The sequence below is a fragment of the Cohnella cellulosilytica genome, from assembly GCF_042431195.1.
GTDB classification, from domain to species: domain Bacteria; phylum Bacillota; class Bacilli; order Paenibacillales; family Paenibacillaceae; genus Cohnella; species Cohnella cellulosilytica.
Genome location: NZ_JBHMDN010000007.1, coordinates 173,015 through 288,357 on the forward strand (window position 1 = coordinate 173,015; position 115,343 = coordinate 288,357).

Below are 115,343 nucleotides of genomic sequence, written 5' to 3' on the forward strand. Positions count from 1 at the left end.
GATACAGATCCAGGCTGTTGAAATGCGGGAACGCCGTCGCTTTGGCCCCCGGGGCCGCATAATAGCACCTCCCCATCGAGACGGGAATCTTCTCGTGGCGAATCGTCAAATCGCCCATTCCGCCGATGACGACAAACAGACCGTGAGCGCGCTCGTCCGTCAATTCGGTCTGCGATTCGCACCGCCGCAAAGAGATACTCGCCATCTCTTCCATTACGCTCGCTCCCCTCTCCGTGCTCCTCCGCGCAAATATCGATAGCTCATTATACCCGACGAGCCGTCATGCGCGCACCCGGCGGCGCGCCGAATCCGGGTTCAGATTCCGGCGGGACGTCTGGCCACATGCAGAGACAGCACGATCAGCGCCAGCGCGATGACGGGATGCATAGCGCCCGCAGCCGGAAGGTGCGCGGTCAAGTTTGTTCCAACGCCATACTAGCAGCGGAATGTTGCGGACTTGTGACGGAGCGTTGCGGGTTTCGTGAAATTTCCCCGATGCCTTGCGGCAACCTATATAATGTAGGGAACGAGACCGTCGAAAAGGAGGACGCGAACGTGACGCACACGCTGCTGCTGGTCGACGACGAGGATCAGGTCGTTGCCTTCATGAAAACCTTCCTGCTGCAGGAGGGCTATCGCATCATCGCCGCTTCCAGCGGTCCGGACGCGCTGCGCAAGGCTCGGGAAGCCAGGCCCTCGCTGGTCGTGCTGGATTGGATGCTGCCGGGAATGAGCGGAATCGAGGTGTGCCGGGAGCTGCGCAAAATCGGACGGATGGGCATCATCATGGTGACCGCGCGCGCGGAAGAAAGCGACAAAATCGTCGGCCTGGAGGTCGGAGCCGACGATTATCTCACGAAGCCTTTCTCGCTGCGCGAATTGGCCGCGAGAATTCGTTCCGTCCTGCGCCGCGTGGAAGGGAACGATCCTCCGACGGCGACGATCGAACGGGGCGAGCTGTCGCTGTCGGAAGCGCAATGCCGGGTATGGAAACGCGGAGCGGAGCTGGCTCTGACGCCGACGGAATTCAAGCTGCTGCTGGCGCTGGCCGCCAAGCCCGGCATCGTGTACAGCCGGCTGCAGCTGCTTCAGGCCGCGCTGGAGGACGATATTTTGAACGACGAACGAACGGTCGACGCCCACATCAGCCGCCTCCGCAAAAAGATCGAAGACGATCCCGCCGATCCGCGGTACATCCAGACGGTCTACGGCTTCGGCTATCGGTTCGGAGTCGGCCCATGACGGCAACGCGCAAAATTTATCTCGCAATCGTCTCGTTCATCGTCGCCATCGCCATCATTTTCGTGCTGCTTACCTATTTCGTCACCAAGCAATCGTTCGAGGCGATGATCGGCAGCAGCCGGGGAGATACCCTCGATGAACTGTCGGAGCGGTTCGTCGGTTATTACGTTCAAAACGGAAATTCGTGGGACGGCGTGAGGGAGCTTCGGCTCGATGAAAATTTGCTGGAGGGCAAACGGGAGGTCGGCATTTCGTTAACGGACAGCGACGGAACGGAGCTTTACATCTTGGGCTCGACGTACCCGAAAGCGCTGAAAAACCTGGGAATCGCGCGAAAGCTGCGGCTGGACGACCGGACGATCGCTTACTTGCGCTATTACGATTCCGAGATCGCCGACCTGTCCAAACTGCGAATCGGCATTCCGACCTCAGCCGCCATCCTGTTGCTGGCGGCAACCGTTCTGGTCGTGCTCCTGTCGCTGCCGGCCGCGTACTGGATCGCGAAGAGGATTACGGCTCCGCTAAGGAAGCTGCTGCCGGCCATCGACCGTCTGGGACGGGGCGAGCTCGGAACCCAAGCGCCTGTCGTCTCGGAGGACGAGTACGGTCAAGTCGCTCGCGCCTTTAACACGATGTCCGCCCAACTGCGGGAAAACGAGGAGGTCCGCCGCAATCTCGTAGCCGACGCGGCGCACGAGCTGAGAACGCCGCTGACGATCGTGCGGGGCAGGCTGGAGCTGATCCAGCAGACCGGAGTAGCTATCGCACCGGAAAGTCTGCTGCCGCTCCAGGACGAGTTGATTCGTCTGTCGCGCCTCGTGGAGGACCTTCATCTGCTGTCGCTAGCGGAAGCCCGCAAGCTGCCGCTGGAGAAGAAGCCGACGGATATGGCCGAGCTGGCGCGAAGGGTCGTCCGGCATCTGGAGCCGGATGCCGAACGAAAGAATGTTCGGATCTCGCTGGAGCTTGAAGAGGCGGTTCGACCAATCCGCGTCGATCCGAACCGGATAACCCAGGTGCTGCTCAACCTGACGGTCAACGCCATTCGCTACACGCCGGAGGGCGGGAGCGTAACGATAAGCGTACGGGAGACGCCGGCCCACGGGGAAAACGGTCCGGCGCTCAGAGTCGCGATCGCCGATACCGGCGTAGGCTTGACCCCCGAACAGCTTAAGCGGATTTTTAACCGCTTCTACCGGACGGACGAAGCCCGCGCGCGGAACAGCGGCGGCATGGGGCTCGGTCTTGCGATCGCCAGGGAACTGACGCTCGCCCACGAAGGAACGCTCGAGGCCGAGAGCAGCCCGGGCCGAGGGACGACCTTCGTGCTGGAGCTGCCTCGCTCGGAGGCTGCGGATTAACGCCGTCGGGGTCTGGTCTCTGTCAGCGCCGTCCCCTCGACTGATTCGGGCTTGTATTCTCCAACAGGGCAAGCATCTTTTCGCCTCTGACCATCTCGGAATTGCATTCGGGGCATACGGGGATAAGGGAAAACGTGAAATTATCTCTCATCCATCGCTTGCAGTTCTCCCCGGAGCAAATCCAAACGGCGGTCATCTCTTCCGGCAACTCTTCGAACGGTTTTTTTCGAGAATAATACACGTACATTCCCTCTTTCTATTATGGAGTGGATGTCGCGAATAAAAAGCCCCAAACGGCTGGTTCGGGGCGTCCAGAGCTCTATAACCGCCAACAACGCTTGCGCTCTTGGTTAGTATTGACATGATCGTCCCAATCGATTAAAAATAAAAATCACATCGCGTACAGGCTACCGAATAAAAGAATAACCTCTACGTTATGTGAACGAGATCATGCGTCTATATCTCCATTGTACCTTATCCGGCCCGAAATAGCGAATGTTTCGGCGGCCTCCCGCGAGCGAGCCCTTGTTTGTCGGCGAATCCCGCGCCTGACCGCCGTATCCTTCCTGTTATTTTTCGAGCGCCGACAGCACCTTCGCCACGCTGTCCGAAATCGCATAATCGGCCGCGCCGTCCATCGGGGTCGCGCTTTTGTTGATCAGTATAAACTTGTTCCCTTCGTACAGTCTGACCAGCCCGGCCGCCGGCTGGACGGTCAGCGACGTGCCCGCGACGATCAGAACGTCCGCCTGACGGATATCATTCGCGGCCCGCTGCAGCAGGTCCGTATCCAGACTTTCCTGGTACAGGACGACGTCCGGCTTGATCATGCCGCCGCACCGCGCGCAGCGGGGGCACTCCTCTTTCGACGCCAGCACGTCTTCCAAGGAGTAAGCCTCGCGGCAATCCATGCAGAAGTTGCGGTGAACCGAGCCGTGCAGCTCCAGCACGTTGCGGCTTCCGGCCTTCTGATGGAGCCCGTCGATATTCTGGGTAATGACCGTGGCAAGCCGCCCCTGCGCCTCCATTCGGGCAAGCGCATGGTGGGCCGCGTTGGGCCGGGCGTCCGGATAGAGCATTTTGCTTCTATAGAAGGCGTAGAAGTCGGCCGGACGAGCCATGAAAAAGTCACGGCTCAAAATCTCTTCCGGAGCGATCCGGCCCCCGCCCGCCGCTTGGTACAATCCGTCCGCCGACCGAAAGTCCGGAATTCCGCTTTCCGTCGAAGTGCCCGCCCCGCCGAAAAACACGATATTCCGGCTCTCGGCCACGATTTCCTTCAACCGCTCGAACTCCATCCCGTTCCCTCCGCATCTCTCGTTTTAGGCAAATCCCATTTTACGCGAGCGATCCTCGGTCATCCACTCTTTGCTGCGATCCTTGGCGTAGTCCGACTTCATCCCGGCGATGAGCCGCTCGAGATCGACCTTATCCTCGTAATGCATCTGCAGCGCAGCCGAAGCGTACAGCTCGCTGAGCTGGGCCAGCGTAAATCCGTCCGTTCCGCGGGCGGCCAGCTCCAGCTCCTCCTCGCTCGCGAGTCGCCGCAGGCCGATATGCGTCAAATAGGCGAGACGCATCGCCTCGTCCGGAGATTTCACCTCGTACGCCCGGTCAAAGCGCCCGGCCCGGTTCATCAGCGCCGGATCGATCTTCTCCGGATAATTCGTCGTGCCGATCAGGTAGATGCCTTCCTTCGACGTCGCCCCGTCCAGCGTGTTAAGGAAATAGGAGCGGCAGGAATCGGGCATCGAGTCGATGTCTTCGATGACCAGCACCATCGGCGCCAGCTGCGAAGCGGTGTCGAATACTTCCTTGATCGAGCCGCTGCTCGTATACTCCGTAATCTGCCAGTAGGCGACCGGAGCGCCCGTCGTGGACGAAATCGACTTCACCAACGTCGTCTTGCCGTTGCCCGGCTTGCCGTACAGCAGAATGCCCCGCTTGTAGGGAAGGCCGTAGGTTTGGAAAAACGCGCGATCCTTGGAGAAAAACTCGTCGATCGAACGGTAAACCTGCGTCTTCAGCTCATCCTCCATAAACACGTCGTCTCGTCCGACCGCGTACCCGACCGCTTGTCTTTCCTGCTCCAGCCCGTCCCGCGTATCGGTGAAGACGATGATCTTCGGATCGGCTAGCCTGCGCGCCCTCAACGCCTCCAGAAAGCGGACAAGCTCCTCGTTCGAGCGGCAGAAAATAAGATCCTCGTAGCCGAGGCCGTGCTGGGTCACTCTCGGAATTCGGGCCAGCGCGACGAGCTGCTCGCGGTACACGAACAGATTGTTGCGCACGGCCGGACGAACCGTATAGACCGCCTGCCGCGAATCGGAGTCGGCAGCATACTCGAACACCTCGGTCTCGACCAGATCGAACAGGCTCGCGGCGTGTTCCACTCCTTCGTACCCGTCGCGAAGATCCTCCTCCAACCCGTTCCACACTTCGTTGCCGTCATCCTGATAATAGAGACGGAAGCCGTCCCCATACCGTTCGCCCAGAAAATCGACGATGGCTTGCACGACAGCGATATAGTTAAAATAGCTTTCGGCATCCAGCGGCTCGCCGGCTTCGGTCGACTTGACCAGAAAATGAGGTTTGGCGGCGAGATGGGCAGTTGTTATCGTCATCCTCGGTTCACACTCCTTTTACCGCCGCCAGGGGACGGCATTTGGCCACCACGGAGGCCAGCCGCGCCTGAACGACGCTGTCTATGATTTGATCTACATCTTTGTAGGCCTGCGGCGATTCGTCGACCAGCGCCTCGAGCGCGCGGTGATTCAGCACGACCTCGTCGTCTTGGCCGACCCGCAGGGAGGAAGCGAACTCGTCCACCGTGACGAGCTGCTTCGTCGCGTTGCGAGAGCGGACCCGGCCCGCTCCGTGACAAATCGAATAGTAATTGCGCGAGCCCTCCGGGGCTCCGACCATCAAATAGGAGGCCGTGCCCATCGAGCCGGGAATGAGCGCGGGATGGCCCGTCTCGCGATAAGGCTCGGGATTGCCGGCGTGTCCTGCGGGCAGCGCGCGCGTCGTGCCTTTGCGGTGAACGAGCAGCGGCCCGTCCTCATGGCTCTCCTCGCAGGCGTAGTTGTGCATCAGGTCGTAGAGCGTGGTCATTTCCGCCCGGGAGCCGAATGTTTCCTTGAACGCATCGCGAACGGCGAACGCCATCAGATGGCGATTCGCTACCGCGAAGTTCAGCGCCGAATACATCAAATTCGCGTACGTCCGGCCCGCCTCGCTGTCCAGCGGCGCGTAGGCCAGCTTCGGATCGGCCGTGCCGAGCCCGAGCCGGCTCATCGTCTTGGCGACCTGCGAGCCGCAATACTGGTTGACCGCGCCGCCCCAGGACCTGGAGCCGGAATGGATCATGACCGCGACCTGGCCGTCCCGAAGGCCCCACCGCTCCGCTATGGCGCGGTTGCCCTCGGGAATGCTCAAGGCCTGAATCTCGATAAAATGATTGCCGTTGCCCAGCGTGCCGAGCTGACGATGCGACCTGTGCCATACCGGCATCGGGATGCGATCCAGCTCGCTCTCGTCGAACCGGAAGCGGCTGCACTCGACATGGGTCAGCGAAGTCGCCTTTCTCGGCGTGTAGGCGTCCGGCACGTATTTGCCCGGCAGGCCGTGAAGCCCTTTGCGCAGCACGTCCTCCAGCCACACGTCGGAGAAATATCCCCGCGCGTGATTTTCCACCGGAATCCGCTTCTCGATCGCCTTGACCAGCTTCCGGCGAAGCTTGACATCCTGCAGGTCTTCCGCCTGCAAATTCGTCAGATGCACCCGCATCCCGCAGCCGATGTCGCTGCCGACGATGGAAGGAGAGACGAAGCCGTCCTCCGCGCCCCACACCGCCGTCGTGCCGATGCAGGTGCCGACCCCGACATGGGCGTCGGGCGTATAGCTCATATAGCGGATATTCGGGATCTGCAGGTTGTTGTTCGCCATTTCGAACACCTTGGCTCCCATGGCATAAAACAGATCGTCGTGGGCGAATACGTGAAGATCCCCGGCCGGGAGATCGATTCGCCGATAATAAAGCCCGTTAACATTTTGTTCCATAAACCATTCAAATTCCTTTCTATGTTCCATTATTCATGAATTAATCAAAAAAAGAAAATGCAAAAAACCGCAAGCCTCATCGCTTACGGTCTTCTGCGCACATGAAACGAAAGACTGACGTCCCTCCCGAACCGTTACCGGCGGGGGCGTTAGCTTTCTCCTTCCTTGGCTTGGGCCCGTAGAGGCCGATGGACAATGAACGAAATATTCGGTTGCGGCTTGACGTCGTTGCGGCGAATGTCCATTGCGGTCATGTCCTTCGGCCTCCTTTCTTAATAAGATAGTGACTATCATATACGGAGCAGGGAAGTTTTGTCAATATCCCTTTAGCTCAGTCTTTATACGGATCAAACTCGTCGGCGCCGGCCATGCAAACGCCGATCGGCCTCAGCACGTGCAGAACCTCGATTGTGTCGGCATGAGCATCCAGTACCTCCTGCAGCTTCCGGTAGACGAACGGGCTTTCGTCCGTACCGGCTCCGCGCAGCTCCACTCCGAAGTCGCGAATGGCCTGCTTCATTTGTTCGGAAGTGATCTGGCCTCCGCTGCGCTTGCGGGTTTTCCAGTTCATCTTGCCCGCGGCCTGCGTACGGCTCATGATCCGGCCCGCTCCATGCACCGTGCTGTAGAAGGAATCGCGGTTCTCGTCCGTGTCCTTCCCTCTTACGATCACGGAAATGTCGCCCATGCTGCCGCCGATGAAGCCGAGCTGGCCCGGAGCGGACGGCGTTGCGCCCTTTCGGACGACGATCGCCGTCCTGCCGGCATGGGTTTCCTTCCAGGCGTAATTGTGGTGATTGTGTACCTCGAAATCGGCACTTGCGCTCAACAGCGACAACACCTGCGCAATGACATAATCGCGGCCGGCGTAAGCGTAACGGCCGGCCAGCTTCATCGCCCGGTAGTACATATCGCCGAGCTCGCTGTCCAGATCGAGCAGTACGGGCGGCTGATCCATCTTCTCTCCCGGCGCGTTCGCCAGAAAATCGCGTCCGGCGGCCAGATTCAGAAATCCGCTTGCCGTCTTGTGGCCGAAGCCCCGGCTCCCGAAATGATTGCCGATCCAGAGGCGGCCCGTCTCCGGTTCCTCGAACAGATCGACATAGTGGTTGCCGCTGCCGACCGTGCCGAGCTGATCCCGGGCCAGCGCCTTCAGCTTGTCGTGCTCCTGCTTCCCGATCGACGCATACACGCTCCAGTCGGGATCGTCGAACAGCTCGTGATCCGCCTTTTCGCTGTTGACGCGCCCGACGCCGAACGATATTTTTCTTGCGATCTGATCCATCACGGCCGGCAGAATCGGTTTGATGTCCGCAGCGAGCAGATTCGTCCGCACCACCTTGTTGCCGCAGGCGATGTCGTAGCCGACGCCGGAGGGCGAGATTTGGCCCTCGTACGCGACAACGCCGCCGATGGGCTGGCTGTAGCCTTTGTGATGATCGGCCATCAGCAGCGCTTGCACGACGTTGCCGTGCTCGGCGCAGGTTTTCGCTTGGGACAGCGCGCCGGGATCGGGAACCCCCCACACCCGCACGCCGTCTATGATTTGGTATGTCATTGGTCTATCTCTCCTATCAAGGCCGAGCGGAACAAATCGTCCAGCTGTTCTCCCAGCTTCGCGTCGGCCGTTTTCATCTCGAGGGCCGAGTTTTCCAGCTCTTGCAGCCTTTTCTCCAAGTAATCGTTGATCGGGGCAAGCCTTGGCTCGATGTCCAGCTCGTCGCCCGCTTTTTTGCGCGCCAGCAGCTCCGCCACCGCCTCCCCCAAGCTTCCCGACCGCGGGATCAGTCTTTCAACGAGCGTATCGAACTCCATCGGCGGCATTTCGCCGTATCGCTCGATCCATTCGCAGGCCAGAACGGGCCGCAGGACGTAAAAATACTTCTTGATTCGCACCCGCTCCCCCTGCAAATACTCCCGGTAGTTGCCTCGCGCCATGTTGAGGTAGTGGTACATGCAGGATTTCGGGGAGAAGATCAGCGGAGAAATCCGGCGAAGCCGCTCTGCGACCCCGGATGTCTCGGCATACCGGATTGGCGATTGCAGCCATTCGAGCAGCGGCGGGTTCGACTTGCGGAACAGGTTCAGCGCTTTGCGCAAATCCCAGCCGCTGATGTCGAGCTTGTCGCTGATCGGGCGCTCGATGACGTCCCGCCTGTCGAAGATCGACAAATACCATTCCGGTTTGCGAATGTAGACGAACCGCACGTCGTAGTCGCTGTCCCGGGAAGGGAAGCCCCACGCCCGGCTGCCCGATTCGCAGGCGTACAGAATACGAACTTGCTCCTCGCTCTCCAGACGCTCCAACTGTTCGGTTATCGTGTGACGTATAGCTTCCATTTGTATCACCTCTATGAATAACGAATCTTTTTTGAATGAAAATTTTCAGAGAATTAGTCGCAATCCCCTTCCCCGCCCTCGTCTCCCCTGGCCAATCAGCGCGCGGTCGTCACATTAAGCGGTACGTTTTACTTCCATGCTTAGGCGCATTCTTGTTACATTTCTGGGCTCATTCATGAAGGGATAGACATGGCCCGGCGTCTATTCAGGAAGGTCCAACTTGCCCGTTGGCGGGTTGCGCTCGCCTTCGCCTGGAGAGACTACCTTCGCGGCTAATCCTCGAACAGATCGGTCCGCCAGTTCAGCTCCTGTATGCGAAAATCGTACTCGCGATAGGCTTTCGACAGGGTATCGACCTGAGCCTGGATCTGAACGACGTCGACCGTCCGTTCATACTTCACCTCGGAGCGGCTGAAACGATCCTGCTTGATCGAAGCTTGCTCAAGCACGTCGCCTAACAGCTTGCGATACTGCATCAATCGATCCCGCTCCGCTAGAGCGTCCGAAATGCTGAGCCCCTCGTCGAAAGCAGTTAATGCGTTCGTTCGATTGATTTTGCGAATCCATGCGGTTTGTTCGTCCAGCGTTTGCTCCAAATCTCGAAGCAGGAACGACGGGTCCTCCGCAGGACTTTCTCCCTCTTGAACCTTCACGACTCTCTCCAGCCGCTGTCTCAACTGCGCAACTTTCTTCTGGGTATCGGCGCGCAGGACGAGCGCTTCCGCCAATTTCATCTTGGATCGTGCTCCTTTTTCGCAAATTTAGAGTTCAAGCTTTTCAATGGTTTTCACCAGGGAATCGAAGCCCTTCGCGGTCTGAGCGATGTAGCTCAGCACCGTGTCGCTCCAGCCGTAGATGTAAAACGTATTCGGGTCTTGCGGCGGAACCATGGCGCTGCGGTACGGCGCGACGTCGACGATAAACGCCTTGACCTGCGGGTTCACTCTGGCGCGATAGTTCGTCAGTTCGCGGTAAAACGGACTGCCGCTGTTTTGCTGCTCGTCGGTGATGATGACGATCCGATCGACCTTGCGGCGCTCGGCGAGCAGCTTGCGAACCGGAGCTCCGGTATCCGTGCCGCCGCGGGTTTGAATCCGCTCCGCCTGCGACAGAATGCTGTCCCGGCGCGACGGGTAGGCATCCTCCGCTTCCGTGTCGAACAGCCAGAACAGCGAGTTGCCCTGTGTCTTCTTGTACAACGCCAGCGCGAACACCGAGCCGATCTGCAAGAATTCGCCGCTCATCGAGCCCGAGATGTCCAGGAAGATCGCCGTGCGGTCTTCCAGGTCGGGCAGGTTGGCGAACGTGAGCTCCACCGCATCCCGCAGCGCGTCGCGCAGCTCCGGATGCTTCACTTGGCGGAACGCTCTCGCGAACCGGAAAGGTAGAATCTTCGCCTTGCTCAGAGCCGCGGGATCGGTCAGACGCGAGATCACGGCATCAAGGTTGCGGCGGTCTTCCAGTACGCCCTCGCGCTCCAGCGTATTCAAGTGGCGGAGCAGGGCAAATGTCGGCATTTGCCCAAGCAGCGCTTCCCAGATTGCCTTCGTCGGCTTCACCGCACCGGTCACAACTTCGTGCGGCAGCTTGCCGGTTGCGATCCAGCGCAGCTTTTCCGCTTCGGTCGCGGCCCGCTTCAACTGCTCCAGCGCCTCTACTTGCGGCAGGAGAGTCAGGTTCGCTTCCTGGCTCCGCAAGTAACGAAACAGCGCTTGCTGCTTCAGATCCGCAGGCTTCGGGTGAGCCGTCGCGATGGCGTCGCCCAGGCTGTAGCCCCGGCCGCGACCGTTGTACTTAAGCGCCCAATATTCGGACACCCCGGCCAAAAACCGGTTCACTTGACGCTTAACCGCACGGCCGCCTTCGCCTCTCCCCATTCCCTTCAGAATCGTCAGAAAGTCGGACAGATCGGAAGGAATTCGAACCACTTGCGGGAACGCCTTGGCGAACAAATCCGGACGGTATTGCGACAGAATCGCCAGACCGTACAGCGGCTGAAGCCGCATGTAGCCTTCGTTGCGGGCGTAGACGAGCGCCTGCGCCATGAATTGCGGACGGCTCTGCGCCATTTCGCGATGAAGCTCGTCGGCCTCGCTCAGCAGCGTCTGCTGATCCGCGTAAAACGTATTGCCGAACGTATTGGTCACCAGCGTCTGTACATACTGCTCCTCTACGGAACGGGCGTATGCCGGATAACCTTCTCTATTGCTTATTGTAGGTCGGATGACCGAAAACAGCTTTTTTGCGAAGCTCATGGTTATAACCTCCTTAAGTACGGGCCGGCGAGGAAAAGGCGGGAAAGGCGGACTGCAGGACTCGAACCTGCCGTAAAGCCCGGGCAAATCGAATGGTGCGCGCTAAGTGGCGAAGTAGCCCTCCCCGGCGCCTCGCCGGTCATCTGTGTTTTCCAAGCGCCTCAACTGCGCTTGGTTGATCTGCCGTGCTCACGGCCGCTGTTTCATGTTCCTATCTTCGCTTATTTCCGACTGATCGAACATGGCGTAAGTATGACGACGGGAAGATTTGTTGGTTTCCCACCGACAGTATACTTGCTGTTAACGCACCCTAAATCAGGTCGCGGCGGCAGACTTCTTTCCCCGATAGGGAGTCTTCGTATATCGATTCGATACGGAAGAAGCAGCGATCGCTTCCGGTTTCACCCGAGCCGACAATCCCATTGCCTCGATCCGTCCGACCAAATCCGCGACGAGCGCCGAGGTCCGGTTGCGCTTGGCATCCATACCCGCGTCAATGTCGATGAACAGCTTCAGCTCCGTGCCCTGATAAACGTATGGCAGGAGAATATCCTCCAACTCGGCGCGTTTGCTCTCGTCGAAATACGAGGCAATTTCCTGGCTGAACGTCGTCTCCAGACTGAGCTTCTCCTGGAGCGAACGGATTTCCCGCGGCAAAATGATCTGCCGATAGCAGAACCAAGCGCCTCTGCCCGGCCGGAAAATAACGACGGACGTCACAAACTTCGTATGTCCGGCGTGAACCTGAGCGTCCGTGCCTATCATCAGTTGATAGGCGGCGCGAGGATCGGCCAGCATAAAGCTGCGAATACGGGCGAACACATCATCCATCGTCAGCTCTTTTTCGGAGACGTTGCGGAACGTTGTTTCGTGGATCATAGGGATTTGTCTTCTCTGCATGAGGGTCACCTGTGACGCAAGTCGGCTTCTTCCTTTCCATATAAAAGTGGAGACGTGGACGGGACTCGAACCCGCACATCCGGACGTGAAAGGCCCGTGTGTTATTCCTTTTCACCACCACGCCGTGGAGGACAGGAGCGGGTCTTCCCCGCCGATCTGTCGGCCGCCGAATCGCGGCAGCCTATCTGATAACGCCTATCCATGTATGGATGCCCGGGCAGGAATCGAACCTGCGATCGATGATTCAAAGTCATCTGCCTTGCCGCTTGGCTACCGAGCAATAATTGGGGAGACCAACCAGACTCGAACTGGTACTAACGGAGTCACAAACCGCCGCGTTCGCCCTTTCGCCATAGTCTCCAAAATAAAAAGCTATCCGTTGTCCCCCGCCTCGCTCCCCCGTTGAAACCGGGAAAGAAGGATTCGGAAACCGGATAGCTCGAATCGCGCCGCGAGATTGCTCCCGCTTAGGAGAAGCTGCGACATCTCTGCCGGAAATCCGGCCATCGATGCCCTTCTCTCGCGAATCGGCTATCCTCTGTTTCGATCTCATGATCCTGCTGACGCCAATTCCGTTCGTATGGATACAAATTGTTTTTCATGGGACTCGCCTCTCTTTCAAACTGAGTTTTTGTTGCGATATGTACTTTGGAGGGATCAAGTATAAAAAAAGACCCCTGTCGCCGCCGTCTTCTCCTATGCTTAGGCTTGTGCCCCATAGAAAAAGACTGCCAGCCTCGGCAGTCTTTACAAGAACGCTATGTATGCGATCGCGAACGGAGTCAGGCTGTAGCATACAGCCGGCCAGCCGCAACGGATCCTCTGCGCTTGTAAAGAAGGCCTCTATGAAATGGAATGCGGAATTCATGCGTCTCCAGCCACTGCTCATGGAGCTGTTCGGCATAGACTGCCGGCTGGTTAATCCAATCGAGTCGATTCATCTCTTGCATGGTCCCGCACTCCTTTCCAGATTCAAGATTTGTTGGTAATCCTAACATCTCATCTTTAACCATGTCAACCATTTTTTTCTTAAATCGCAGAGGGAAAAGGTTGGAAAGGTTTTTGAAGCACACGATCCGCCGCATGTTTATGCGATGACCGCGGATTGGATTCGAACCAATTTACACCGCCGAAGTAACCCTTCCGAGCGCCTCTGCAACTCTGCGAATCCGCCGCCTTGCGGCCTCGGCTTCACCACCTGATTTTCCCTGATAATCGGGGTCTCGAACAGGGCGGAAGTATGGCAAATCTGGAAAATGACCGATTTTTTCACCATTGGAGAAAATGCAAAAACAGCCGCGACCCGACAAAATGCCGAATCGAGGCTGCTTCGTTTGTGCTGCGATTTGTGCTAGGGCGTGTATGCATACTCCGAGGACAGCAGATTATGCCGAATTTTCGTTCCATGCAAGGAACTTTTGCGAAGGCGTACCGGGGGTACGTCAAGCAAAAGTGACGCAGCAGGGGGCGAAAAGGCGGTGAAAAATGCCCCTGAGCGGGTTTGCATACACGCCCTAGTAGGCAAGCGTGAACAGTCCGTTAATGTGGCTCAAATAGCGGGCGTTGCTCGCTTTTTTCATCAGGGACGCCGGAAGTCCGCGCAGCTCGATGCCCGTCTCGCCGACGGAGCCGATGCCGTCTTTCCGTCCAAGACTGGCCAGCGTACCGGAGAATACCGGTTGGAAGCTGTCCATTGTCATGCCCTTGAAAGCCGCGGCGATATTGGCGCCGACAAGCTCGCCCATCTGCCAAGCCAATTGTGCGGTCGGCGGATAAGGCCGGCCCTCCGGCCCGAAAACGACCGCGCAGTCGCCCGCCAGAAAGACGTCGGGATGGGACGTGGATTGCAGCGCTTCGGTGACGGTTGCGCGGCCGCGATTAACTTCGATGCCGCAATTGGCGACGAGCGAGTTGCCTTGTACGCCGCCGGTCCAGACCAGCGTGTTCGTGTCGATCGTGCGGCCGTCCTTCAAGGTAACCGTTTGGCCTTTCACTTCGGTGATCGGAAGGCTCGTCAAGAATTCCACGCCGCGTTTCTCCAGGCTGGTCACGGCCCGTTGAATGAGCTCCGGCGAGAACATCGGCAGAATGGTCGGCATCGCTTCGACCAGATAAAGCGAAATATCCGTGAAATCAACGCCGTTCTGGCGGCAGATAGCCGGCAGCTCGTCGGCCAGTTCGCCTACCAGCTCCACGCCGGTCAGACCGCCTCCTCCGATGACGAACGTCGCGTCCGCTTTATTTTTCGATTGGGCATAGGCTTTGATCCGTTCCTTCACATGGGCGAAAATACGGTTCGCATCCGACACCGATTTCAGGATCAGACTATTCTCTTGCAGTCCCGGAATGCCGAAATAGTTCGTTTCGCTTCCCATCGCAAGCACCAGCGCGTCGTAGCGGTAAGAGGTTCCGTTGGTCAACGCCACCTTCTTGCCTTCGACATCGATCGCTTGCACTTCCCCTACCGCGATATTGACCTGTTTGCCCTTTAACAATTTCTCCAGGGGCAGAGCTACCGCTTTCTCCGACACGTTGCCCGCGGCCAGCCGATGCAGCTCCGTAATAATCTGATGCGTGCCCGCGCGGTTAACGACCGTAATGTTCGCCTCGCCAACCGTCAAATGCGCTCTTGCGGACAGGGCGCTAAGCAAGCCGCCGTAACCGCCCCCGAGAATCAAAATTTCTTTGCTCATCTATAGTCCTCCGTTCTCGCCTGTGTATGGGTCTCTTCTTAGTTCTGGCTTTGCTTTCTCTCGCCCAGGATGTTCAGATAAGCCTGGCTGAAACGAAGCATCTTTTGCAATTCCGGATCCTTCAGCAGCTTCAGCATGCCGAATACGCCAATCGTTTCGCTGCTGCTCTCCGCCCGGTCGCTCGCTTCGATTGCCGCGGACGCGTATTCCTTCACTTTCTCTCCCAGCGGCTTGGCGACTTCCTGAATGCCGCCGACGATATCCTGAATCAGCACGCGATCCGCGGCCACCTTCTGGGCGACATCGTAAATATTCGTCAGCACGGACATCATCTCGGCCAACTTCGGCAGTTGATCCACCAAGACGGTAATCGCCTGCTGCACTTCCGGTTTCATTAATTGATCCAGTACATCCAACTTGGCAGCCGCTTCGGATACGGCCGTCTCCCGCTCGACACTCGCTACAGTTGCTTCGGACATTCTGTTTCCTCCCCTAGGTGATGTCATAAATCCTGATTTAAGCATAAATTGTGAATTAAATCACATTGATACCTATATTTTACCTCATTAATGACATTTCGTATAGGTAATCCGGTGGAATCTTTCGCTATATTTTATATTTTTTTTCGTATGGGGGCCGTTTCATTGGAAATCGTCCCAAAGAAGCCGGGGAATTAAAGCATTTCATCTCCCTGATCATTGAAAAATTTTTGATAAGCTTACTTTCCACCCGTGTTTAACTTCGCTAAGTTAATAACCTTCAGTTTTATGTTTCAGCAGCTGCTTCTGCGCCCTCTCCGATACTGGAATATTCACATCTCCCTCAGATACCGCTACTTTGATCACACGCAAGCCCCTATCCAAGGATATAATTTTCCGCATGTTCACGACCGTACCTCGATCCATTTGCAAAAAACCTTTCTCCCGCAATAATTCGGACCACTCCCCAAGTCGAGTTATCGCCCGATACTTGCCATCAAAAGTGTAAAACAGCACTTCTCCGTAACCGTCGGTTTGCAAGTATACTATGTCCGCTACATCCAACATCCGATGCTCTCCGTTTGAGGCGATTACTTGTAGGATCATGGGCTGGCCTCATTTCTAATTTCCAAAATGAAGATTACGCAATTGCGTACCGGAACAAAATTCATTATATGGTACGTTTTTGCGTATAGTCAATATTAAAGTTGGAGTGAGGTCCATGGCCAAAAAAGTAATCGTCAAAATACATGCTTTGATCCGACAACGCGAGATATCCCTAAGAGAGCTTTCACGCTTATCTGATGTTCGACACGCCGCCTTAAGCGAGCTAGCCACCGGCAAACGCGCTAACATCAACTTCTCTCATATCGAAAAAATCGCCGATGCCCTGGGCATCAACGATATCCGGGAGATTATCGATTTTGTTGAAGTGGAGGATTTTGAATAGTAAGCGAACAGTTGCGCTTCACAACTCCGCTCCCTTATACCCCATTTTGCGATAACCTTTAATTCGTTTCTTGTACATGCTCATTAACATCGGTACCTGAAGGTCAATATAATCGTAAATCTTGACCTCACGCTTATTCGCATGGGAACGATGCAGCCGACCGGCATATTGCTGCAAGGTTCCGGTCCACGAAATCGGATGAACGAGAAACAATGTGTCCAACCGGGAATCATCAAAACCTTCACCAATTAGCTTCCCGGTCGCAATAAATACTCTCTCTTCATCATCTGAAATACTGGCTATCTTCGCACGAATAGCGTCTCTTTGCTTCTTCCCCATTCCGCCTTGCAATACGATCACGTTCTTCGCAAATGGACGCAAGCGTTCTGCGAAATATTCCGCATGTGCTCTTCGCTCTACTAGCAGCAACGGCGATCTTTTCTCCTCCAAGCAATGAAGAAGATCATCGAAAATCATCGTATTGCGCGCTTCATCCTCTACAAGAAATTGGTACACTTCCTGTATCGACGGATTTAATACGTTGGACGGCAGACGGAAATCGGTATAACGCGGCACTACAGATAATGCAAATCTTCGCGATCCCGTCAACATTTTCGCATCCACACGAATACGAACAGGCCCTAACTGCATCATGACGATGGCCTCTTGTCCGTCTTGACGTTTTGGCGTAGCCGTCAGCCCAAACACATATCGCGCTTTTGACTTCAATAAAACTTGCTCGAAGCTAAACGCGGATAAATGATGGCATTCGTCGACGATAACCTGTCCATACTCCTCTATCAGCGAGTTTACTTCTCCTTTTCGGTTCAAACTTTGAATGACGGCGATATCTACAATATTCGTCCGCTTATTTTTCCCGCCGCCAATCCACCCAATAGCATCCTTAGGCATACTCAAAAAGGTTTGCAGCCGCTCTTTCCACTGTTCCATAAGCTCCCGCCTATGCACCAAAATCAGCGTATTTACTTTGCGACTGGCGATAATATTGGAAGCGACAACCGTTTGCCGAAGCCTGTAGCTGCAGACAATATCCCAATATCATGCGCGAGTATGGCCTTCGCCGCCGTATCTTGCAGCATCGTTAACTCTCCGTCAAATCGAACGTGAATGGCACAGCCGGAAAACCGTTTATCCTCAACAACAACCTGTGATCCATTTTGCTCAAAAAGATCCAAAACCGCACTTAAACAACCTCTAGGAAGCGCGATATGTTGGGGCAAATCCTCTGCACAGCTTATCACTCTCGGTTTACCGTATGTGGACAATCTCATGGCCTGAGTTTTATAAAAATCAGGGTTCGAGAATGAAGCAAGCCTCATAAGGCGATTAATTGCGGAAGTAGGCAAATCTGCTTTTTCTACGTATACTCGATCAGCCAACACAATTTTTAGTGTGCTTGGCAAAGAACACGTTAACAGGTCGTTATCGCGTTGAGAACTGGTATACATCATCTCTCCCCCGAAAGTAGCTCCGATACAAAGCAAGCTTCTTTCCTACCGTCGAACATTGAGTGACTTTAGCATCAGTGTTCGAGACGTTGAGTAATGAGGGCGAATGTTCCGAAGGGGTTTCCTCTTCAATACGTTCTTCGGTTAGAGGTTTTAGCTGGCGATTTTCTTCTCTCAATCGGTCGATTTCGCGCAAAGCCGCTTCATGCTTTTGATAGATATCGTCCACGATGTCACACGTATCCTTTCGGTACGTCTAAGTTCGATATCTATAGTTTACCTTATAATTCAGTGTAATATGGACTGGCATGTACAGGAACTATCGGAAATCCCATTGAAACCTACTGTTCGCTTCTTCCGGCTCCTCAGAAGGCGCCGTTGCAAACAGACTGAAATCATTATTTATCCGCTCGTTTTCCTCCCACGTAATACCGTATGGGAATCCCCATCCCGTGTAACCCGCGATATAATAATAAGTTTCATCCTGCCATGGCGTTTCAATTCTATCTGCAAGCTTTTTGTTTCTTCGGGCTTTTCTCTTTTCATTTCTACCTCGAGCACTCGCGCCTTTTCTTCCATCGGCGATCTCTTCTTTCGTCAAGGGAACCTGCAGCAACCGAAGCTCCTGAATCGCACATTCCGACGATATCCCAAAATGTTTGCGATAACTGCGAATCCACTTTTTCCCCTTATACTGTCTGATCCACTGCTTGGCCACTTCCAGACGTTGGTCTCGTTTTAAGTTCTTGTGCAATCGTGCTTTCTCCCTTTCTACCTTACTTCTTGCTGAATAATCTGCTGCACAAAAAAAAGAATAGCCGACGCCTTCAACACATTGGCATCAGTAATACGTTAGAGGAACTGCGAATAAAAGGGTTCAACCTTACGCTGCGGCCCCGTGCAAACTAATTGTATTGCAGGACTAGTTGCGGTTTATATAAGTTTATTTCCTTTCACAAATTCATCAAAATCATTACTTTCATCCACTGCAAGTCGCATCTGATTAAACTTCTCATACTCTCTAGTCGCCAACTTCTCTGCAACCTCTTGCGAAATATTACCTGCATTGGTTAGAATCTCACGTTCGTTGAATCGTAAGAAAGAATTTAACTTCTCAATCCAATCTTTCATATACATTGGGGATTGGCGTTCAGCTTGATCCTCTGCGTAGTCCAAATACATGGTTACAATACGATTCAATGCTTGTATTTCTTTGTCGTTCAAGTAGTTCTTGGCTATGATGACATCGTTCTTCCTAACTTTATCGCTTTTCCAGCTTGTCAATCCCATATTATCTTTGCTCGCATTTGCCCGCTCGGCAATAAGTTCTGCCGCAGTATGGCCATGAACGGCAAAATGAAGTTTGTTTTGTACAGTAGCAAAGAATTCTTTTGATATGGTGGCACTCGGATCGTAGTCAACGGATAAGGAATAGATATCAGTAATTTTACGATAGAATCTTTTTTCCGATGCTCGGATATCGCGAATGCGCTGAAGCAACTCATCAAAGTAATCTTGCCCGAAATTACGCATATCTTTCAAGCGTTCATCGTCCATCGTGAAGCCTTTAACGAGGTATTCATTAAGTCGTTCAGTCGCCCACCGTCTGAACTGCGTACCTCTATGGGAACGAACACGATAACCGACAGCGATAACCATTTCCAAATTGTAATGCATCGTTTTGTACTTTTTACCGTCTTCGGCAGTTGTAAAGTAAAACTTGACTACTGAATCTTCTTCAAGTTCATTCTCTGCCAGAATATTGCGAACATGCAAACTAATGTTTTGCTTAGTCGTCTGATATAATTCTGCAATTGCCTTTTGAGTCATCCAAACCGTGCCGTTGTCCAGTTTCACGTCAATCTTGGTATGCCCATCTTCCGTCTGATATATTAAGATATCTGAATCATTGTTCACTTTTATCAACTCCTTCATCTTTTCTGTCAAAAGAGATGAATGTTTAGTCATATTTTATGCCAAAAATGTTCCAAAAGGAAATCTCTCGTTTTTGCAGGTGTTGGATTGCGGATCGATTAACATCACTTCAAGGCTCCTTCTCTTCCTCCTCCAGCATCCTCCGAGCCCTAGCAGAAAGCACAAACTTTAAATATCCCCGTAGATCCGGCGGCAGGCGATTGCGATGTATTTCTTTAGACTTCTCGGGTTGTGGACAATTTAGACTCAAATTCAAGGTGTTCCCGGATCAAGGTCTGCAGCCGCCAGCCTTCGTACATAAAGGCGCGCTCGCTTTATAGACAATACGGCGAGCCGGGGCCCTTGAGCGGATAATCGACCTTCAAATCGCCGAAGTCAAAGTTCGAAATCGCTCCCCACACATGCTCCTCCTGAACTCCGGAACGACAAAAAGCACCGCGCATGCAGAATAAAACTGCATACGCGGTGCTTCCGCGTCCGAACTTGTAATTTGTTATCCAGTATACCACTCTCTCGGACAAACGTGTAGTCCTTTCCCCCAATTGGTTATTCAGTAAATATTTTAGTGAATATTTAATAAAATATATTTACTCCAAACTCCATTACAGGTATGCTTGATACTGGAGGGATTTTCGTGAACAACTCAGGCAAACGAAACAAAAAACCGACCATTAAAGAAATCGCTGCTTTAACCGGCTTCTCTCCGGCAACGGTGTCGCTTGTCTTGAATAACAAGGGATCCTTTCCGGACGAAACCCGCAGCGCCATTTTACAGGCATTCGGCGAGAGCGAGCCGAAGCGCGGCTCGTCCCAAGAGCTGCGCTACATTCGCCTGATGATGGAAGAATCGACTTCTTCGCGAGTCACGGACGCTTACAATTCGGACATTATCGCAGGGATCGAAAGCGAATGTCAGGCGCTTGGCTTCGAGATTATTCTCTCGATCGTCAGGTCGGACCATAATGTCGAGCAATGGACCGACGGAGTCGCCGGCATCATCATGCTGGGAGGCGGGGGAATTACCGACGCATTGATCGAACGGGTGCGCAGCGAACGACTGCCGATCCTGCTCGTCGACAACTACGTTCACCAAGGCGACGTATCGTCCGTCCATGCGGACCATTACGGAGCCGGCTTTCTGGCTGCGCAATATTTGATTGATCAAGGACATCGGAGCATCGGCTTCATTAGCGGCCCGGCCAAATATAAACCGCTTGTCGACCGCTATGCCGGATACTGCGCAGCGTTGATGGAGAACGGCTTGCCCCTGAATCCCCATTACGTCGCGCCGAACGAAGACCGCATGTTCGTGAAGGGCTTCATGGAAATGAAGTATTTGATGGAGTTGGCCGATCGCCCGACGGCGGTATTTGCCGTAAGCGACCGCGCCGCGCTAGGAGCCGTTCAGGCGCTCGAGGAGCTTGGGCTCGTTCAGGGCAAGGATGTCGAATTGATCGGCTGCGACGACATTCCCGACATCCGTTCGCTGCAACCGCCAATTCCGACCATACGCGTCCCGCGAATTGAAGTCGGACAAATGGCTGTGCGTTTCCTGTCCGCGACAATCGGCGGAAACCGGCTGCCGGGCAAAATCGTGCTTCCGGCCAGACTTGTGAGGCCCGAAGCGGCACCGGATGCGAACTAGCAAACCTTCGAATAACATTAAAGCTCGCCTATTAATGGAGGGATTGTCCATGTCCAGCAAAAGGTATAACGCGATTTACGAAGACGAACGGAACGCGCGAATCGCCTTTCCGCTCGGCGGCATCGGCGCCGGCATGATTGCGCTGGAAGGAAGAGGCGCGCTCTCCCATGTATCGCTGCGTCACGCCCCACATCTCGCTCATGAACCGCTTATGTTCTCCGCGATTACGCTCAGGAGCGAATCGGGCAATACTTCCCGCGTCTTGGAAGGGCAAGTTCCGGAATGGAAAATATTCGCGCCCGGCAACGGGAGCGGGTTCGGCTTCCCCGGCAAAACGTACGGCTTGCCGCGTTATCGGACGAGCTCCTTCGAGGCCCGTTTTCCGTTCGGCATCGTGCGGCTGCAAGACGAGTCGTTGCCGGTCGAAACGACGATCCGCGGCTGGAGTCCGTTCACGCCGCTGGATGCGGACAATTCCAGCCTGCCGGCAGCGGCGCTTGAATATACGTTTCGCAATACTTCCGATCAACCGGTGGAAATCATCTATTCGTTCCATGCCGCCAACTTTATGCAAAGCGAGCCGGATAAGGGCAATGTGCTGTCGATCGATAACGGATTCGTCTTGAATCAGCCGATTTTGGACAATAAGCCGTGGACGCAAGGCGCATTCTGCGCCGTAACGGATCATCCGCAGACTGCCGTTAATTACGCCTGGTTTCGCGGGGGCTGGTTCGATTCGCTTACGACGGTTTGGAACGCCGTAGAGGCGGGCGAGTGCGAAGGCGCTCCGCCAATCGCCGAGGGACAGCCCAGTCCGGGAGCGAGCTTGTACGTTCCGCTCACTCTCGCTGCCCATGCCAGCCAAACCGTCCGTCTGCGACTCTCCTGGTATGTTCCGGAATCGAACCTGACTGTCGGGGTCCCCGCTCCCGCGAACGGAGCAGAGGCGACTGAAAAATCTTATTTCAAGCCTTGGTATGCCGGTCGATTCCGGGATATCGAGGACGTGGCCCGCTATTTTGCCGATGCCTACGATACGCTGCGGGCCGACAGCAGCCGATTCAGCGACAGCTTCTACGATACGACGCTGCCCGAGGAAGTCGTGGAGGCCGCGGCGGCAAACCTTACCATTCTGAAATCGCCGACCGTTTTGCGTCAAATCGACGGCCGGCTCTGGGGATGGGAAGGTTCAGGCGACAGAGAAGGCTCCTGCCACGGTTCATGCACGCATGTTTGGAACTACGCGCAAGCGCTTCCCCATCTGTTTCCGGAACTGGAACGCAGCCTGCGATGGACTGAATTTAACGATAGCCAGGACGAGCAAGGACATCAACATTTCCGCTCCTCCCTGCCGATCGGTCCGACCGACCATGACTTCCATGCGGCTGCGGACGGCCAATTGGGCGGAATTATGAAGACGTACCGGGAATGGCGAATATCCGGCGATACCCCATGGCTTGCAACGTTGTGGCCCAAAATAAAAGATAGCCTCGACTACTGCATTCGCGAATGGGACCCCGATCATCGGGGCGTGCTGCTCGAGCCGCACCACAATACGTACGATATCGAATTTTGGGGAGCGAACGGCATGTGCTCCTCGTTCTATCTCGGCGCTTTGAAAGCGGCCGGCCTAATGGCGCAGGCGCTTGGCGAACCGAACGAGCTGTATGACGAATTGCTTCGCGATGGACGGAGATATTCGGAAGATATACTGTTTAACGGCGAATATTTCGAACAGCATATCGTCTGGGAAGGATTGCGCACGCCGTCCCCGACAAGCGGCCAGCTCGCCTGGAACATCGACTATTCCCCGGAAGCGATTCGTTTGCTGCAAGCGGAAGGACCGAAATACCAATACGGCAAAGGCTGCTTGTCCGACGGAATGATCGGCGCGTGGTTGGCGGAAATGTGCGGTCTCGGCGAAATCGTCGCTCGCGACAAAGTGATCAGCCATCTTCTCAGCGTGCATAAATACAATCTGAAGAGGGATTTGTCCCACCATGCGAATCCGCAGCGTCCCGGCTACGCGGTCGGCCATGAAGGCGGGCTGCTGCTCTGTACCTGGCCGCGGGGAGAGAAGCTTTCGCTTCCGTTCGTCTACAGCGATGAAGTATGGACCGGAATCGAATACCAGGTCGCTTCGCACCTGATGTCGACCGGCAACGTCGAAGAAGGGCTCGAGATCGTCAGAACGTGCCGGGACCGTTACGACGGACGGACGCGCAACCCGTTTAATGAATACGAATGCGGGAACTGGTATGCCCGGGCAATGGCATCCTATGGCCTCATTCAAGGGTTGAGCGGCATCCGTTACGATGCCGTAGAACGAACGCTGTTCGTCTCGCCGCGCAGAGCCGGCGATTTCCGCAGCTTCTTATGCACCGCAAGCGGTTATGGCACGGCGGGGATCAAGGACGGCAAACCTTACTTCACGGTTGTCGCGGGCGATGTCCCGATCGATCGAATTCAGGTCGAATAGCGCAAACCAACATCCACCGCAAGCCAAAGCGGCTTCGGCGTCTATTTTGAAATGGAGGCAGCGGCAAAAAAATGCCCCGAACCGTGGTTCGGGGCACTTTTTATTTACAGCTTGACGACATTCTCGGCTTGCGGGCCGCGGTTGCCTTGAACGATGTTAAATTCGACTCGTTGACCTTCGTCCAAAGCTTTGTAGCCGTCGCCGACGATTGCGCTGAAATGAACGAATACGTCGTTGCCGCCCTCAACTTCGATAAAGCCGAAGCCCTTGTCCGCGTTAAACCATTTTACTGTTCCTGATTCCATACTGATTACCACCTTATTAGGATTTACATGACCTTCTTATTCGATTAAAAATAAAAAATTCACATAGCGTACAAGGTTATTAACATAAAAGAATAACCCTCTACGTTATGTGAATTAGGTCATACGTTCTATAAAGTCATTATACCCCATTTCCTTACGAATAGCCAGCACCTAGAAAAAATTCCATTTTCCCCACCCTCCGTAATTGCTACAATGGTACTTATATGGAAAACGGAGAACGGAGGTAACGAGATGGCTCGGGAAAGCTTCGACAAAGAAGTGCAGTTTCTTAGGCTGCTGGCGCTTGCCGGGGGCGCGTATAACAGGCAGCAGTTCGCCTCCCGTCTGGGGATTTCCGTACATACCTACGATAAAACGCTGCGCTATCTCAAGGACATGAGAACGTCCCTGCAGCCTCTCTCCGAAAAACAGGAGTCCGATCTGGCGGAAGGGCTTCGCTACAATTATTACGAATCGGCGGACCCGCTGCTGCTGTTCCTGTTCCGCGCCAAATCGCTCAAAGAGTCGGAAAGCGTGCGCCTCTCCTTAACGATCACCCTTTTGCAGGATCGGGAGCTGACGGCGAAAGAGCTTCTGGACGCCTGCAGCGAAAGCATGCCCGCCGACTTCCCGTGCCCCGACGAGAAGACGATTCGAGGAGACCTGAAGTATTTGGAGGCGGCCGGCGTCATTAAACGCGGCGAGGGCGGCCGTCCTTATCGCTACCGAGCGGCCAACGACTTGATCGACGGCCTGTCCGACGACGAGCTGCTCGACCTGTACGATTACGTCGACGTCATGGCGAACACGCAGGTCCCGGCGGTGCAGGGCTACCTCTTGCGCGATACGCTCAAGAAGGCGCTGGCCCAACGCGGCTTCGCCCCCGAGGTCTCGGATATTCACTTATACAAGTACCATTACCATTCGCGCATTCTCGACGAAGCGCATTTGCATGCGATTTTCCAAGCCATTCGGGAACGGAGACGCCTGCATTTTCTCTATCTGTCCCCCAAGAAGGGGAAAAATTACGCCTCGAAAAATACGAATCCGCTGTTCGAGCGGGAATCGGAGGGCAGCGAGGAAAAGACCCTTCCGCTGCTGGTCATCTACGACCATCAATACGGACGCTGGTACCTGATCGGGCATCACGCCAAGCTCGGCATGATGAAATACCGCATGGAAGGAATCACTCAGCTTGAAGCCGGAGAAGCGGTAGAGGAAGCCGTGTTCTCCGCCCGCCTTGATCGCGCTCGGGAGCAGCTTAAACAAAGCTGGGTTACGGATACGCTGCGTCCGGTGAAGGTCGTAGCCCGGTTCTACAACCCCGATCGCGCGGGAGCCAACTTCATTCGCGAACGCGTCGAAGCTCAGGGCCAATGGGGCACGGTTCGCGAGGAGAGCGAGTCGACCTTTCTGTTCGAGATTACGGTTAACGGTATTTATGAGATCAAGCCTTGGCTCCGAAGCTTCGGGTCGAGCTGCGAGATACTGGAGCCGGCTTGGCTTTGCAAGGAGCTGATCGCGGAATGGGAGGAGATTCGAGGCTATTATGAATCCGTTCGAGAAAATTTTTAACTACCAGATCCTCTCCCGCCTGGACGAGTCGAACGCCATCGCCTTGACGTCGCAGGAACGAACGTGGCTCCGCACCGCGCTGGCTCACGATTGTGCGGCCGACGCCTTTACCCCGGAGACGTTGGGAAAGCTGCAACAGCTCCTGCAGGACGAATCCGAGCTCGGCCATCGCGGCATGATCGTCGAAAAGGCCAAAAACGACGAGCGCCAAGTCTACCATCCTCTGCTTCGCACGCTTCGACGTCTGATCATGCAGGACAAGGGTATGCTGCTTACCTCGCGAGTCAAGCATGGAGGAACAAAGGCGAATCAGCCCGGCCTTCCCGTCAAGCTGGAATACAGCATGGTCAAGAGAGAATGGTACTTGCTCTGGTACAGCACGCGCGGCCGTTCCTTCATGTCGACCAAGCTGCAGAGCATCGTTGCGATCGAGGAGACCGCCCTGTCTCCCGAGCGGGTGGAAGAATTGAAGCTGCGGGTAGCGGCGCATCTGGAGAAGCGCAAGGAGCATGCCGTCGTCGAGGTCGTCCGGACCTACAACGCCGAGCTGTCGCGAATTTTATACGCGTTCTCCTGCTTCGATAAGTCCGTGAGCTACGATGAGGAAGAGAATTTGTATCGTATTCATGTGACCTATTTGGCCGACGAAAGCGAGTTTCTGCTGTCCAAAATCCGTTTTCTGGGGCTGCGAGTCAAAATCCTTGAAGGCGACGGGCTCCGCAAGCGAATGCTGGAATCGGCGGAAAAAGCTTTGGGAAGGTACCGGGACGATACGCGAAATAAGGAATCGACAGAGAAGCCGGCCCCTTGAGGCCGGCTTTTTAAGCGAAAGCAGGATAAATTGGCCGAATTCAAGCAAAAATGCCTTCGGCGTCTTTATCGTTGTAAAAATCGGGTTTCGCATGACCGTTTCTCGTTTAAGAATACAGTAGCATTTTGAGACGATCCGACTGCATACATTACTTAGTGCCCACAACGATGTAAAACATTTATCCTATCCCTTCCCGCGCTAAAATTGGACTTTGAACTTATGGAAATGGCTGCCTTTCACTATTAAGATATAGGGATAATTTGGAGAAAAAAGGGACCGAAGAGGTTTAATCAACAAGTGTCCGAAAAGGAGAGCTATTGCATAATGAGGAAAAAAACGTGGATTTATATCGGACTGTCGCTGATTCTAGCCGCTGCATTGAGCGCCTGCCAATCCTCCGACAATTCGCCGGCATCGTCGAACGCCGAAGCTGCACAGAGCGGCTCGCCCGAATCGGCCGTCAATAAAAGGCCCGAATATTTGCCCGCGGATTTCCCGCTTCCGGCAGACGCTCAGATCAGCACCTCTCACTCCGGTCTGGCCGACGGCAAAAAATCCTCCTTGCTCATTTTCACAACCAAAGAGAGCATGTCCGCGGTCACAGAGATGTACACGGAATATTTCAAAAAACAAAACTTGGACGAATCCGCGCAAACCATCGATGACAAAAACATAATTATTCAAGGCGATAATCTGGACAAAAACGAAAGCTGGTCCTTAATCGGCGGAGCTCTCGCTTCTTCCGAGGGCGTGGTTGAATTGAACGTCACATGGGCGGAGCTGTAAGGGGTATGAATCAATCCACTCCGGCTGGGATGGCCTTGTTAGCTTTTCAGCCTAGTGGATGGCACCCCGTATTCCTCATCTATATGCAAAAAAGCGTTTAGAAGTTAAAAAGCCGGCCTCGGGCCGGCTTTCGCCATTTCGATTAAGCGCTTACAGAAGAGGGCTGCGTAGATTCCTTTTTCGCGGCGCTAACCATCAACATAATGCCGGAAATGATGTGCAGGATCATGCCAACAAATGGGATCCATGCGACGAGAGATGTTACGATTCCTAAGATGGACCCGTATTTCACTTCGTTATTTCTCGACGAAAGAATTAACGTGATGATGTGCAAAACGAGCATAACGACAAGCGGAGTGTAATAGGTTCCGATAATAATCAAACCGCCCAGCACCGGAATTCCCAAAAAGATTTCAAAAGCTCCCGTTACCCATTTCATAACCTTCGAATTTGTCATGAAAATCCTCCATATCTGTTAGATGTTAGGATTAATATAACAAAAGTATTAGGCGAAATCTACTAATTTTTTTGCAGGTTTTTCCTTTCCTTTATCGGGCTTTGTCGATTCCGGGCCGAGTATGTCGTCTAACGGTCTCGGATCGTGCATATCGTCTACTCTTTTGTCGGCAGCGTTACGAACCAGGTCAATTCCAAGAGAGGGAAATGGAAACTGCCCGCCTAATGGCGGGCAGCGAGCAAGAAGGGACAGGTCCTTCGATCCGATTTGAGAACAGAAGTCCCGGGGCGGTTTTTCGTTTATTTCTGCACGATGCGGGCTTGCAGCTCCGCTTCGATTTCGGCGAACGTTTTCCGATCCAGACCGTCCACAAAAATATCGGCCTGTCCGAAATCCATCTGCGCCGTTACCGGGTTCGGGACGGCCAGTCCCCACAGTCCCGCGGCTTTGGCGGCGCGCAGTCCGTTCATCGAATCTTCGACGGCAAGCGCCTCCTCCGGCGCGACTCCCAGCGCTTCAGCGGCAAGGACGTACAGCTCCGGGTCCGGCTTGACCCGCTTCACGTCGTCGGAGGAGCGAATGACCTCGAAATAATCTCTAATTCCCTGCCTGCTAAGATGATCCTCTATCCATGCGCGGTCCGAGCTGGATGCCAGACCGATTTTCCACCCCAACCGACGCGCTTCCTCCAGCCTGTCCAGAACGCCGGGGCGAAGGGACGCGCTTTGCAGCCGCTCGACGTGTCTATTCCGAAACAGCTCCCGAAGCTCCGCCTTGTCCAACGTTTTCCCCGTTCTCTGCTCAAGATCGACATAGGGATCGAACCCTCCGTGCGTTCCGATGCAGACGGACCAGGCCTCCAAGGCAAGCTCCTGCCCATGCTCGGCATAGATGCTGCAGATCGCCTCGTAAGCGCCGGTTTCCGTATCCACCAACGTTCCGTCAAAATCGAACACGACCGCTTTTAATGCCACTTTCTCCCACGCTCCCAGCTCTCTATTTTAGTCATCGCTTCTATTGTACTTGAAGACGGGGCCTCATTTCCGAATCGTTTAAAATTCTCTCTGTGCCGATCCGTGGACTGCATCCGGAAAATCCAATAAGAAGCCAGGCTTCCAAGCCGGGGGCGCGGTCAAGAAAAAGAGCGGCGAGGAAATGCCTCGCCGCTCTTTCGTTGTTCGGTTTTATCTATTTGGCCAACGCTTCTTCGCCGGTTGTCGGGTTCTTCGGCTTGCGGTGGAAGAGGCGGTCGGTGCCTTTATGAAGCAGCGGGAGCACGTAACGGTCAAGTCCGAAGCGCCCTGCGTTCGTTCCGGCGACGACGACCAGCAGTCCCAGCAGCAGGAGCCAAGGGTTCGTGCTTACCGTTCCGGTGAACAGGAACATGAAGTTCATCAGGAGCCCGAAGAAGGCGGCGGTCAGCGTCAAGGTGCCAAGGATAAGTCCAAGTCCGACAAGGAATTCGCCCCATGGGATCATCACGTTGATGATCTTCACGTTAGGCAGTGCGAAGTGTTCCAGGAACGCCAGGTAAGTCGGGTAGACCGCTTCGCCCGTCGCTTTGTCGACGATCGGGTTGTTGATGGCGTTGTTCAGGAAACCTCCGGCGTCGAACGGCGTTGCTCCGGTCAGCTTGTGCCAGCCTGCGGTTAACCAGGCATATCCGACGACGAATCTGACGATCGTTACGATCAAGGCCGCTATGCGGTGTTCTCTCCAAAGTTTCATCATGACACTCACTCCTAATGTTGTTTTTGTTTTTGCGAAGCCTTTGCTTGAAATCCGCTTATCTGTCCGCCTGTATCCTCTTATTCGCCGATGTGCGAGATCGCTTGCCTGACATCGGGATCACCGTCCTCGTTTGCTGGTCTGTCTTTCATGTCTTTATTGTAAGGCCACTTGATCAAAGAGATTGTGATTATAATCACAAAGTTCGGCATGTTCATGAAACCGACACAAAGATCATCGGGCGCGATGGCTCTTCTATGTAAAAATTACGCGGGTAACGGATGGGCTTTTTCGGCCCGGCTCACGGCCAAACAGGGGCTGTCTCCTAAGTAAAGGCGTACAAGATTATCGGTGAAAAGAGAAGTGCATCTATCTCCTGGAGACTGCCTCATACGGTCCTGAAATCACCTTGTCACGGGTTTACCGTTCCCATTTCAGGATCGTATAGCAGCGGAAGGAGATAGATGCACGTTTAATCATCCATCGATAACCGTTCAGTACGACTTTGTTTCTTAGGAGACAGCCCCTAAAATAAGGCCTTGCCGCCAGAGTAGCCAGCCACCCGCCGAAGCGGCCCGAACTCCTTAGACGGTCATCACGACCGGATGAATCGTGCCGCCGCCAATCCGCATCCGATCGATGCACAGCCGGCGATGGCCCGGCTCGGTGTCGCCGATGATTCTGCGATGGTAGACGATCAGCCATTCGTCGTTCTCCGGCAGGTGCAGGTACCCGTGATGACCGGGTCCGTCCGCGATCGGCTCCTGCTTTTCCAGAATGGTGCCCTTGTTCTCGAAAGGACCGAACGGACTGTCGCTTACGCCGTAAGCGACGCAATAGGTGCCGTTCGTCCAGCCGCCCATGGACCACATGAAGTAATAAAGTCCGTCCTTCTTCAGCATGCACGGGCCTTCCACATACCCTTCGGGCGTGATGGAGCGGAAGATTTCATCGCTGTCGGCCGACAACGGGACGAAGCCGTTCATCTCGTCATTCATGCGCGCAACGTTGCAATGCCCCCATCCTCCGTAATACAGGTAGATCGTTCCGTCGTCGTCCTTGAAGAGATGCGGATCGATCGGCTGCGCCCGGTGAATGAAGCGACCCACCAACGGCTTCCCCAGATAACCTCTATACGGCCCTTCCGGGCGATCCGCGACCGCGATTTCCAGGCCGCCGATCTCATCGTCCGCTTGAATATCGTTCGAGGCGAATACGAGATAATATTTCCCGTTGTGCTCGATATGAGTCGGCGCCCACACCGCTCTCCAGATCCACGGGAAATCCGTCATCTCGATAATGCCTTCGTGTCGGTCCCAATGAACCAAATCGTCGGAGCTGAAGGCGTCCAGGTTCATCTGCATCGTATACTCCGTGATGGATCGCGTCGCATAAATCCAATGCTTGCCCTCGTACGTTCTCGCTTCGGGGTCCGCATACCAGCCGGGTACGATCGGATTGTTGATTTTCAATTGCAGACGCTCCTTCCTGTGCCTGCTAACGGCGGCTAATAGCTGTAAAGTCGTTCCTCCTCCGGCTCCCGGATCCAGACCTGCATAAAGCCCGGCTCCCGATTATCCCAGGCGTAATAAGGAATAAATCGACACGGTCTTCCCTTCCCGTCCTTGCCTTGGAGCGTCACGACGCCGCCCAGCAGCTCGTTCCGGTATTCCCTCAGCAGCCTATCGCGAGCCGAGAACGTCATTTCGTCGTAATCGAGCTCCGCATGGTCGGCCTGCTCCACGCAATAGACGATCGGTCCGCGCTGCAAGGCGATTCGTCCTTCGTTCTCCTGCACTTCCTGCCGGGAACGAACGACCTCGACGGGCATATCCAGCTCGAGCAGAATCGTATCGCCAGCCGACCAATGCCGCTCGATCGAGAGATAGCCGCGTTCTACCGAAGCTTCCGCGCCGGACAGCACTTCTCCGCACACTTGAACCCGATAGCCTCTGCACCATTCGGGCACGCGCAACCGGATAGCGAACGCGCCGCTCGTCTCGGGAGACACTTCCAGCTCGATTGTACCACTCCACGGGAAGGCTGTCGCCTGTTTCAGCTTCACGCCGATGCCGTTCTCCAGCGTGATCTCGGCTTCTCCGCGCACGTATTGATTCACGACAATTCCTTCGGGAGTCCGGGCATAGACGTATTGTCCGATGGAGGGCAGGAAACGAGCGAGATTCGTCGGGCAGCAGGAGGTGTCGAACCACGGTACCCGATGATGCTCTCCTTGCGAGGCGAGCGGATTAACGTAGAAAAACCGATCGCCGGACAGAGAGATGCCCGCCAGCGCCCCGTTGTACATTTCACGCTCGACCACGTCGGCGAATTTGCCGTCCCCGAACAGCAGGTTCATCCGATGATTCCAGAACACCATCGCAATGGCCGCGCAGGTTTCGCAATAAGCGGATTCGTTCGGCAGGTCGTAATCGTGCGTAAATCCTTCGTTGTGGCGGGAAGGTCCGATCCCTCCGGTCACATACATATTGCGCTCGACCGTATGGGCCCAAACGCGATGCAGCGCGTCGACATATGCCGGATCTCCCGAGACGCGCACGGCGTCGGCCATCCCGGAATACAGGTACATGGCGCGAACCGCATGCCCGGTGACCTTCTCGATCTCGCGGACCGGAACGTCGTCCTGGCAGTAGGCGGGCCCCCATTCGGGCTTATCCCATATCGCGCCGACGCCGTGGCCGCGTCCCCGTTCTTCCAGCAGCCAGCAGGCCAGCTTCCAATAGCGCTCCTCCCCGGTCGTCCGGTACAGCTTGATCAGCGCCAGCTCGATCTCCTCGTGCCCTTCCACCCAATGGCGCTTGCCCGGTCCGAACAGGCTGTCGTAATGGTTGGCCAATCGGCAGGCAACGTCCAGAAGCTGCCGTTTGCCGGTCGCCTCGTAATAGGCGACCGCCGCTTCGATCAGGTGGCCGCCGTTATACATCTCGTGCTTCTCCATGTCCGTCCACTTGGCGTCCGGCGCGGCCAACGTGTAGTAGGTGCACAAATATCCGTCCGGCTCCTGCGCCGAAGCGATGAGCTCGATGATCCGGTCGGCCTCGGCCTCCAGCTCCGCATCCCGCTCCAGCAGCAGCGAATAGGCGACCCCTTCGAGCACCTTGTACACGTCGGAATCGTTGAAATAGATGCCTTCGAACTTCCCTTCAATCCTGCCGCCCGCCTTGGCGAAATTGGCAATCCGCCCCGTCTCCTCGCACTTCAGCAGACAGTTCGGCAAGGTTACCTTCTTCAGCACCTCCAGCCGCGGCCGCCAGAACGTATCGTCAATGGTCACTTGCGTAAAGGGTACCTCTCGCCAGTTAAGCGGCTTCGATAATGACATTGCGGATTCCTCGCTTTCTTATCCCTTCAAGCCCGTCAGCGTAATGCCTTCCAGGAAATAACGTTGTCCGATCAAAAATACGATCACGCAGGGCAGCACCACCGCCGCCGAAGCGGCCATAAGCAAATCCCACTGCGCGGTGTAAGAGCCCTGGAACATCTGCAAGCCCAAAGCCAGCGTGAACAGCTTGTCGCTCTTCAAATAAATGAGCGGCCCCATGAAGTCGTTCCAGGAGCCCAGGAAGCTGAACAGGGCGACGACGATAAGAGCCGAACGGCTGAGCGGAAAAATAATTTTCCAGTAAATCTGAAAATAACCGGCACCGTCCACGACCGCCGCTTCGTCGAAATCTCTGGGGATCGTCAAATAAAACTGTCTGAGCAGAAAAATATTAAAGATTCCCCCGCCGAAATAAGCCGGTACGATCAACGGATAAAACGTATCGTAAAAGCCGAGCATCTTCCACCCGAGAAAGCTCGGAATCATCGTCACCGCGAACGGCAGCATCATGCTCGTCATCAGAACGGCGAACACCGTGTCCCGGCCCTTCCATTTTATCCGTGAGAACCCGAACGCGGCAATACTGCTCGTCGCCACCGTCCCCAGCAGCACGCTTAACACGATAATCATCGTATTCGTAAAGAAGACGTCGAACGGAAGCACCGTAAGCGCCCGGTGAAAATTATCCCATTGAAACGGCGCCGGAATCCACTCGGGCGGCATCGTGAAAATTTGCGATAAATCCATCAGCGAGCTGCGCAGAAGCCAGACGAACGGAATAATAAACAGGATCGAAACGACGATAAGGGCGGCATACCCTCCGGCAAGCGCAAGCTTCGATTGTCTCACGGGCGCTCCCCCCCTTCGTAATGCACCCAGGACTTGGAGGTTTTAAAGACGATATAAGTGAACGCCATAATAATGACGAACAAAATCCATGCCAAGGCGGAGGCATAGCCCATCTCGGTATCCCTGAACCCGCTTCTCCACAAGTAGAACACGTAGAACAGGCTTCGGTTGTTCGGCCCGCCCTCGGTTAGAATATAAGCTTCGTTAAATACCTGGAACGAGCCGATAATCGTCATAATCGTATTGAAAAACAAGGTCGGCGTCACCATCGGAATCGTAATATGGCGCAGCTTGCTGTACCAGCCTCCCCCGTCCACTTCGATCGCCTCGTAGTAAGATTGCGGAATACCCGACAGTCCGGCGAGGAAAATAATGACGGTGCTCCCGATGCCCCACAGCGTCGTCAGCACAACGGACGGAATAACGCTGCCTTCCGCATACAGCCAGTTGCTCGGAGGCAGATTAAACCAGCCCAGCAGCGAATTCAGCAGCCCCAGATCCGGGTTCATCAGCCACATCCAGATCATCGCCGACGCCACCGCCGGCACGATGCTCGGGAGATAAATAATCGTCCGAAACATCGCCCTGCCCTTCACGTTCATATTCAGCAGCAGCGCAATGCCGAAGGAAACGATAATGACGGCGGGCACCCGCAGAACGACGAAGTAGAACGTGACGCCGAGCGATTTGTAGAACAATTCATCCTCGCCCGAGAACAGCTTGGCGTAATTGTCGAAGCCGATAAAGGAGGTTTGCTCCTTAAATACGTTATAGTCCGTTAAGCTGAGCGCCAGGCTCGCGATCATCGGACCCAAGGTGAAAATGACAAAACCGAGTATAGCCGGAGCCGTGAACAGCAGTCCGTACCAAAGTCCTCTTCGCATCCCTGCCTCCAATCCCGAAGCTGTCCGATCAAGAAGTGAGCTTCTCGCAAGCAAACGGAGCCGCGCCCAACGAGATTCGACGAACGGATAGTCACGGGCACCTCTCTCCTTCCGTGGTCTCGGGAGATAGATGCCCGTCCTTGTTCATCGATAATCTTGCACGTCTCTACTTGCGCGACAATCTCTCATCGATCTCAGCATTCGCAGTCGCCCGACGATTAGATATCCCGACGGCCCTGCACCTGCTCTTGCGCTTTCGCGGCGATGGCATCCATCGCTTCCTGCGCCGTCTGCTGGCCGAGCCATACTTTATCCAACGCGGGATTAACGATATCCATAATTTTGTTGAAGTTTTTCACGTAGCCGGTCGGCGTCTGATGCCCCTTCGTCAGGATGACCTCGACGATCGCGTCTTTGTAGCCCGAAGGCCGCGAATCCAGATTTTCGGTCCATTTCGCGAGCATGGCCGGATCGGTGTACCAGTCTTTGTATGAAGGCATCCACGTGCCCGCCGTAATCATATCGATCGAAGCCTCCGGATCGATCAGAGCCTTCATCAGCTCCCACGCCTCTTCCGGGTGCTTCGTGGACTTGAACATCGAGAACATGCCGCAGACGACGGTCGTTACCGGCTCCTTCAGAACGGGCATGACCCCGACGTTGAAGTTGAACTTCGATTGCGCCAGCCCGGTGCTGGCCCATTGGCCGTCAATCGCCATCGCGACCTTCTTCGTCTGCAGCGCGACGTTCGTCGCCGGAATATTTTTCGCCTGCACCGGAGACGGCGAGACGTGATGCACGTTCATCAGATCCGAGATTTTCTGGAGCGCCTCCACCGCGGCAGGCTCGTTCAGCGCGAAGCTCTGGCCGTCCGCGGATACGAAGTCCCCGCCGTTGGAGTAGATAAAGTTGCTGTACGCTCCCCACCACGTGCCTACGTTAACGCCGTACTGCTTAATATTTTTCGGATCGAAATCCGGATCGGCGGCCGTTCTGCCCTTCGTATCGACGGTCAGCTTCTTGGCCACCTCCACGAATTCGTCCCATGTCCACGCTTCCGCCAGCTTGCTCGGAGGAGGGGAGATGCCCGCTTCCTTGAAAATATCCTCGTTATAAAACAATCCGAAGGACTCCGGACCCGGTCCGATGCCGATCACGTTGCCGGGCTCCAGCGAATACATAATATTAGGGACAAGGCTGTCCACGTTGATGAACTGATCTTTGTCGAGAAACTCCTGAAGATTATAGAACTTCCCTTGCTCCGCAAGCGGATAGGCGATGCTGCCCGATTCCATCATCGCGATATCCGGCACGTCGTTGCCCGCCACCATCGTCGTCAGCTTCGTGTCGTAATCGGCGGCGATATGCTGCAGGTCGACTTTGATATTCGGATATTTCGTTTCGAAGCGCTGAATGGCCACCTTGTATGCCGCGACTTCCTCCGGCGCGCCCCATACGGTCATGCGGAGCGTAATGGGGTCGTTCGACTTGGACTCCCCGGCAGCCGACGGCGAGGATTGGCCGCTGTTCGAATCGGACTTCGCGCACGCGGACAGGACAGCCGAGAGCGCAAGCAGCAGAACCAGGAGAACCGCGATCGGTTTCTTTTGACGTTTCATTTTCCGAACCCCTCTCGTTTGCGTCTTTACGGATACCATAGCTGCAGTCTATGATACCTTGATTATAAATTGGGGGGTAACCGCGCATAACCCGAAAGTCTTTGGAATGGTGGACTAATATTAGGGCTTCAGCGGCAAAGTGATCACAACGCTCGTTCCCTCGTTCGGCCGAGAGTTGATCGAGATGCCGTACTGCCCGCCGTACTGCAATTGAATTCTGGCAATCGTGTTTTTGATCCCGACCGAGGAGGATTCCCGGTACAAAATCGCCTTGACCGTCTCCTCGCTCATCCCCCGGCCGTTATCGGCAATTTCGTAATACCGCGTCTCGTCCGCGATCCAGCCCCGGATACGGATAAAACCGCCCGTCTCGATCTGATCGAAGCCGTGCAGAATCGCGTTTTCGACGAAGGGCTGAAACAGCAGCCGGGGAACCTTGTATTCGTACAGCCGGGGATCGATCTCGTAGCCGATGGAGAACTTGCCCTCGAAGCGGACGGACATAATGTAAAAATAATTGTTCATCCACTCCGTCTCCTCTGACAGATGAACGGCTCCCCAGTCCTTGCGCGACGTATAGTGCAGCATGTTGGACAGGCACACGAGCATTTTGCTGAGCTCCTTCTGCCCGTTCTCGATGGCCGTCCAGTTCATGACGTTTAAGGTGTTGTATAGAAAATGGGGATTCATCTGCATGCTGAGCGCCTGAATCTCGGCCTCCTGCTCCTTCAGCTTGATTTCGTAATTTTCCGTCACGAGATGCCGGATCTGCGCGTTCATGCGATTGAAGCGCTGCAGCAAAATACCGAATTCGTCGTTCGTGCGGAACGCGATCTGCGTCTGGAAGTCGCCTTCCCCTACCGAGCGCATCGCTCCCAGCAGCTTCTTGATCGGCTTGGTGATTCTGCCGGCAATGAAGTAGGCGAATACCATCGCCACGATGCCCAGAATGACGGCCATCAGCATGCTCGACGTCCGAATGACGGGCACCAGGTTGCTCGCCAGCGCCGATTCCGGCGTCCAGACGACCGAGATCCAGCCGGTGACGGCCGAACGATCGAAGCAGACGATCATCGGCTCCCCGTCCAGCGTCATCCTCAGCGTGCCGCTATTCTCCAGCTGCAATTGCTCCAGCCACCGTTCCTTGTAGACTTGCGATATTTTGGCGGAATCGCTGCCGGCCACCACCTTGTAATCCTCGTTCATGACCAGATAGCGGGAGCTTTCGGGGAAGCTCTCCTCATAGAGGGATTTTAAGGCCTCAAGCTTAAAGCTGATCGCGAGAACGGGGCGTTCCACGTCGGCTTCCATTTTCTCCAGCGTCGTATTGTTCAAATAGGAGAAGTCCAACAGCCTCGCCGCGGTGAACAGATGGCGAAAGTCCAGCTTCCCTTCCTGCAAGTAAGGCTGCGCGAACATGTCCACGAAATCGTAGGTGGGGTACCAGACGATTTTCCCGCCGGCCTGCTGCGTCTTGCGATAAATGTCCGAGCGCGTAGGATCGCCCTGCGGCAGCATCTGCCCGAAGGTAAAATAAGACGTCCACAGCTGGTAAGCGTAGACATCTTCGTTTAAGGAGAAATATTTGCTCAGCACCGACGAGACCTGGCGGTCCGCCTCGAACAGATCCGCTTCGTCCGCGGGGTCCAGGCTGCTGAAAATGCGGAACAGATCCTTGTCCACGAACAAGGCGAGACTGTTCTGTTCGATGATGGCCAGCTTCGTGTCCATGATCGCGTTGTTTTTCTTCACGATCTCGTACACGTTCTTCTGCGCTTGCTCCGTCACTACCTGCAGACTGGTCCGATAATAAAGCACCCCAAGCACGATGAGCGGAATCGCGATCAGGAAAATATAGCTGGCCAAAATACGCGAGCGGAAAGTCGTCTTCATTCCTTGCGTTTCCTTTCCGGGAGTGACGTGTGCTTGTAGGCTTCCGGCGATATGCCGTGATGCTTCTTGAATACCCGGCAGAAATATTTGGTATCCTGATAGCCGCACTCCGCGGAAATCTCGTAAATTCGGAGCCGGTTGTCCGCCAGCAGCGCCTTGGCGCGTCTCATTCGGGCTGCCGTCACGTGCTCGGAGAACGTCCTTCCCGTCTTGCTCTTGATGAAGGTGCTGAAATAGGAGGGATTAAAGAAGAAATGCGCCGCCGCCCGCTCCAGCGTCAGTTCCTCCTTGGCATGCTCTTCGATCCACCTCAAGCAGTTCGCGACGATAATCTCGTTCTTGTCCTGCTGCGCCTGCGTCAAAGCGCCGTAAACTTCCCGGATGCTGGTCTCCAGCAGCTCCAGCAGCCTGCCGTACGAATCGCATTCCTGCAGGAGCGAGGCGGAGGCTTGCGTGAGGAGACTGCCGACCTGCCGGTCCACGAGATCGTGTACTCGGCTTTTGACCTTCATGAGAAGCAGCGAGGCCTGCTCCTTCATCAGCGACGGCTGCGCGTAACCATCGTCCGACAGCCGTTCGAAGGCAGATCGGCACTGATCGACCGCATGCTCGACCTCGTTCCCCAACAGCGCTTCGAACAGCCTCTCCGAGTCGATCGGAACGGGACTGTCGCAGGCGGGGCGGGACTTGTCGTAATAGAACAGCCCGTCCCAGCATTCGAAAAAGTTGCGCTCGTTGGCCGTCTGGGCGGCCCGATAAGCTTGCGGCCCGCCACCGGACAGCGAGTCGCAATAAGGGCCGATTCCGTGCGTCAGCCGCCCGGCCGTCGACAGCTCCTCGGAGAGGGAAGCGGCGATCTCGCGAACGCGCCGCTCCAGTTCGGGAGCAAGCGGGGGCGTGCGAACGACCGTTACCGCGGCGCAGCTTCTGTCCTCCAGTCCGTTGTGGAGAATCGTCATCGCTTTTCCCAGCTTCGACCAGCCCCGCTCCAGGCTTTGCAGGTAGGCCAGTCCGCTTATTTTCTCTTCGTCCGGACGGCTGAATTGCAGCTCGGAATAGATCACGATCCCGCCGCCCTGCAGCCACTCCGTCTTGTCCATCTCCTCTTGCTCCGACGGCGTCAGGCTCTCGTTCAGCCAGGAGAGATACAGGCGGCTGCGGTAAGCGGAAGAGGCGAGCGTCAGCCGATGCTTCATCTCCTCCGTCTCCTTGCGCTGGAGCGACTCGGTGCTCAGCTGCAGATCGATGCGGTCCAGCAAATGCTTCACGTTCTCGATCTCTACCGGCTTCAGCAAATAATCGAACGCGCCGTGACGGACCGCCATCTGCGCATACTCAAACAGATTGTAGGCGGAGATCATGACAACCTTGGTCTCGATGCCTTCTTCCTTTAATTTCTCCAGGAAAGCCAATCCGTCCATGCGGGGCATCCGGATATCGGTCAATATCGCTTCGGGGCACATTTGCTTGACCTGCTCCAACGCCGCGGCCCCGTCCTTTGCAGCCGTCACCTGGGCATCGGGGCGCAGCTGGCGAATCAGGCTTACCATTCCTCTAAGATGTCTCGGTTCGTCATCCACGACCAGTATTTTCAAATCGCCACCCCCGTCGCCTCTCTGCGCTGCCTCTTGGGCGTGTCTGCAAACCCGCTCAGGGGCATCTATCACCGCCTTTTCGCCCCCTGCTGCGTCACTTTTGCTTGACGTACCTCCGGTACGCCTTCACAAAAGTTCCTTGCATGGAACGAAAATTCGGCAACATCTGCTGCCCTCGGAGTATGCAGACACGCCCTAGCGAAAAAAGCGCCTTCATTTTAGCAGGCGCGTAATATCCATCCGATAGGTTTACAGGGTCGCCCGAACGAATCGTCCCGCGTCATCTTCATTGCGCCGAGACTTTCGCAGAGCGAAATTTTCCTTGCCTCTCATTATATAATGCGGCCCGGGGGGATTCATAGGTCATTCCTTTTGGATAGGTGGATTAATTTTGGAAGTATGCGCGCAAGCCAAAAAAACGCCTTCGGCGTCCTCTGGGCGCAGAATGGCGTTTCAAGAGTCGTCCAAAACGATAATCGATAGAGAATGTTGTCGTGCATGTATCTTCTTACGATGCTATACGCTTCTGAAATGGGAATGGATAACCCGTTAAGCGGTGATTTCAGGACCGTATGAGGCAGTCTCCAGAAGATACATGCACTTTTTTCTTAATCGATCATCTTGTACGACCGTATGAGGCAGGCGCTTCGCTCTACAGGAGATATATCCCCATGATTACAAATCGATCATTTTTGTTGTTGCCCGCTAATGACATATGGGACAGCCTCCTGCCGCAAGAAAAATCGCGGTCGTTATCTCAGAATTTTCAGAGCGCCGCTCCAGGCGAGCACTTGGTCGAGCATAGCGTTGACGTTGGCCGGGTGCATCTCTTGCGGTTTGAACACCGAACCGTTCTCGAAGTCAGTAAACAAGGATAGCGTCGGATGCACGCGCACGTCCGCGATCATCAATTCGCCGAGAATTCCCCGCAGATGCTCGGCCGCGCGGGCTCCGCCCGTCGACCCGTAGCTTACGATGCCCGCCGCTTTGTTGTTCCATGCGTCGCGGGCAAAATCGAGCGCGTTCTTCAACGCCCCGGTGATGCTGTGGTTATATTCTTGCACGATGAACACAAAGCCGTCCAGCCCGGCCAGCTTCTGGTTCCAGGCGGCGATTCCCGGCTCCGTTCCGTCGGTGGTCCCGAGGAAGGGCAGCTTGTAATCCGCAATATCCACGATTTCATAGTTGGCGTCGCCGCGCTGCTCCGCGATCCCCTTCACCCATTCCCCGACCTGCGGACTTACCCGTCCTGCGCGCGTACTTCCCAGAATAATCCCAATATTAAGGTTTGCCATTGTATAATCCTCCTTATTGTTTAGCTGAATCGCTTGCCCGTAATCCCATGTTTTCGTATCGCCAGCCTATAGATTGCCCTGATTTGCCCGTTTTCTTCCATCGAATCGCCCTCCCTAGGGTCAAGTTCCTGTCATCCTCCCTAGACCACCATACGAATACGATTGCCGGACGGATCGGCCACCGTGAACTCCTCGCCTTCGGCGGTTACCGTCGAGCCGAGCTTGCGTACATTCGCGACGACTTGCGCTCGCGCCTCTTCGCTCGGATAAACGACGGTGAACGACTTCAGTCCGGCGCCGTTCTCCGGCGGCCGGGGCGCGCCAACGCCGTTCCAGGTATTCAGGCCGATATGGTGATGGTACTTGCCGTCGGCGATGAACAGCGCTTGCCCGCCGAATCGCAAAATCAGTTCAAATCCCAGTCCTTCCACATAAAACGCCTTGATTCTCTCCAATTCGGAGACGTGCAGATGAATATGCCCCATAACCGTATCGGGCGGCAGACCGTTCCAAGTCCGTTCGGTTACCCCCGCGAGAAGGTCTCTAAAATCCAAGGGGTCCGTAGCCATGGCTACCTGACCGTCGTTCCAGGTCCATTCCGCGGCTTCGCGGTCGCGGTAGACTTCGATTCCATTGCCGTCCGGGTCCGAAAAATACAAGGCTTCGCTGACCAAGTGATCGGCCGAGCCGATGCGGATGTGATTGTCGGACAGATGCAGCACAAATTGCGCCAGATCGGATCGGGAAGGCAGCAGCAGCGCAAAATGATACAGACCGGTCGTTCTGTCCCGCTTGGGCACAACGTCGTCCGGCTGCTCGATCGTTAGCAGGACGGTCTTCCCGTCCGCCGTCAGCTCCGCGAATTTCCCGGTCTGCTTCAATACCCGGAAGCCGACGATCCGCTTATAAAACTCCAGCGACCGGTTCAAATCCGTTACCTTTAAGTTGACTTGACCGATGTAAGTGTAAGGCTGACGATGGAACTTCATAGGTCACCTCCTATTCATAACGCTCGAAGTTCAATTTGGATCGGCAGAACTTCAATACGTATAGTTAATAACTTTATGTAAGTAATATTACTATAAAGAAAGATGCAGGTCAATACCGCAGCCATGGGCTAAGTTGTTATGCTGTAATAACGCCTCCCTATGCGAGTAAAACCAAACGGCCTTGTCCCGTGGAATTCGGGACAAAGGCCGCGTAGAGAGGCGGTTCGCCTGCGATCTGTGCCACAGGCTATAACACTGCTTTATACTGATCCTCGACGACTTCGTACAGCTTCGCCAACTCCAAATAGCGTTTCGGCGCTTGGAGGGTTACGGTGACGACGCCCGGATGGCGGCCGATCTCGATCGAGCCGGTAATCGTGGCGCGGTTCATAATCTCGGGCACCGTTACGTTGAACAGCCTTGCGGCACGGGCGAGTCCATTGTCGGTCGCTGCATTCAGGTTCGATGCCGTTCCGATGACGGACAGCGGAAGCGAGGTTTCAAGCTCCTTCAAGCCCCACTTGGCCGCGAGAGCTTCGGCAGCGCGCTTCTCCGCAGCGGATAGCGGCTTGGCCGTATAGGGCAAATCCTCCGCGTTCGGCAGCAAAATCGGGCCTTCAAGCTTCACGTTCTTCAGCACCTTGACCTGCAGGTGAACGATCCCTGCAACGTCGGCCGTGTGACCCGCGATTTCGCCGTCGCCTTGCAGCGCGTGCATGTCGCCCAGATAGACGCCGCCGCCCGGAACTTTGACCGGACAGATCAGCGTTGCGCCGGCGCGTACGCGGCTGATATCCATATGCCCGTCCGTACGGTGCTCGTCCAGCTCCTCTTGGGTGACGGCATATGCATGCGGCGCCCCGATCAGGAACGAGCCGAAATCGCCGGCATTGTGCGAGTCGGGCAGCGCCTGGGAGGGCGTCGTGCCGAGCTGCCCCAGGAACGGCCGCATGCGCGCGATGACGCCGACCAGATCATGCGGGGCGAACGTCACGATCGGGTTCTGCACCGACGCGTCCGGCGTGCGCATATAATGGCGGCCTTCATGCGCGATTCGTTGGGCCGCTTCCTTCGGCAAGGTGACTCCGACTTGGCCGTCTTCGTCAAAGGTGATGGTATAACCGTTCGTAAAAATAAAAGGAGTGATGTCGGAGTCGCAGTCGGCGCAGCGAATCGCTTCTTGACCGATGCCTCTAATGACCGTATCCGGATTCAGCGTGCCGCACTCGGGACATTGCACGGCTACGAAAGGATCTCCAAGAAATCGGCCTTCGACCGGCTTGTCCTTCCCCGAGGAAGTCGCGATAGACGTTACGTCAATGGACTTGATGCGAATCACGATCGCATCGCCTACTTCCGCTCCTTCCACGAAGACCGGCTTCGTAACCTCGTGCCCGCCTTTCAGGCAAGGCGTAATCATCGGTCCCCAACAGCCGGGCGCCGTGTTGGCCACGATATGACCGCCATCCTTGACCGGGCCAAGCATCTCTTGCTTCGGGTCCAAAATCCCATCCGTGAACGTATTGACGAACAATGTCTCGACAGCTTGCTTCATCGCAGAATACCTCCTTTTTGAAATTATAGTCATTATAAATCAAATACAGAGGGAAGAGTACCGCGACAAGCTCTACTTGTCGTTATCCGTCAGCAAATTCATGATGATATCCAATTGCTTCTCCACCGAAATCGGATCGCTGAACAGAAACTGATCGAAGTCGATATTGTAAATATTTCCGGCCTTCCCGGCCGAAGAGCCCTGAATAAACTTGTCCACGCCCTTCAAGTCTTCCTCGGCGCCTTCGTTCACGGCCAGCAGCAGATGGTCGCCTATGAAATCGGAGACGACCTCCGCGGATATTTCCCAGGTCTCGCCGTTAATAACGTCCGTCTTTACTTTGTCGGTCGGCTTCAAGCCCAAGTATTTATAAATAATGTTGCCTCCCATATTGGTGTCGCCGTAAATAAACAGCGAGCCAGGCCGCACGTTCAAGATCGAGAAGGTTTCATCGGCGCCGATCGTCGAGCCGATCTTCGCCTTGTACTCGGCAATCTTGGCGGCAAACGCCTCGTTCCACTGCCGTGCTTCCTCCTGCTTGCCGAGAATATCGCCGAACATCTCGACATCCTTAACCGGATCGTTGTACTGCTCCACGACAAGGGTCGGCGCGATTCGGCTCAGCGCTTCATACCCGCCCTCGACGACTTCGGCGAACGGCTCCGTTGTCACGATCAGGTCGGGCTCCAGCGACAGAATTTTCTCTGCGTCGGGCGGTACTCCAACATCCGCGATACCGGATATATCGTCCAGCATCGGATTGCCGAGGACGAAGGTCGTCGCGCCTACCGGCTTTACCCCGATTGCCATCAACTCTCCCAAGTGAAACAGGCTGACGACGCGCTGAGGGTTCACGGGAATTTCCGTTTCGCCTTTCAGATGCTTGTACATGCGTATTGTCGCTGTTGTGTCCTCCGTCGAAGCAGTGTTGCTCGCCGCAGCGGCGTCCGTCGAAGCGGGCTGAGAGGCCGGCGCTCCCGTATTGTCTCCTGCCTGGCATGCGCTCAGAAGCAAAGCTGTGCACAGCAGCATTTTGGCTCCGACCGCCGGTCTTGAAAATCCGAACATCGATGTTTCCCCTTCCTCTTCCTGTTGATAATAAGTCTCATTCTCATTATGGGAAGCAGGCAAGGGGGTTACAATAGACGATTTTAACCGGCGTAATGGATTATGCTGAACCATCTGCCGATGGTCTTCCCGAAACTGGAACGGGGAACTGCCGGTATGCTTCTTGAACAAGCGGCTGAAATAATAGACGTCCGCATAGCCGACGCTACCGGCGATTTCCTGGATGCGGGCCTCCGTCTTCAGCAGAAACTGCTTCGATTTATGAATGCGTACATGAATCAGGTATTCGATCGGACCGACTCCCAGTTGGTTCTTGAACAGGCGAGACAAGTAGCTCGCGCTGCAATCGTAAAGCCCGGCCAATTCCTCGGCAGTAATCGATTCCTTGTAATGCTCCTGGATATAGCGAATCGCCTCGGTGACCAGATTCGGCCGGCCGCCTTCCGCCGCCGACTTGCGAATTTGCCGCATAACCTCGAATACGAACGGAAGAAAGACGGACTGCGCCTGCAGCCTGTCCATCGGAGCGGCTTGCTGCCATAGGCGATGCATCGTCTGGCACTTGTCCTGCAGGGGCAGCAGCGCATAGGGAGCAAATGCATACGACGTATGGAAGCTCTCGCGGTCCTCCGGCGAATCGGAATCGGCTTTATAGCCCATCCAATAGCAGGCGAATTCGTCGCTAACCGACTCAAAGCCAACCTCCGTCCCCTTCCCTCCGTGCAAAAGGTAGGGCGAACGGGTGCGATAGACCGTGTCCGACAGACTCACTCCCGCCTCTCCCTGGGTAATCACTACGAAGAAGCTGCTATGCGCCGCGCAGCGATCGGGGACGGTTCCATTTTCCGCACGAAAATGTCGAATATCCAATAGCCTGACGGCGGCCCGGCTCCACCGCTCGACGTGGGTCTGCCAATCCATACGCCCTCTCCTCTCTCTGCTATCATCTTAACTTAATTCGGCCGTTGAAGACGAGCGGCAACTCGTAAAGCCCGGGAGCCTGAGCCCCCGGGCCGGTCGTATTATGGTTTTCCGACCCTGTACTCGTCCGGCTCAAGTTCGATTATGTGCCGGCTTTTTCCCAATTCATGAGTTTTTCAAGCAGGATCGATAGGTAAATCCGTTAAAGTTTCTCATGATTGGCTATCCGAATTCACTGAATCCAATTTAAATTGGGCCAAAACATTCGAGTGGTTACTTGGACTTATTGATAGCTCAAGAACTACTGACAAAAGGAAGATTAATATCCCGAAATGGGTTGGAAGCAATTCGAAGAACTCATTGGAACATTGCTTGAAAGAGAAGGGTGGAAAGTGACTGTTAACCGAGCAACGAAAGATGACGGAATCGATGTCGTCGCATTGAAGTAAGGGAATTGTCTGCCATCCGTGAAGAAAGTAAAGCTTCAAAAGCATTTATCGTTACGACCAGCCGACTAACTAGAGATGCAATCACTCGGATAAAACGCAATACTTTTCGGCTCAGAATAAGAAGGGGCTCATCTTGAAAAATGGATAAATGGCGGGGTTCTGAAATAGGCTTTCAATTGCCTAAGCTCAATTGGTGTTCTCTCTGACCATTGATACTCCCCTATCGTTTTCCCTCGAAAAAATTGTCAATTTTTCTTTGTTATTGTATATAGTAGATGAGTTAATCTTTGATTATTATACGGTGATTCAATCATGGCCTTTAGCATTTGTTCAGGAGCTATATCAGTAAAATCCATAAAACAATCGGATTCTGCGGCAATAGAGCGTATGAACTCACGTTGAGTGCGTCCATTGCCTTCTCTAAAAGGATGAAGTACGTTTAACTCAGTAAAATAATAAGCCAGTCTCTCAATAAACTTCTCAAACGGCAATTCATTCAGCAAGTTCTCATTTTTAAGTTCGGTGAGCAATTGATCAATTTGACTAGCCAAGAATCTTACATTAGCGAAGCGAAACTTACCTTTAGCGATATCTTTCTCACGGAGTTTGCCTGCGAATGGATAGATATCCTTAAAGATAAACCTATGAATATTGCATAAGTGAGTTCGGTCATACTCACCCTTTACCGGCCTCAAATTAAGTAACCTGAGTCGATCCAATGTTACTAATCTTTCAAAAGCATCTAACTGTCTCTGTTCAGTAAAACCTGGGATATTTACTAGCACATCACTGCCGGGATAACAATATTTTGAATCATTTTGATTATACATTCTTTGCGATTTCCATAGCGAGAGTTAGAAAATCCGCATTCCGCACTTCTCCATTAGCTCTTTTCAAAATCAATTGCTCTTCTCGGGCAGTAAGATACATACCTTCCATTGCAAGCGTAGCTTTGGCATACGATAATGCACGAAGCCTTTTCTCATGAGTGTATCTTTTCACACGCAACACCCGCTTTTTGTTTCGAAATACAACATGTATATTCATCCAGACTGTCCACCTTTCCTGAAAAGAATACCTGTCCATAATTATAACAAAAAAATGGTCAATGGGTTGCGAAGATAGCTTCAAAACGGAAAGTTGACAGACGATCCGTATGCCATTACTTCCCGTTCCGCTATTTTTGACGTACTACTCCCGTACCTTGAGAGAGAGCGTGACCTTAAACAAATCGCCGTCGACTTCAATCGCAAGATTGCCTTCATGAAGATCCACGATCGACTTCGCAATGGCCAGCCCCAGGCCGGAGCCTTCCGTGTGACGGGAGGAGTCCCCGCGTTTGAACCTCTCGAACAGTTCGTCCCGATTTTCGCTCATTTCATATTTGGATACATTCTTGAACGAAATCGTCACCTGATTCCCCGCCGTTTGTATCGTAATATAGACGCGCGAGTTGTCGAGCGAATACTTCAGGACGTTCCCGATCAAATTATCGAAAACGCGAAACAGCTTCTGCCCGTCCACAGAGGCGTACACCGGCATTTTCATGTTGGGCAGCCGGAACTGAAGACTGGAATTGCGGATCGCGCTATCGTATTCCGCAAGCGTCTGCTGCAAAAGCTGGACGAGATCGACCTTCTCCTTGTTCAATTCCACATTGCCGCTCGCCATTTTCGAAACCTCGAACAGATCGTCGATCAGAACCTTTAACCGCTGCGACTTCTGGTCGATAATCTCAACATAGGCAATTCTGTTCTCGTTCGAGACGTCCTCCTTCTTCAGCAGCTCGGTGTACGTAATGATGGAGGTGAGCGGCGTTCGCAGGTCATGGCTTACATTGGTAATAAGCTCGGTTTTCAGCCGTTCGCTCTTGGCCTGCTCGTTCTGCAGCGTGGTTACTCCTTGCTTTAAGACGTTGATATTTCCGGCAAGCGCGGCCAATACGGATTTTCCCGAGACTCCCAGATCTTGCCCCAGCTTCCCGACCGCGAGCTCGCTCGTCTTCAACACAATGCGGTTAAAATACCCGATTCGCTTAATCAGCACCATCAAGAGAGGGAGCCCTATTGCCGCAAGCAGCACAAAATAGGTAACAACAAAGACGGGATCCACGATTGTCATTAATGCCGCTAAACCTAAACCATATATGATCGTTAACACGATAAACAATTGGACTCCGGTGCTCGTACTGAGAAACGCGTCTGTTAAGCTGTTTTTGGCTCGAAGGATTTGCGTCTTCACGCTCTGCCAGACCTTATTTAAAAGTCCGCTCCGCCATTCTTGCTTCATATACGGCCAATCCCGGAATCGCGCCGCAATGAGCTTTCCCTGAACCAGAGTGATCACTAAACCTGCCGCTGCCGCCGCCATTCCGATGAACATCCTCCAGCCGGAGTCGAAGGGATTGTCCCAAACCTGAAGGAATCGATCTTTTATGGAAAATAGTAAATAAAGAGTGGCCCATCCTGTCAGGATGGTCGAAACGGCCCGCACGTCTATGGGAAGCTTGTTGTAATGGGGGACCCAGCTTGCGGCCGTTGCCGGCGCGCCCCCTCTCTTCCTCATGAGGAGGAAGCATGCGAAGAGAGAAACGAGACTCGCCAAACCATATGCCCATAGCGCGATTTGTTCCTGTTCGTACTTCTTGTACTTGATCCCGATGGAGCTGGACGAGGGCAAGTCTCTGGCTACCGCAATCTCTCCCTTGAACGGAAGGAGCGAATTTACTCGTCGATCATAATGGCGAAGCCAATAATAAGAGTCCGAATTATCAGTGGGGATCGAGTAGCTCGAGATATAGCTCATGTAATGGGAATTCATCTTATCCGTGATCGATTCGTCATCGGCAAGCAGGATATTCGTATAGACCCTATCGGACATGCCGCTTGTAAAATAATACTGGAGCTGTCCCTTGTAGCTTAAGAAATCCAAATAATATTCTTCTCTTCCCCGGTAATACTCTTCCACGCTCTTTTCCTTATCGGCAATAATCTTGGCTCTAGCGTAATCGTCGCTTTTGAAAATCTGAGCGATCTCTTCGATTTTCCTATCTCTTTCCGCAAGATAGATTTCCGCTGCGTCCCGGTTGTTCGCCGATTCGGCTTCATTCAGGAGCTGCTCGTACTCGTTCTTGAGAAACGTAATTTGATCCGTTACATTTCCCAATCCGTTCCGATATTCGTCGATTTCGTCCTGAGAGACCGTTAGGGACTGCTTCGCCTTCTCCAATGGAATCAGGTTAAGCTCGAACAAGTTCAGATATTGAGCAAACAGGTTGAGCTCGTTGCGAAATTGCGGCGTGTGAAAATAATCGCGATAAACGTAATTGGAGCCGTAAGTGGATACGATGAGGAACCCGCTCAGGCCAAATGTGAACAGAAACGCCCTTACGCCAAAGCCCAGTCTATTTCTCCATTTTGTAGCCAATTCCCCACACCACCTTTAAGTACATTGGATTTTTCGGATCGATCTCGATTTTCTCCCGAATGTTTCTGATGTGGACGGCCACCGTATTTTCCGCGTTAAATCCGGGCTCCTTCCATACCCATTCGTAGATTTCGCTGATTGAGAACACTCGGCCGGCGTTCGTCATCAGAAATTCAACGATTTTGTATTCGATTGGCGTAAGCTTTACCGGTTCGCCGTGAACGGTTACTTCTTTGGCCGATTTGTCCAAGGTAAGGCCCTTCAGATCGATCACTTTCTTGATGCCTTCGTAGGAGCCCAGCGTCACATACCTTCTCAGCTGAGATTTCACGCGGGCTACGAGCTCCATCGGATTAAAAGGCTTGGTCACGTAGTCGTCCGCTCCGACGTGGAGGCCCAATATTTTGTCGCTGTCCTCGCTTTTGGCGCTCAGCATCAGGATCGGAATGTTTTTCTTCTCGCGAATTCTGGACGTCGCGGCAATTCCGTCGAGACGGGGCATCATCACATCCATAATAATCAGATGAATCGGATGCTCGTTAATGAGATCCAGCGCTTCAACTCCATCCTTCGCCTTCAATACCGTAACGCCTTCATTCTTCAAATAAATCTCGATGGCGTCCCGTATTTCCTTTTCATCATCCACAACGAGCACGAAGAAATTATCCATCTTTCACTCCACTTTTCCCAAGTCGTCTTTCCATAGCTTAATAGTAAGCGGAAAATATGAACATCGGTTTATGATAATTATGAAGAAGTTCTTAATGTTTGGGGGGCATGCCCAGAAATAGCTCGGTGGATTGAATTGCATTGCTCGGACCGTTTCTCAATCTTCTGCTTGAATCGAACTCTAATACCCTCATTCGGGATCGGGGCTTTACGCCCCCTCTTTTGCTCCATAGCGAAAAAAACTCCTACCTCGTGAGGTTGGAGTTTTTTGTTTGCTTCAAGCTATAGCAACTTCATCGTTCGTATAAAATTAGTTCTGCACGGTAATCACCCGCTCAAGTATGTTCTCCTATATTAATTTTCTTAGTGCACTCTGCTTTTTTAATAACTCCTCTCTTACCTTATTTATATGAGCCAGCACTTCTCGTACATTTGTAATATCATCTACATTAAGCTGACTGAAACATACCTTCATGTTTTCAATTCTGTGTTGATAAGAGGACTTTTCTTTTTTCTCCAATAAATCTCCATTATTGGATTCTTCTATTTCCCGCAAACAATCTGACAATTTCATTCTATTATCCTGTAAAAACTTCTTCAGTTGTTCGTCATTAGATTCACGAATAAATTTTTCATTTTTCAAATCATCAATACTGACCAGCCTCTTTGTTATCTTTAGCAACATAGTAGCTCTGATCATATTAAGACTGAAGGAGGCAACTACATCTGATTTTTGATTCAGTAACTTCTCTAACCACCCAATGAGCCGGTACAACACAGTTATGTTCAAAGTCCCTTTGATAAGTCCGTCTTCAATTTCGTTATGAGGATAATACTGAAAAACCCTTACCCTTTCTGCAACCCATCTACTACTTCTTCTCATTTTATTCGCAAGCTCTTCAAAAGAACATTTGTCCCAAGCTATCCACATTTCATGGGTATGTTTCGTCCATTCATAATCGGTCCAATCTTCTTTTTCGTTTTGCGCACTTCCCAAACGTTTTAATTCTTCTTCTTCCGATTTTGGGGCTTCGACGAGTATAACTGGAACCTCATTAATCTTTAATCTCTTTGCAGCATACCATCTACGATGCCCAGAAAGAATAATATATTTTGAGTCTCGCTCATAGCATGTAATGCCTGTTTCCCAACCTTTGCTTTTAATAATATGTTGCATCTCAGTTGTTTTTATAGATAAGTTGCTCCTTGGATTCTTTGGATTAGGAACGACTTTGCTTATACTTACCCAAATCATTCGAACATTTCCCAAGTATCTCAACCTCTCTGTTAGATATTATTTTCCAACTGCGCCCTTTTCTCCTCAATGCACATCAACAAGCTATCTAGTTCTACCAAAAGCATCTTTACCTCCTTTTTTGTTTTTACTTGCAAATCTTTGATTTCAGAAATAATCGCAGAAGAATCGATCTTAGTATCTTTAATATAGATTGATTGTATCTGGAAATCTTGTAGCTTTTTGTTTATATCTATCAAGAACCCGCGGATAACTTGAGAAGTAGCATTTGTAACAAATCTATGGTCCTGTGCTATCTGGCTGTTAAAACAACGTGCCTCGTACTTTTTCAACATCAACCGTCTTATGTAATGTTCCCCCCATGTCTTCATTAGATCGGGATGATATTTAGAAAGCCGTTTGATCCATATATGAATATAATCCAACATCGTTATAGAATACATTCGATTATTAAGCTTTTCCTCGATTTCAACCTTTGGATAATATTTGTACACACGAATTCTTGACCCAGTCAAGCCTTTAGAAATACCAAGTTCTTGACCAAGATCATCAAATGATTTTTTCCCAGAAGCAATCCATCTATCGTATGTATATTTGACCTGGTCATATTGACTCCATTCCACCTGACCGCTTTGTACGGAACCAATACGATCCAGTTCCTCCGCTGCACTTTTTGGCGCCTCGACGATGAATATTGGAATCTTCGTTTGCTCTAACTGTACCGCTGCATTCCATCTTCGATGTCCTGATATAATAATGAAGTTATCTCCCGATTTATAGCAAGTGATTGGTTCTTCCCAACCAATAGATTCTATTAGACTTTGTAGATGTTTTGTATTTACATTTAGATCCAACCTCGGATTTTTCGGATTAGGCAACACTTGTTCTAAAGATACCCACCTTAATTGAGCTTTTGCCTTTTCTTCACCATCATCCAAATCAAAATGGTCGAGATTCATTAACCATCCCTCATTTCGTTTCAAGATAGCTGCGTAATCATATCCGCAACTGCTTACTATCTTTTTCAGAATGTTGTTTAAAACGTGCTGTGAAATTTTATAATGCCTCATGATATCTCCGACACTATAGCGGTCTATCAGCATTTCTATAATGCTTTGTTCACTTGCTGACAAACCATCAAGGACTTCTATTTGAAATATAACATCTCGCTCTTCTTCAGCCCCAATAAAATCAATTAACTCAGAGGTTTCTTGGATGTCATCATGCAACAATGGCTGATTAAGCGACTTGACATTGCGAAGCTTAATATACTCTAAACCTTGCATAACCATATCAATAGTACAGCCAAGACAGTTGGAAATATGCTCAGGAGTACAATTCACAAGATTCTCCTTATACATTTGAAGAACAATTGAATTCAATTTGCGACTTGGTCGGATTAGAGGCCTGTTATACAGGATGAAGTCTTTCATTCTTCCTTTTACAAAACTACAAGCATAGCTCCAAAAGCCATTAGTATTTTTACTGCTTTCATATTTTTTCTGAGCCTCCAGAAGTCCTACATACCCTTGCTGAACTAATTCTTCTTTTAAATCTTTACAATCTCTCCGCTGTCTAATAAATTTATGGGCTGTCCATTCTACTTGTTTGCAATAACGTAAAACGCAAAAATTATTTTCTGAAATACTCCATTCCTCCTTTAATTTCTTGATTTACGACCACTTTTAACACTAATTTGTTCTTAACAACCTCACTTTCACTTAATGTCCTTCACAATTACCCGATAAATTATTTTATATATTTGAATTTTCTGAATTCAGTTTACATTAATCTTCATTGAAAAATCAATATAAATAATTACTTTGAATTAATAAAAATTCATAGTATTATAAGAAAGTCAGATATAAATATATCTGCGGGTTGAAACAAAGTTATTATTTATATTCGAAGAGCTATCCTAAAATAAGATTTGTTGGGATAGCTTTTTGAATGGGGTAAACTAATACAATGGGCAGAGTCAGAGTCAATCAATCCCCATCCTCTTCCTACCTAACTGTAGACTGGAGCACACTGTGAAACAGTTCTCTCTCTTGTTCAACTGCCTACTCTAATAACTTAGTCCTCCTTCAAAATCGTGATCTATCGAATCGGGCTGTGCAAAACCACAATTCGAAGCTAGATGATGTTATTGTAACCATTCATACTTTTTCAAGAATCGGAATAAGCCAGCATTCTTACCGAATCAATAATCAGGCCTGCTGCCCGGATAAAATCAAAGCCAATGATGCCATCGAGGTTTATGCCGCCATACTCCATACTTCCAATTTCAATTTGAAAATTACCAATACAGATGCCATCGAATTCGATTGTATCAAAGTTCTTCGTATACACGTATTCAATTCCACCAACACCTCGAATGGAATCCACCACATCCTTGGATTCAGGAACAACACCGATTGCTCCCACGACATCCGCTTTGAAAATCGTTCCCGCAGAACCTGTATCCAGTAAGACTCTCTCCAGCTTCAATTTCTGGCCGCGGAACATGACTGTGACTGAAACAAAGGGAAGCCCCAGATTCACATTAAGATTCATAACGGCCCTCGCACTCCAACGTACCGTTCACGGGCTACTAATGTAGGACGGGATGTATGGAAAAAACAGTACTCGCGATACGGTTCCTGCCTATGCAATTCGCTGTATCGGCGCATCGCCGACGTTGAGTCATCAAACCGATCAATGAGAACAACTTCTTCAATATAGCGGTTGCCATCGGAGGAATAGGCCTTCGTCGCTTCAAGAACCACCCATTCGTTTGGAAATCGTTCCTTTACCTCTTCCCAACGCATCCCGTCACCCCCAGCTTTTATGATAACTATATTGTAACATATACAAATATTCATTAGACAAACCCTTGAAACTGACTCCATATAAAACAACCTCGGCGTTGGACTGGAAAAATCAAGTCCTCGACTGATGCTATTGTCTCCCGCTAGAATTCAACGACTTATATGAAAATAGGAAAAGAAGCCAAGCAAACCTTCACTTTATTGAATCTAAAACCCTTCGTATAGTTGATTTAGAGGAATCGTGCAGGGCATTTCAATAGGCAACGAGGGAAGGGAGCTTTCGGAATGTATGGAATGTTGGGTATATCCGGTCTTTCTTTTTTGCTTGTGGTCTTTTTTACACCGCTGCTCATATGGGGGCTGCGCAGCTTAAAGCTCACGCAGCCCATTCGGTCCGAGCTGCCCCCCGACCATCAAGCCAAGCAAGGAACGCCTCTGATGGCTGGCCTCATTTTGCTTATCGGCGTGGTAACCTCTCTACAATTTCACCCTGCACCCTTGATGACCCTTTTGTGCGCTACGTTTCTCTTATTCGGTTCTGATCCCTCAGGAATCTCCGGGCGAACGAAGCTTGTGTTTCAATTCGCGTTTACCGGTATTCTGCTTATCGCTTTGTTCCATTCGTTTACGTTGACGAGCGATATTTCGTTGTTCAATGGTTTTCAGCTGCACTTGCCCGTTTACGCGTACATAGCTATCATGACCCTATTTGTGGTTGGATCAGCCAATGCTATCAATTTTACGGACGGTCTGGACGGACTGTTGATCAATGCTGCGATCCCGACTTACTTTTTCTTTTTTCTAATCTCGGACAAGCAGGAAGTGCAAACCTTTTCGCTCGTAATGATTGGCTGTCTGCTCGGATTATTTCTATACAATATTTATCCTGCCAGAGCCTTTATGGGGGATACCGGATCGCTAGCGATTGGAGGCTCTCTCTCCATCTTAGCGGTAATTGAGAAGGTGGAAATATTAATCCCGATCCTGTTTTCGGTTTATCTTGCTGAACAATTTTCGGTTATCCTGCAAGTCTGGTACTACAAACGCACGAAATTACGTCTATTTAAAATGGCTCCGATTCATTATCATTTCAGCCTGAAGTATGGTTGGAGCGAAAATAAGATCGTTATGGTATTCGGTTTCATCTCTTGGGCGTCCGTTCTTATTTGTTGGTTGATTTGGAAATATGCCCTCTAGCTCATGCGGAGCCTGCTCGCCTCGATTGCCCGATTCGTCGACTCGCGCCCCCCCGCTGCGGCAGCAGCGGTCATTTCTGATCCGCGTATCGCCACCAAACGAGCGTGGCGGCAGCGCCAAGCAATCCGATCGCAAAAGGAATCGACAGGCTAACGGCATTCAGATGCATGTTTTCCACCCCTGCCGCCCCGCTAAACAGGCTCGGAATCGCCCAAGGAAAGTAGGCCGCGATTCCCAGCGCACCGCTGAATTGAGCGGTAATCATCGTCAGGACGACAAAGCCGAGAGAGGAGAGGTAACCTCGGCCCACGCTAGCGCTCCAGGCTACCGGCGCCCCTAACGAGATCACCATGCATGTCGTGGCCATATAGCGAGAAAGCCCAGTCGCGACAGCTTGGCCGGTCATCCCTTCGAATCGAAGCAATCCGGAGAAAATACAGGCAACTCCGTATGCCAAGATGGCCAGAAGGAAGCACCATACGGCGGCAACGAACAGCTTGGCCGTTACGACTCGCGCGCGGGACATCGGCAGAGCCAGCAGATCCTTCACCGTACGATCGGAATATTCCCTGCCGAACAGCCAACTGAAGACGAAACCGAAGCCAATTATCCCACCGATGGAAATTAAACTGCCAAGTACAATCAGATATTGCTCCCATTGCGTTCCCCCGATTTCGTTGGCAGGGGTTCCGATGACCCCTGCCTGAACCAGGCCCATCATCGTAGGCATCATTGCCGATGCCAATAGCGAGATCCACAGGATTCGCGAACGGCGCAGCTTCAGGACTTCCGCCCAGATTGCGGTTCTCATGACGGCTCTCCGCCTCCTTCCATTCCGATCGTTCTCAGAAAATAAGCCTCCAACTCTTCCTCTTGAACCTTAAGCAGAGTCGGCGGCAAGTTCGCTTGTACGAGCAGCTTGGCCACGTTATCCGGTCGAGCGATGGCGCCGTCGTCTGTCAGCCTCATCGCCCCGTCGTCGCCTCTTTCCACCCGATATCCGGCTCCCTTCAGCTTGATGCGTGCCGCTTCGGTATCGCGCGCGTTCACGAGCAAGCTTTTTTTGAGATTCCGCTGCAGTTCGCCGACGTCCATCTCCTTCAACAGTTGACCCCGATGCACAATGCCGATGCGCGTGGCGAGCTTCGCCACTTCCCCGAGCAGATGACTGGACAGGAAAATCGTTACGCCATGCCGGGCCGCCAGCTCCCGAAGCAGCTCGCGAACCTCGACGATTCCGGCCGGATCCAAGCCGTTGGTCGGTTCGTCCAAAATCAGGATTTCGGGTTCATGGATCAATGCTTTCGCAAGTCCCAGTCTCTGCGCGTTGCCCAGAGAGAGATTCTTCGCTTTCCGATCCCGGTAAGGCACAAGCTGCAGCTTCGCCAATATCGCGTCGATGGACCGAACATTCTCAATCCTGCGCAGCCTGCGGACAAGCTCGAGATTTTCCCGCACCGTTAATTCGGGGTACGAGTATGGCGTCTCCACCATGTAGCCTACCTTGGCCCACACATCGGTTCGTCCGGCCGACACTTTCTTTCCCAGCAAGTAAGCCGCACCCGAATCGGGACCGATCATCCCGAGCAGCATGCGGATCGTCGTTGTTTTGCCCGCGCCGTTTAGGCCAAGAAATCCGTAGATTTCTCCCTTGCCGACGGACAAAGAAACCTCGTCTACGGCCGGAATCCGAGCTTGCCCGAACCGCTTGGACAAGCGCTCCGTTCGAATGACGTCCTTCATTTTTCTCTCTCCCTCCGATTAAAACTAACCAGTTATTTATTTTATGTCAGAAAGAAGCCGCCCTTTACAGGGAAGAGGGCTCCATGACGCCGTGAATAACAAACTGAACCAGCTGCTCCATGATCTCCTTCTGCCGCTGCTCCGAATCCGCATCTCCAAGCACATTGCCGAAACGGGAAAAAGATTGAAGCGTAGCCGTCGTCAAGTTCATGATCAGGACGGGAACCAGCGCGGGATCCAGATCCTTCCGGAGAATACCGTTGTTCTTGGCGGATTGCGCCAGCTCATGCAGTTGCGTCAGATCGTCCGGACGGTACGAAATCTGGTTCCACGTCTTCCACTCTTCGGCGGCCTCCCAGTAAAGAATTTTCCGATATCGGGGGTATTCCAGAAGAAACTCGTACATGGAGCGCGTATTCGTCTCCAGGAACTTCTTGAACTTGGCTGCGTCAGAGACCAATCCCTCTTCGCTCATCAGCCCCGCGATGATCCGGCCGGTCGCCTGTTCTCCAACCTGGTCCGCGCGCTTAACGACCTCCGTATACAGCCCCAGCTTGTCTCCGAAATACTGGTAGATCAGGCTCTTATTATAGCCGGAAGCTTTAGCGATCGCATCGATCCGCGCCGCCGAGTACCCAAGCTCGGCAAAAATCTCCTCCGCCGCATCCAGAATAATCTCCTTCGTTCGTGCAGCATCATAAGTTCGGGCACGTGTTGGGGGATTTTTTGGCAATGGTCTTCACCTCTTTTTTTAACTAACTGGTTAGATTATAATCTGGAAATCGGTCTGCGTCAACTTATAACCCCTAATCCGTCGATCTTCGAAATTGGCAACGTCAAACCCAACATGGACCTTCCGCGACCCGTGTCTTAGAGCTGTTCCGTCCTGATGGCGCTTGTGTGGCAAGTCTTGATATTCATCTCTTCCTCTACTCTCGAGCCAGCAGCAGCTTTTTGATTTGCCTCTGAACCTTCTCCGCGACGGGTAGCAAGACGTTACCTTCTGAAGTGGGTACCGTTACCACTCTTAATTCCGAGTTATAAGCCGCTACTTTCTTTACATTCACAATCGTTCCTCGATCCAACTGGAGAAAACCCTTGTCTTGCAAAAAGGTTGCCCAATCCTTTGTTGCCGTTAATGCTTTGTATATGCCGTTATCCGTATAGAATTGGAGCCCCTCGCGACCGTTCATCTGCAAGTACACCATGTCCTGGATACTTACCAAACAAACGTCTCCGTTCGAATCCACCAGCGATAACATCATGACTCCCCCTTGTCCCAACGAATAAAGTGATTGCCATCGGTTAAGATGGTAAAATCACTCGCTCACGGTATTCATCTCATTAATTTTATCCATTACAAAACTAACAGTAAATATAAATAAAACAAATAGTATATTAAATCTTCGTCTTAGTTTCTCTACTGTAGGTACAGAGGAGGGTTGTCATGGATAACTCGATGTTGGGGCAAAGGATTCGAACGGAAAGAAAGAAGCTTTCTTTGACCCAAGAGCAGCTTGCCGAGAGGATAGGAGTCTCTGATGCTTATATTGGCCAAATCGAAAGAGGGGAGCGCTCTCCGACTCTTGAAACTCTTGTTAAATTAGCTAAGAGTTTGGGCGTTACGATCGATTATCTTCTTCTTGACTCCCTCGTACCGGGCGATGATAACTTTATTGATCAAATCAGGCAGCTGTTTATAAACCGTTCGGTCAAAGAGAAACAGATGGCTTTAGATGTGATAAGGGTGATGTTTGGACATTTGGAGAACAACGCGGGGAAAAAATAACTCACTCCATCAAAAAACTCTGACCTTGTGTGGTCAGAGTTTTGTTTTTATAAGGGTTATTTTATGCTCTTCGCTTCTTCCCCGGACTCCATTTTCCCCATCTTCTCAGCTTGTCTTCCAGAAGAGCTCCATGCCAGTAATCGACGCGGAATTGATCGGCTTCTTTTCTTGCCTCTACTGTTAGATCCGAAGCCGTTACGAGCAGGGATAATATGCAATCATGGTTTCTTTTAGCCGTACTTAACTCACGAATGACGCTAGGACCTACATTGTTTCGGTCCGAATAGCATTTCGCTTGCACAGCCGTTTTCTCGCCTCTTTGGTCGATGATGACCAGATCAACGCCTCCATCCTTCCCTCCAACGCCGACCTCACGTACAACATACCCATTATCACGAAAATATAAAGCAAGAAGCCGCTCAAATTCTGCCCAGCCCAATTGGTTTAACGGAAGAGAGAGAATTACTTCATCTGGACGACAAGCACTGGATTTTCTCTGGTTAGGAGTTCCACTGGCTTTCGAAACGCTTCTCTTAGCTATAGTCTTACGTTTTCTTTTTCTCTGTTTTTTCGCAGGTTGCAGCATGGCTGCTACAATCGTAAGTACGATTATGCCAATTATGAACCATTTAAGGACGGGAGGAAACGGGAATTCCAACCCTTCAAATGAGATGGCCTCAAGTCTCATGCGTCGTCTCCTCCGGTTTTAGTTTTTCAATAAAAGGAACATCCGCGGGGGCCCATTCGAACTTATCTAGCTCCGCCTTCGCAACCCACCGATAGTCATCGTGATCAACTAATCGAATGTCGCCTTGAATGTACCTGGCCTTGTAGGCGGTTAACCGAATCTGAATAGTTCCGTAGTCGTGTTCGTTCACTCCGAATCGCTCGTACGGTTCGATCCGAATGTTCATCTCCTCCTTCAGTTCCCGGATCAAACACGCCTCCGGCGACTCGCCTGGTTCCAACTTGCCTCCGGGGAATTCCCATAAGCCTTCTTGGGACTTCCCCTTCTTGCGTCTCGCGATCAGGACTTGCCCGTGCTCGTTTTCGATGATGGCCGCGATCACTTCAATCATGCTGTTCACCTTCTAAGATTAACTCGTTTAATTGGTTAGCTCTGTCCAAGTGATAGTCATCCCAAGTGACCCTGACTTTCCCCCTGCGACGCTTTTCTCTCCACTCTCGAAGCTCATCTTCCGAATCTAGCCGTAGCTCCGCGATTTCTTCGGCTCGGTTAAAGATGTGCTCCGACGTGAGTAAGGCACTTTTAATCCCATGTCCGCCGGGCAGAATTGGCTTGTTTCTGGGCAGCCACTCCTCCACGTCAAACTTGACGTAAAGCTCGGTCGTCGCTTTTCTACGGGATTGGATTTCAACGATCTGATCACGAGGAAGGACGCTCCACGCTTTAATCCGGCCGTACAGGTACACACCTGCGTTCTGACGTCCGAATTTATCAATAGATTGGTAAATCGCCACAACTTTGAGCTTCGCCAAATCCGCATGGTTCGCAAATTGACGTAGCGGTACGTGATAAAAGCGCTGCTCCCTCAGCTCATTCAGTTGATCTTTGTGGCTTAACGATCCGACGAGAACTGTTTTCCCTGCCAGTTGCTCGGTATAATAATCCTTCGTTCCGCTGGGCTGCGTGGCACGCTCGAATGCCTTTTCCGGGCTATCCAGGATCAGATCGTCCAGGAACTTCTCGACAAGCGAAGTCGCACTTGGCAAAAAGGGCAGCGCCCCAACGTTCACGAGCTCTATGCTCCGGTAAAAAGGGTGCTCCCGATATTCTTCCTCGTTCGAATAAGGGAATAGGACATACGCCCCGAACATGGTTCGTTCGAATTGCTGGCGATCGCCGTTCGATTCATATACGATGGCGTCCCTATAACGATGCATTGTGTTGATGTCTTCTTCTTGCGGACCCGGAGTACTGTAATCCCTCTTATAGGGCGTCCCTTCGTAAGCCGGATTTATTTTGTACTTCGCATCGAAAATATATTTGTATTCCAAACGGGAATCCTGCTTCTTGAGCGTAAGGACATTGTCCGGTCGTTGGGACACCGTCTGGCTCCGATCTCCGGATGGCAGAGCGTTGTAGTATAACGTGAACACCTCGCCGTTGCTCGGATTTCGATAAACCATTCGCGCGCTCTGTGTCCGATTCAACGTTACGAAGAGTCCGCCTCGGTCTAGCTTGATCGCGTTTTGCTTCACAAGCTCGTATTTTCGGCTGAGTAAATCGTGGATTTTCAAGAAGCACCAATATTCGTAAAGCTGGGCCACATCCTTTAGCGACAACTTAAACAAATTGTTTTGAATAAACAGGCCATTCAAGAGAGTCAGGTAGCTTCGATACACTTCACGATAGCCCGGAGCCATTTGTAAGACTAGCGAGATTGAGAGCTGACTCATGTCCCCTACGCGTAGAAAATCAAACTTCAACAGCCGTTGCAGCTTTGCTTGCATCCGATTAAGTTTAGCTTGTAGCACAGGGTCTGGCGCCCGGTCCTTCTTGTTAAGTAGCTGTTTCATGCTTTTCAGGCGTTGCTGGATTCGTAGAAGCACCCAACGAACGAACCGATTTTCCGGTGTATCGTAGTCCACTTGTCTCTTCGTTTCAAGTACATGCGTTGGCATATAACCTTTATTTTGTATACGAAATAGAGCCTGTCCCTCGGTCGGGGCCAGCAGGTGTGGTCGCTTCGAAAGAAAGGCGACATTAGAGCTCCCGGCTTTCTTTACCCGCGACGAGTCGACCATGCGATTTTCTACACGAAGGCGGTGATGTGGAGCATGTTCAATCCGCTCGACGTGATGAACGAGTTGTTGGAATAGTGCTTGTAGGATAACGAAAAATTCGGTTAGACTTTGGTTGGACGTCTCTTTTAATCCCGTTAAACTGTAAGTCTTACGCAAAAAATCGAACGACAGGTTATAGATCTGTTCGTTCACGTCATGCAAGATCGCTTCGTAGTCCTTCCTATAGTCCATTTTCGAAGGAAAAATCTCCAACTGCAGCCGAAAGACCGGTTCCCCATGTAACCTTAACTCCAATTCGGTATAGCCAACCTCGCTTTGAAAATTTAGCAATCCCGTTAACAGCCGCTTCCCTTTGAGCAGTACCGCATCTCGCAAAGAAACATGGTCGTGATAGAAGGTTAGCGGGATATCGGCCTCCAACTCAATGACCAGTTCGTATGTTTGCGATTCGTAGAACAACGGCGAACAAGCTTCCCCTATTTCCCAACTGATGAGCTGTCCGGTTTTGGGTGAATACCGTTCAGTGGCTTGAATCTCCAGATCCGAGGTCAGAGACTGCGGTAGCATCCGCGCCTCTACCCAAGCAGACTCTTGCCGATGAAGCTGCAAAGTCTCTACGGTTGGGAGATAAGGTTTCCCTTGCAAATAAAGCTGAAACCAGTTCGATTTAATGCGAAGTAACTCAACAGTTCGATTAGGAGAGCCAGTAGGAGGTGAAGCCATCCTCGTCTAACCTCCGTAGCATATATACGATTTTTTGCGCGCTGTGCCGATACTTGGCCGACTCGATCGTCTTGGCCACGTTGCTCCACAATTCGGAGGCATCGTCCTCCAACTCGCCTTTCGAAAGCCTCTTACCCAGCGCGATCTCCAACAACTGAAGCAGAACTCGTTTCACCGAACGGTTGCTTCCTTGGATACGCGGCAAGATCTTCTGTAGCAATTGGAAATCGAACGCTTCGTCGTTAGTCAGTAATCCGGCTTGTTCGTTATAGATCAGGTAGAAGCAAATAGCATCTCGAATTCGAAAGCCGACGTGAGAATGAATAGATTCGAGGATACCGTTGATGCGGACCAATTCGCTTGTTGTGTTTTCAATAGTAGGGATCGTTGCACCGTGGTAAGCATCGACTAATTGCAGATAATTTGAGCGCAAGAAGTCGTTAGGGGCCTGATGAGACGTAACTTCATTAGTGCTTAAAGATGGGTACTCATCCAATTTGATCTCATTAAATTCGATCGTATTGGCGCGATCCAACACCTTTTTGCTGAACGGGTGCGTGGTTTCGTCCATGTTGACGGTTCCGATCAAGTACACGTTATCCGGAATGTGGAGTCGACCGTACTTAGAGCGGTCCTCTTCACTCGCTAGTGAAGATGGGCGAATCAGTTCATCGGTAACGATGCGATCTTCTCTCCGTTTTTGGGTCTCCAGAATACTCAACATATCGCTAAAATAATGCTCTACTCGTGCCAAATTCATCTCGTCCAGACAGACGAAAAACGGCTTATCTCGATTGGCCAGTTCGGATGCCTTCACTAGCACGTCGGTAAGAGGCCCCGGTCGAAAACGATCGCTGAGGTCTTTGTAACCGATCAAGTCAGACGGGTCGCTCCAATCCGGCCTTACCGGAATCAAGGTGTATTGTCCGTTCTCGCTGGTTGCCCCGATCGCCTCGGCAAAGAGTTGAACGAGCTTGGTTTTTCCGGTCCCGGACACTCCGGCCAGAATGACGAAAGGCTTTGTTTTTAGGGAGAGGTAGAAGTTGTCAACCAAGCGATCTGGGAAAGAAAAGCCTCTTTGACGAATATAAGCTTTTACAGCCGTCAGTCGTTCGCTTGTGCTTAAATTCGGCATGTGCGGTTGAGCTTCAGCCATCGTGGAATTCTCCTGACCATCCTTGGATTGAAGTATCATATGAACATATTGCTTGTAGTTGTCGACCAAATTTTCAAGATCGGCGGCAAGCTGTTCTTCCGTCGGCAGGTTGTCCCGGTTGTACTTGTAGTAAGCTACCGTAGACACTTGATAGTCGGCACCTAATCCATCTGAGGTGAGATAAATCTCTTCGTCCTTTTGGAGATCTTCTAAGGGAATCATCGTCCGGATTTCTTGAACTTTGTTACGTAGATATTTATATGCTTCAAGTTTGCCGCTCTTTTTCGGCTCCGTGACCCCTTGTGCTAACGTCAGATATACCGCACTCATGTCCTCCGCAAATAAATACACGATATACTCGCCGTTTTGCGTAGATTCCGTTATTCTACGATCCATAATCGCTATCCATGGAACTGCTGCCCAGACGCCATTTCCAACCGATGCCTTAACCTTTAAATTCGAGTCATCGTGAATGAACGAATACCCTCGTATGCCGGTGGGGATCTGTTGTCGAACGTACATGCCTAAGGAGTTGTTTTTTAGAGGCTCACGTCTAGCTTCTGGATACTTAGTCAAAACGTTCAAGAGAGCGCCTCTGATTGTGAAGTCCGAAGCTTGACGCTGATAATATTGTTCTAATTCTTGTTCGGCATGGCCATACAACTCACTCAAAACCTCCTGATCCCACGTGCTATAGAGGCGTTCGATAAATCCGATGGTTTGCTGTTGAGGATTCACTTCCAATATGTTATTGAGTGCGGAAATTGGTGTATTAATGATTTGCGTGATTTCCGCCATTTTAACGTCGGCCCACCGAGGGATGTTATTTATTGGTTTATCAACTAGTTTCCGCTGCTCTTCCCGTCCCTGCAAGGACGCCAAAAAGCGTTCCTTCACGTTCTCCAAGGAAACCTCGCGCTGATTTGTTTGACTCATTTCCTGTAGGAGAGCGATGATCAGTACCATTTGATACGACTTCTGTTTATGAGTAAAAACACCGGACAACTCGGCTGGTAAGCTCATGAAGAAACCACCTTGTCTGGAAGATGTAGGAGAAAGACAATTTACCTACAATTTCGACAAAGTGGTATGGGGTTCCTGCAAGTAGTCAAAACCATGAGAGTCCGATAATGCGAAAATAGCTTAGTAATTCCCTTGGCCTAACAAGTACAGAAAGCTTATTGGAATCATCAGTAGAAAAATAAGAATGGGGTAACTTTTCGTCACAAGAAACTAATACAAGATTTGCAAAGCACAAAGCAATAAATATCCCGAATGATATTCTCTCGTTCAACCATTTGATAACAATATCTCTTCGACTAATCATTTGATTTTGGTTTAATTATCTATTTCGGAATGCGCTTCATTGCAATTCTCCTAATCGATATTCTTATGACGGCACATAAATCCTCTTCAAAGGTATTAACGCCTGCTTGTCCACTGGCATCTTATCGTACCATTCATTAATTAATTCAACTATTCCTGTTAAGTCTAACAATTTGACACCATTATGTTGAGCAGATGATCTTGCCGCAACAGTGAAACCCCCAGTAGATACAAATAAGCAGCTGCCCCCCTGTGGATTCGCACCCAAGAGTTGTTGCACTTCAGGCCCACCAGTAGCGGCATGTCTGTGCTTTACCTGAACTTTGATAATTGGCTTTTCAAATCCGAATGCATCTCGATGTGCCAAGATATCTACTCCACCATCAGGTCCTTTAGGACTAACTGCCACTTGATACCCCATGGCTTGAAGTAGTCCCGCAACTAAATCTTGCATCTGCCATGGATCCAGTCGGTCTACTAGGTCCTCAACCATTGTCTTAGCTTGTTCTATAAAGTCCTGATAGTTGATCTCTTGTTCCTCGTTTGCATTTGGCTGTAGAGTGCAGGTGTCTCCCAATAAACCTAAAAGTTCAGTTCCCCAATTGTCAACTCGGAATACCGTGAGAATGCCTCCTAGAGAATTCTTCGCCCCTTGGGATAGAAGATCTCTAGATATTTTCTTTGACTCCCAGAAAACCGAAATAACATTAGGATAGTAAGAGTCAACTATATCAGGACGATACTGGTGAGCTTGTGTAACCGTGCCTATAATATATTCTCTTGTTTCCTTTGAATACGTGATAACTCGGTCATTGATCTCAATCTCACGAAAAAACCTCCATACTTGGCCAACCCAAGATAAACGTGTGCCTGGTTTTTCATCTGAATATACCAAGTTGGCCTTTTCTACAAGTTTTTCTTTTGAAGCGAATTGTTTGGGATCACCAAGATCAGACCAGCCTATAGATGCTACCTGATGAGTTAACCACTTAGGAATAAGTTCGTTAGTATCCCCCGCCCGTACCATCCACCATTTATTCATAACTCTCAGCTCCTCGACTGTTATTATTCATGCATACTAAGGCGTTAGCTAGCTTGGCCAGTAGAAACATGTCATGCAAAATGAAGCCATATAACATATGCTATTTCACTTACACTTAATCCTTACTAATTTAGGTAATTAACTCAATACCTGAATAGCAATGCGGCAACATAACGATTGAATATACATTAAAATACAAATCTGGTCCGTGCTATAGAAAGAAATCAGTAACCCCCTTCTTGTAAGCATATTTCAAAGTATAAGTTTCTTCTGCTTTTCCATGGGGCATTGTGGCAATTTGTATACGGGTATAATCAAGCCTGCTCTCTCTTAAAACCTTTTTTACCAAGGCTATACTCCGTTCTTCTTCGGTAATGACGCAAAATATATTAAGCGCATATTTTTGGGGGTCGGAGATACATTTCCCCATATCAAAGCCATCAACATGGCCTAAATTAGCATCTGCTAGAGATATCTCCAAGTATTCCATGACCTTATCTCTTAACCAGTTGTCGCGTTGGCTGCCTTTTGCGCTTTTCAAAGGATACTGTACCACTAACCAAAACTTCTCGGTCATTTAGATTCACCAGCCAATTTCCAGGTAATATTCACAATACAAATGCTCTTTGAAAAAATCTTATCTCTCAAGAAATTAATATTGAACATTCATCATTGGTCAAGCGTTGCCGATGGAATAATATCGTTTTTCCCATTATAACAAAGAAACTTTGTCCAAAGGGATTGTTTACCATCCATAGCAAAAACACCATCCTCAAGCGGATGGTGCGGAAGAATAGACACGATAGCCGGCCACGACTCCAACATAATTTAAGACGAACAAAATGACTCCATTCCATTCGGATAACACCGATAAACCAGTCTCTCCGCGACACTGAAACTGGTGAGTGTCCAAGTCGCCAAACGTACGGTCACACCGAACGCGCTGTATTTGGGCAGGGGACCAGCATCCCTCCCCCTACGACAACGCCCAAAATGACCAACACGCAAAACTTGCGCACGGCTCTTCCCCACACGCGTATTACGCGAACGGTTTGCTGACCTGCTTAAATTCCATCACGAGGTCTCGAATGGCCCGCTCCGTCGCCAGGCGTTCGATGCTGGAAGCGCCGAAGAAGCCGTCGAGGCCGGGTACTTTGGATAGAATGTAGGACAGATCGGCCGGCTCGGAGATCGGGCCGCCATGGCAGATGACGAGCACTTCGGGATTGACGGCCCGTGCGGCTTCGCGGATCGCTTCGATCTTGGCTACGCATGCGTCGAGCGTCTGCACGTTCTTCGCGCCGATCGATCCCTTGGCCGTAAGGCCCATATGCGCGACGAGCATATCCGCTCCGGCGTTAGCCATCTTGGTCGCCTCGATCTCGTTATAGACATATGGCGCGGTGAACAGATCCATTTCGCGCGCCAATCCGACCATCTCGACTTCCAGGTCGTAGCTGAATCCGGTATCCTCCATATCCTGTCTCGCGGCGCCTTCGAAATAGGCAACGGTCGGATAATTCTGCACCCCGGAAAATCCCATTTCCTTAATCTGCTTAAGAAAATGGTTCATGCTGCGGAACGGGTCCGTCCCGCAAACCCCTGCCAGCACCGGCGTGTTCTTCACGACGGGCAGCACCTCTGCGCCCATCTCGACGACGATCTGATTCGCGTCGCCATAGGGCAGCATCCCGGCGACCGAGCCTCGTCCGGCCATGCGGAAGCGACCGGAATTATAGATGATGATCAGATCGATGCCTCCGGCTTCGGCGCTCTTGGCGGAAATGCCGGTTCCCGCTCCGGCTCCGATAATCGGAAGGCCGTCTTGAATTCTCGCGCGCAGACGTTCCAGGATTTGTTGTCTCGTATAAGGCATGGCGTTCCCTCCTCCAACCTCTTTATTATTTCTCGATCAGTTCGACCAGCTTGCGGGCCATCGCCAGAGCGAACGATTCGTCATTGATGTGGCAATCCATCTCGACAAGCTCAATATCCTTGCGCAGGCCGGCACGAATGGTCGAGAACAAGGCCTCGTCCTCTTCAGGCCCGTGAAACGGCTCGCCTGGGGCGTCCATAGAGGATACGCCGCGAAGCGGCAGGTAAACGGCCGTCCGGGCCGGGTACGATCCGCTGTTCAGCTTGGCGGCGATCAGCTCTCCGAGCCGCCGATTCTCTTCCGAGTTGGTCCGCATCAGCGTAATGTTTGGATTATGCCGATGCAGTAGGCGGTTTGCCCGCAGATGCGGCGGCACCGTGTCCGGCGGACCGAAATTGGCCATGTCGGCCGCGCCGACGGAGACGACTTGCGGCACTCCGCTTCGGCCCGCCATTGTGAGCCGCTCCGGGCCGGCGCCGAGCAGTCCGCCCGCCACATCGTCCGCCAGCTCGCTGGTTGTAATATCGATCACTCCGGCGAAATAACCGGTGTGAATCAGACTCTCCATCGTCGCGCCGCCAACGCCAGTCCCGTGGAACACCAGCACCTCGTAGCCGTGCTGTTCAAGGTACGCGCGCGCGGCATCCACGCATAGCGTCGTCACGCCGAACATCGAAGCGGCAATCAGCGGCTTATCCGGCAAAGCGGCACCTGCAGCGCCTGCCGCCGCCCTTTCGCGTTCCCGCCGCTCCGCCTCTCTTCTCCCCTGGACCATGCCGATAAGCGCATACACGGCATTGCCGAGCATCTCGCGAGAGATGCGGTTAAGCCCGGAAATATCGACGATCGAATTCATCATCGTAATATCCGATTGACCGACGAAAGGCCGCGTATTGCCCGATGCCATCGTCGTCACCATCACCTTCGGTATGCCCAGCGGCAGCGCGCGCATGGCCGCGGTGCCGACCGACGTCCCGGCGCTGCCGCCAAGCCCGATGATGCCGGCTACCTCCCCTTCGTCATGAAGCTTGGCGACAATCGCAGCGGCTCCCCGCATCATCGCTGCGACCGCTTCTCCGCGATCGCGGCGGGCCGCCAGCTCCGCGAGCTTGACTCCACCCGCGAAAGCCGTATCCTCGGCGGAGATATCCGGGGAGAACGCGGGCCGCCCCAACACGCCGCTGTCCAATACTCGCACATTCAGCCCGGCTTCTGCGAGCAGCGACTTCACATAAGCCGCCTCCTCGCCTTTCGTATCCAGGGCGCACACGAGCACAATTGAATCCGCGATTGTTAACGCCTCCCCAAGATAAACCGATATAAGCGGCCTCTTCCGATTCCTTCATCCTGTCTAAGAATATCTCCCCAGACTCACGCTTCCACTACCAACTTCACGGTGACGCCGGTCAGCACCGATTACAGCTCGTCCAGCCGAACCGTCCTGCCTTCGCGCGATGATTGAGCCGTTGCCAGCAGCGCCGCAAGCGTGCGCAAATTGTCTTCGCCGGAGACAGCCGGCTGCCTTCTCTCCCGGATCGATGCGGCGAATTCTGCCAGTACGCCGTGAATGCCGTCCTTGTCGCTCGCCACCGGACTCGCCTTCACGATGTTCTGCTCCGCATCGGCGACATACACGCCATATCCATCTCCCCGGTCGTCCAGATGAACCGAGCCCTTCTCGAATTGGAACCTCCAGATGCCTTCCCAAGGATCGGGAACGCCCTGCCCCAACAAGCTGCTAAGATAAAATACCGGCACGCCCGCTTCCGTGTCGTACGCCGCCTGCACGTGCGGATCGCCCTGATAACCGCTGTCGGGATCGTTCCAGGTCCGGCCGTTCACGGCAACGATATCCGTATCGAGCAGGAAACGGATCATGTCAATATGATGCACGGACATTTCCAGCAAAATGTAGTTATCCATCGCACGCTGATACGGTTTGCCGTCATGGTAGCGAAAGAAACGGGATTCGGCGAACAGCAGCTTGCCGAGCGCCCCATTCGCAAGCGTCCTCTTAAGCGTCATCACCAACGTATTAAAACGATAGTTCTGATTGATCATGATGTTGCGTTCCTGCTTCTTCGCCAGATCAACGAGATCGCGCGCATCGGCGAGCGTCAGCGTAAACGGCTTCTCGATCAGCACGTGCAGGCCGTGCTCCAGCGCGCTCTTGGCGATTTCATAATGGGCCGGCGAGTACACTTCGATCAGCACCGCATCGGCGCCCGCTTCCGCGAAAGCGGTGCGATAGTCCGTATAGAGACGATTCTCCGGAATGCCGAATTCGGCTCCGGCCGCCCGCAGCGCATCCGGGTTCAGATCGATGACGCCTGCAAATGCAAAATCAGGCGACGGATACACGAAGTGACGCGCCACGCCTTGGCCGTGTCCGCCGATGCCGGCTTGGATCAGTTTCAATTTTACGCTCACGTCGCTCACTCTCCGCTTTCTTGTGTCTGGTTTCGGTAACGGTAACCGGTCGTGCCTCCCGGAGGCATGATTCCGTAAATGTACACGGCCGCCATTTCCTCCGTCACGACGAGCGAATGCTCGTCTCCTTGCTTGGTCAGCACCAGGTCCCCGGGTCCAATCTCGTACGTATCGCCTTCTGTCGTGCAGATGCCTCTGCCACTCACGATTACCCAATATTCGTTGCAGTCGTGATAGTGCAGCGGTACCTCCTGGCCAACCTTTAAATAGTTAATCCCGTAGTGGCTGAATTCGCTCCAGTCCGGATAGTTCTCCTGATCCTTCACGCTTATAACCGGCAAGTCGGTTCACCTCTTCATAGTGTTGGAATGTCAAAATAACCGTGAAGCCCGTCCATCTGTGCGACTGCCTGCCTGGCTTGCTCGGGTTCGGCCATAGGACCGCCGTAGCACATGACGATCAGCTCGGGATTCTCCGACCGTGCGGCATCGCCAATCTCCCGAAGCGTCCGGAGGCCGTCGTCAAACGTCTGCGCCTTGCGTATGCCAATCGGTCCGTTCGTAATCAGGCCCAGATGGACGACGAGACAATCGGCCCCGGCAGCCGCCATGCTTCTGGCCTCTTCTCTGTTGAACACAAACGGACAAGTAAACAGGTCAAGCCTGCGCGCCTTGCCGATCATCTCCACTTCCAAGGCATAGCCCATACCCGCTTCCTCCAGGTTCGCCCGGAAAGCTCCGTCATACAATCCCACCGTCGGAAAGTTCTGAACGCCCGAAAAGCCTTGCTCCTTAAGCTGCTTCAGATACACATCCATGATCCGGAACGGGTCGGTACCGCATACGCCTGCGATAACGGGAGTCATTCCGGCAGCCGGCAGCACTTCGCGGCCCAAGTCTGCGACGATCCCGTTCGCATCGCCGTAGGGAAGCAGTCCTGCCAAAAGATTGCCGCCAGGCATCTTATACCCGTCGGAATTGTACACGACGATCAAGTCCGCCCCGCCGGCTTCGGCGGCCTTGGCCGAATCTCCCGTGCCCGCCGACACGCCGACAATGATTTTGCCGCCCGCCGCTTCCTGCCTCAATCGGCTCAGCACTTCTTTGCGCGTATACGGCATCTTCGTATCCTCCCGCTCCCCCCTCAATTCGTTTCTTGAGGTAATTATAATGACAGCTTGTACGGAAACAAATGTCTATATGTTCGTTTTTCATGGATAAATGTTAGGAGCGCAACCGCCTTTATCACCTGCGCTTACTCGGGGAGGGGTTCGCTCGGAAAGGTCGTGCCGGAGAGGCTGCTGCGGAATTCCTTGGGGGATAGACCCGTGATTTTTTTGAAGGTTTTGCTGAAGTGAGCATAGTCGTTAAATCCGACCAGATTGGAGATTTCCGATAGAGGGACGCGCCTCTGCTTCATGATTTCAATCGATTTGCCGATTCTGAACTTCGCCAGATACTCCGGGAACGTACAGCCGACGGTTCTCTTGAAGAGTGTGCTCAAATACGTTCTCGATACATGAGCCACCAACGCCAATTCGTGGAAGGAGATTTCGTTCATGTAATTTTCCGAGACGTATTCTTTAACGAATTCAACGTAGTCGTAATGCTTCTGCACGCCGTCCAGCATTTTCTGCAGCAATTTATCTTTTCGGGAGTCTCCCGTATCCTTGAATTCGATGATGCGATCGGTAATGAACTGCTCGGATGGAATTCTCTCCAGCGACGATCCACCCACGTATCCGACTGCAGGCGTATTATCGTACATGTATTGCAAATCGAGAGGCGTGCTGATCGGTCCTCCGGTCAGTATTTTGAGCGCATGCCGATTGGTCTCGTCGACGCGGCTGAATATTTGGTTGGCGAGCCGTACGCCCGCTTCCAGGGACAGCACTTTTTTGGCGCCGAGCTCTCCCCCTTTGGTGAGTCCGAGGTTGGCGCAGATCACGTCCGCTCCTGCCGCAGCCATCTGCTCCGCCTGTTCGCCGTCGAACACGAAAGCGATCGTAAACAGGTTTTTGCGATGCGCGATCCGAATGGCCTCGATCTCGTTCCGATACCCCAGCCCCGCTTCTTCCAACGCTTCGCGCAGCTGTCCGTCGATCACCCCTACCGAAGGATAGTTGGTAATGCCGGAAAAGCCATGACCGATAATTTTATCCATATACCGCTCCGGATGAATCGTCGGATCGCTGGCACACAGACCAAATAGGACAGGAAGTGCCCCCTCGACCAAAGGAACGATTTCCTGCACCGCGAACTGCATAACCAGCTCGTTCCCGTTCGCAAACGGAAGCATGCCCGCCAACGAGCTTCTGCCCATCTGCCTGAACCTTCCCGAGGTCAGGGCCAGAATAAAATCGGCCCCTCCTTGGATCGCATATTTCGCGACCGCCCCGTTGCCCGCAGCCACGCCAATCAGGTGTCCGGAGGTCCGGATTCGAGCCCTTAATCGATCCGCTATTTGTTCGCGCGCCAGCATGCTGACTCAACTGCCTTTCAAATCCATAATTCGCCGAAGCTTGATTTCATTTGCCAACCGATAGACTCTATAGAAAAGTATCCGATTTCGCAATCGGAATCCATACCTCCACCACAAAGTTTTCATTGTCCCTGCTGAACATCTCGAACTCCGGCCCCACAGCTTGCGTGTAGCCGGACGTTGGGAACCACTCCAGGAAAATACGCTCGCGCATGCGGCGAACAACTCTTGTGGTCAGATGACCGGGATGTTTAGCGGTAAAGAATACCGCCCATGTAAGCGACGGAACGGACAACGCGAAATATCCGGCAGGCACGCCGTCGCTTGGCGAATCGTAACAGATCATGTAGGAGAACATACTCGGCGAATAATTGAAAAGCGCCGCGTTAAGCGGCGTATTATAGTCCAGTCCGATATCGCGGTGGAATTGACCCACGACGCCGCTGTCGATATGATCCTCCCAAAACTTGGTGATCTGGGCGTGCATCCGCTCCGGATCGGCGACGATATCCGTCTTAATCCCGCATACCTCGAAAGCCGGCTTCTCCATGATCTGGTACTTGATCTCGCTTTCGCCATCAACGAACATGTGAAAGGAGAGCTTGGGATAAGCTTTGAGAGGCGTGCTTGGGTTCCGCGCCATCGTGGGCATGACGCCATGCATACTTTTGAATGCCCGAGAGAAAGCCTCCGGCGACTGATACCCGTACTTGACAGCTACGTCGATCACTTTCTCCCCGCCCTCTCGCAGCTCGAAAGCTGCCAGCGTCAGCCTCCTGCGGCGAATATATTCGGAGAGCGAGATATCCGTTATATAGGAAAACATCCGTTGAAAATGATATACCGAGCAGCACGCCCTTCTCGCGACCTGCTGCAGGTCGATTTCCTCCGTAATATGGGCTTCAACATAATCAATCGCACTATTGATTTGATCCATGGACTTCATAGGTTTCCCCCATCCCATCCATGCGGCCAGAGTTCCCTTCCGCGCGAACATGAGATCTCTCGTGCATCTATTGCAAGGCTAATCTTCTCTGGATATATCCCTTGAAAGCGATCGCACCTTTAGTGCTATTCTATATTTTTGAGCATGCATTAGCAACTGGCGCATCCCCTCCGGGAGCCCTCTTGCCGGCATGATATCTATTGTGCGCGTACTGCAAGGCAATCCCTGCATTTTTCTGATATACATAGATTATCACCAATTTTGTAAGCGATTACAGATTTGTGCCGCAAGCCTCGGCGAATGCCGGGAGGCTGCTGTATCCTATTTGGGGAGGGGAAAGTAATACGATGAAAAAGCGGTTTAAGCAGATTCTGATGTTAGGGTTTGCGGTTACGTTGTTTTTGCCGCAGTTTGGGACCGTGCAGAAGGCGAGTGCGGCTGGAGGCTCCGACAATGGGAATTATGTTTTAAAAGTTGAGACAGCAGGAGGGAAACAGTGGGACGGTCTGCAAATAAGCACAGGGGCAGACGGTTTAAACCTTGTTGCCGACTCCACCTACACCTTTTCTTATGACTTATACACCCCCGATCAAGATGTGGCGGGCATTATTTTACAAACCAGCGGGAACTACAACTGGATTAAAAACACGGATTCTTTAAGCGCCGCAAGCCCCGCTTGGACTTCCTACACAGCGACCTATACCTATTTAGCGGAAAGCGGCGAGCAGATTCAGTTTGTTAAAGCCGGCGATGGCGGAGCTACGGACACCAAGAATATCACTTACTACATCGACAATTTTGTTGTTAAAGACGAGAGCGACACGGTTGTCTACAAAGCCGACTTTGAAGATCAAACGGTTGGCGGCTTTACGCAAAGCGGAACGGCGACATTATCCGCGGTAGCGCCGGATTATTTCTTAAAGATTCAAACTACAGGCGGGAATCAATGGGACGGTCTGCAAATTGACACAGGGGCAAGCGGCTTGAACCTCGTGGCCGACTCCACCTACACCTTTTCCTATGACTTATACACCCCCGATCAAGATGTGGCGGGCATTATTTTACAAACCAGCGGGAACTACAACTGGATTAAAAACACAGAGTCTTTAAGCGCCGCTAGCCCCGCTTGGACCTCCTACACAGCGACCTATACCTATTTAGCGGAAAGCGGCGAGCAAATTCAGTTTGTTAAAGCCGGCGATGGCGGAGCTACGGACGCCAAGAATATTACTTACTACATTAACAATTTTGTGGTTAAAGACGAGGTCGGTACGGTTGTCTACGAAGCCAACTTTGACGATCAAACGGTTGGCGGCTTTACGCAAAGCGGGACGGCCGCATTAACCACTGTTCTTAGCATTAACGCTTCAACACCCCCAACGGACCCGCCCCCGGCTTCGGATAAGGTTGTTGTAGCCTACGATCTTCAAGAAGATCCCGGGCTTGTCGACATTATGACGAATGGCGGAACCGCTTATCTGCAAAAAGCCGGCGGTCCTACGCTCAGCCGAATATCAAATACCGACGGCACAATAGCGCTTGAAATCTCTAATCGTGTAAACAGTTGGGATGCCATCGATGTTAAAGCCGCCGCGTTAGGGTTGGTAGAAAATGCAGCGTATAACGTTAAATTAGCCGGGCATATCCCGGATGGCGTTACTATACCGAGCGGTGCGAAAATTGCTTTAAATCATTCAAGCGCTGGTGAAATTACATCGGTTGACGCAACCGCAAGCTTCACATTAGACTACGAAGACGAATGGGATGCAAGCGATGATCTCAGAATACAAGCCAGCGAGGGTCTGACGAGTTTTGTAATCGACAGCCTTATCATCGAAGTTAAAGGCGGAATTGAAATGCCACGCAAACCTTTATCGACCGTTCCCGGCATTCATGTATCGTCAACGACAAAGGGAGACGGATGGTCAGGCGTAAATATTATTTTAGGCTTAGACAGGACACAATGGCCATTCTCCTCCAGTACGGAGGACGATGCGGTAGCCTTCACGCCCGTTAAAGACGCGAAATATCACCTTACGTTTAACGCTACGTCAACAGGCGCAACCGGTTATCGGGTGCGTTGGATTGCAGGGAACGAAAACGGCGGTTACACCGGAGCGGATGCCGCTGTTGTAAGCGACGCGGCTTATTCGTACGCGGCCGGAACAATAGCGACGACCGTTCCGGGTTCATTCACAAGCGGCGTAAATAAGGGAGAAACGTTAGACTATGCCGTTGACTTCGTAATGAGCGGCAGCGAGCCTGCCGATGGGCTTATCGGCAACCTGGCTATTCGCGGAACGGCAGGCAGCAACGATTTTACAATCAATAGCATCAAAATTACCGATGATACCGACAATGTTCTGGTTGAATGGTCAAACACAGACGATCCGTTTATCCCTGACGATTACGTATGGCCGGAATCCAAGTGGGATTTAGCCCTTCCGTCCCTTAAAGACGCTTACAGCCAATATTTCTTGATCGGTAATATTCTTGGTTGGGGCGGCGATGCCAACGCGACGCCTTGGGGTCAAGAGAATGATCAGGCAGACCAGGCACTGAAAAAGGATACCGTTATCGAGCAAACCGAAAACATGTTTAAGGCCCAATATAACGTAGTTACGCCTGAAAACATCATGAAGCCTGAAAACATTTCCAAAGCAAAAGACACTTACGACTACACCGTAGCCGACAAGCTGATCGATTGGGCAAAGACGAACAACATAGCCGTTCACGGGCACACGCTTGTATGGCACCAGCAATCCCCTGCGTGGCTGAATAAAGGCGATGCCGCAAACCGCGAAAGCGCGAAAGCGAACCTTGAAAGCTATATCGCTAACGTAGCGGAGCATTTCAAAGGTCAGGTCATTTCATGGGATGTTGTCAACGAAGCGTTTAGCGACGCGACCCAGAACTTTGACGGCAGCGACTGGACAACAGGCTTGCGTAAAGATTCGCCTTGGTATATCGCTTATGCCAACGGCGCCGACCCGAACCAAGGCGAAAGCGGCGCGGATTATATCTACGATGCGTTTGTAGCCGCCCGCTTGGTCGACCCCGACGCGATGCTTTATTACAACGACTACAACGAAACCTACAAGTACGAGCAGATCGCGCAAATGGCTGAAAGCCTTAACGCGAAGTGGGAGACCGATTCCAGAAACACCGATCAAGCCCGTAAGCTGATCGAAGGCGTTGGCATGCAATCACACTTCTGGGTGGGTCAGGACCCTGATGTTGACATAACGGAAGTTGAAACCACAATCGAACGCTTCATTCAAGCGGGCTTAAGAATCAGTGTTTCCGAGCTTGACATTCCTTTCGCGAAAAATAACAATTATCACCTTGACGAAGCGAAACAAGAGCAGCAAGCAGAGCTGTATGGCACTTTGTTTACTATTTACAAGAAGTATGCCGATTCCATCGACCGCATTACGTTCTGGGGCAAGGCCGACATTCAAAGCTGGCGCGGTTCAGGTATGCCTGTGCTGTTCGACAACAGCTATAGGCCCAAGGAGGCATTCTGGACAGTTATAGGCTTAGGGGATCACGAGAATTCCGCAATTTCGCCAACAACAGCAACGTTCTACACGAATTCGCAATCCGACGCCAGGGTGAACGTAACCTTGAAGGGCAACGCGCTCAGAGCAATCATGAAGGGCGATGCTGCGCTGGTTGCAGACAGAGACTACAGCGCGGCAGCCGCTTCGGCGAACGGTACGCAAGTCGTGACAATCAAGAAGAGCTATCTGGCGACATTGTCGAACAACGATGTTTTGACCTTCGTATTCAGTGGCGGCAACTCTGCCGATCTGAAAATCAGGGTGACGCGCTATACCTCATCGGATTCGACACCGGCGAGCGGCTCCGGCTCAGGGACGGAATCCAGCGCTGGAACGGAATCCGGTTCTGAAGGGGATTCTGGCTCTGGAGCGGAGAATTCCGGCTCTACGGAGCAGACACCAACTCCGGAGAAGCCCTTGTTGAATAGTAAGCTTGTAGACGCGGAACAAATGAAAGCTGCCGTGCAGCAAGCGCTGCAAGCGAACCAGCCGATCAACTTCTCCGACGTACCTGCTGCGCACTGGTCTGCCAAGGCTGTACAGCTGGCTTCGCAGCTTGGTATTGTCAAAGGCGAGCCTAACAGTGAGTTCAAAGGTTCGAATCCTGTAACACGAGCTGAATTCGCCGAGATGATGGTCAATGCGTTAGGCATGGATATAACAGGAGAGGACGGTTCCTTCTCCGATACGAATGGTCACTGGGCGGATGCCTACATCAGAGCCTTGCATCGTGCAGGCATTGCCAACGGTACAAGCAAGGGCGCGTTTAATCCCGATCAAGAGATCACCCGTGCGGAGATGGCTGCAATCCTGGCTCGTATTATGAATATGAGCGCGGCTAGCGGAACGAAGTTCTCCGATATCGGAGGCAGCTGGGCAGCGGAGTATATCAACCAGCTCAGCCAAGCAGGCATCGTGAACGGTATCGGCGACGGCCAATTCGCACCGAACGCCACCGCTACCCGCGACCAGTCGGTCGTAATCATCATGCGGATGCTGAACATCGTGCTTGACCTGGGGCTTGATTTGTAAGCTATTCGGTCGAGTGTGACAAGTAATAGCCTCTAAAAATTTAACCCCCTCCCTTTGCTCCGAGTGAGCAAGAGAGGGGGTTAGTTATGGTGGCGCGTCCTTATCTAAAAACGACCCCCACACAACCTCGTCATCGTACAGATATATGGAATTGACGAATACGTTAACCAACTTGGCACGATACTTTTCATCATTTCGGGTCAGGGGATGCTTACTTCGAATAACTCTGCAACTGCAAGCTGTTTCTCCAAGTTTTCACTCTCATTTTCAAGTGCTTGAAGTTTCTCATACATGGACTTACGAACAATAAGCCTTTCTCCGTGGCACTATCGTTTCCCACTAGCGGAACAATGAAATAGCTTCGAGGGGCTCATTTGTCCACCCTACCATTCGTTAAACGTAACGTTAATCCAAATTTTTCAGCCATCCGGCAAGCGCTTCGCCAACTTCATCGGGTGCGTCTTCTTGGGGATAGTGGCGGCCTGGCACAGTAACTTCGGTCTGCGATGGCCATGTACGGCAGAAATCGATGTGGGATTGCGGCAATAAGCCGGGATCGCATTGAATGAATAGTTTGGGAACAGCGCTTTGCGCCAGCCATTCTCCATACTCAGTGACAATCTCCGTTACATCAGCCGGATCTCCGTCAAACGGAAGTTGGCGTGTCCAACTGAGCGTTGGACGGCGGCTTTCGCCCGGCTCCAGGAACGGTCGACGGTACTGTTCCATCTCTTCATCCGTCAGCTTGCGCAATATGTTGACCGGCAAGTTGAACTCAATGAACGAATTTTGCTCTAGCACCATTCGCTCCCCTTCCGGCGTCCGGAGCGTCTGGAAGATTTTTCGTCCATTCTCCGGAATTTCACTCCAACTGCGCGGCTTAATGATTGCCTCCATGTAAGCGATGCCCTTGACCGTGCCGGGATGGCGCTTACTCCAATCGAAGCCCAGTGCCGATCCCCAGTCGTGCACCACGAAAGTTACACGTTCGGTCACGCCAAGCTGATTGAGCAGCTCGTCAAGATAGTGGCGGTGATCAGCAAAGGTGTACGCGTGAGGCCCGCTGTCCGGAAGCTTTGCGGAATCGCCCATTCCAATGAGATCAGGTGCAATGCAGCGACCAAATTTCTGGGCATAAGGAATAATGTTGCGCCAGAGATAGGAGGATGCTGGATTGCCGTGCAGGAAGACGATCGGGTCACCGCATCCTTCCTCCACATAGGCCATCTCCAACCCAAATACTTGTTTGCGCTTTTTCTCATAAGGGAATGCCTCGTTATTAATCAATTTTTCATCTCACCCTTCAATTTTATTTGATCATATTTAGAACGTGCGATTTCAATGGCATAAGCGACATCTTGCTCGGTATTCAAATAAACGGATACCCAGCCAGAATCGGGATACATATGATGCGGTCTTGCCTTGCCATCTTCGATCCACCGGTCGCGTTCGGATTTCGGCAGAAGCAGGTCGAATAAGTGATTGCCGTGAAGATGTCCGATTTCTGTACCGTTCAGCTGAAATTCTACCCCTCCGAACCGATGAGGTTGCTTTGTAACGCAAGCCCAAGTTAAGAGCTCTTCCGTCAAGTCTGCTCCCTCGTACCCGCTCATCTTATGTCTCCTCCTGCTCGGTCAAATTCCGAAGCACGATTTTCAGCAGGCTTACTAACAAGTCATACTCCTCATCGGTAATACCTTTCCGGGTTTTCTTCTTAACGCGGGCCAGTGCTTCCTGTACCTTAGGCACCACCTCGCGTCCCGTGTCCGTCAAATAGAGCAGATGATAGCGGTTATCGACGGGATCGGCTTCCCTCCGTACGTAACCTTCTGCTTCCAACTTGGCAATCGCCTTGGCGGTAGTTGTTTTGTCAATGAGCAGTTTCTCGCTTAGCGCCTTCTGAGTGATTGGTTGCTGAAACGCAATCGCCATAAGAAAAATATACTGTCCGCTTCCGATTCGATACGGCGCCAGCTCGGCTGAGATCAATATCTGCATATGGCGATAGATGGCCGAAATGTATTGTCCGTGCGATTCCGTTGAGCTTTTGTCATTCGATCTCCAATGTTCGGTCAAATTATCCGCCCCCTATCCCAATAGGATGTTATTGCAACTAATTTCACGATACACCCAATAGGATGTTATTGCAACTATTTTTTAAAATATAGCCTGAGCATATTAATAAAAGGACAGCTAAGGGGCCTCTAAATCACCCTTAGCTGTCCTTTTTATTAACTAAACCAAACTGTAACTGCACATCCACCAACTATATATTGTGTTCGTTTTTAGTAAGTATGGTGGAGGCGAGGGGAGTCGAACCCCTGCTTTTGACGCTTTAACTGGTTTTACTTTTTGTTGAACAGTGCCGGGAATCCTTATTTCATACGGCTTTTCGGGTTCGGATCGTGTTAATTGATGTTAAGCTGATTTGAGCAAAATTACCCCGAATTATCCCTTTTGGCTACATGTTGGCTACAAAAAACCGAGGGGAGTTTGGGGTAATTGGAGGAAAATTTATTTTGTTTTATTTTTCAGCTCCCTGAATACGCGACACTTGGATATATACGCCAAGCTTGGATAAAGAACAACATGTAAAACTACATCATGGAATGTGGCATTTCACATTCGGCAAGAATTCCAATAAATCTTGTAGAAGATATCGTTAATCGACGTTCTTAACCCTCTTAGAATCTCTACCTGAACAGACAAACGAATTACATATCTTGCTATACGTGTATACCCTAAAATTAGATATAATTCAACTTACTAACAAGGAATATGCTGTATTTTATCCTGCGTAAGAAACGGGCTTGTAAAACTAAAAACCTGAATATCATCTTTTTTATGTTCATTTTTTTTCAAAAATAGTTTTACAAAGTCTAGGTCATGAGTAGAAAAGATAATTTGTTTATTAATTTGACCCAACACATCGCAAATTGAATACTGATTTACATCATCCATATTTTGAATTGGGTCGTCAATTGCAATGAAGTCGAGAGCATTAATATTTTGAGCTTCGTTAATCGCCAAAAAAATAGAAATCGCTAAGACGTTTAACTGCCCGGAGCTCAGTATATTTTGAGCATTACTTTCTTCAGGGCCGTTCTCAAACACGACCTTAATAGACAATTTTTCATCCGCTCCATCGAACTGAATCAGATTATTGGTTGGAAGTGGATTGAGATATCTGTAATACTTTTGTATAGGTGAATTGTTGTCGTTCAAATAATCTTTTGTGTCGGAATCGAAAAAGTCAAACAATTGCGTTTTATATTTCTTTAGAGATTCAGCAATCTTGTCAATTTCGGTTTTCCTGTTACTAAGAGCCTCGATTGTTTGCTTGACTTCTTGAATTTGATTTTGAATTTCCTGGTTGTGCTTAATAGCATATTGAACTTGGTTTATATCCGATAATCTGCTTATCTTCCGCTCATTTCTGGATATCGAATCTCTATTTTTTGAAATTAACGATTGGAGTGGAATATCGTACTGTTCCGTTCTTAAAAACGGTTGCAGCCGCTTTAAAATAATCTGGTCATCCTGAATATCGGAAGACAGTTTTTGAATACTACTCTCCATTTGAGTCCGATGCTTTGCTACCCTACCGCTCGCTTTTGTCATTCGTTCAATCGAGTTTCCTACCTCGTTCTCTGTTTTTATTTTTTTCGAAGCAGTTTCACTACCAAGATCCTTCAGTTCTTCTTTCATTTTCTCAAGAGAAATTATTAATTCAATAATTTTTTGCTGTAAAATGATTTCCTCTCTTACCTTGCCCAACTCATCTTTTAAATGTGCAGCTGAGGCTTGAATCAGTTCTTCGGAGAACAAATTGTTATTTATATAGTTATTGTACTCCTCTTTTAAACGATCTAGTTCTAAATTCATCTTTGTAACGTTATTGTTCGTTTCATTGATCTTTTCATCCGTTTTAGCCAGCATATTTGTAATCCTGCTTTTTAACGATATGGCTTTACTTACATAGGAGGTATCCCTGTCTAATTTTGTTGAATACGAAAGAATATTATGATCTATGCACGACTCCAAGTTTTCTTCAGGGGTAGAAGAACATACTGGACATTTCTCCATGTCATTTGCAACAACATAACTTTTTATATCCTTTATGTTTGCAATAAGTTGAAGAAGTAGATTATCCTTGTTATCTTGAATTATTGAAGATAACCTCTCAGCCAAAAAAAGAAGCTTTTCTTTTCTTTTTTTAAGAGTAGCCTCATTTATTATAGAAAGTTCCAGATTAGTAGGTAATTTTTTTTGTCGTTCTACATTTTGCATTATTGTAGGCTGGAAAGACAGCGTAAATTCTATGGATGAAGCTCGCTTTCTTAATACATTAAGATTTTCCGTGACTTTATTTAAGTCTAAAGAACCCCTATCATGGGAGGCTAACTCTTGTTCCTTTTCTTGAATAGTCATACGCGTCTGATTGTACTTCTGGATATTATCTCTTTCTTTTATAAGGGAATTTGTTCTCTGATTTATTCTCTTTAAGAATTCTTTTAATTGTTCCTCGCGGGCCTTTAATTTTTCATAATCTGATTCTTTCTCAGAAATTTGACTTACAATTGTGCTGACACTGTGGACATGCTCTAGATTCAGTTCCTCGTAAAGTTCTAAAAACTTTTCGGCGTTAATCTTATCAGCCAGTGCCTGCTTGTTAGTTTGAGCAATTTGAGTATCTAAATCGATAGCTAGTTCAGTAATACCTATATCGATTAATTTCTTGTTCAACTCGAAAATGTCTACCTCTTGTTTTACCTCTTCCTTTCCCTTCATTAAATTTTCATGGGAGGTAATTTGATTTCTTATAGCCTCGGATTGCTTAATTAAAGAAGTATGTACTTTCTTCATGTTATCAGACTCATTTAACAAAGCTCTGAATCCCATAATGTCCGCTAGCGCTCTAAATCTCTCAGAAGGTTCTTCTGACGTAACAAAGTCTGCGACTTGGCTTTGAGATAATATAAATGTCTGCTTTATAAGTTGTCCGTAACTACCACGCCCAAAGCTTGTCTGATCTAAAGTGCCTTCCTTCAAGAACGCTTCAATTTCCCCTTGTCCCCTATAAAAGTCTCCATGACTACTATTCAAGGTAACCTGCGTATTTCCATAGTCGTTTCCAAGATCATTTCCAGTGACACTGAACCAACGAGTTAATATGTTTCCTTCAAATTCAATAGAAACCGATAGGATCTCATTTTCTTGGAGTTTACATCGTTTATTAAAGATATCCCTTTTTATTTCTGTATCCGTTCCATTCATGCGCGAAATCTTGCTTGTAAAACACCACTCAATGGCATCAAAAAAAGAGCTTTTTCCAAACCCGTTATCTCCGTGCAAAATGGTTATTTTTCTCGATAGATCAAATGAAACTTCCCCATGGTAATTCCTGAAATTTTTAAGAGTTATTTTGTCTATTTTCATAGCGTGTCTCCACCATTTTCAGTATTTTATTCATTAGCTCATCCAACTGAGTCACGCTCAATTTATTTTGTTTCCCATCACTTTCTTGAAGAAAATGAATGATTTCTTGAAGGTATTCACTTTCATCTTCTAAAGTTACTTCGTTTTTGATCGGTTTTTTAATTACTCTAAACTCATCTAAAAAGGGAATCCGGTTCAAGTCTGTCTCATTACATATAGCATATTTGCGCAATGCCTGAGTATCCCGTTCAATCTTGTAGTTTGTTTCAAAATCAACTTCATTACCGATGCAGAACAGCAAGTAAGTATTCCAGATATTCTCTTTAAGCCCTATCAAAATAGATCTTATCTCCATTGAAAATGATTTTATCAAATTGATTTCTTCGCTATAATGCAGTTTCTTTATGACCACATTATTTACATAAGACTTATAAAATGATGCACCCAATTTCTCAATTTCTTCAATATCGTAAATGTCAAAACCATTCCCAAGTAATCTGTTGTGTGTTGCGTTAAAAATATCCATTAACTCACCTCACTACAATACTTATTCCAAATTTCTTGCATTTTATCTCGAAAACAATCTTGTTCATCCAAGGCTTCTGAAAAGTCCAACTTCATTTCCACCCCTGGAATAATGTCAACAAGATACGTTACTTTATTAAGCGGGGTGGTCTCTTCAAATCCTTCTATTTGAATTTCTGAGAAGCTTTTGATTTCATGACGAACTGTTTTCGTAAATTTTCTGTCAGTGTAATTTTGAAAAACGATTTTTAGTGTTTTATCCAGCAGGTTAAGATGATCATTTATGTCAGATTGTTGTATGATCGATTCAAGTTTTTGTAAACCAGTTGCTAAGTTATTTCTTGATTCCAAGCTTAAAAATGAAAATAAAAGATTTGAAACCGTACATTTCTTTGTTAATAGGCTATTCGAATCAGTGAATTCCAGAAAAGAGTCTTTGACAATCATCATAATAAACACAACATTGAAAAATTCGTATAATTTTTGCTGCCTGGTTAACTCATTTAAATTGACATATGCAGAGCTCTTAATAGTGCCGTCCACATATCGCTCAATCAGAGATCGAATATTCCCCCCGTTATCCACCCATTGCTTAAGATACTCGCGATAGGTATATAATTTATCTTTAAATGCAGATGCATGTGCACAGGTTTCAATATCACTGACTATAGAATCAATTATTTTAGAAACGGCAGACATATTACCATGCTTCTCAGTAGTTTGCTCGACTGAGTTTAGACATCTTGTTCTGATGTCACTCAGAATTTCTTCCAGTTTATCTCTAGTAATAAGTAGCCGTTCTGCACTATCTCTGTACGTACATCTCGTGCACAAGTGTCCAACTAATGTGTTCAAATCCGTGGGATGAACCCTTACCCTATCCCCAATATCACTGAACAACCACTCGCTAAGCCTCATGCATAAATGATCCTCAAATATCTCCAATTTTTGAAGCCCTGTACCGGTATGCAAATAAAATCTTCTTAAAAGTTCTTTTGGTTTTTCTCCGCATTTGATTTGATAATCATAATGCTCATCATTTTTATCAAATACTGTATCGCTGACTTTTAAAAGCAAGTGATCAGTATCGGTAATATTCATATCGTAATTAGAGTTGCCGGTATACACATCAAAATCGAAATCTCTAGTTTTTATAAAATGATAACTAGAATATAACTGAAACTGAGTGGTGAACCCATCTTTTTGTTGGAGTAGTTCCGCTTTAGATAATAACTTGTCAATCCAACTGTTATTTTTTCTTTCTGTTCTTCCTGCTATCGATGACCGATAGTATAAACCTGATGCGGGACTAGAAGAAGCTTCAATCTTTACTTTTTCACTAGTCTTCACTTGGATGAACCTAACCGTACTATCCTTTCCAACTACGATATCATCAAGATGCTCAATAAAAATGAAATCCCATTTCCCCTTAAGCATGTCTAATATATACTCAATCGCGACTAAAAATTGATAATAGAATCCTGAAATTGCAACAATTCCTCCCGTTTCTTCTGGTGTAACATTTGCAATTAAGGCAGCGATTTCGTTGCTAGACTTACCTATTACGTTCTCCTGTAGGAAGGTTACATTCTCAGCAATTTTTCCTTCTTGGTTTTCAATATAGTGTGCAATGATTTTCTCTATCTTATCCATAGTGAATTAAACCCCTTTAAAACATTATGTTCTTTGCTTTAACATCACAGCTACTTAACTCCAGCAGTATCAATAATTCGTATTCGACACCGTAAGACAGATACCTTCCAAAAGACTCCAGAATTTGAATACTGAAACACCTGCCTCCCCTTCTTCAGTACTAATAAATTGCACTATGAGCAGTTCGCTGATGGTACGGTGAAATGCATTGAAGATGAGATCCCTTTTGAGGTACCAGAGTCTTGGGCTTGGGCGCGGTTGGGAAGTGTTTGCTCTGATTTTCAGTACGGCACATCTCAAAAATCACAAAGGTCCGGAGATGTTGCAGTTTTGCGGATGGGAAATCTTCAAGACGGCGAGATAGACTATGATGATTTAGTATACACATCAGATGAGAATGATATAAAAAAGTATTTGTTGTACAAAGATGAGCTTCTCTTCAATCGTACTAATAGCCCTGAATGGGTAGGGAAAACAGCGATATATAGGGGAGAAATGCCTGCAATTTTTGCTGGATATCTAATAAAAGTTTCTCCGATTCTAATAAATCCTTACTTTCTCAATTATATAATGAATAGTGAATATCATCGTAATGTTTGCTTGCTTGTAAAAACGGATGGCGTTAACCAGTCAAATATTAACGCTCAAAAGTTGTCATCTTTTTTATTTGCATTCCCACCCGTTGCAGAACAGCAGCGAATTGTCAGCACTATTAAATCCGCTCTTGAACAGATATCGGAAATTGAACAGAACAAAACCGACTTGCAAGCAGCGATTATACGTGCGAAATCTAAGATCCTCGACCTTGCCATTCGAGGTAAACTCGTGCCCCAAGATCCGTCCGACGAGCCAGCCAGCACTCTTTTAGAACGTATTCGAGCGGAACGACAAGAACTCATAAAAGCGGGAAAAATTAAACGCGATAAGAATGAATCATTCATCTTCCGAGGTGATGATAACTCTTATTATGAGAAGACGGGTGAGAAAACCGCCTGCATTGATGAGCAGATATCGTTTGATGTACCGAAGGGGTGGGTGTGGGCGCGACTTAGTTCGATAGGAACATGGCAATCTGGGGCCACACCAAGTAGGAGCAAATCGGAATATTACAACGGCAATATTCCATGGTTAAAAACTGGAGACCTGAATGACCGAGTAATAGAATATATTCCTGAAACAATTACTGATTTAGCACTCCGAGAGACATCGGTAAAATTAAATCCAAGAGGTTCGATTTTAATTGCTATGTACGGTGCAACAATAGGGAAATTAGGTATTCTTTCTTTCCCGGCAACTACCAACCAGGCTTGTTGCGCCTGTTCAGAATTTAGGGGCATAAATTCGCAATATTTATTTTTCTTTCTGCTTCAAAACAGATTGGAATTTATAGAAAGAGGCGAGGGGGGAGCCCAACCGAACATTTCAAAAGAAAAAATCGTAAATACCTTGATTCCATTACCACCGCTTGCTGAACAAGCGCGTATCATTACAAACGTAGAAAGTATGAATTATCAATTTGATAGAATCATCGAAAGCTTTAACTAAAGGTTAAGGTTTCCAGATTCAGTTTTTTCAAGAATCTATATTGTCAGGGTAGCGATTGTTCTATAACATATTCCCATTGCTCTTTTTGAAATCTCTTGAGGATTGTGGCCGATAGCAGGATTCACCAACTTGAATATATGCGTGGTACCCTTTTCAGGTAGTAATTTTCACTACGAAAATTCATTATCTGGAGGTATCATGCAATGAATCGGAAAGAACAATTTGCGGCACATCTCCGCAAGAACAATCTCTCTGAAAACACACTCACATCCTACCTGTGGACGGTAAATTATTACCTTGTCCATTACAACGATGTGAGCAAGGAAAACCTGTTGGCGTACAAGGGATATTTGTTGGAGGTTTTCAAGCCCAAAACCGTCAATTTACGTATTCAAGCAATTAATAAGTATTTGGAATTTATAGGAAAAGGAAAGTTGCAATTGAAATTCGTCAAGGTGCAACAGAAAAACTTCCTGGAGAACGTCATCAGCAATGCCGACTACACCTTTTTGAAGAACTGTTTAAGGAAAGATAGCAACATGGAATGGTATTTTGTGGTCTGGTACCTAGCAGCGACAGGTGCGCGTGTAAGTGAACTCATACAGATTAAAGTTGAACATGTTGAAGCTGGCTATTTCGACCTCTATGCAAAAGGTGGAAAGCTACGACGATTGTATATTCCTAAAAAACTGCGTATAGAGACGATAGCTTGGTTAAAAGAGGTGAACATCTCTTTTGGTTTCCTTTTTCTTAATCGATTTGGAGAACGCATTACGACGCGAGGCATTTCACAGCAATTGAAGAATTATGCTGAAAAATATGGTGTTAACTCGAAGGTTGTATACCCCCATTCTTTCCGGCATCTCTATGCCAAAAATTTTCTTGAGAAGTACAACGACATCGCCCTACTGGCTGATCTTATGGGACACGAGAGTATTGAAACAACTCGGATTTATCTGCGCCGGACTGCTAGTGAACAGCAGGCATTGGTTGACAAAGTTGTGACTTGGTAAAGAATAAAGCACTCCTTTCTGCGGGAGTGCTTCATTCTTTTACATGAACGTTGCGGCAATGTTGTCTAGTGGCTCGAACGCTGCTTTAATTGCGGCAACTATTCGCTTCTGTTCGGCAACAGGTGGAAGTGGAAATAGAATGTCAGAAACATACTCTTTCCCTATCCGCTGTTGTCCGACTGCGCCAGAAAAAGCCTTAGTACCGTTCGTAATGAAGTGTTTGCTTTTGAAAAGCCATAGAACGTAATACGGTAATACGTTTTCAATATTAATTGGACGTACAATATGTAGCTCGGTTGTGCCCGCACCAATACCATTGAGCAATTCAGAGAACACAACAGATTTTCTATTTTCAAAACATGGAGTGATTTTCGCAACACCAACATCGTTATCTTGAAAGTGAGTAAATCCTGTTTTGATTTCTGTCCACGCCCTCGGTAGGTACGTGAAAGCATTCGAATAACCGTCGTTAATTAAGGTCATTGGAACGAAAGAAGCCATAACGTTTTCTTCAACTACATTTCGAGGATTTATCAGGCATAGGTTTCTCAACCGCGTCCATGCCCATGTTTCTGGTATTTGAAAAGGTATCAGATCTTGAATTTTCTTTTTGTCTTCATAATAAGAGTTATCATCACCTCGAAAGATGTAGGATTCTTTCTTATCGCGTTTAATTTTTCCTGCTTTTATGAGTTCTTCTCTTTCATCCCGGATGCGTTCGAGCAGTTCGCTGGCTGGCTCATCGGAAGGGTCCTGCGGAATGAGTTTTCCGCGAATGGCATGGTCGAGGATTTTAGATTTAGCGCGGGCAATGAGTGCAGCAAGGTTATATTTTTCGACTTCAATTATGCTAATTTGCTTGCAAACGGATTCAATAATCTCAATAATTTGCCTTTGTTCTTTGAATGGTGGTAAAGGAAATAAAAACCTTCGTAACGATTCAAGCCCTACTGTTTTTTGTGCTATACCCGTTGCACGCTCATCACATTGATGTTTAATGAACGAAGATTCGAGAAAACGACTTAAGAAATCGCTTTTAATAATACACGGACGTATTAATGCGATATGTCGCTGGAAACAAAATTTTTCTTCAATTTTTACGTTTACAGGGATGCCGTAAGATCCAGTTACTGTGAATAATACATCACCTTGTTGTGGTTTTCGCGACCAAGCTAAATTGTCATAGTATGTTTTCTCGACAAATCGTACATTTTCAAAACATATTCTACCTGCAGTGATATCAGATATAACTAAAAAGGGAACACCATCTTTAGATTGTGGTGGGGGTTGGTGATCTCCATCCGAAATTAAAATTGCTAAGCTTCCCAACCGCGCCCAAGCCCAAGACTCTGGTACCTCAAAAGGGATCTCATCTTCAATGCATTTCACCGTACCATCAGCGAACTGCTCATAGTGCAATTTATCATCACCGCGAAAGATAAAAGAAGCGTTCTTATCGCGCTTGATTTTCCCATCTCTTATTAGTTTTTGTTTTTCTGTTCGAATCTTTTCCAACAAAACAGAAGCCGGCTCGTCAGACGGGTCTTGCCGGACAAGTTTACCCCTTATTGCAAGATCGAGAATTTTTTGTCTGAGTGCCTTCGTATTCATTATTCATCAACCTCGCCGATTAGTTCTTCCAATTTCCCGACAGCCGTTACGATTGCCGTCGACTTCTCTTTGATCAAATCCAGAAGCTCAACAAGCGTGTAATCGTCAGTATCGTCGCCAGATTTGATCCACGTGATGTCAAGGCTTGTCTTATCGCGGGCAATGATCTCATCATATGTGAATTTGCGCCATCTACCATCCGGGTTTTCCATGCTGTAGGTTTCTTTGCGGACATGACGGTTTTCAGGATGATAACACCGCACAAAGTCTTCAAGGTCGCTCTCTTTCAGTGGGTTCTTCTTCAGAGTAAAATGAACTTTAGTACGGAAATCGTAAATCCACACCTCTTTTGTCTGATGGGTAGGGTTGGCTACTTTGTTTTCGAAGAAAATGACATTTGCTTTTACACCTTGCGCATAAAAAATACCTGTCGGCAAACGCAAAATGGTGTGCAGATCCGTAGTTTCAAGCAGTTTTTTACGGACGGTTTCACCTGCGCCTCCCTCAAACAAAACATTATCAGGAACGACAACTGCTGCCGTTCCGTTCGTCTTCAACAGCGTATGTATATGCTGAACGAAGTTCAGTTGTTTATTGGAACTCGTCGCCCAGAAATCTTGTCGATTGTACACAAGCTCATCTTGTTCTTGCTCGCCCTGTTCGTTCGTAAAAGTCATTGCCGATTTTTTCCCGAAAGGCGGATTGGTTAGTATATAGTCAAACCTGTCACCGGAGTCGGAAAGAAGCGAGTCAACACGGTAAATCGGTGGCACGCCGTCAAAGTCGCTAATATTGTGTAAAAACAGGTTCATTAGACAGAGTCGATAGGTACTCTGGACAATTTCCCATCCTTTAAACGTATGAAATTTCAAAAACTCTTTTTGGTCACGATCAAGCCGGAAATTCTGCTCAAGATACGACTTCACCGCAAGCAGAAACCCTCCGCTCCCGCAACAAGGGTCGGCAACCGTTCTTCCCGGTTGGGGTATGACGCATTTCACCATTGTATTAATGAGCGCGCGTGGAGTGAAGTATTGCCCGGCCCCACTTTTGGTATCTTCCGCTATTTTTTGCAAAAGTCCTTCATAAATATCACCCTTGACATCGCTCGACATGGACGACCAGTTTTCAGCGTCCACCATGCTTATGATTTTGGCAAGCTGCGCGGGATTTGAAACTTTGTTCTGGGATCCTGTGTAAATCTGTTGCAATGTACCAGACTGCCGTGCGAGCGTCTCTAGGACATATTGATAATGCCGAAAAAGCTCATCACCGCTTTTTGTTTTCAATGTATCCCATCCACAGTCTTGAGGAATGCCGATCTTGCGGTTGTAAGGCGGTTTCGAATACTCGTCCGCCATTTTGATAAACAAAAGATAGGTTAACTGTTCAAGATAGTCGCTTTTGCCAATGCCATCGTCCCGAAGAGCGTTTGCCATTGACCATATCTTTTGACCAATATTTGAATCTGCCATTTACTTTTTTTCCTCCGGTTCATTACGCCACAAGCGCATAGTTCATTTCGTTGAGTATACTTTCGTATTCGTTGCCGAAAAGCTGATAAAACCGACCCAGACCGCCCTTGCTGTCAAACGGCGTGAAATCAAGGTCATCTGCCGTAATTTGCATGGACGTAGCAATATGATCTCGGACCATTCGCAACCATTCCGTTTGCTCTTCTGTGAACTGTCCATGCCCCTTGTTTTTATTCCAAATCCAGGACTGGAACCGGACATTCACATCAGAGGAAAATAAGCTGAGCTCTGATGTCTGCCCCAACTCGAACCGAATGAGCGAGATGATATCCGCAAGCTGGTTCACGACATTCTTTTCCTTTACCTTGTCCGAGTGGCGAGTTGCATATGCCGTCCACAGTTTTTCGGTGGTCAGATAGTACGGCGCTTTTTGAAGTGTGTCGTAAAGTTCTTTGACCATCTTGAGCGTCAAAGGACGGTGTTTGTAACTCTGGCTGTAGATGATCTCCAGAGCTTCAATACTGCTTCTATTGTCTTCAATGAACTGTGAAAAGATATCGATGACTTTCCCGGCTTTTTCGGCGCGTTCAGAATCCCAGCCGCTGAATGTTATTTGGTCGATATTGACGTTGTCTACTACCTGATCATGACTCTTACGGACATTTTCAATGTGATTCCGAATCTTAGAATTATGGAAAGGCACCGAAGCGGCAGTGGCCATCTGTCCGCTTGTTTTAGCGAACTGTTCGTCCGTAGCATCTTCGTTTTCGAAGAGATTATATTTTTTACGTGCGATCTGCGACACAACATCCTCATCAAAAGCATTAAGTAGAGTTTCAGCGATCGCTTTAGGTGAAATGGTGCTTTCGTGAAAGGGAACGGTAATGCCTCCATCTATCTGCGTCCCTAGAGTGATGCCTTCTTCATCACACAAAGATATGAATTTTTGCTTCTCGGATTCCGTCATTACTTTATCTAGCTTTATCAACCGACTGGCAAGGGATGTCAGTGTATCTTCATCACGTGCTCCCATAGCCACGCTCATCATCAAGTCTTTTAGCGATACTGTTGGTTTTCTCTCCAATTGGCGAGAGGCTGTTTTCTGCGATTTGGTAACCCCTACAGCATCCACAATAACGTAACCAAGCTTCCTTTGCGTCGCGGATGGCGAAACACGACGCAGATTCTCGTAATCAAGCGTCCGTGTTGCTCGCCCAAGCATTTGCTCAAAGTAGTTTTTACTACGCACGTCCCGCATGAAAATTAAACACTCAATCGGCTTCACGTCAGTACCTGTTGCTATCATGTCAACCGTAACAGCGATTCTTGGATAAAAGTCGTTACGGAAAGCATTCAATACACTTTTCGGGTCTTCTGTAGCGGCATAGGTAATTTTTTTACAAAACTCGTTGCCCTCACCGAATTCCTCGCGAATGATATTGATGATGTCCTCAGCGTGACTGTCCGTCTTTGCGAATACAAGTGTTTTTGGGATTTCCTGACGCGTAGGGAACATCTCCGTAAGCACTGTGCTTTTAAACGACCGGATAATGCTGCGTATTTGCGACGGATTGACAACATCCTTGTCCAATTGCGATGGTCTGTAATTCAAATCTTCGTCAAGCTGTTCCCAACGTTTCTTACGTGAAAGACGATCTCTCTTTTCAACCGTTTGACGAAGAATAATGCCACCATTATTACCAATTTGAGTTTCAATCAAATATGTTCCTTCGCGACCAACGTTGACATCGTCCAGGACCGCCTGCTCGTGCGTATACTCGCTGACAATGTTTTGCTTGAAAAAGCCGAACGTTCTCTGATCCGGCGTTGCCGTAAGACCAACGAGGAATGCATCAAAATAATCAAGTACCTGCTGCCATACGTTGTATATGGAGCGATGGCACTCGTCAATGATGATAATGTCAAAAAACTCAGGAGGGTACTTGGGATTATAAGTGACCTCCCGTGGACGACTCGTAATTGTCTGTTCATTCAAAGATGTTTCCTCTGCGGACTCATCTATCTCCTCACCGCGCAAAATGGAGTACATCCGTTGAATGGTACTGATGCAGACTTTCGTGTCATTTGGAATGTAGGATGAATTCAACCGGCGTACATTGTAAAGTTCGGAAAACAATCTGCCATCGTCTGATGGTTTATAACTGAGAAATTCTCCTTCTGCTTGTTCTCCAAGATTTTTGGTGTCCACTAAAAAAAGAATACGCTTCGCTTTTGCGTGCTTCAGCAAGCGATAACACGAAGTAATCGCCGTGTAGGTCTTTCCTGCGCCTGTTGCCATTTGAATGAGCGCACGCGGCCTATTATCAGAGAATGACCTCTCGAGATTCAAGATCGCATTAACCTGACAATCACGGAATCCTTGTGTATCAAAGAGCGGAAAGGTTTTCATTCGGTTGCGCAAAGTCTCCGTATCCTTGCTCCATTCGAGCAAGGTTTCCGGACGATGGAAAGAAAACACCGACCTTGAACGAGCCTTGTCATCATGGAGATCACAAAAATTCGTCAATATGCCCGTAGACTCATAGATAAACCGAATATCGGGAATTGTCGACATATACTTCAATCCGCTTTTGGCGTACCTTATTGATTGTTCAGCAGCGGTTGCAAGAGAAACACCTTTATCCTCAGCTTTTGCTTCCACTACACCGACCGGGCTGCCATCGACAAACAGCAAATAATCGACAGGGCCGCTGTTAGTAGGAAACTCTCGAACAGCAATGCCGACAGCTGCTAAGCGGTTGAATTCCTTCATGTCCTGCAGTACATAACCGGATTCGGTTAGCATCTTATCGATGTTCAAGCGAGCCTTTGTCTCAGGAGTCACAGGTGTCCCTCCATATTCTGATAGAAAAAAACTATCGGAAGTTAAACTGCAAAAAAATATGCCTTAGCAAGCCCTCTTTCTTGCTAAAACTCTTTCAACAGCAGGGGTTCCGCTCATTTTTCCATAACAAGTTGTTTCGACACAAAAACCGCAATCCCTGCCGGAACATGTATTCCAATAGAAAGCACAGATAGACATACAAACTTTCATTCTGTGAGCTCTGCTATCTTTTCAAGCGATCCATCAAAACCTGCAATAATCAGGAGAACATCAGTAAGGCTCGCTGCCGCTGCCTTTGCACTCTCCGAACAGAAGCGTATCGTCTTCCGACCGACACAACAGGGGGAAGCTGTTCTTCTTCACGAGATCGCGGCCATTCTTGCTTGCAGCAGCATTTAGAGCCAAGCTGTCTACATGCGCTTCCGTTATCGATATCATGAGAACCCCCACAAATACAAGTATTTTACAAAGTTAATATTCTGCGCTAAAACGAAAAACACCTTCTTCGCTGTCGTGAAGAAGGTGTTCCGCTTGTTAATCTTTATACGGATCGAACTCATCCGCCCCCGCCATACACACGCCGATAGGCTTCAGTACATGCAACACGTCAATCGTCTCCGAGTGCGCGTCCAGCACCTCCTGCAGTTTGCGGTAGACGAACGGACTTTCATCCGTTCCGGCTCCGCGCAGCTCGACGCCGTAATTGCGGACGGCTTGCAGCATTTGCTCGGGAGCGATTTGTCCGCCGGTGCGGGTGCGGGTTTTCCAGTTCATCTTGCCGGCGGCTTGCGTTCGGCTCATGATCCGACCGGCTCCGTGAACGGTGCTGTAGAACGAGTCGCGGTTCTCGTCCGTATCCTTGCCCCGCACGATGACTGAAATATCGCCCATGCTGCCGCCGATGAACCCGACTTGCCCCGGGGCCGAAGGCGTTGCGCCTTTGCGGACGACGATCGTATCCTTGCCCCCGTGCGACTCCAACCACGCATAGTTGTGATGGTTATGCACTTCGAAATCCGCCGCAGCGCCGATCATCGACAGCACCTGTGCGATGACGTAGTCCCGCCCGGCATACGCATAGCGGCCCGCGAGTTTCATTGCACGGAAATACATATCGCCTAGCTCGCTGTCCAGATCGAGCAGCACAGGCGGCTGATCCATCTTCTCGCCAGGCGCATTCGCCAGAAAATCGCCGCCGCCAAGTTGATGAACCCGCTGGCTGTCTTGTGGCCGAAGCCCCGACTGCCAAAATGGTTCCCCACCCACAGCCGTCCGGTTCCCGCCTCTTCGAACAGGTCGACAAAGTGATTTCCGCTGCCGACCGTTCCGAGCTGATCGCGGGCCAACGCCTTCAGCTTGTCATGCTCCTGACGCCCGACCGCAGCATAGACGCTCCAGTCCTCCGGATCGTCGAACAACTCATGGTCAACCTTCTCGCTGTTCACACGTCCCACGCCAAAAGAAACTTTACGCGCAATTTGATCCATAATCGCGGACAGCCGCGTCTGAATGTCCGCCGCCATCACGTTCGTTCGCACCGCTTTGTTGCCGCACGCAATGTCGTAACCGACGCCCGAAGGCGAAATTTGTCCATCGTATGCCACTACGCCGCCAATCGGTTGGCTGTAGCCTTTGTGGTGATCGGCCATCAGCAGCGTCTGCACCACATTCCCGTGCTCTGCGCACGTTATGGCTTGAGACAGCGCGCCCGGGTCGGGTTTGCCCCAGACGCGCACGCCGTTTATTGCTTGGTATGCCATTGTTATCTCTGCCTTTCTTACAATCTGGGGTCAATCTCTTTTTCCTTGGCGACCTCAAACAGCAAATTCGCCGCGATTTGCTTGTAGGGTTCATTGTCCGGCGTGATGTCGTTCAGCTTCACCGCCAGCATTTGCCCGCCCAACCGATGCTCGTTCAGGGAAGTACGTAGTTTGGAAGCCGTATTTTTTTGCTTCATCAGCTTGCCGTACTTGTGCGGGAACTTATAGTCATACCCGTAAATAATCGACAAATAGCCGGGATTGCGCACCTTCAGGTAGGGCGCCACGCCTCTTTTCTCCTGCTCCGGCTTAATGACGATGCCCTCCATCCCGTTCTCCACCGTTAGCCTGGAGAAGAAGCGCTCCGCTCTCTCGTAAGCGTCCGATTCCTGCAGATCGAGCGCCAAATATTCATCATCCGTCAGAAAACGATACATATCCGACGTCCTGCCCTCTGGCATTCGTTCTTCGCCGTCCGCTAGCACTTCTTTCAGGATTGCGAAAGGTTTGTAGGCAAGCTCCGCTTCCCCAGCGTACAGTTCCAGTTGGCGCTTGTACACGCGATAGGCTTCGTCGTGCTGATCAAGCGAAACGCTCGCTTCGCGAATCTCCCGCACATATTTATAGTTCTGGTACAGATGAGCCCCGTATTTGTCGCCAAGCGCCGCCTTGGACAGATGATGCTGGTCTTTCTCGAATCCGCTGGCCTCGACGTCCTGAGCAAGCTTGCCGAATGCTTCCTCGAACCCGTGCTGCCGTAAAAAATGAAGCTCTGTCTCCAGCGCCTTGCCGATTGGCCGGAACTGTCTCTCAATGAGCCCGTCTCCAAGCGCTTTCCAAGGCAGTAGTTCTCCATCGAGCAGGAGCAGCTCGATTTCCCGCTCCGCCATATATGTTCCGAACCGTTGATGCAGTTGTTCGTAGACGGGCGTCATATCAACGGCTTGCACTTTATAGCCGTTGCGGCTAACCGCGTAACACTGAGCGATCTCCCGATGCAAGTATACGTTGCACCGCGACCCCATGTACTTCGGCTGCAGCACCACTTCGGTTACGCCGCGATCCGCGAAGTAATCGAGCCCCATGCGCAGCGACTCCAACTCTCCCGCAACCGTGTCTTTATCCGCCGGAGACATCGTCCCCGAAATAAAGTTGATCCGGTTCCGCGAGCAGTAATGCAGCCTGCGGACCGCCTCGTCATCAAGCTCCTGCAGAGACACTTTCTTCTCTTCACGGAACAGGATCGGCAATTCCTCTTGCACGGCCAACGTTTGCGACTTGTGACTTTTGAAAAATGGCCTGGATGAAATACGCACAGAAGTCAGCACGTTGCCGTGCGCGCTCCCTGTGTCGAGATGGATTTTGTTTTTGATCCGAAACGCCTGCTTGGCCGCAACATGCCCGAACAGATGGTAAGGATGATTGCCGACAGCCTCTTGCCGCAGAAAACCAAGCTGCTCCTCAAAGGAAGCTTCGCGATCAAGCCTAAAGTTGCGTTGGTGGCGGGCCGAATTTACATCCAGTTTGCCAATGTACTTATTGCGGCAAGGCGCATGCGTAACATAGAAGGAAGGTCCGTTAATGCCAATCAAGCGATAGAATGGCTTTGACTGTTCGACCAACTGCGCGAACTTCTCGAACAGTGCCGGATCGCTCTCCAGCACCTGCGTCGAATCAAAATACGTCCGCAGCAGTTCCGGATCTGCTCCGGCAATTTCACCCTTCACATACTTGTAGACGAAGTTCTCATGATTGCCGAGTACAAACAGAAAATGCTCCCGGTGCTCATACAAAAACTCGACGATTTCACGCGTCTGCTTCCCCTTGTCGATCCAGTCTCCGACCAGAACGATTTTCGTATCCCGCACTCTATCGGTCGCGTACAGTTTCCCTTCATTCATCCGGTAACCGTAGTCGCGGAGCAATCCCTGAAGCTCGCGGACGCATTCGTGTACGTCGCCAACCACAATGTAGTCTTGTCCTTGCGGAAGCACAGCAGCCAAGTAATCGCCCCAATTTTCTACCGTCACCCGATAATCCGGATTTGCCGTTCTATCCGCCGGAGAGTAGAAATTCTTGGCCCGTACCTTATGAATTTTGCCGTATCCCTCGCGGGACAACACGGGCAGAACATCCTTCCGCAGCCTGTTCAGATGGCCAGAGATCAATTTCTTCGACCGCTCCGAAGCATAATAATCATCACGCTGGCGGTAATCGAACAGAATAACCTCCACATTGTAGTTGTTCTCCTGCGCGATTTCGCGTACCTTACTGCGGAAATCTTCCGCAAGTCCGATCGTGTCCACGACAACAAATTCGGCATTAAGCGGAAAAGAAGTCACAAGCTTCAGTCTCTCAAACAACAGTTGAAACGTATGCGAGCTCGCCTCCAGCATCACCTGATCGTACTTATCGTAATCATAGCCCAGCAGCTCTTGGCGGATGCCGTCCGAAGACAAATATTGCACGTTCGTGCGCAGTCCCCGCGATGAATCCGCAAGCCGAAGCTGCGGGATCAACACTTCCTTGGCAAAAGTCGATTTGCCGCATTCCGTTGCCCCAACGAGCATGAACACGGTGTGTACTCGCGTTACAATCTCCATTCGCTATTCCTCCTTCCCCCGAACGATTACGCCTTGCGTCGTATGAATACCGTCAACGCAATCGCCTATAGTCACAAACTCATAAGTCACGCTAATCCCACGAACCATGTCCGCGAACCATTGCTGGAACGCCTCCTGACCCATCTCCCATTTGTGATCTTCATGCCGGAATCCGTCCAGTTCATAGTAACGGTTGAAGTCGGCATTCGGCGTCGTCACGATTAACCGGTCGAAATCCACCTGACTACAAATCTGACGAATAAGCGCCGCTGCGGCATCCGTATCCATATGTTCAATGACTTCCGTCAAAATCACGTCGACCTTTTCCTCGTTGTAGAACTCCAGAAAATGATCGAGCGAACGGAAAGTCGCGATATTATCAATCTGCCTCGCTGCCGCTTTTCTCGCAACAACCCCGAGCAGTTCCTCGTTGACATCAACCGCGTAATACGTACTTTCGATTTTGCCGGCGAACGGAATCGCGTAAAATCCTTCCCCGCACCCGACATCCACAATCGGCTTATTGAACGGAAGCACGCCAGAGATAAAATGGCGCCGCTGCATCGCCGTACCGCCATACTCAAGCGCTATCTCGTAACGGCTCGTTTGCTCGATGTCCGCCTTGTACTTTTTATACCTTTCCCGGGTAGACAGGAAGTTTCTCGCGAACAGGCTTCGGATGTAGAACGGCGCGTCGATTACATTCAAACTCCGGATGTATTTGTCGAGAATAGCGTCCGAAATATCGATGTGCTCGTCGCCGAACATCGATAGAAACAGGCATAGCACACTCACGACATGCAGCAGATGGTACAAGCTTTTCTGCGTAGTGACCGTCAGAGAATAGCTCTTGTGCGCCTGATGCTCCAAAGCAAATGTATACTCTTTCATATGCTTTTCGAAAAAATCGATATAACGAACCCGTTCGACATGCACCATATTGATGAAAAAAGAATGCTCGTACCCCGACTCGTCCCGATCGTCCTGTACCTTGAACGGCGCGGAGAAAAACTCATTGATCGCATTCAACGGGAACAGCGGCGTGTTGTAGCGGGAGACGTTCAAATATTCGAAACTCTCGTCTTCACGCTGTTTATAGGAAATATCATTATCCGCATCCTTGAAGTAAACATTAAAGGTAGCATCGTCCGAGTACCAACCGTACGCCATCCCTTGACGGACGGGACGAAGCTGCATGCCGGTACCCGGATTTTTCTTGATCAGAAACGTAAACTTCGGATTCGCGGACCTTACCTGTACAATAGCCAACGGAATCTTCCTCTCGCAAAATCGTCTGCACGGAGATCACGATCCCCATACTTCCTGCAAAGCCGACCGAAACAAGGCGTCCAGACGGCCGTCCAGCCTGCCATCCGTAGACTTCATCTCGGCGGCTCTTTTCTCCAGTTCCTGAAGCCGCTCCTCCAAATAATCGTTGATTGGGTTCAGCCTCGGCTCATAGTCCAGTTCCTCGCCCGACTTCTTCCGGACAAGCAACCGCTGCACGGTCTGCCAAAACGCACCATCCTTTGGAACGAGGCGTTCAACCAGAACGTCGAACTCCATCGGAGGCATTTCACCGTACCTCTCAATCCACTCACAAGCAAGGACAGGGCGCAGCACATAAAAATACTTCTTGATCCGAACCTGATCTCCCTGCAAGTACATCCGATAGTTGCCTCGTGCCATATTTAAGTAGTGGTACATGCAAGACTTGGGCGAAAAGGTCAGCGGAGAGCTCTCACGTAGTTGATCCGTCACGCTATACTTCTCGGCATACCTGATCGGCGATTGCAGCCACTCGAGCAGCGGCGGGTTCGATTTGCGATACAGGTTCAACGCTTTGCGCAAATCCCAACCGCTGATATCAAGCTTGTCGCTGATCGGGCGCTCGATGACATCCCGTTTATCGAAGATGGACAAATACCATTCCGGCTGCCGGATATAAATGAACCGTACATCGTAATCGCTGTCCTGCGACGGGAACCCCCAAGCTCGGCTGCCCGATTCGCAGGCGTACAGGATATGGACCTGCTCCTCGCTCTCCAGGCGGTCCAACTGTTCGGTTATGACTTCTTGCATAGCTTTCATTACACGCCTCACCCCTATGTAGAACAAACAGCTCTTATACACGCTAACGATAGCTGCAAAATCCCCTTCCCCACCCTCACCCATTCCAGCAAATCAGCACGCGGTCGTCACATTACGCGATACACATTACTTCCATGCTCAGGCGCATTCTTGTTACATTACTGGGCTCGTCGGTCATTGCTTTAGACATGGCCCCGCGTCTAATCAAGGAGGTCCAACTTATCCGTTGGCGGATTGTGCTCGCCTTTGCTGTACTGGGTTACCTTCGCAGCTACTCCTCGATTAAATCTGTTTGCCAATTGGACTCCTGGATGCGGAAATCAAACTCCCGATAGGTTTTGGACAGCTCATCTACCTGGGCTTGAATCCGAGCCACATCCACCGTGCGTTGGAATTTCACTTCAGAACGACTGAATCTGTCCTGCTTAATGGAGGCGTGCTCAAGCAAATCGCTTAAAAGCTTCCGATGCTGCATCAACTGATCCCGCTCGGCCAACGCATCCGAAATGCTCCACGCGTTATTAAACGGCGTCAACGCATTCGTTTTATTGATTTTTCGAATCCATGCCGTCTGTTCGTTCAGCGTCTGTTCCAGTTCGGCAATGAGCACGTTAGGATCCTCCGCCGGCGCTTCGCCTTCCTGAACCTTTACAACTCTTTCCAGTCTTTGCCTCAACTGCGCGATTTTCTTTTGGGCGTCCGCTCTGCGAACGAGCGCTTCTGCCAATTTCATTTCTTTTTCCCCTCTCGTATAGGTGCTTTGTGATTCTATCTTCGCTTATTACAAGTGAATTGAACATGGCGGAAGTATGACGACGGAGAAATTTTATCCCAATGCCGCAGTCGAAACTGTAACAGGGGATACGCGGTAAGGCGTCTTCGTAAAACGGTTCGATACAGCCGAAGCCACAATCGCCTCCGGTTTCACTCTGGCCGACAATCCCATCGCTTCGATTCTTCCGACCATATCCGCCACGAACGCCGACGTCCGGTTGCGTTTGGCATCCGTCCCCGCATCGATATCGATGAACAGCTGCAGCTCCGCACCATGGTACACATGCGGCAGGACGATGTCCTCCAGCAAAGCTCTTTTCGCAGCATCAAAGTACATCGCGATTTCCTGGCTGAACGTCGTCTCCAGACTGAGTTTCTCCTGCAGCGATACGATCTCCCGCGGGATGATAACCTGACGATAGCAGAACCATGCACCGCGTCCGGGACGAAGGATCACAACGGATGTGATGAACTTCGTATGACCGGCAAACACCTGGGCGTCCGTTCCGATAACCAGTTGATAAGTCGCGCGCGGATCGCTTTCCATGAAACGCTGAATGCGACTGAACACCTCGTCCAGCACTAACTCTTTCTCAGAAACGTTGCGGAATACTTTTTCGTGAATCGTAGGAAATTGTCGTCTTTTCATGAGTGTCACCTTTAACGCAAGGTTGGCTTCTTCCTTTCATTGTGGAGTTTGGCAAGGGCAGCAGGAGTCGAACCCGCATTGTCGGTTTTGGAAGCCGCTATTCTACCGTTGAAATATGCCCTCATGGCAGGGTTGGCAGGGCTCGAACCTGCGACGACCTGATTAACAGTCAGGCGCTCTACCGTCTGAGCTACAACCCTATGGTAGGGACAGCCGGAATCGAACCGGCGACCTCTCGAATATCAGTCGAGTGTTCTGCCTTCTGAACTATGTCCCTATATGGCGGTCCCAAGGAGGATTGAACTCCTGCCCTCCGCGCTGACAACGCGGCGTTCTCCCACTGAACTATGAGACCATTTGGAGGCGTGGACGGGGCTCGAACCCGCAAATCCGGACTTGAAAGGCCCGTGTGTTACACCATTTTCACCACCACGCCAAATGATGGTCGGAACGGCAGGATTCGAACCTGCGACCTCTTGCTTCCAAGGCAAGCGCTCCAGCCAAACTGAGCTACATCCCGATGGCGGATAGGAGCGGGTATTCCCCGCGATCTGTCGGCCGCCACAAGCGGCAGCCTATTTGATTCGCCCATCCATGTGAAGTTTTGGTGGGTCCAGAAGGGCTCGAACCTTCGGCCGACCGCTTAAAAGGCGGTTGCTCTGCCAACTGAGCTATGGACCCGTATACGAAAAGTGGATGCCCGGGCAGGAATCGAACCTGCGATCGATGATTCAAAGTCATCTGCCTTGCCGCTTAGCTACCGGACAATAATGGGGAGACCAACCAGACTCGAACTGGTACTTGCGGAGTCACAATCCGCCGCGTTTGCCCTTTCGCCATGGCCTCCAAAATAAAAAGCTATCTGTTCCGCCCCCTCCCCTGCCATCGGCAGAGAATGGAGAATCCGGATTTCAGATAGCTCGACTCACGTATGAGGGTACACCTTACCCGATGGGTAAAGATCATCCTGCCCGCTCTTTAGGCGGGCCGTCCCTCAGTTGTATGAATCGGCTATCCAAGACAATCGTCTCCGGCTTATGATCCTGACGCTGCCATTCCTGTGCATCCCTGTGTAGATTGTTTTTCATCACTTTCACCTCGCTTTCGTTCGACCGCAGTACGGCCGTTATTTTCACTACGATATGTACTTTGCAGGGGACTAAAAAAGACCCCTGTCGCCTGAGATCCTTCCCTACAGCGAATTTAGCCATAGAAAAAGACCGCTTAGCTTCAGCAGTCTTTACAAGAACGCTTATGTAAGATCAATACGAACGGCGTCAGGCTGTGGAAAACAACCGACGAACCGAAACGGATCTGCGTCTGTAAAGAATGCCCGTATGAGATTGGATGTAGAAGTCATGCGAATCGTTTCTCTCTTGCTGTTCGCTCTTAATCGGATAATCGCTGCAAGCTATTTCATTTTTCCAATCGTATCGATTCATCTCATGCATGCTCCTGTACTCCTTTCTCAAGCTGAATGTATTGCTGGTAATCCTAACATCTCACGTTTAACCATGTCAACCATAAATTTCAATTCCAATCACGGAGGAAAAGGTTTTGGAAAGGCTTTGCACGCTGCCCTCACAACTCGTATGAAGGAAGCAGATTGGATTCGAACCAATTTTACGCCACCGAAGTATCCCTTCCAGGCGCCTCTGCGATTGCGTGAATCCGATCACCTTGCGGCCTCGTCTTCACAACCTGATTATCGCCGGTAGAGTAGCCCGCGAACAGGGCGAAAGTATGGCGATAGATAAAAATTTTTCCATTTCCCCCAGCTTACGAGCTTGATACAATTAACAGCATAACGTAACTTGATACAGGCTGGAGGAACGCAAGTGGCTCGGGAAAGCTTCGATAAAGAGATCCAATTCCTTCGTATGCTGGCGCTAGCCGGCGGCGCATACAGCAGGCAGCAGTTCGCCGATCGTCTGGGCATCTCCGTCCATACCTATGACAAAACGCTCAGGTATCTCAAGGACATGCTCGGTACCCTTCAACAGGGACTCCCACAGGAACAAGGAATCGAGCTATCCGAAGGATTCCGTTACAACTATTACGAGTCCGCCGATCCGCTGCTTCTTTTCCTGTTCCGCGCCAAGTCGCTGAAGGAAACGGAAAGCGTCCGGCTTACTTTGCTATTGACCGCGCTTCAGTCTCAAGAACTGACAGCCAAAAACTTGCAGGATATGTGCAGTGAGCAGATGCCGATCGACTTTCCTATCCCTGACGAAAAAACGGTTCGCGGCGATCTGAAATATTTGGAGGAAGTCGGGGTCATCGTCCGTTTGGGTGGGGGACGCCCTTACCGGTACAAAGCTGCCAATGACTTGATTGACCAGCTTTCTAACGACGAGTTGCTGGATCTTTTCGATTATGTCGACGTTATTTCCAACATACAGGTCCCGTCCGTTCAAGGCTACCTGCTCCGGGCCACCTTGAAGAAAGCGCTACTGAAGCGGGGCTTTGATGCGGACGCAGCGGAAACTCATCGCTATGTAATTCAATATAACTTCATTGCTTGCAGCCACTATAAGATACAGGTATAATGAAATTATTAATTTATGTGGGCCTAGTCATGCGACAGATGGACCCTTACGAGCGCACAAGTAAGAGCACAATTCAGCAACGGCTGAGTTGTGCTTTTTTATTGTTTCGCATGCTGTTGCTGGCATGACACTTTGTTAGGGGGCTTATCATGATGGAAAAAACACTACTCACCGTAGACGAAGCAAGAAGTATTCTGAGGGTCGGACGAAACGTGATGTATGATTTGACGAAGAACGGGTTGCCTCATATCAAGGTTGGGAAACAGATTCGTATCCCTCGAGAAGCCTTGTACAATTGGATTAAATCGCAGACAACGTTATCATAGCTGCCTTTGAACTATTTCACTTGTTTGAAGGCTTGAAATAATGTTTTTTGAGACATTGATTATATCTTCGTTTTCTTGAAAGTGACCTTTAAAATTATTCCTAAATACTGATTTGATACAGTTTGATAGAAGTATGTAGTCCAATCTCTTTAAATTCCTAATAATAAATATCGATATTTTCCTGACTTCTCCATCGTACTCATCGTCAGGACAATCCATGGCTAATAATCGCATTGGATCCCATAAATCAATTTGTTGTTTGACTGTCAGTATTATAGGTGCGGGATCAAAATCTAAGGAATTCAGAAACTGTTTTTCCTTTGTTATATTTCTCTTCACTCTATAAAATAAAATATCAACTCTGATCTTCCTTATTAATCTCGCTAGCATTGTATAAGCTCCCAAACAAGACATCGTGATTTCAATCAAATCTTGATCTTCATAATCTATATCCAACTAACACATCCATCGCCCAACTCGGAGGGACCCCCATGCTTCTTAAGAGCTTCCCTCTTTCTATCTCGGCAACAACGACTGGCTTGTCCGTATTATCAATGATATACACTTCATCCGCAATCGACAGTGCTTGACCTAGGCTTTGAAGGGACTGACCGTACCGCCAGCGAATGTCCTTCTCTGAAATCCAGTGGCCTCCTTGCTCGACCCTCGAAGCTACACGGTCAATATGCATCTGCACATCCTGGAGGCCGATATAATAAAGCACGAGCAAATAGCTCCGTTCCTTTGCCATCTGCATGTGCCGAAGAGCAAAGCTGCCGGATAACGTTGTCTCAATAGCGAAATTTTCATTAGCTGAAATTAGGCCACGCACTCTCTTTACTGCTTCACGCCCGGCAGTAAGATCAGTACTTCTTGGATTCTCAGGGCATAGCTCCTTCGCAATCCTATCGGGATCGATAACCGTGCCCACAACATCGCCCATTTGACGACTGAGTGTACTCTTACCCGCTCCATTCGTACCGGCAAACACAGTCATCGTTGGTTGCTTATTACTCATGCAATGCCTGTTCAGTCCGATTTCCTGATTCATCGAACTGAATTTCATACTTCCGGCCTTCAGCCGTCTCTCTGATCCTTTTGGCGTTCCGGATATAGTAAATAGATGCCCCCGCCTGTTTTGCTTCAAGTCTTGCTTGGTCGGCGGCCCTATCGAGAAGCCGTTGTAATTCTTCTCCTTTTGGAAGCATGGACAAGCCCCCTTACGATTATTATTACTTACATTATACGCTGAAATGCGAAATTACGGTTAACCCTTGTATTCTACTGCGCTCAGTTCTTTTCATCTTTGGTTCTACCTAATGCCCTGCTCATCGCGCTAACCGTCTTCTTATGCGTATCGTCGAAGAGGTGTGTATAGATTTTGTTTGTCGTTCCAAGATCGGAGTGTCCCAGAGCTTCGGAAATCGCTTTAAGATCCACACCTTCATCATATAAAATGCTCGCAAACGTGTGTCTCAGATCGTGTAACCGAATCGATGGAAACCCGTTCTTCTTCAAAAACGCTTTAAATTGCTCCGTAATGGTATTCACCCGGTATGGCTTCCCACTGTCTTGAACGTAGACGTAATCCGTGTCCACGTATTCATCGCCTAAAACCCGCTTCATCTCCGTTTGATACTGCTTTGTCTTCAAAAACACTGCCTGCAGCTCGTCTGTCATATAAAGCGTTCGCCTGCTTGTTTCCGTCTTTGGAACTTTGACGACTTCAACCGCCCCAGCGCTCGTACGCACTTTGACGATTCGAATCACTCTGTCATCAAAATCGACCGCACTCCATTCTAAACCTGCAATTTCTTCCCGCCGTACTCCCAAATATCCAGCCAGAAAAATGGGCAATTCCAGTTGAGTATCCTTCGCATTATCCAAGAGCGTATTTAATTGCTCGCGTGTATAGGTCTGGCCTTTAAAACGCTTCTTCTTGGGCAAGGAAACCGCATCCGACACATTCCGGTATACAAATTGCTGCTTCAAACCGTAATCGAGCGCCTTTCGGATGCAAGCATGATGCTTATGAACAGTATTTGGGGATAACCTCTTTTCATCCATCAGGAACTTGTAGTACTGTTGAACGTGAATCGGCTGAAGCTTTTGCAGCTCAAAATGTCCAAGATACGGAACGACGTGCTTATCAATAATATTCCTGTAGCCATACACCGTCGTTTCTTCACAGTTATATTTTACGTAATTGTCCATCCAATGCGACAGGAACTCTCCGATCGTCATCTTAGTCGTCTGGACAACAAGGTTCCGTTGTTGATTATATTCAAATTCGGTTAGCAGCTTTTTAGCTTCCTCTTCGGTTGACGCGGTTACATATTTCCGCAGTCTCTTCCCGTTGCCATCAACGCCATGATCCAACGTCACCCGAAATTTCAAACCTACTTTTGTGATGCTCCCCGCCATCTGCCTCATCCCCCGATTGCCGTTATCGTAGGGGATTCCCCTACCTCACTACGATCGTAACATGGCAGGCAGACTTCGAGAAATAGATCCGACTGTAGCCAAAATGGCTACAAGGATTCACAAAAACCAGCCTTCAAAAAAGCTGTTGGCTACAATTTGGCTACATTTTTGGACATAACAAAGCCCCGTCCTAATACGGACGGGGCTTTCATGGTGGAGGCGAGGGGAGTCGAACCCCTGTCCGAAGACAACGCCACGAATGCTTCTACGGGTGTAGTGACAGATTTGATGTCACCCTGGAGACTCCCTGTCACCGGATTCCCTTCGGGTCAGCCTGATTGTCTTCTTCTGCCAGCCCCAGGCGGAGACTAGACAGCGTATCCCACTAAAGTTGAGCCCTTAGCCCGCCACATGGGCGATGGAGAGTAAGAGCCTGGTGACCGTTATTAGGCGGCCAGAGCCAGAGTTGGTTGTTTAGCTTTGCCGTTTAAATTAGGCTTCCGCGTTAGTGAAGCAGACGCAGCCCTACTACCCGCTACACACGCTCGTCCTGTCCCCGTCGAATCCATAAACGCCCCCGAAATGTGTCACCGAACGCCCAAGCGTCGGGACTACAGAAGGTCACCCGCGACAGGATGATTAAGATGAAGCAGTGTTGCAAAACCTATTATAACACGAACGGCCTGCCATTACCCAAAATGTTGATCCCAGCGCTGGCACAATGTGCTCAAGAAGGCAATGCCCCACCGCCGCTTGAGAATTCGCAACAATAAGCGTTCCATTCTAGACCTTCTGCTTCTCCCGAAGGATTCGCTGAATGTCGCGCTGAGCGTCCCGCTTGGCATCGGACTCGCGCTTGTCGTACAGCTTTTTCCCTTTGCCGAAGCCGATCAGGCATTTGGCATAGCCGTTGCGAACGTAGACTTTAAGCGGAACCAAGGTGTAGCCGTCGCGCTTCGTCAGGCCGAGAAGCTTGTGAATCTGCTCCTTATGGAGCAGCAGCTTGCGGGCCCTCGTCGGATCCGTAGGATTGTGACGGTTGCCCTGCTCGAACGGACTGATATGCATATTATGGAGGAAAATCTCGCCGTTGCGGATCGTCGCGAACGAATCGTTCAGATTCGCGCGGCCGGTGCGCAAGGATTTGATCTCCGTACCCGTCAGCACCATACCGGCTTCATAGGTGTCCTCGATGAAGTAGTCGTGGGAGGCTTTCTTATTCTGCGCCAACGGCTTGTCGTGCTGACTTTTCTTGCCCACTTCTCCTCACCTGCTCTCCCTAGAATTCCAAAACGCCGGAATTTTATTATACCACGCGGCGCACAGCACCTTCAACAACGTAACGTTCATCCTCGCCCCATCTCTGGAAACCCCAATAATAAGAAAGAGGCCATCCCAATGCAACCATCGGAACAGCCTCGTCCGCCACCGCCGTCGAACGAATATAGAAAAAGCGATCATTCCTGCTTCTCCCACGCCTTATCTTTCATATTCGTGTAAATGTAGACCGCCGCCGATACGGAGCATAGCAAGAACATGACCACAGAGAGCGCCGCAGCGTTCTCATAGTTCAAATTGTTAAATTGGGTGAAAAGGGTAATCCCGATCATCTGAGGCGAAGTGGAATCCATCAGATAAGGGGTCGTAAAGGAGCCGACATTGCCCATGAAAATAAAAGTTGCCGCTATCATGACGTCCTTCCTTGTAAGCGGGATAATCATCTTGGTGAAAAGAACCCGGCGCGAAGCCCCCGCATCCCTTGCGGAGTCGATCACGGAATCCGGGATGTTCGATAAGGCCGACAAGATCAGCATAGTCGCGAACGGAATGTTAAACCAAAGATTCATCAGAATGATGCCTTTCTCGTTAAACATCAGGCCCGGCTTGAAATCATAGCCGAACGCGAGCGCGATACGATTGAGCAGTCCCGAATCGCGAATGACCGTGATCATCGCGTTAACAGCCACCAGTCCGGGAATAAATCTCGGAATCAGATAAAGCGCGCCAATCGTTCGGCTGACCGCGGAATTCGAGAATCTCATGAACAAGGCAAGCCCATAGGCTGCAGCCAGGGAAAGAACGACCGTGATCACGACGATATACAACGTGTAGTACAAGTTGTTAAGCGCAATTGAATTCGTAAACAGGTAAATATAGTGGTCGAATCCGTACGCATCCTCGCCTTCTATCCGAAAGCTCCTGACCACTACATTCAAAATCGGGTAAGCGACCACGCCCAGGGTAATCAGAAGAGCGGGTGCTATGAACAAATAGGCCAGTACCCGCTGCTGCAGGTGATTTCTGCTTGCCATTCTCGCCAGGCCTCCCTGTATGATTGAACCTAACCGGCACTCGCTGCCGGTTAGGTTCGCGGCGGCTTCGGTTGACTTACGACCTTACTTCAACGTTCCGATTTGTTCGTCCCACTGCGTATTCAATTCCGAGCCCAGCGAGCCGATGCTGCCGATCCGGAAGCTGTCGATTTTGAGAGACGATATCGTCTTGGTCAGTTCCGGGTCCAGATCGGCGAAGTCGATTACCGGAATCGAAGCCATGCTGTCCAGCGCGATATTTTGCGCCTCCGGGCTTAGCATGTAATCGATGAATGCATACGCGCCTTCGGGATTGCGGCCCGTGGACGGGATAGCGAGCGTTACCGTAGAGCCGGTAAAAGCCGGGTCCAGCTGCGAGACTTTAATCGAATCCGGAATGGCTCCCTGTCTCACCTGAGAAATAACCATGTCCGCCCACGCCGGGATCATATCGACTTCCTTGTTGGCGAGAAGATCAATCGTGCCCTGGTTTTTGTTCGGATACACGACTTTACCGCCGGATTTATACAGATAAGGATGGAGCTCCGTCATCAAGTCGAATCCCGCTTTCCACTGCTCCTTCCACTTGGCATCCACGGAGGTCATCGATTCTGCGGGCATGGAGTTGTATACGGAAGTGAATACGAAGGAACCGCCTGCTCCGCCGGACCCCGGCGTATTATAAGCGAACCTGCCCGGGTGGTCTTTAATCCATTGATAGAGCTCCTCCGTCGTTGTCGGCGGCGCGGCAACCGTGTCCGAGTTATAGGCCAGAACAACCGTTGTGCCGCGATAAGGAACGACCAGATCGTCCCTGAAGGTCGCCGGAAACTTCAAATTTTTGATGTTGGGAATTTTGCTTTTGTCGAGCGGAGCGAAAATATCTTCGCCCCCGTCCGTCACATACTTCAGCACTTCGTCGCCGCCAAGCTCGATCAGATCGAAATCCGTTTTCTTCTCTCCGGCTTTCTTGGCCGCGATAATCCGGTCCGACAAGCTTTGGGCGCCCGTGCCGGAAGTAATAAATTCAAGCTGAACCTGATAACCTCCCGGATTGGACTTGTTGAAGTTTTCGATTTGCTTTTCGAACATCACCTTAACGTTGTCGGAGCCGCCCGCCCACAGCGTTATTTTCTTGCCGTTTCCTCCGCTTGAATTGCCGCATGCCCCCATCGTTGTCGCAGTGAATACCAATACCGCAGCGATCAAACCCATTTTCCTGAAATTCATCGACCTTAGCCTCCTAAGAATTATGAATAAAATGGAATTTTGCCCGTCTATGTCAATAGCTTGACGCTAATTATTGGTCAATACACTTGATACTTGTCGAAGCTAAGAGAGACCGGATCATTTTGGCTGAACGTATCGGAAATATGCCGCGGCTGAAAGATCTTGATCGTCTGCTCGCCTGCTTGCACGACGATTTCCGCATAGTGGCCCAGTACCATGATCGTTCGGATATAACCGCTCCATTTTCCGCCTTCGCCCGCTTTGGACAGCGTGATCGCTTCCGGGCGCACGGCAAGAATTTTACCGTCAGGTTCTTTAATGAAGTTCATGTCTCCAATGAAGGAAGCCACGTATTGGGAAGCCGGCTTGTCGTAGATTTCGGTAGGCGTGCCGATCTGTTCGAATACACCCTTGTTCATGACGACGATCCGATGAGAGATGGCCATCGCCTCTTCCTGGTCGTGGGTCACGAAGACGACGGTAATGTTCAAATCCTCTTGGATTTTCTTGAGCTCCGCCCTCATCTGCGAACGGATTTTGGCGTCCAGCGCGGAGAACGGCTCGTCCAACAGCAGCACGGACGGCTGCAGCAGCAGCGCTCGCGCGATCGCAATCCGCTGTTGTTGCCCGCCCGAGAGCTGCGCGGGATATTTTTTCTCCACGCCGCTCATCTTGACCAATTCCAGCATCTCCTGCGTTCGTCTCTGAATCTCCTTCTTGGGCACTTTGCGAATGTGCAGGCCGAAGGCCAAATTATCGAAGATCGTCATATGCGACCATAAATTATAGCTTTGGAAAACCATCGCCGTAGGCCGCTTCTCCGGCGGCAGCTGCGAGACGGAACGTTCATCGATCAGAATGTCCCCTTGGTCCACCTCCGCAAAACCGCCGATCGCACGCAATATCGTCGTCTTCCCGCAGCCGGAAGGCCCCAGCATCGTCAGAAACTCGCCTTCGTACACGGCCAGATTAACGTCTCTGACGCCGTCGCCGTTTTTAAACTGCTTGCTCATATTTCTGATCTCGAGCTTTACTGTCCGCTGACTCATTGCAGCATCCTCCCCCGGAACTTATTTCATCTTGAAGCCGTTGGCAATCGTGTCTGGAGACAAATAGCGGCGCATGAGGAACAAGACGATCACCGTTGGAATCATTAGAATAATGGAAAATACCGGACCGGCCGTCGTCGCATATTGCATAATAATGCCGTACATCTCGACGGGCATCGTCTTGAACTGCGGAAAGCCGACGAGCAGCGTTCCCTGAGCCTCCTCCAACGATCCGAGAAACGTAAACAGGGAAGCGACGATAATTCCGGGCAGCGCCAGCGGGAACGTCACCTTGATGAAGGTGCGAATCGGACCCGCGCCCGCATCCCTCGCGGACTCCTCTTGCTGCCTGTGAATGCTGCGGAAGGCGTTGGCGGGAATCCAGGTCATGAACATGATCGAATTCAGAACATGGATGATCACGACGCCAAGGAAAGTCCCGATAAGATGCAGCTTGTAGAAGATAATGCCGATTGCAATATAGAGCCCCATCTTGGGAAAAGCATCGCTTAATAGAAACGACAAGAAGAACACTTTACGTCCCGGAAAAGAAAACCGTGCAAGCGCGTATGCGGCGGGTATACAGATGCATATGGAAATAATCGTAGTCACGATCGCGATCGTAAAAGACAAAGCAATAGAGCTGACCAGACTATTCTGGCCCAGAACATAATCCCACCACTTGAAGCCCCATTGCAGAGGGAACAAGGCCGGCGCCTCGTACTTGTTGGCGAACGCCAGCATAAACAGATTGAGCAGCGGCAAATAAAAGAACAACAGGAATGCGGACAGAACGATGAATTCGATAAACTTCTTGCGCCCGACCGCAAAATAGAACCCTTTGGGCGAGAGCCATTTCATGAAGAGACACCCGCTTCCGTAACCCATCCCGTTTCGAATCGCATGTCCGACAAGTCGGGATCACTCCTCTCTTCGCGTCGATTGCCGATCGATCAGCCTGCATTCGTACTCCTTCAGCCGGGGAAGCTCCCCTTCTCTGCGTACGAGACAGTCGAGCATCGTTACCGCGTCCGTCCCCATCCGCTGCGTGTCCACTTGAACGGTCGTTAACGACGGCGAGCAAACCGCGGCATAATCGGTGCCGTCGAAGCCCATTACCGCCACTTGTCCGGGAACGTCCACGGACCGTTCGGCCAGCACACGCATCGCCCCCAGCGCCAGCATGTCGTTGGTCGCGAACACGGCGGTGCAGTCCTGACGCTTGAAAGCTTCCCAATGCTCAGCCATCAAGCGCCGTCCTAGCTCGAAATTGGATTCCGGAGAATGAACGACGGTTAATCCTTCCATGCCGCCCCGCTCCTCGAACCAGGCCAGGAAGCCTTCCAGACGCAGGTTGTGGCTCCGGTGCTCCTGGGGGCCCGCGAGAACCCAGATGCTGCGATGTCCCAGGCCGTGAAGATGGGCCGCCGCCTGCCTTCCGCCGGATTCGTCGTCGCTGACCAGATGGATGACATCCGGATCGTCCGTCGACCCGTTGACCATCAAGTAGGGTACGTCGAATTTCTTCACGTAATCGATCACGTTTTTACGCAGCCGGCTGATCAGAATGAGGCCGTCGACCCGCTTTTCCAGCATGAAATCGGTGGAACGCAGCGACATCTCCTGATCGGTCTGCAGGAATACGGAGTAGCCCAGCGACTCCGCGGCAGGCAGGATGGCGTCGATCAGCTTGCCGTACAGCGGGTGGGACACGATAGGCTGCCGTTCGCGAAACACGATGACGCCGATGCTGTTCGTGCGCTGGGACACCATGGCTCTCGCCACGGCATTTGGCTTGTATTGCATTTGTTCGATGACCGCAAGCACGCGTTCGCGCGTCTCCGAACTGGCGTACCCTTTGCCCGATATGATTCGGGACACGGTCGATCGCGATACGCCGGCGAGCTTGGCAATTCCTTCGATATTAAGACTCATCCTGGCCCTCCAGACTCCAATTCCGCTTCAACCGCGCCAGCACGTCCACATTCCGCGTCGTAATCGAGCGGACGCCCATGCCGGCGAGCATTCTCATCTGCGGCTCTTCATTCACAGTCCATACGTATACATCCAAACCGACGTCTCGCGCCGCCTCCATCAGAGAAGGCCGTACAATCTGATAGGGCAGATTGACTCCGAAGCATCCGGCGGCGAGCGCTTGCTCGCACAGCTTCTTGATCGCATCCGGATAGGGGGTATCGATAAAAGCGTTGACGTCGACATTCAGCAGCTTGCCCAGTCGCGGATTGCATTCCGATACCGCAATCGCCCGCGGAAACTGACAGCCCGACAGGAACACCCGGTCGAGGAGACCCAATCTCTCGATCAAGTCGGACAGAGGTTCGATGACGTCATCGGCCTTAACATCCAAGTTCATCCTTCTGCCGGCGTCCGCGACGGATTTCAGCACCGGTTCGAGCAGCTGCAGCGGCTTGGCCAAGCGCGCATTCAGCTCCGCCAGCGTCATGCCGGAGAGGCTGCCTTCCGTCCCGTCCGCGAACGTTATGCCGTCGTCGTGGCTTAGCACGAGCGTCCCGTCGCGGGTTGCGCGGATATCGTCCTCCACGATGTCCGCGCCGTGCGCGATCCCCGTTTCGGCGGATGCCGCCGAATTGTCGGGCGTCCCCATGCATCCGGTGTGAGCGGTAATGAGCGGAAAATCGTTCATCGAGCACGGCTCCTTAATCGAAATAGATGGCATTCGTAAAAGCGATCATCGTTCGCACGCCCCGGACTTCGCCCCACAGCTCGGCCCGAATCCAGCTCAAACCGCGATCCGGAACCGTGAACGACCAGGCCTCGACGGAGCCGCTCGGCCCCTGCAGCATTTGCTCCGCCACCGTGCCCGCGCTGCCCGTCAAGATCAGCTTGAACTTCGGAGCGGATAGCTCCCACTTCCCCGCTCTTACCGTGGAATCGACCGCGGCGCGTATCCGAAGCTGCCCGCTCCGGGCGGCCGGTATCGCGGCACCGATTCCGTAAACGAGACCGCCGCTCTCCGCTTCCAGCGTCACCAGCGGCCCGAGCGTAACGGCTGCCCGACCCTGCCTGAGCGATCGGACCGCCTCCTCGGCGACGGGAGCCGTCTCGTCCTCCAGGCCGAGATACGTGACGGATATCGGCTCGTCCGTCGCGCTCTGCTCGTGCCAATCCCGTCCGGAAGTCGCCGCGATCCGCACGCCCTCGTTCAGCCGATCCGTCCAGAAAGCAAACGCCCGCCGGTTGTCGACTTTAATCGGGGCGAACATGCCGGACCACACCTCGATATAATCGAGGTCCTGCCAATTTTCAACCTCAAACTCCCAGTGA

Annotated in this window: 98 protein-coding genes, 12 tRNA genes, 1 other RNA gene and 3 pseudogenes (2 of these 114 running past the window's edge); 16 read left to right on the top strand and 98 right to left on the bottom strand. The window is 50.8% G+C overall.

Annotated features, from left to right (window positions below; translation table 11 throughout):
- On the bottom strand, positions 1 to 214 hold the start of the coding sequence (locus tag ACFFT4_RS03805) for a helix-turn-helix domain-containing protein (RefSeq protein ID WP_378045210.1). 1,376 nt of this gene lie to the left of the window's left edge; the window shows 214 of its 1,590 coding nt (coding positions 1-214); the start codon lies at positions 212 to 214; the stop codon falls past the left edge of the window.
- A gap of 341 nt (positions 215 to 555) precedes the next feature.
- Here ACFFT4_RS03805 and ACFFT4_RS03810 point away from each other — a divergent pair, with 341 nt between their 5' ends.
- Both ACFFT4_RS03810 and ACFFT4_RS03815 read left to right on the top strand, forming a co-directional pair.
- Positions 556 to 1,242, top strand: coding sequence for a response regulator (locus tag ACFFT4_RS03810; protein ID WP_378045211.1), 687 nt, complete (start codon positions 556 to 558; stop codon positions 1,240 to 1,242).
- Complete coding sequence (locus tag ACFFT4_RS03815) at positions 1,239 to 2,603, top strand: sensor histidine kinase (protein WP_378045213.1); 1,365 nt, start codon at positions 1,239 to 1,241, stop codon at positions 2,601 to 2,603. The genes ACFFT4_RS03810 and ACFFT4_RS03815 overlap by 4 nt, the downstream gene beginning before the upstream one ends.
- Before the next feature lie 22 nt (positions 2,604 to 2,625).
- Here the strand turns inward: ACFFT4_RS03815 and ACFFT4_RS03820 are convergent, their stop codons facing one another.
- The 15 genes from ACFFT4_RS03820 to ACFFT4_RS03890 all read right to left on the bottom strand — a co-directional run bounded on the left by ACFFT4_RS03820 (position 2,626) and on the right by ACFFT4_RS03890 (position 15,899).
- Entirely contained in the window at positions 2,626 to 2,850 is a 225-nt protein-coding gene (locus ACFFT4_RS03820) for a cold-shock protein (RefSeq protein WP_378045214.1), read from the bottom strand.
- A gap of 322 nt (positions 2,851 to 3,172) precedes the next feature.
- Complete coding sequence (locus tag ACFFT4_RS03825; protein WP_378045216.1) at positions 3,173 to 3,901, bottom strand: NAD-dependent protein deacylase; 729 nt, start codon at positions 3,899 to 3,901, stop codon at positions 3,173 to 3,175.
- Between the two features lie 24 nt (positions 3,902 to 3,925).
- The gene (locus tag ACFFT4_RS03830) at positions 3,926 to 5,227 is read right to left on the bottom strand and encodes an AAA family ATPase (RefSeq protein ID WP_378045218.1); all 1,302 of its coding nucleotides are present in this window, start codon (positions 5,225 to 5,227) and stop codon (positions 3,926 to 3,928) included.
- A gap of 7 nt (positions 5,228 to 5,234) precedes the next feature.
- Positions 5,235 to 6,665, bottom strand: coding sequence for an RtcB family protein (locus ACFFT4_RS03835; RefSeq protein ID WP_378045220.1), 1,431 nt, complete (start codon positions 6,663 to 6,665; stop codon positions 5,235 to 5,237).
- Between the two features lie 331 nt (positions 6,666 to 6,996).
- The gene (locus ACFFT4_RS03840) at positions 6,997 to 8,223 is read right to left on the bottom strand and encodes an RtcB family protein (protein WP_378045222.1); all 1,227 of its coding nucleotides are present in this window, start codon (positions 8,221 to 8,223) and stop codon (positions 6,997 to 6,999) included.
- The gene (locus tag ACFFT4_RS03845) at positions 8,220 to 9,005 is read right to left on the bottom strand and encodes a nucleotidyltransferase domain-containing protein (protein WP_378045224.1); all 786 of its coding nucleotides are present in this window, start codon (positions 9,003 to 9,005) and stop codon (positions 8,220 to 8,222) included. The genes ACFFT4_RS03840 and ACFFT4_RS03845 overlap by 4 nt, the downstream gene beginning before the upstream one ends.
- A gap of 272 nt (positions 9,006 to 9,277) precedes the next feature.
- The gene (locus tag ACFFT4_RS03850) at positions 9,278 to 9,739 is read right to left on the bottom strand and encodes a DIP1984 family protein (RefSeq protein WP_378045226.1); all 462 of its coding nucleotides are present in this window, start codon (positions 9,737 to 9,739) and stop codon (positions 9,278 to 9,280) included.
- A 27-nt stretch (positions 9,740 to 9,766) separates the two neighbouring features.
- The gene (locus ACFFT4_RS03855) at positions 9,767 to 11,260 is read right to left on the bottom strand and encodes a TROVE domain-containing protein (protein WP_378045227.1); all 1,494 of its coding nucleotides are present in this window, start codon (positions 11,258 to 11,260) and stop codon (positions 9,767 to 9,769) included.
- Between the two features lie 315 nt (positions 11,261 to 11,575).
- Positions 11,576 to 12,139 carry a ribonuclease H-like YkuK family protein gene (locus ACFFT4_RS03860; RefSeq protein ID WP_378045229.1) on the bottom strand — a complete coding sequence of 188 codons (564 nt, stop codon included), beginning with the start codon at positions 12,137 to 12,139 and terminating at the stop codon, positions 11,576 to 11,578.
- Between the two features lie 68 nt (positions 12,140 to 12,207).
- Positions 12,208 to 12,284: transfer RNA gene (locus ACFFT4_RS03865), tRNA-Glu, on the bottom strand.
- Between the two features lie 82 nt (positions 12,285 to 12,366).
- A tRNA-Gln gene (locus ACFFT4_RS03870) sits at positions 12,367 to 12,440 on the bottom strand.
- 5 nt (positions 12,441 to 12,445) lie between these two features.
- Positions 12,446 to 12,520: transfer RNA gene (locus ACFFT4_RS03875), tRNA-His, on the bottom strand.
- Positions 12,521 to 13,674: 1,154 nt separating this feature from the next.
- Entirely contained in the window at positions 13,675 to 14,853 is a 1,179-nt protein-coding gene (locus ACFFT4_RS03880) for an NAD(P)/FAD-dependent oxidoreductase (RefSeq protein ID WP_378045231.1), read from the bottom strand.
- A gap of 38 nt (positions 14,854 to 14,891) precedes the next feature.
- The gene (locus tag ACFFT4_RS03885; RefSeq protein WP_378045233.1) at positions 14,892 to 15,332 is read right to left on the bottom strand and encodes a DUF1641 domain-containing protein; all 441 of its coding nucleotides are present in this window, start codon (positions 15,330 to 15,332) and stop codon (positions 14,892 to 14,894) included.
- Between the two features lie 270 nt (positions 15,333 to 15,602).
- Positions 15,603 to 15,899 (bottom strand): LytTR family DNA-binding domain-containing protein, encoded by a 297-nt coding sequence (locus ACFFT4_RS03890; protein WP_378045234.1) that lies wholly within the window; start codon positions 15,897 to 15,899, stop codon positions 15,603 to 15,605.
- 154 nt (positions 15,900 to 16,053) lie between these two features.
- On the opposite strand from ACFFT4_RS03890, the gene ACFFT4_RS03895 reads away from it, so the two are divergent.
- On the top strand, positions 16,054 to 16,281 hold the full coding sequence (locus tag ACFFT4_RS03895) for a helix-turn-helix domain-containing protein (protein WP_378045236.1): 228 nt from the start codon (positions 16,054 to 16,056) through the stop codon (positions 16,279 to 16,281).
- An 18-nt stretch (positions 16,282 to 16,299) separates the two neighbouring features.
- Here ACFFT4_RS03895 and ACFFT4_RS03900 read toward each other — a convergent pair whose 3' ends face one another.
- The 5 genes from ACFFT4_RS03900 to ACFFT4_RS03920 form a co-directional block, all read right to left on the bottom strand.
- The gene (locus ACFFT4_RS03900) at positions 16,300 to 17,250 is read right to left on the bottom strand and encodes a DEAD/DEAH box helicase (protein ID WP_378045534.1); all 951 of its coding nucleotides are present in this window, start codon (positions 17,248 to 17,250) and stop codon (positions 16,300 to 16,302) included.
- 14 nt (positions 17,251 to 17,264) lie between these two features.
- Entirely contained in the window at positions 17,265 to 17,750 is a 486-nt protein-coding gene (locus tag ACFFT4_RS03905) for a hypothetical protein (RefSeq protein ID WP_378045238.1), read from the bottom strand.
- Positions 17,725 to 17,979 carry a hypothetical protein gene (locus tag ACFFT4_RS03910; RefSeq protein ID WP_378045240.1) on the bottom strand — a complete coding sequence of 85 codons (255 nt, stop codon included), beginning with the start codon at positions 17,977 to 17,979 and terminating at the stop codon, positions 17,725 to 17,727. The genes ACFFT4_RS03905 and ACFFT4_RS03910 overlap by 26 nt, the downstream gene beginning before the upstream one ends.
- 90 nt (positions 17,980 to 18,069) lie before the next feature.
- Positions 18,070 to 18,504 carry a hypothetical protein gene (locus ACFFT4_RS03915; protein WP_378045242.1) on the bottom strand — a complete coding sequence of 145 codons (435 nt, stop codon included), beginning with the start codon at positions 18,502 to 18,504 and terminating at the stop codon, positions 18,070 to 18,072.
- A 179-nt stretch (positions 18,505 to 18,683) separates the two neighbouring features.
- Positions 18,684 to 19,667: a virulence RhuM family protein gene (locus tag ACFFT4_RS03920; protein ID WP_378045243.1), complete on the bottom strand. Its 984-nt coding sequence runs from the start codon at positions 19,665 to 19,667 to the stop codon at positions 18,684 to 18,686.
- A gap of 652 nt (positions 19,668 to 20,319) precedes the next feature.
- On the opposite strand from ACFFT4_RS03920, the gene ACFFT4_RS03925 reads away from it, so the two are divergent.
- On the top strand, positions 20,320 to 21,330 hold the full coding sequence (locus tag ACFFT4_RS03925; RefSeq protein ID WP_378045245.1) for a LacI family DNA-binding transcriptional regulator: 1,011 nt from the start codon (positions 20,320 to 20,322) through the stop codon (positions 21,328 to 21,330).
- A 49-nt stretch (positions 21,331 to 21,379) separates the two neighbouring features.
- Positions 21,380 to 23,809 carry a GH116 family glycosyl hydrolase gene (locus tag ACFFT4_RS03930; RefSeq protein WP_378045247.1) on the top strand — a complete coding sequence of 810 codons (2,430 nt, stop codon included), beginning with the start codon at positions 21,380 to 21,382 and terminating at the stop codon, positions 23,807 to 23,809.
- A 104-nt stretch (positions 23,810 to 23,913) separates the two neighbouring features.
- Here ACFFT4_RS03930 and ACFFT4_RS03935 read toward each other — a convergent pair whose 3' ends face one another.
- A complete protein-coding gene (locus tag ACFFT4_RS03935; RefSeq protein WP_094042991.1) occupies positions 23,914 to 24,114 on the bottom strand; it encodes a cold-shock protein in 201 nt (66 codons plus the stop codon).
- A 252-nt stretch (positions 24,115 to 24,366) separates the two neighbouring features.
- Here ACFFT4_RS03935 and ACFFT4_RS03940 point away from each other — a divergent pair, with 252 nt between their 5' ends.
- From ACFFT4_RS03940 to ACFFT4_RS03950, 3 genes are all read left to right on the top strand, one after another.
- Positions 24,367 to 25,689 carry a helix-turn-helix transcriptional regulator gene (locus tag ACFFT4_RS03940; RefSeq protein ID WP_378045248.1) on the top strand — a complete coding sequence of 441 codons (1,323 nt, stop codon included), beginning with the start codon at positions 24,367 to 24,369 and terminating at the stop codon, positions 25,687 to 25,689.
- Positions 25,664 to 26,500 (top strand): WYL domain-containing protein, encoded by an 837-nt coding sequence (locus tag ACFFT4_RS03945; protein ID WP_378045250.1) that lies wholly within the window; start codon positions 25,664 to 25,666, stop codon positions 26,498 to 26,500. Before ACFFT4_RS03940 ends, ACFFT4_RS03945 begins: the two co-directional genes overlap by 26 nt.
- A gap of 324 nt (positions 26,501 to 26,824) precedes the next feature.
- Positions 26,825 to 27,286 carry a hypothetical protein gene (locus tag ACFFT4_RS03950; protein ID WP_378045252.1) on the top strand — a complete coding sequence of 154 codons (462 nt, stop codon included), beginning with the start codon at positions 26,825 to 26,827 and terminating at the stop codon, positions 27,284 to 27,286.
- 142 nt (positions 27,287 to 27,428) lie between these two features.
- On the opposite strand, the gene ACFFT4_RS03955 is transcribed toward ACFFT4_RS03950, so the two are convergent.
- From ACFFT4_RS03955 to ACFFT4_RS04020, 14 genes are all read right to left on the bottom strand, one after another.
- Entirely contained in the window at positions 27,429 to 27,743 is a 315-nt protein-coding gene (locus ACFFT4_RS03955; protein WP_378045254.1) for a hypothetical protein, read from the bottom strand.
- Between the two features lie 299 nt (positions 27,744 to 28,042).
- Complete coding sequence (locus ACFFT4_RS03960) at positions 28,043 to 28,717, bottom strand: HAD family hydrolase (protein WP_378045255.1); 675 nt, start codon at positions 28,715 to 28,717, stop codon at positions 28,043 to 28,045.
- 214 nt (positions 28,718 to 28,931) lie between these two features.
- Positions 28,932 to 29,474 carry a DoxX family membrane protein gene (locus tag ACFFT4_RS03965; RefSeq protein WP_378045257.1) on the bottom strand — a complete coding sequence of 181 codons (543 nt, stop codon included), beginning with the start codon at positions 29,472 to 29,474 and terminating at the stop codon, positions 28,932 to 28,934.
- A 581-nt stretch (positions 29,475 to 30,055) separates the two neighbouring features.
- The gene (locus ACFFT4_RS03970) at positions 30,056 to 30,943 is read right to left on the bottom strand and encodes a glycoside hydrolase family 43 protein (RefSeq protein WP_378045258.1); all 888 of its coding nucleotides are present in this window, start codon (positions 30,941 to 30,943) and stop codon (positions 30,056 to 30,058) included.
- A gap of 35 nt (positions 30,944 to 30,978) precedes the next feature.
- Complete coding sequence (locus tag ACFFT4_RS03975) at positions 30,979 to 32,814, bottom strand: glycoside hydrolase family 127 protein (RefSeq protein ID WP_378045260.1); 1,836 nt, start codon at positions 32,812 to 32,814, stop codon at positions 30,979 to 30,981.
- 18 nt (positions 32,815 to 32,832) lie between these two features.
- On the bottom strand, positions 32,833 to 33,663 hold the full coding sequence (locus ACFFT4_RS03980; protein WP_378045261.1) for a carbohydrate ABC transporter permease: 831 nt from the start codon (positions 33,661 to 33,663) through the stop codon (positions 32,833 to 32,835).
- Entirely contained in the window at positions 33,660 to 34,547 is an 888-nt protein-coding gene (locus ACFFT4_RS03985; protein ID WP_378045262.1) for a carbohydrate ABC transporter permease, read from the bottom strand. The genes ACFFT4_RS03980 and ACFFT4_RS03985 overlap by 4 nt, the downstream gene beginning before the upstream one ends.
- 218 nt (positions 34,548 to 34,765) lie before the next feature.
- A complete protein-coding gene (locus ACFFT4_RS03990) occupies positions 34,766 to 36,166 on the bottom strand; it encodes an ABC transporter substrate-binding protein (protein ID WP_378045264.1) in 1,401 nt (466 codons plus the stop codon).
- A 120-nt stretch (positions 36,167 to 36,286) separates the two neighbouring features.
- Positions 36,287 to 38,059, bottom strand: a complete 1,773-nt coding sequence (locus ACFFT4_RS03995; protein WP_378045266.1) for a cache domain-containing sensor histidine kinase — start codon at positions 38,057 to 38,059, stop codon at positions 36,287 to 36,289.
- Entirely contained in the window at positions 38,056 to 39,726 is a 1,671-nt protein-coding gene (locus ACFFT4_RS04000; protein WP_378045268.1) for a response regulator transcription factor, read from the bottom strand. The genes ACFFT4_RS03995 and ACFFT4_RS04000 overlap by 4 nt, the downstream gene beginning before the upstream one ends.
- Positions 39,727 to 40,406: 680 nt before the next feature.
- Entirely contained in the window at positions 40,407 to 40,949 is a 543-nt protein-coding gene (locus tag ACFFT4_RS04005; RefSeq protein WP_378045270.1) for an NADPH-dependent FMN reductase, read from the bottom strand.
- A 140-nt stretch (positions 40,950 to 41,089) separates the two neighbouring features.
- Positions 41,090 to 41,938, bottom strand: a complete 849-nt coding sequence (locus ACFFT4_RS04010; protein WP_378045272.1) for a VOC family protein — start codon at positions 41,936 to 41,938, stop codon at positions 41,090 to 41,092.
- A 247-nt stretch (positions 41,939 to 42,185) separates the two neighbouring features.
- On the bottom strand, positions 42,186 to 43,493 hold the full coding sequence (locus tag ACFFT4_RS04015) for an acetamidase/formamidase family protein (protein WP_378045274.1): 1,308 nt from the start codon (positions 43,491 to 43,493) through the stop codon (positions 42,186 to 42,188).
- A 72-nt stretch (positions 43,494 to 43,565) separates the two neighbouring features.
- Positions 43,566 to 45,482: an AraC family transcriptional regulator gene (locus tag ACFFT4_RS04020; RefSeq protein ID WP_378045275.1), complete on the bottom strand. Its 1,917-nt coding sequence runs from the start codon at positions 45,480 to 45,482 to the stop codon at positions 43,566 to 43,568.
- Between the two features lie 332 nt (positions 45,483 to 45,814).
- Between ACFFT4_RS04020 and ACFFT4_RS04025 the strand changes: the two are divergent.
- Positions 45,815 to 46,068: pseudogene (locus ACFFT4_RS04025) on the top strand (restriction endonuclease).
- A 108-nt stretch (positions 46,069 to 46,176) separates the two neighbouring features.
- Here the strand turns inward: ACFFT4_RS04025 and ACFFT4_RS04030 are convergent.
- The 7 genes from ACFFT4_RS04030 to ACFFT4_RS04060 all read right to left on the bottom strand — a co-directional run bounded on the left by ACFFT4_RS04030 (position 46,177) and on the right by ACFFT4_RS04060 (position 53,837).
- A complete protein-coding gene (locus tag ACFFT4_RS04030; RefSeq protein WP_378045277.1) occupies positions 46,177 to 46,761 on the bottom strand; it encodes a Fic/DOC family protein in 585 nt (194 codons plus the stop codon).
- Entirely contained in the window at positions 46,754 to 46,978 is a 225-nt protein-coding gene (locus tag ACFFT4_RS04035) for a hypothetical protein (RefSeq protein ID WP_378045278.1), read from the bottom strand. Before ACFFT4_RS04035 ends, ACFFT4_RS04030 begins: the two co-directional genes overlap by 8 nt.
- Before the next feature lie 144 nt (positions 46,979 to 47,122).
- Positions 47,123 to 49,357, bottom strand: a complete 2,235-nt coding sequence (locus ACFFT4_RS04040) for a sensor histidine kinase (RefSeq protein ID WP_378045280.1) — start codon at positions 49,355 to 49,357, stop codon at positions 47,123 to 47,125.
- On the bottom strand, positions 49,335 to 50,027 hold the full coding sequence (locus tag ACFFT4_RS04045; RefSeq protein ID WP_378045282.1) for a response regulator transcription factor: 693 nt from the start codon (positions 50,025 to 50,027) through the stop codon (positions 49,335 to 49,337). Before ACFFT4_RS04045 ends, ACFFT4_RS04040 begins: the two co-directional genes overlap by 23 nt.
- Positions 50,028 to 50,375: 348 nt before the next feature.
- On the bottom strand, positions 50,376 to 51,281 hold the full coding sequence (locus ACFFT4_RS04050; protein ID WP_378045284.1) for a ParB/RepB/Spo0J family partition protein: 906 nt from the start codon (positions 51,279 to 51,281) through the stop codon (positions 50,376 to 50,378).
- Between the two features lie 32 nt (positions 51,282 to 51,313).
- A complete protein-coding gene (locus ACFFT4_RS04055) occupies positions 51,314 to 52,954 on the bottom strand; it encodes a sigma-70 family RNA polymerase sigma factor (RefSeq protein WP_378045535.1) in 1,641 nt (546 codons plus the stop codon).
- Positions 52,955 to 53,450: 496 nt separating this feature from the next.
- On the bottom strand, positions 53,451 to 53,837 hold the full coding sequence (locus ACFFT4_RS04060) for a retropepsin-like aspartic protease (RefSeq protein WP_378045286.1): 387 nt from the start codon (positions 53,835 to 53,837) through the stop codon (positions 53,451 to 53,453).
- 539 nt (positions 53,838 to 54,376) lie between these two features.
- Between ACFFT4_RS04060 and ACFFT4_RS04065 the strand changes: the two genes are divergently transcribed.
- Positions 54,377 to 55,288, top strand: a complete 912-nt coding sequence (locus ACFFT4_RS04065; protein WP_378045287.1) for a phospho-N-acetylmuramoyl-pentapeptide-transferase — start codon at positions 54,377 to 54,379, stop codon at positions 55,286 to 55,288.
- Positions 55,289 to 55,358: 70 nt separating this feature from the next.
- Here ACFFT4_RS04065 and ACFFT4_RS04070 read toward each other — a convergent pair whose 3' ends face one another.
- The 4 genes from ACFFT4_RS04070 to ACFFT4_RS04085 all read right to left on the bottom strand — a co-directional run bounded on the left by ACFFT4_RS04070 (position 55,359) and on the right by ACFFT4_RS04085 (position 58,296).
- Complete coding sequence (locus tag ACFFT4_RS04070) at positions 55,359 to 56,099, bottom strand: ABC transporter permease (RefSeq protein WP_378045290.1); 741 nt, start codon at positions 56,097 to 56,099, stop codon at positions 55,359 to 55,361.
- Entirely contained in the window at positions 56,096 to 57,031 is a 936-nt protein-coding gene (locus ACFFT4_RS04075) for an ABC transporter ATP-binding protein (RefSeq protein WP_378045291.1), read from the bottom strand. The genes ACFFT4_RS04070 and ACFFT4_RS04075 overlap by 4 nt, the downstream gene beginning before the upstream one ends.
- Positions 57,032 to 57,095: 64 nt before the next feature.
- Positions 57,096 to 57,764, bottom strand: a complete 669-nt coding sequence (locus tag ACFFT4_RS04080; protein WP_378045293.1) for a TetR/AcrR family transcriptional regulator — start codon at positions 57,762 to 57,764, stop codon at positions 57,096 to 57,098.
- 196 nt (positions 57,765 to 57,960) lie between these two features.
- Positions 57,961 to 58,296 carry a LytTR family DNA-binding domain-containing protein gene (locus tag ACFFT4_RS04085; RefSeq protein WP_378045294.1) on the bottom strand — a complete coding sequence of 112 codons (336 nt, stop codon included), beginning with the start codon at positions 58,294 to 58,296 and terminating at the stop codon, positions 57,961 to 57,963.
- Between the two features lie 182 nt (positions 58,297 to 58,478).
- On the opposite strand from ACFFT4_RS04085, the gene ACFFT4_RS04090 reads away from it, so the two are divergent.
- Positions 58,479 to 58,820 carry a helix-turn-helix domain-containing protein gene (locus ACFFT4_RS04090; RefSeq protein ID WP_378045296.1) on the top strand — a complete coding sequence of 114 codons (342 nt, stop codon included), beginning with the start codon at positions 58,479 to 58,481 and terminating at the stop codon, positions 58,818 to 58,820.
- Between the two features lie 61 nt (positions 58,821 to 58,881).
- Here the strand turns inward: ACFFT4_RS04090 and ACFFT4_RS04095 are convergent, their stop codons facing one another.
- From ACFFT4_RS04095 to ACFFT4_RS04155, 13 genes are all read right to left on the bottom strand, one after another.
- Entirely contained in the window at positions 58,882 to 59,508 is a 627-nt protein-coding gene (locus ACFFT4_RS04095; protein ID WP_378045298.1) for a restriction endonuclease, read from the bottom strand.
- Entirely contained in the window at positions 59,498 to 59,899 is a 402-nt protein-coding gene (gene mutT / locus ACFFT4_RS04100) for an 8-oxo-dGTP diphosphatase MutT (RefSeq protein ID WP_378045300.1), read from the bottom strand. The genes ACFFT4_RS04095 and mutT overlap by 11 nt, the downstream gene beginning before the upstream one ends.
- Entirely contained in the window at positions 59,892 to 62,312 is a 2,421-nt protein-coding gene (locus ACFFT4_RS04105; RefSeq protein WP_378045302.1) for a DUF2357 domain-containing protein, read from the bottom strand. Before ACFFT4_RS04105 ends, mutT begins: the two co-directional genes overlap by 8 nt.
- Positions 62,284 to 64,491, bottom strand: coding sequence for an McrB family protein (locus ACFFT4_RS04110; RefSeq protein WP_378045304.1), 2,208 nt, complete (start codon positions 64,489 to 64,491; stop codon positions 62,284 to 62,286). The genes ACFFT4_RS04105 and ACFFT4_RS04110 overlap by 29 nt, the downstream gene beginning before the upstream one ends.
- 367 nt (positions 64,492 to 64,858) lie before the next feature.
- On the bottom strand, positions 64,859 to 65,836 hold the full coding sequence (locus tag ACFFT4_RS04115; protein ID WP_378045305.1) for a restriction endonuclease: 978 nt from the start codon (positions 65,834 to 65,836) through the stop codon (positions 64,859 to 64,861).
- Between the two features lie 211 nt (positions 65,837 to 66,047).
- Positions 66,048 to 66,413: a hypothetical protein gene (locus ACFFT4_RS04120; protein ID WP_378045306.1), complete on the bottom strand. Its 366-nt coding sequence runs from the start codon at positions 66,411 to 66,413 to the stop codon at positions 66,048 to 66,050.
- A gap of 462 nt (positions 66,414 to 66,875) precedes the next feature.
- Positions 66,876 to 67,712, bottom strand: coding sequence for a phosphoenolpyruvate hydrolase family protein (locus ACFFT4_RS04125; protein ID WP_378045307.1), 837 nt, complete (start codon positions 67,710 to 67,712; stop codon positions 66,876 to 66,878).
- A 25-nt stretch (positions 67,713 to 67,737) separates the two neighbouring features.
- On the bottom strand, positions 67,738 to 68,988 hold the full coding sequence (locus tag ACFFT4_RS04130) for a Tm-1-like ATP-binding domain-containing protein (protein WP_378045309.1): 1,251 nt from the start codon (positions 68,986 to 68,988) through the stop codon (positions 67,738 to 67,740).
- A 140-nt stretch (positions 68,989 to 69,128) separates the two neighbouring features.
- Positions 69,129 to 70,142, bottom strand: a complete 1,014-nt coding sequence (locus ACFFT4_RS04135; RefSeq protein WP_378045310.1) for a Gfo/Idh/MocA family protein — start codon at positions 70,140 to 70,142, stop codon at positions 69,129 to 69,131.
- Positions 70,143 to 70,147: 5 nt separating this feature from the next.
- Positions 70,148 to 70,483, bottom strand: coding sequence for a cupin domain-containing protein (locus tag ACFFT4_RS04140; RefSeq protein WP_378045311.1), 336 nt, complete (start codon positions 70,481 to 70,483; stop codon positions 70,148 to 70,150).
- Between the two features lie 14 nt (positions 70,484 to 70,497).
- The gene (locus tag ACFFT4_RS04145) at positions 70,498 to 71,262 is read right to left on the bottom strand and encodes a phosphoenolpyruvate hydrolase family protein (protein WP_378045313.1); all 765 of its coding nucleotides are present in this window, start codon (positions 71,260 to 71,262) and stop codon (positions 70,498 to 70,500) included.
- Positions 71,263 to 71,396: 134 nt separating this feature from the next.
- On the bottom strand, positions 71,397 to 72,623 hold the full coding sequence (locus ACFFT4_RS04150) for a phosphoenolpyruvate hydrolase family protein (RefSeq protein ID WP_378045315.1): 1,227 nt from the start codon (positions 72,621 to 72,623) through the stop codon (positions 71,397 to 71,399).
- Between the two features lie 67 nt (positions 72,624 to 72,690).
- On the bottom strand, positions 72,691 to 73,569 hold the full coding sequence (locus ACFFT4_RS04155) for an AraC family transcriptional regulator (protein ID WP_378045316.1): 879 nt from the start codon (positions 73,567 to 73,569) through the stop codon (positions 72,691 to 72,693).
- A gap of 347 nt (positions 73,570 to 73,916) precedes the next feature.
- Between ACFFT4_RS04155 and ACFFT4_RS04160 the strand changes: the two genes are divergently transcribed.
- Positions 73,917 to 78,164 carry an endo-1,4-beta-xylanase gene (locus ACFFT4_RS04160; protein WP_378045318.1) on the top strand — a complete coding sequence of 1,416 codons (4,248 nt, stop codon included), beginning with the start codon at positions 73,917 to 73,919 and terminating at the stop codon, positions 78,162 to 78,164.
- 405 nt (positions 78,165 to 78,569) lie between these two features.
- Here ACFFT4_RS04160 and ACFFT4_RS04165 read toward each other — a convergent pair whose 3' ends face one another.
- The 6 genes from ACFFT4_RS04165 to ACFFT4_RS04190 form a co-directional block, all read right to left on the bottom strand.
- On the bottom strand, positions 78,570 to 79,451 hold the full coding sequence (locus tag ACFFT4_RS04165; RefSeq protein ID WP_378045319.1) for a haloalkane dehalogenase: 882 nt from the start codon (positions 79,449 to 79,451) through the stop codon (positions 78,570 to 78,572).
- Positions 79,448 to 79,777 carry a luciferase domain-containing protein gene (locus ACFFT4_RS04170; protein WP_378045321.1) on the bottom strand — a complete coding sequence of 110 codons (330 nt, stop codon included), beginning with the start codon at positions 79,775 to 79,777 and terminating at the stop codon, positions 79,448 to 79,450. Before ACFFT4_RS04170 ends, ACFFT4_RS04165 begins: the two co-directional genes overlap by 4 nt.
- A 1-nt stretch (position 79,778) precedes the next feature.
- The gene (locus ACFFT4_RS04175; RefSeq protein ID WP_378045323.1) at positions 79,779 to 80,240 is read right to left on the bottom strand and encodes a MarR family winged helix-turn-helix transcriptional regulator; all 462 of its coding nucleotides are present in this window, start codon (positions 80,238 to 80,240) and stop codon (positions 79,779 to 79,781) included.
- A gap of 690 nt (positions 80,241 to 80,930) precedes the next feature.
- Positions 80,931 to 83,603 carry an AAA family ATPase gene (locus ACFFT4_RS04180; protein WP_378045325.1) on the bottom strand — a complete coding sequence of 891 codons (2,673 nt, stop codon included), beginning with the start codon at positions 83,601 to 83,603 and terminating at the stop codon, positions 80,931 to 80,933.
- Positions 83,578 to 84,129: an ABC-three component system middle component 1 gene (locus ACFFT4_RS04185; protein WP_378045327.1), complete on the bottom strand. Its 552-nt coding sequence runs from the start codon at positions 84,127 to 84,129 to the stop codon at positions 83,578 to 83,580. Before ACFFT4_RS04185 ends, ACFFT4_RS04180 begins: the two co-directional genes overlap by 26 nt.
- On the bottom strand, positions 84,129 to 85,781 hold the full coding sequence (locus ACFFT4_RS04190; RefSeq protein WP_378045329.1) for a dsDNA nuclease domain-containing protein: 1,653 nt from the start codon (positions 85,779 to 85,781) through the stop codon (positions 84,129 to 84,131). The genes ACFFT4_RS04185 and ACFFT4_RS04190 overlap by 1 nt, the downstream gene beginning before the upstream one ends.
- Before the next feature lie 198 nt (positions 85,782 to 85,979).
- On the opposite strand from ACFFT4_RS04190, the gene ACFFT4_RS04195 reads away from it, so the two are divergent.
- A complete protein-coding gene (locus tag ACFFT4_RS04195) occupies positions 85,980 to 87,326 on the top strand; it encodes a restriction endonuclease subunit S (protein WP_378045331.1) in 1,347 nt (448 codons plus the stop codon).
- A 203-nt stretch (positions 87,327 to 87,529) separates the two neighbouring features.
- Positions 87,530 to 88,339: a tyrosine-type recombinase/integrase gene (locus ACFFT4_RS04200; protein WP_378045332.1), complete on the top strand. Its 810-nt coding sequence runs from the start codon at positions 87,530 to 87,532 to the stop codon at positions 88,337 to 88,339.
- 39 nt (positions 88,340 to 88,378) lie between these two features.
- On the opposite strand, the gene ACFFT4_RS04205 is transcribed toward ACFFT4_RS04200, so the two are convergent.
- The 19 genes and pseudogenes from ACFFT4_RS04205 to ACFFT4_RS04295 all read right to left on the bottom strand — a co-directional run bounded on the left by ACFFT4_RS04205 (position 88,379) and on the right by ACFFT4_RS04295 (position 102,993).
- On the bottom strand, positions 88,379 to 89,950 hold the full coding sequence (locus tag ACFFT4_RS04205; RefSeq protein ID WP_378045333.1) for a restriction endonuclease subunit S: 1,572 nt from the start codon (positions 89,948 to 89,950) through the stop codon (positions 88,379 to 88,381).
- Complete coding sequence (locus ACFFT4_RS04210) at positions 89,950 to 91,425, bottom strand: class I SAM-dependent DNA methyltransferase (RefSeq protein WP_378045335.1); 1,476 nt, start codon at positions 91,423 to 91,425, stop codon at positions 89,950 to 89,952. The genes ACFFT4_RS04205 and ACFFT4_RS04210 overlap by 1 nt, the downstream gene beginning before the upstream one ends.
- Positions 91,426 to 91,447: 22 nt before the next feature.
- On the bottom strand, positions 91,448 to 94,270 hold the full coding sequence (locus ACFFT4_RS04215) for a type I restriction endonuclease subunit R (protein WP_378045336.1): 2,823 nt from the start codon (positions 94,268 to 94,270) through the stop codon (positions 91,448 to 91,450).
- A 270-nt stretch (positions 94,271 to 94,540) separates the two neighbouring features.
- Positions 94,541 to 94,708: a hypothetical protein gene (locus ACFFT4_RS04220; RefSeq protein ID WP_378045338.1), complete on the bottom strand. Its 168-nt coding sequence runs from the start codon at positions 94,706 to 94,708 to the stop codon at positions 94,541 to 94,543.
- A gap of 96 nt (positions 94,709 to 94,804) precedes the next feature.
- Positions 94,805 to 96,030 (bottom strand): annotated as a pseudogene (locus ACFFT4_RS04225) (RtcB family protein).
- A 17-nt stretch (positions 96,031 to 96,047) separates the two neighbouring features.
- A complete protein-coding gene (locus tag ACFFT4_RS04230) occupies positions 96,048 to 98,633 on the bottom strand; it encodes a metallophosphoesterase (protein WP_378045340.1) in 2,586 nt (861 codons plus the stop codon).
- 3 nt (positions 98,634 to 98,636) lie between these two features.
- Positions 98,637 to 99,902, bottom strand: coding sequence for a methyltransferase domain-containing protein (locus ACFFT4_RS04235; protein ID WP_378045342.1), 1,266 nt, complete (start codon positions 99,900 to 99,902; stop codon positions 98,637 to 98,639).
- A 36-nt stretch (positions 99,903 to 99,938) separates the two neighbouring features.
- Positions 99,939 to 100,724 (bottom strand): nucleotidyltransferase domain-containing protein, encoded by a 786-nt coding sequence (locus ACFFT4_RS04240; protein ID WP_378045344.1) that lies wholly within the window; start codon positions 100,722 to 100,724, stop codon positions 99,939 to 99,941.
- Between the two features lie 271 nt (positions 100,725 to 100,995).
- Positions 100,996 to 101,457 (bottom strand): DIP1984 family protein, encoded by a 462-nt coding sequence (locus tag ACFFT4_RS04245; protein ID WP_378045346.1) that lies wholly within the window; start codon positions 101,455 to 101,457, stop codon positions 100,996 to 100,998.
- A gap of 93 nt (positions 101,458 to 101,550) precedes the next feature.
- Entirely contained in the window at positions 101,551 to 102,147 is a 597-nt protein-coding gene (locus ACFFT4_RS04250) for a ribonuclease H-like YkuK family protein (RefSeq protein ID WP_378045348.1), read from the bottom strand.
- A 49-nt stretch (positions 102,148 to 102,196) separates the two neighbouring features.
- Positions 102,197 to 102,270 (bottom strand) — tRNA-Trp (locus ACFFT4_RS04255).
- 1 nt (position 102,271) lies between these two features.
- Positions 102,272 to 102,347 (bottom strand) — tRNA-Asn (locus ACFFT4_RS04260).
- Position 102,348: 1 nt separating this feature from the next.
- Positions 102,349 to 102,424: transfer RNA gene (locus ACFFT4_RS04265), tRNA-Ile, on the bottom strand.
- Between the two features lie 3 nt (positions 102,425 to 102,427).
- A tRNA-Asp gene (locus ACFFT4_RS04270) sits at positions 102,428 to 102,502 on the bottom strand.
- Between the two features lie 3 nt (positions 102,503 to 102,505).
- A tRNA-Glu gene (locus ACFFT4_RS04275) sits at positions 102,506 to 102,583 on the bottom strand.
- A gap of 6 nt (positions 102,584 to 102,589) precedes the next feature.
- Positions 102,590 to 102,667: transfer RNA gene (locus ACFFT4_RS04280), tRNA-Pro, on the bottom strand.
- An 85-nt stretch (positions 102,668 to 102,752) separates the two neighbouring features.
- Positions 102,753 to 102,828 (bottom strand) — tRNA-Lys (locus tag ACFFT4_RS04285).
- Positions 102,829 to 102,840: 12 nt separating this feature from the next.
- A tRNA-Gln gene (locus tag ACFFT4_RS04290) sits at positions 102,841 to 102,914 on the bottom strand.
- Positions 102,915 to 102,918: 4 nt separating this feature from the next.
- Positions 102,919 to 102,993, bottom strand: a tRNA-His gene (locus ACFFT4_RS04295).
- 992 nt (positions 102,994 to 103,985) lie between these two features.
- Between ACFFT4_RS04295 and ACFFT4_RS04300 the strand changes: the two are divergent.
- Together ACFFT4_RS04300 and ACFFT4_RS04305 are read left to right on the top strand one after the other, a co-directional pair.
- Positions 103,986 to 104,657, top strand: a pseudogene (locus ACFFT4_RS04300) (WYL domain-containing protein); the annotation flags it as partial.
- Positions 104,658 to 104,848: 191 nt separating this feature from the next.
- Complete coding sequence (locus ACFFT4_RS04305; protein WP_378045536.1) at positions 104,849 to 105,022, top strand: helix-turn-helix domain-containing protein; 174 nt, start codon at positions 104,849 to 104,851, stop codon at positions 105,020 to 105,022.
- Here the strand turns inward: ACFFT4_RS04305 and ACFFT4_RS04310 are convergent.
- The 13 genes from ACFFT4_RS04310 to ACFFT4_RS04370 form a co-directional block, all read right to left on the bottom strand.
- Positions 105,017 to 105,412 carry a hypothetical protein gene (locus ACFFT4_RS04310; protein ID WP_378045349.1) on the bottom strand — a complete coding sequence of 132 codons (396 nt, stop codon included), beginning with the start codon at positions 105,410 to 105,412 and terminating at the stop codon, positions 105,017 to 105,019. The two genes, ACFFT4_RS04305 and ACFFT4_RS04310, sit on opposite strands and share 6 nt — an antisense overlap.
- 49 nt (positions 105,413 to 105,461) lie before the next feature.
- The gene (locus ACFFT4_RS04315; protein WP_378045351.1) at positions 105,462 to 106,088 is read right to left on the bottom strand and encodes an ATPase; all 627 of its coding nucleotides are present in this window, start codon (positions 106,086 to 106,088) and stop codon (positions 105,462 to 105,464) included.
- Positions 106,033 to 106,230 carry a hypothetical protein gene (locus ACFFT4_RS04320; protein ID WP_378045352.1) on the bottom strand — a complete coding sequence of 66 codons (198 nt, stop codon included), beginning with the start codon at positions 106,228 to 106,230 and terminating at the stop codon, positions 106,033 to 106,035. Before ACFFT4_RS04320 ends, ACFFT4_RS04315 begins: the two co-directional genes overlap by 56 nt.
- A gap of 82 nt (positions 106,231 to 106,312) precedes the next feature.
- Positions 106,313 to 107,446: a site-specific integrase gene (locus tag ACFFT4_RS04325; RefSeq protein WP_378045354.1), complete on the bottom strand. Its 1,134-nt coding sequence runs from the start codon at positions 107,444 to 107,446 to the stop codon at positions 106,313 to 106,315.
- A 211-nt stretch (positions 107,447 to 107,657) separates the two neighbouring features.
- Positions 107,658 to 108,025: a transfer-messenger RNA gene (gene ssrA, locus ACFFT4_RS04330) on the bottom strand.
- Positions 108,026 to 108,229: 204 nt separating this feature from the next.
- Positions 108,230 to 108,706: an SsrA-binding protein SmpB gene (gene smpB, locus ACFFT4_RS04335; RefSeq protein ID WP_378045355.1), complete on the bottom strand. Its 477-nt coding sequence runs from the start codon at positions 108,704 to 108,706 to the stop codon at positions 108,230 to 108,232.
- Positions 108,707 to 108,903: 197 nt separating this feature from the next.
- Positions 108,904 to 109,758, bottom strand: coding sequence for an ABC transporter permease (locus ACFFT4_RS04340; protein WP_378045356.1), 855 nt, complete (start codon positions 109,756 to 109,758; stop codon positions 108,904 to 108,906).
- An 84-nt stretch (positions 109,759 to 109,842) separates the two neighbouring features.
- Positions 109,843 to 110,988 carry an extracellular solute-binding protein gene (locus tag ACFFT4_RS04345; RefSeq protein ID WP_378045358.1) on the bottom strand — a complete coding sequence of 382 codons (1,146 nt, stop codon included), beginning with the start codon at positions 110,986 to 110,988 and terminating at the stop codon, positions 109,843 to 109,845.
- 77 nt (positions 110,989 to 111,065) lie between these two features.
- The gene (locus tag ACFFT4_RS04350) at positions 111,066 to 112,037 is read right to left on the bottom strand and encodes an ABC transporter ATP-binding protein (RefSeq protein WP_378045360.1); all 972 of its coding nucleotides are present in this window, start codon (positions 112,035 to 112,037) and stop codon (positions 111,066 to 111,068) included.
- A gap of 21 nt (positions 112,038 to 112,058) precedes the next feature.
- On the bottom strand, positions 112,059 to 112,898 hold the full coding sequence (locus ACFFT4_RS04355) for an ABC transporter permease (RefSeq protein ID WP_378045362.1): 840 nt from the start codon (positions 112,896 to 112,898) through the stop codon (positions 112,059 to 112,061).
- A gap of 60 nt (positions 112,899 to 112,958) precedes the next feature.
- Entirely contained in the window at positions 112,959 to 113,972 is a 1,014-nt protein-coding gene (locus tag ACFFT4_RS04360; protein WP_378045363.1) for a LacI family DNA-binding transcriptional regulator, read from the bottom strand.
- Positions 113,962 to 114,702, bottom strand: coding sequence for a glycerophosphodiester phosphodiesterase (locus tag ACFFT4_RS04365; RefSeq protein ID WP_378045365.1), 741 nt, complete (start codon positions 114,700 to 114,702; stop codon positions 113,962 to 113,964). The genes ACFFT4_RS04360 and ACFFT4_RS04365 overlap by 11 nt, the downstream gene beginning before the upstream one ends.
- 13 nt (positions 114,703 to 114,715) lie before the next feature.
- Positions 114,716 to 115,343 carry the 3' portion of a CehA/McbA family metallohydrolase gene (locus ACFFT4_RS04370; protein WP_378045366.1) on the bottom strand. Its footprint extends 368 nt past the window's final position, so only the last 628 of its 996 coding nucleotides appear in the window; its start codon lies beyond the right edge, outside the window; the stop codon is at positions 114,716 to 114,718.

Coding starts and splice junctions, on each gene's coding strand:
- ACFFT4_RS03815 (WP_378045213.1), top strand. CDS start 1,239: ATGACGGCAACGCGCAAAATTTATCTCGCAATCGTCTCGTTCATCGTC.
- ACFFT4_RS03820 (WP_378045214.1), bottom strand. CDS start 2,850: ATGTACGTGTATTATTCTCGAAAAAAACCGTTCGAAGAGTTGCCGGAA.
- ACFFT4_RS03825 (WP_378045216.1), bottom strand. CDS start 3,901: ATGGAGTTCGAGCGGTTGAAGGAAATCGTGGCCGAGAGCCGGAATATC.
- ACFFT4_RS03830 (WP_378045218.1), bottom strand. CDS start 5,227: ATGACGATAACAACTGCCCATCTCGCCGCCAAACCTCATTTTCTGGTC.
- ACFFT4_RS03835 (WP_378045220.1), bottom strand. CDS start 6,665: ATGGAACAAAATGTTAACGGGCTTTATTATCGGCGAATCGATCTCCCG.
- ACFFT4_RS03840 (WP_378045222.1), bottom strand. CDS start 8,223: ATGACATACCAAATCATAGACGGCGTGCGGGTGTGGGGGGTTCCCGAT.
- ACFFT4_RS03845 (WP_378045224.1), bottom strand. CDS start 9,005: ATGGAAGCTATACGTCACACGATAACCGAACAGTTGGAGCGTCTGGAG.
- ACFFT4_RS03850 (WP_378045226.1), bottom strand. CDS start 9,739: ATGAAATTGGCGGAAGCGCTCGTCCTGCGCGCCGATACCCAGAAGAAA.
- ACFFT4_RS03855 (WP_378045227.1), bottom strand. CDS start 11,260: ATGAGCTTCGCAAAAAAGCTGTTTTCGGTCATCCGACCTACAATAAGC.
- ACFFT4_RS03860 (WP_378045229.1), bottom strand. CDS start 12,139: ATGATCCACGAAACAACGTTCCGCAACGTCTCCGAAAAAGAGCTGACG.
- ACFFT4_RS03880 (WP_378045231.1), bottom strand. CDS start 14,853: ATGAGCAAAGAAATTTTGATTCTCGGGGGCGGTTACGGCGGCTTGCTT.
- ACFFT4_RS03885 (WP_378045233.1), bottom strand. CDS start 15,332: ATGTCCGAAGCAACTGTAGCGAGTGTCGAGCGGGAGACGGCCGTATCC.
- ACFFT4_RS03890 (WP_378045234.1), bottom strand. CDS start 15,899: ATGTTGGATGTAGCGGACATAGTATACTTGCAAACCGACGGTTACGGA.
- ACFFT4_RS03895 (WP_378045236.1), top strand. CDS start 16,054: ATGGCCAAAAAAGTAATCGTCAAAATACATGCTTTGATCCGACAACGC.
- ACFFT4_RS03905 (WP_378045238.1), bottom strand. CDS start 17,750: ATGTATACCAGTTCTCAACGCGATAACGACCTGTTAACGTGTTCTTTG.
- ACFFT4_RS03930 (WP_378045247.1), top strand. CDS start 21,380: ATGTCCAGCAAAAGGTATAACGCGATTTACGAAGACGAACGGAACGCG.
- ACFFT4_RS03935 (WP_094042991.1), bottom strand. CDS start 24,114: ATGGAATCAGGAACAGTAAAATGGTTTAACGCGGACAAGGGCTTCGGC.
- ACFFT4_RS03940 (WP_378045248.1), top strand. CDS start 24,367: ATGGCTCGGGAAAGCTTCGACAAAGAAGTGCAGTTTCTTAGGCTGCTG.
- ACFFT4_RS03945 (WP_378045250.1), top strand. CDS start 25,664: ATGAATCCGTTCGAGAAAATTTTTAACTACCAGATCCTCTCCCGCCTG.
- ACFFT4_RS03950 (WP_378045252.1), top strand. CDS start 26,825: ATGAGGAAAAAAACGTGGATTTATATCGGACTGTCGCTGATTCTAGCC.
- ACFFT4_RS03955 (WP_378045254.1), bottom strand. CDS start 27,743: ATGACAAATTCGAAGGTTATGAAATGGGTAACGGGAGCTTTTGAAATC.
- ACFFT4_RS03965 (WP_378045257.1), bottom strand. CDS start 29,474: ATGATGAAACTTTGGAGAGAACACCGCATAGCGGCCTTGATCGTAACG.
- ACFFT4_RS03975 (WP_378045260.1), bottom strand. CDS start 32,814: ATGTCATTATCGAAGCCGCTTAACTGGCGAGAGGTACCCTTTACGCAA.
- ACFFT4_RS03985 (WP_378045262.1), bottom strand. CDS start 34,547: ATGCGAAGAGGACTTTGGTACGGACTGCTGTTCACGGCTCCGGCTATA.
- ACFFT4_RS03990 (WP_378045264.1), bottom strand. CDS start 36,166: ATGAAACGTCAAAAGAAACCGATCGCGGTTCTCCTGGTTCTGCTGCTT.
- ACFFT4_RS03995 (WP_378045266.1), bottom strand. CDS start 38,059: ATGAAGACGACTTTCCGCTCGCGTATTTTGGCCAGCTATATTTTCCTG.
- ACFFT4_RS04005 (WP_378045270.1), bottom strand. CDS start 40,949: ATGGCAAACCTTAATATTGGGATTATTCTGGGAAGTACGCGCGCAGGA.
- ACFFT4_RS04010 (WP_378045272.1), bottom strand. CDS start 41,938: ATGAAGTTCCATCGTCAGCCTTACACTTACATCGGTCAAGTCAACTTA.
- ACFFT4_RS04015 (WP_378045274.1), bottom strand. CDS start 43,493: ATGAAGCAAGCTGTCGAGACATTGTTCGTCAATACGTTCACGGATGGG.
- ACFFT4_RS04020 (WP_378045275.1), bottom strand. CDS start 45,482: ATGGATTGGCAGACCCACGTCGAGCGGTGGAGCCGGGCCGCCGTCAGG.
- ACFFT4_RS04030 (WP_378045277.1), bottom strand. CDS start 46,761: ATGTATAATCAAAATGATTCAAAATATTGTTATCCCGGCAGTGATGTG.
- ACFFT4_RS04035 (WP_378045278.1), bottom strand. CDS start 46,978: ATGAATATACATGTTGTATTTCGAAACAAAAAGCGGGTGTTGCGTGTG.
- ACFFT4_RS04045 (WP_378045282.1), bottom strand. CDS start 50,027: ATGGATAATTTCTTCGTGCTCGTTGTGGATGATGAAAAGGAAATACGG.
- ACFFT4_RS04050 (WP_378045284.1), bottom strand. CDS start 51,281: ATGATTTGGGTAAGTATAAGCAAAGTCGTTCCTAATCCAAAGAATCCA.
- ACFFT4_RS04060 (WP_378045286.1), bottom strand. CDS start 53,837: ATGAATCTTAATGTGAATCTGGGGCTTCCCTTTGTTTCAGTCACAGTC.
- ACFFT4_RS04065 (WP_378045287.1), top strand. CDS start 54,377: ATGTATGGAATGTTGGGTATATCCGGTCTTTCTTTTTTGCTTGTGGTC.
- ACFFT4_RS04070 (WP_378045290.1), bottom strand. CDS start 56,099: ATGAGAACCGCAATCTGGGCGGAAGTCCTGAAGCTGCGCCGTTCGCGA.
- ACFFT4_RS04075 (WP_378045291.1), bottom strand. CDS start 57,031: ATGAAGGACGTCATTCGAACGGAGCGCTTGTCCAAGCGGTTCGGGCAA.
- ACFFT4_RS04085 (WP_378045294.1), bottom strand. CDS start 58,296: ATGATGTTATCGCTGGTGGATTCGAACGGAGACGTTTGTTTGGTAAGT.
- ACFFT4_RS04090 (WP_378045296.1), top strand. CDS start 58,479: ATGGATAACTCGATGTTGGGGCAAAGGATTCGAACGGAAAGAAAGAAG.
- ACFFT4_RS04095 (WP_378045298.1), bottom strand. CDS start 59,508: ATGAGACTTGAGGCCATCTCATTTGAAGGGTTGGAATTCCCGTTTCCT.
- mutT (WP_378045300.1), bottom strand. CDS start 59,899: ATGATTGAAGTGATCGCGGCCATCATCGAAAACGAGCACGGGCAAGTC.
- ACFFT4_RS04105 (WP_378045302.1), bottom strand. CDS start 62,312: ATGGCTTCACCTCCTACTGGCTCTCCTAATCGAACTGTTGAGTTACTT.
- ACFFT4_RS04110 (WP_378045304.1), bottom strand. CDS start 64,491: ATGAGCTTACCAGCCGAGTTGTCCGGTGTTTTTACTCATAAACAGAAG.
- ACFFT4_RS04115 (WP_378045305.1), bottom strand. CDS start 65,836: ATGAATAAATGGTGGATGGTACGGGCGGGGGATACTAACGAACTTATT.
- ACFFT4_RS04120 (WP_378045306.1), bottom strand. CDS start 66,413: ATGACCGAGAAGTTTTGGTTAGTGGTACAGTATCCTTTGAAAAGCGCA.
- ACFFT4_RS04125 (WP_378045307.1), bottom strand. CDS start 67,712: ATGCCTTATACGAGACAACAAATCCTGGAACGTCTGCGCGCGAGAATT.
- ACFFT4_RS04145 (WP_378045313.1), bottom strand. CDS start 71,262: ATGCCGTATACGCGCAAAGAAGTGCTGAGCCGATTGAGGCAGGAAGCG.
- ACFFT4_RS04150 (WP_378045315.1), bottom strand. CDS start 72,623: ATGCTGGCGCGCGAACAAATAGCGGATCGATTAAGGGCTCGAATCCGG.
- ACFFT4_RS04155 (WP_378045316.1), bottom strand. CDS start 73,569: ATGAAGTCCATGGATCAAATCAATAGTGCGATTGATTATGTTGAAGCC.
- ACFFT4_RS04160 (WP_378045318.1), top strand. CDS start 73,917: ATGAAAAAGCGGTTTAAGCAGATTCTGATGTTAGGGTTTGCGGTTACG.
- ACFFT4_RS04170 (WP_378045321.1), bottom strand. CDS start 79,777: ATGAGCGGGTACGAGGGAGCAGACTTGACGGAAGAGCTCTTAACTTGG.
- ACFFT4_RS04180 (WP_378045325.1), bottom strand. CDS start 83,603: ATGAAAATAGACAAAATAACTCTTAAAAATTTCAGGAATTACCATGGG.
- ACFFT4_RS04185 (WP_378045327.1), bottom strand. CDS start 84,129: ATGGATATTTTTAACGCAACACACAACAGATTACTTGGGAATGGTTTT.
- ACFFT4_RS04190 (WP_378045329.1), bottom strand. CDS start 85,781: ATGGATAAGATAGAGAAAATCATTGCACACTATATTGAAAACCAAGAA.
- ACFFT4_RS04200 (WP_378045332.1), top strand. CDS start 87,530: ATGAATCGGAAAGAACAATTTGCGGCACATCTCCGCAAGAACAATCTC.
- ACFFT4_RS04205 (WP_378045333.1), bottom strand. CDS start 89,950: ATGAATACGAAGGCACTCAGACAAAAAATTCTCGATCTTGCAATAAGG.
- ACFFT4_RS04210 (WP_378045335.1), bottom strand. CDS start 91,425: ATGGCAGATTCAAATATTGGTCAAAAGATATGGTCAATGGCAAACGCT.
- ACFFT4_RS04220 (WP_378045338.1), bottom strand. CDS start 94,708: ATGATATCGATAACGGAAGCGCATGTAGACAGCTTGGCTCTAAATGCT.
- ACFFT4_RS04230 (WP_378045340.1), bottom strand. CDS start 98,633: ATGGAGATTGTAACGCGAGTACACACCGTGTTCATGCTCGTTGGGGCA.
- ACFFT4_RS04240 (WP_378045344.1), bottom strand. CDS start 100,724: ATGAAAGCTATGCAAGAAGTCATAACCGAACAGTTGGACCGCCTGGAG.
- ACFFT4_RS04245 (WP_378045346.1), bottom strand. CDS start 101,457: ATGAAATTGGCAGAAGCGCTCGTTCGCAGAGCGGACGCCCAAAAGAAA.
- ACFFT4_RS04250 (WP_378045348.1), bottom strand. CDS start 102,147: ATGAAAAGACGACAATTTCCTACGATTCACGAAAAAGTATTCCGCAAC.
- ACFFT4_RS04305 (WP_378045536.1), top strand. CDS start 104,849: ATGGAAAAAACACTACTCACCGTAGACGAAGCAAGAAGTATTCTGAGG.
- ACFFT4_RS04310 (WP_378045349.1), bottom strand. CDS start 105,412: ATGCTAGCGAGATTAATAAGGAAGATCAGAGTTGATATTTTATTTTAT.
- ACFFT4_RS04315 (WP_378045351.1), bottom strand. CDS start 106,088: ATGAAATTCAGTTCGATGAATCAGGAAATCGGACTGAACAGGCATTGC.
- ACFFT4_RS04320 (WP_378045352.1), bottom strand. CDS start 106,230: ATGCTTCCAAAAGGAGAAGAATTACAACGGCTTCTCGATAGGGCCGCC.
- ACFFT4_RS04325 (WP_378045354.1), bottom strand. CDS start 107,446: ATGGCGGGGAGCATCACAAAAGTAGGTTTGAAATTTCGGGTGACGTTG.
- ACFFT4_RS04340 (WP_378045356.1), bottom strand. CDS start 109,758: ATGGCAAGCAGAAATCACCTGCAGCAGCGGGTACTGGCCTATTTGTTC.
- ACFFT4_RS04345 (WP_378045358.1), bottom strand. CDS start 110,988: ATGAATTTCAGGAAAATGGGTTTGATCGCTGCGGTATTGGTATTCACT.
- ACFFT4_RS04350 (WP_378045360.1), bottom strand. CDS start 112,037: ATGAGTCAGCGGACAGTAAAGCTCGAGATCAGAAATATGAGCAAGCAG.
- ACFFT4_RS04355 (WP_378045362.1), bottom strand. CDS start 112,898: ATGAAATGGCTCTCGCCCAAAGGGTTCTATTTTGCGGTCGGGCGCAAG.
- ACFFT4_RS04360 (WP_378045363.1), bottom strand. CDS start 113,972: ATGAGTCTTAATATCGAAGGAATTGCCAAGCTCGCCGGCGTATCGCGA.
- ACFFT4_RS04365 (WP_378045365.1), bottom strand. CDS start 114,702: ATGAACGATTTTCCGCTCATTACCGCTCACACCGGATGCATGGGGACG.